The organism is Streptomyces sp. NPDC059695 (assembly GCF_042733785.1).
Classification (GTDB): Bacteria; Actinomycetota; Actinomycetes; order Streptomycetales; family Streptomycetaceae; genus Streptomyces.
Window position 1 is genome coordinate 186,205 of sequence record NZ_JBHWFF010000003.1, and the last position, 84,386, is coordinate 270,590.

Sequence of the window (84,386 nt, forward strand, 5' to 3'; positions counted from 1 at the left end):
GCCGCGGCGACCCGCCGCACGGCGGCGCGCGCCACCCCTCGGCAGTGGGGGCCCACCGCCCCCCGGCCCAGCACTCCGCCCCCGGCGGAGTGCTGGCCCTGGTGATCGGTGTCGGTCGTGCCCCGACCAGGTTGCCGCTCCTCCTTCCCGGCCGGTTCCGGGCGGTAGCGACGAGCGGCCCGGGCGGCCTCCGCCGGGGCAACGCCCAACGAGGTGAGACGGCACATCTCGTCGAGCATCGCGACATCGGAGGGGGACCAGCGCCGGTGCCGACCGTCCGCGCGCGACGCGGGCCCGATGCCGTAACGCTGTTCCCAGGAGCGGATGGTGGTCGGCGACACCCCCAGGCGTCGGGCCAGGGCCCCTGTGGTGATTCCTACAGTCGTTTCGGCCATGCGATGCACCTCACGCGTGCTCACCAGCCCAGATGCGGTCGCGCCGCGCGGCGGCTATTCCTGCGGGGGTACTGGTGATGCCTCTGTGCTTGCCCCGAGCTGATGCGGCCGGAGTCGGTGGGCCCAGTCGGTGCGGGGAACCTCGAAGGGCCTTCGGTACGCGGACATCTCGCCCGGCAGGCGGTCGGTCAGGGGGCGCAGAGGATGCGAGGCGGGGTCCGGCGGTGGAGTCTCCTCGTCGCGGACCTTGGACCCGAGGATGACCGCGCCGATCAGCACGGCGACGACGATCACTCCGATCAGAACGAGCACAGCGGCCTCCTGTGGTGCGAAGCGATGGATCTAGCCCGTGCTTCATCCCTCGTCGCGCATGCGGATGCAGAAAGGGCGAAAGATCCCTCTCTGGGCGGTACCGGCCGCGCACCAACGGGGAACCTCGGCACTCTCCGGCCGCAGGAGGCCTCTTGGGTACCGCCTCGGCGAACAGGCCATGCACCAGCGTCCTCGAAATCGACACCGGGGCCAAGGCTGTCCGCGCAAGTCACGGCTGTCCGCGCAAGGCACAGTGGAAGTCATCATGGTCGCCCTCGTCGGCGTAGACGTTGCCGCTAGCAGTGGACCAAGCGCTCTCACTCACTGGCAGCCGATGACGACCCGGCGGCTTGCCTGGGTGCCGTTGGGTGGCTGTCCGGACGGGGGAGGCCGGGGAGAAAAAGCGGCCGGCGCTTACGTCGATTCCGGTATTCCGGGTATGCGCAGTTCTGGGGCGCCCTCGCTATGGGTGAGCCCGGGGCGCGGCGGCACCCGGGAGGTGTCACGCTCCCTTTTCCGTCCGGCGATCGCGGAAGGCCGTTTCTGATCATGGATGTTTCGCAGAACGTTCGTCCCCCTCCGGTACTGGCGGGCGCGGGGAGTGACTTTGCCCGTCTGTCCCGGAAGATCCGGGAGGCTGGGCTCATGGCGCGCCGCCCCGGGTACTACGCGCTGCGCATCGCGGCTGTCACAGCTCTGTACGCCGCCGGGTGGACGGCCTGCGTCCTCGTAGGCGACAGCTGGTGGGTGCTGCTGGCAGCCGCGTTCCTTGCCTTTGTGTTCGGGCAGGTGGCCCTGCTTGCGCACGACCTCGCCCACAGGCAGGTCTTCCGGCTGCGCAAGGCCAGCGAGGCGTCCGGGCGCATCGCCGGCAACCTCGGCATCGGCATGGGGTACGGCTGGTGGCAGGACAAGCACACCCGCCACCACGCAAACCCCAACCACGAAGAACTCGACCCCGACCTCGACCCCGACATCTTCGTCTGGACCCAGGACCAGGCCCGCGCGGCCAGGGGCCTTCCCCGGCTGCTCGGCCGCTCACAGGCCTTCCTCTTTTTCCCCCTCCTCGCGCTGGAGGGGTTCAACCTGCACGTCTCCGGTGTGCGATCGCTCTTCGACCGCTCACTCAAGAACCGGTCGCGGGAGGGATTCCTGCTCGCCACCCACTTCGCCGCCTACCTCGGCGTGCTATTCCTGGTGCTTCCGCCCGGCAAGGCGGTCGTGTTCCTCCTCGTCCACCAGTGCCTCTTCGGCATATACCTCGGCTCGATCTTCGCCCCCAACCACAAGGGAATGCCGGTCCTGAGGGGCACCGACCGGCCCGACTTCCTCAGACGCCAGGTCCTGACCTCGCGCAACGTGCGCGGGGGCCGGTTCACCGACATTGTTCTCGGCGGCCTGAACTATCAGATCGAGCACCATCTCTTCCCGAGCATGCCCAGCCCGCACCTGCGCCGGGCACAGACCATCGTCCGCCCGTACTGCCAGGAGCTGGGGGTCAGCTACCTGGAGACCAGCCTGGCCCGCTCCTACCGGCAGACCCTTGCCAGTCTCCACGCGGCGGGAGCCCCCCTCCGAGGGCCGCGCGCCGCCTGACAGAAGGTCGCCGAGCCGCCTGCCGGGCGCGGCCCACGTTCCGCGACCGGTAGAAGAGGGAGGTACGGAGGGGTTCGCGCGGCAGGCCGTCTTGGGAGGGGCATGGCGTGAAATGAGATTCCCGGCGAGAGTGACGATCGTGGCTCCCCTGGTGGTGTGGGGGCGCGGGGGACGGCTCTCGCCCGTGTGGTGACCCCTCTTCCGTACCCTCTCAGGCTTCGAAGTGAAACCGGCCGGTGGTGCCAGTGATGTCGAAGAGGTGGTGTAAGCGGCGGGGGAGGGGCGCGACCAGGACCAGTCTGGCGGGGCCCTCCTGGACGTCCAGAAGGGTGTCGATCAGGGAGACGTCGCCGAAGGCGATCCCGGTCAAGTCGACCCGGACGCAGGTGGCGCCCTCGTCGAGGGCGTCCGCCACGGCCTGCCGCATGCACGTGACGCTGTCGGTGTCGAGCTCTCCGGTGGCCTGGAGGAGCGCGGTGCCATCGGCCCCCGTCGCCTCCCGGTACACGCCGGCTCCGCCCGGGGCACTGTAAACCTGTCCGTTGGGGACGTAGGTGAACAGCACATCGCAGTCGGCGCGGTCCTCACCATTCACGCGGATGCACCTCCATCGGTTCGCAGACCGACAGTTTCGTGCCCGCTCCCCACCGGGGCCATTCCGTGCCCCCACGGATCTGCGGTGAGTGTCAGGGGGATGCCGAGGGCCTCGCACAGTCGGCGCACCCGAGCCAGGACGCTGAGCGAAGCGTCCGTGGCCGGACAGGATTCCCCATGCAGACGCACGCCCCGCGGCCGGTAGGCGAGCACCAGTTGCTGCACATGCAGTGCTACGGCTGCGCGGGAGTCGACATCGAGATCGGCGGGTACGTTCAGAGCCAGGACTTGGCCTTCGTCGGCATGCTTCACGGGCATGGCACGCTGCTTTCCGCCAGACCGGCACACCGCCACCCCTGACGCCCGGGTGCTGAGGTGGAGAGCCGGAGGACCGGGTCGGATTTCACGTTGCGACGGAGACGCAACGACGTCAGGACCTGGAGCCAGGCATGCCCCGGCCGTTCGCCCTGCGGGGCTGGAGTGAGGCGCGAACACGCACATCCGCCGGTCGCCTGGCATTTCCCACGCTACTCGGTTGCTCGGTCTGCGCAAGATCGGGGCGGCCGGACGATGTCGTGAGCCTCGCAACAAGCTCGCTTCTGCGGCTTCTCCAACGGTTTGACGTCGGGCTGATGACCGCGGAGGCCGACCGATGGAAGTGGCAACTGCGTCTGGCCCGCACCACCCGGTCGGCAGCTCGGTCCTCCTGGCCATGGTCGCGGCCTACTCCACGGGCGGCCATGGGCCCGTGGTGACGCAGCGGAGCCCAGGCCGGTGCTCCGGGCTTGCCGTCGGTCACGTCGGGCATCGAGTTCCGAGTATGCGAGGAAGTCCTTCCCGGTCAAACCGATGACGCGCCCTACATCGAAGTGAGCGCGGCGCGGTTCACGCGCGTCTCCCGGTCAGTGGCCGAGCTTGCGCTTGAGTTCGGCCTTGTTCATGGACGAGCGGCCGTGCAGGTTGCGGCGCTGGGCTTCCGCGTAGAGCTGGTCGTACGTGAGGCCCTGCGACCCGCTGTGGGAGCGCTGTCCTCCACGCTTGCCGGAGGACATGTCCTGGATCGAGCTCTTGCTCGCCGTCTCGGACTCGCCCGCGCGGGCCCGCTCCTTGTTCACGGTCCGTGCCGCGATCTCCTTCGCTCGCTTCGGGCTCTCGCCGCGTTCCTCCGCGCTCTCCTTGATGTGCTCGTACTGCCGCTCACGCTTCGGACTGGATCCTCGGGGCATGACGTCTCCTTCGCGAGGACGGGACCGGCGGGGACACCGCGGCGGGCGGTGCCGTCGTACATGACGAGCACCTACCCGCCCCTCCCTTTCGCACGCCTCGCGGGGGCCGGTGCTCATGGGCAGTGCGCACCGCTTGCCGCGCAGTCGGGGCTTGTCCGCCCCGTCGAGCGTTGACTGCCCCATCCGACAACCGAGCGTCGCGAATGGTACGGCCGTCTCGCCGGCGTCCAAGAGTCGCAGCATCTGGTGGCTCTGAGCGCTCAGCCGAAACGAGTGGCCGGACTCCATGGCTCGTTTCCTGGCGTGCAGGAGCACATCGAGTCCTGCAGAGTCGCAGGAGGGCGGGTACCTCAGATCGATGACTACCTCGGCTTTGGGTGTCGCCTCTACGATCGCCGTGATCAGCGTCTGCCGCACTTCTTCCGCGTGGTGCAGGTCCACGTCCCCACACGCTACGGCGATCGCGTTGGGAGATGGTCGGCCTTCCTCGGTTGCGCCACCCTCTCTTCCGCCTCAGCCATCACGATGGCTCACTCACAGGGGTGACTGCCCAGAGTCGGCCGCCGTACGCGACCGACTTCGCGTCCCGGCCGTGCCGCGCCTCAACGCACTGAACGGCAGATCAACGGTCTCATGCGGGCACCGGAGCGAAGGGGTGCAGTATGTCGTCGCCTGAGGCGATGACGCGATAACTGCCCTCCGGCACCTCGTTCCAGGCTCCGGGCAGGTCGTTGAGGGGTTCGGACACGATGAGGCGCGTCTCCGGTGAGATGTCCCGCAGGAAGGACACGTCGGGGTGCAGCCGGCGCAGGTCGTCGACCCGGCTGCTGTAGAACAGCGAGCGCGAAGCACGCTCGCTGGAGTAGCGGAAGGCCCAGACGCGTTCGCCGTCCGTGAGCGCGACGGTCATCTGGAGGGGGAAGTCCACCCCGTGCTCGCGGCCGACGTGCTCCACGGCACCCGCCATCCGCGCCACTGCTGCGGGCGGATCCTGCTCCAGACCGAAAGTGACGGTGAGATAGAACATCACCTCGGAGTCCGTCGTTCCTTCGAGGTCGGCGTAGAGCGCGGGGTCGACGAGCAGAGCCAGGTCCCGCCGCATGAGGTGGAACCCGGCTATGGCGCCGTTGTGCATGAACATCCAGCGGCCGTGCCGGAACGGGTGGCAGTTGGACTGCTGCACCGCCGTTCCGGTGGATGCCCGGATGTGGGCGAAGAACAGCGGCGAACGGACGTGATCCGCCAGCTCCCGCAGATTGCGGTTGTTCCAGGCGGGTCCGACGTCCCTGAGAAGCGCCGGGGTGTCGCTCTCGTCGGTGTACCAGCCGATGCCGAATCCGTCGCCGTTGGTGGTTTCCACGCCGAGTTTGGCGTTCCGGCTCTGATCGATCAGCGAGTGGGCCGGTTTGTACAGGATGGTGTCCAGCAGCACCGGCGTACCGGCGTACACGAGCCAGCGGCACATGAGTGATCACCTGGATCCCTTGAACTCCGTCAGGGCGTGAGGAGGGTCTTGATCATGTTGTCGCTCCTGGCCTGGAACATCTCGTACGCCCGGGGTGCCTCGCCAGCGGCATCCTGTGGGTGGCGAAGCCCTCGACGCCGAGGGGGTCGGAGTCGTCGAGCAGGGGAAGGATGTCGTCCACCCAGGACCGCACGTTGGCCTGGCCCATCCGCAGCTGAACCTGCTTGTCGAACATCGTGAGCAGAGGCATGGGGTCCACCGCCCCGCCGTAGACGCCGGAGACGGAGACTGTGCCGCCGCGGCGCACGATGTCGATCGCGGCGTGGAGGGCGTCGAGCCGGTCGATGCCGGCGTGTTCCATCAGGGGCCGGGCGACGGCGTCCGGCAGCATCGCCGTGACCCGCTGGGCCGCCGCCGTGAACCGTGTTCCATGGGCTTCCATGCCCACGGCGTCGATCACGGAGTCGGTCCCCCGGCCGTCGGTGAGACTCCGGACGGTCTCGGCCAGATTCCTTCCGTGCTCCTTGAGGTCCAGGGTGTGGACCCCGTGCTCGGCCGCGCGGGAAAGCCGGGCCTCCACCAGGTCGACGCCCACCACCATGCCCGCTCCCCGGTGCAGGGCGATCCGCGCGGCCATCTGCCCGATCGGCCCGAGCCCCAGCACGGTGACGGAGCCGCCCGGGGGGATGTCCGCGTACTCGACGGCCTGCCAGGCGGTCGGCAGCACGTCGGACAGGTAGACGAACCGCTCGTCGGGCGGGCCCTTGGGGACCTTGATGGGGAGCGTGTCCCCGAACGGTACGCGCAGGTACTCGGCCTGCCCACCCGGAACCTGACCGTACAGCTTGGTGTACCCGAAGAGGGCTGCGCCCTTGCCGTACGCGCGCACCTGGGTGGTCTCGCACTGGGACTGGAGTCCCTGGTCGCACATGAAGCACCGACCGCAGGAGATGTTGAACGGGACGACCACCCGGTCTCCGGTGCGGAGCGTCGACACCTCGGGGCCGGCCCACTCCACGACGCCCATGGCCTCGTGCCCCAGGATGTCGCCGGGATCGATGTAGGGGCCCATCACGTTGTAGAGGTGGAGGTCCGATCCACATATTCCCGTGGACGTCACCTGCACCACGATGTCCGTCGGTTCCTCGATCCGTGGATCCGGGACAGACCGCACACGGACGTCTCGGTTGCCCTGCCAGGTCACTGCGCGCATGGCCCTGCCTCCCAGGAGGGGTCCTACGAGGTGTCAGGGAGCGACTTCCCAGGTCTGACGCCGCCATGCGTCGCACGCCCGGAAGCCAGCGCGGCGGGTAGAGCAGTGGATGCGGGGTAGCCCCCTTCGCCGAAGTCCTACGTGTTCCGCTTCCGCGGGTCACGGCTGTTTGGGTGACGGCATGCCCAGTTCCGCATTGGCCGGCGCACAGGTGCGCAGCCGCCGCTGTTCGTATCGCCCGGTGTGTACCGGCGACAGGCCGATACCTGGCTGCTGGCCGAAGCCCTCGCCCGAGAGGAGCTGGCACCCGGCGCGGCCGTGATGGAGATCGGTACCGGTCACCGGCGCGCTCCCGCTTCACGCGGCCGCGAGGGGACCCCGTGTCACGGCGGTGCACGTGTCCTGGCCGGCTGTGACCGCCGCGTACGTGAACGTCCTGCGCCGGCGGTCGTCGCCGGGCCGCCGCGGGGCGCGCTGAACCTCGCCCGGCGTGTCCCGGCCCGGGCTCCCCCTCGTCTCACTCCCTGAGTGTGGTGCGTACCAGGTCGTCCACCACGTCGTTCAGGTCTCCGCGTCGCTCGTACGACGCGCGCTGAAGGGCTGCCCCGCCTCCGGAGCGCCGCACCCGGTCGAACAGCCTCTCCGCGAGTTCCAGGTCGCCGACGGCTGTCAGCCCTGGCCGCGCCCGCACCAGCAGACGCTCCACCGCCGTCGTGGCCGGATCGGATGCGCCGCTGAGCGGATCGATCCCGTCGCCTGCCAGTCCGTGACGAGCGGCAAGCCGGTGGGCAGCCCGCAGCCTCGGCCCGGGGCAGGGGGCCGGGAGACCCTCTGCGACCTCGGGCAGGAGCGCGGTGGCCAGCCCCCGTACGAGGGCGGCGAGCAGCATGACGGTGTCGAGGTCGGCGTTCACGTCGCAGAGCCGGATCTCCAGCGTCGGGACGTGTTCGGAGGGGCGCGCGTACCAGTAGATCATCCGGCGGTCGAGCAGGGTGCCGGTGCGCACCAGGTGCTCGGCGAGGCGGTCGTAGCCGGGTTCGTCGACCAGAGGGGCCGGCCCGACACCGGGCCAGCGCGCGTGTTCCGTGAACCGCCGGCTCGCCCAGCCGGTGTCGTGGCCCAGGGAGAAGGGCGAGTTGGCGGCGAGCGCCTGCAGCGTCGGCAGCCAGGGACGCATGTGGTTGGCCAGGGCGAGGGCCTGGTCGCGTCCGGTCACCCCGACGTGGATGTGGCAGCCGCAGACCATTCCGTCGTACGAGCCCACCAGTGAGGGCCAGCGAGCGGCCATCCGCTCGTACCTCCCTCCCGGGGTCACGGCCGGCGGCCGCCCCGGGGGGACCACCGGAGTTCCGGTGGCGACGAGTCGGCACCCTTCACCGGCCGCGGCATCCGCCATCACCTTACGGAGCAGAGCCAGCTCGGACCTCAACTCGGCCAGGGCGGCCGTGGGGCGCGTACACACCTCGACCTGTGCCCCGAAGAACTCCGACTGTGCCTGATCCCCCAGCACCGCACGTGCGGCCTCCACGACGCGCGGGCCGCGGGCCACAGGCATCCCCGTGTGCCGCTCCACCAGAAAGAACTCCTCCTCCACTCCCACGGTCATCCGCCGTGTCTCTCGTGGAAGGTCCGCGTGGGCACGGTCGATTACAGGGACCGGGACCACCTCAAGGGGGGACATGGGAGCGCGCCCTTCGTCGGCCGGGCCGTGGTAGGCCTGGCAGCCTCACCCGTCACATCGCCACTGCCCGCGATCTCGTCTGGAATGCCTCGCCCGCCGGCGCCGTCCGCACCCGCCCCCCTGCCCGCCACGACCGCGGTTCTGAGGCACCTGTATCGACGGGCAGAGGGCCCAGGACGGCTGCCAGTGGCGTCCCCGTTCGGCTGCCGCACGCCTGAGACCTCCTTGCCGCGCCGCGCCCGGCCAAGGCGCACCCAGCCGCGGAACGCCGACGGAGCGGGAGAGGCCTACGCTGGAGGTACCCCTAGTGAATCGGAGGGCGTCATGATCCTCCTCGGTGTCATTCTGCTGGTCATCGGATTCATCGCCGGGATCAGCATCCTGTGGACCATCGGCATCATCCTCGTCGTCATCGGGGCAGTCCTCTGGATTCTCGGCGCCGCCGGCCACGCTGTCGGCGGGCGCAAGCACTACTGGTAGCGGGCCGATCGCCCGTCGGCAGAGCCGCGGAGTGAGCGGTGCCACTCTCACCGCAGGATGGCAGGCAGACTCCGTCGGGACGCCCTGCTCCCCGCCCGGGCTGAGCGGCGCCTGCCTCAAGCAGCGGGGCGCCGTACGGCCCTTGTACGGCATGCCCCGCCGACTGCCACTCGTCCTCGGCGCCACTGGTTCGCCCTCCCGATCGGCCGTATCCGTCCGAGTGCGCATCGCGTCCCGCAGGACCGATTGCGCAGTCTTCTCCAGCAGAGGACTTCCCTTATGGCTGTGCGGCACCAGTTGATCCGGCGTCCCCCGCAGGTGGTGTGGACGGTGCTCGCCGATCCCGACGCGTACAGCGAGTGGGTGGTGGGGCCCTCCGAATCCGCGCCCCTCGACGATGACTGGCCCGCCGTCGGTGCGCGGCTGCGCTACACCGTCCGCATGGGCCTCTGGTCATTCCACGGAGTGACCACCGTTCGGCACGTCGAGCCGGGCCGGGAGCTGGAGCTGGAGGCCTCCTTCAAGGCCCTCGGCACAGCGCGGATCTTCCTCCAGCTCCGGCCGTGGGGACAGGACACCCTCGTCGTGTGCGACGAGCACCCCCTGCGCGGCGTCGGCGGCACCCTCCACAACCCCGCCACGGAAGCGCTGCTCCAGCTCCGCCACCGCGGCATGCTGGCCCGTCTGGCCGACGTGTCGGAACGGCGGCACCAGGGGGTACGTCATGCCTGACGCGGTGGTGATCGGCGCGGGCCCGAACGGGCTGGTGGCTGCGAACCTGCTGGCGGACGCCGGCTGGAGCGTGGAGGTACTGGAGGCACAGGAAGAGCCCGGAGGGGCGGTACGCAGTGACCGCGGTGTCCATCGGGACTTCGTCTCGGACCTCTTCAGCGCGTTCTACCCGCTCGCCGCTGCCTCTCCGGTTCTCGCGCGCCTCGACCTCGCCGCTGAGGGCCTGCGGTGGAGCCACGCCCCGCGCGTATTGGCGCATCCCCTGCTCGACGGCAGATGCGCCGTCATCGAGCGCAGCGTTCAGGAGACGGCATCCGGGCTCGAGGCCTTCGCACCCTCCGACGGCGACGCCTGGCGGGACATGCACGAGATCTGGAAGCGTGTCGGGCCCGATCTCGTACGAGCCATGTTCACTCCCTTCCCGCCGGTCCGCGCGGGGATCCGCCTGGCCTCGAAGTTCCGGGCCGCAGGCGGCCTTCGGCTGGCAAGGAAGCTGGCGCTCCCCGTACGCCGTCTGGGCGAGGAGGAGTTCGCCGGTGCGGGTGGCCGGCTGCTCCTCGCCGGCAACGCCCTGCACGCCGACCTGTCTCCGGAGGCCGCCGGCAGCGGCGGATTCGGCTGGATGATGTCGATGCTCGGCCAGAGCCATGGCTTCCCGGTTCCCGTCGGAGGCGCCGGCATGCTGACCGCGACGCTGGTCAGCCGTCTCCAGCGTCGCGGTGGCGTGGTGCGATGCGGGGAGCCGGTGGTGTCCGTCGTAGTTCGCGGTGACAGGGCCGTGGGAGTGGTGACGGCCGGCGGAGAAGCGGTGGACGCGCGTCGTGCGGTGCTCGCCGACACGTCGGCTACGGCGCTGTACCGGGACCTCGTCGGGCAGGAACACCTCCCGCCACGACTGCTGCGGGACCTGGAGCGGTTTCAGTGGGACTTCGCGACCTTCAAGGTCGACTGGGCTCTACGCGGCCCCGTGCCGTGGACAGCACCGATGGCCGCCGGGGCGGGCACCGTCCACCTTTCGGACGGGATCGACGGCCTGACCCGATTCGCCTCGCAGATCGCCATGGGAAGGGTCCCCGACGAGCCGTTCGCCCTCCTCGGACAGATGACCACGGCGGACCCCAGTCGCTCCCCCGTCGGCACCGAATCCGCATGGGCCTACACGCACCTTCCCCAGCACATCAGCTCCGACGCGGGCCCCGACCGCATCACCGGCCGCTGGGACACCCGTGAACAGGAAGCGATGGCCGACCGCGTCGAAGCACAGGTGGAACGGTTCGCACCCGGCTTCCGGGCGCTGATCGGGGCCCGCCGCATCCTCGCCCCCACCACGCTCCAGGCCATGGACGAGAACCTCCACAACGGTGCCATCAACAACGGCACCACCGCCCTGCACCAGCAGGCCGTCTTCCGGCCCACCCCCGGCACCGGCCGCCCCGAGACCCCGGTGAAGGGCCTCTACCTTGCATCCGCAGCCGCCCACCCAGGTGGAGGGGTCCACGGAGCCCCCGGCGCGAACGCCGCGCGGGCAGCACTCCGGACCCGAGGGCTCAGGAGCCTCCGCCACCGCGCCCAGCACATGTGACCAGCCGCTGCTCGCTCAGCGCATGTGACCAACCGCCGCTTGCTGCGCCCCCGGCTGCACCCGGACCCGCGAACCAGTAGCCGTCCCTCCACCTCGACACTGGATCGGAGGGAATCACCATGACGGAGCGGGATACGGCATGACCATGGGAGGAGCCGCACCCCGTGGACGCCACCACCGAAACCACGCCGCTGCGCGCTGTCACTTGGTCTGCACGCCGTCGCCGGAACAGTCCAGCCGCGCAGTTGCTGGCAGAGCAGACCGTGGCCGCCCTGACCGACCACGGTGTGACCGGGAAGGTCATCCGGATTGCCGACCACGACGTCCCACCGGGCACCAAGGTCGACCTGGGAAACGGGGAAGCGTGGCCGGAAAGCCGCGTCACCTACGGCAAGGCCGCGGCCGTGTGCTTCGTCGGCAACGAGGACGGCGCCAACCACGTCAGTGCCGAACTCTTCCAGGGCCTGAACGACGTCTGCTTCTCCCTCGCCGCGAACGCCGTCACCCACTGGGTGGGCGAGGCCATGCAGGGCACCGACTACCAGGACCTCGACAAGACCCCCGAGAAGACCGCGGCCACGACCAGGATCCGCCGCGAACAGAGCACACACCGCGAGCTGTCCCAAGGCCACCCCCTACTCGCCCACTTCTGACCCCCACCCCGCCCCGACGGAGCTGGAAGGAGACCGCGATGACTTTCCAGCCCCGCCTCACCGATCCGGTGGGGCTGCACACTCGTCCGCCGTTTCCCGAGCAGGACCAGGACCACCCCGGCTCGACCGCGGCGATGGATCCCCGCCCCGACCACGGTGAGGACATCTACCAGGGCCACGGCCTGCTGCATGGCCGCAAGCGCTGGTCACCGGGGGACTCCGAAATCGGCAGTGCGGTCTGCCAGGTCTTTGCACGGGAGGGAGCCGACGTCGTCTTCACCCACTTTCCCGATGAAGCCGACGAGGCGGGGAGTCCGCCCGACTGATCCGTCAGGCCGGCCGTACACACATCAAGGACTCCCGCGAGAAGCGAGTGATGTCCGTGGGGCGCGCCAAGGAAATGGCCTCCGGCGAAGAAGCGCGGCATCGAAGGCCGCTCGACCATGCCCAAGCAACAGCTGAAAGGGCGCCCAGGTTTCGCATGCCGCTGTCCTGTGACGGCGGCGCCCGGTGGTTTCAGCGCACCAGGTCGACGAGCTTCCCATACGTCAACTGGTCCGTGTCTTCGGCGGTTAGGTGGACGCGGACGTCGCCAAGGGTCTCTTTCAAAGAAGCGTAGGCTGCTGTGTAGCTTTCCTCCTGGCCGCCATCATCGCCAGCGGCAGTGGGCCGCCAAAGGATCAGCAGCTGTTCGTGCCGATGTGCGCCTTCCCTGGAGGCGAAGGCCAGTTCGTAGACAACGAGCCGCGGCTCCTTGGCGGGTAGCGCACCGAGCAGTTCGTCGTGAGTCAGGTTGGCCTCCAACTCAACCACCAGGACGTCCGCAAGATCCGCGTGGCGCAACACCACCGCGTTGATCTGCCGCGTCCCCTTCATATGCCGGAGGGCCTCTGAGGCGCCCTCGGAGAGGGACAACCGACTGCTCACAGGAACCTCGTCTCATCTCACCGCCGCTACCCCGGTCCAACGTTGCGGCCCCGTCGGGGTTGCGGTGCATGATTGGTCCGGAAAGCTGAATGCACCAGCATGCCCAGGGCGTCACAGGGCGCCGGCCGGCGCATGTTGCCTGAGGGCTTGGCCTCCAACGAGTGACGTCCTGCCGACGGTCGCCGAAAGCGTGGGTGGGAAGCGCCGCGCGAGAGCGCTCGGGAACACTGAGCCTTTTCCAACCTGCCTGTCAGCAGGGCTGGCTACGTCCGGTTGAGAGGTCGGGACATGGCAGCCCTGCTGTGGATCTGCTGGCCAGGGGCCTGGCGCCGACTGGCGTAGCCAGCTGTCCACATGCCCTTGACCAGCACAGATACGAGGTTGGGAAAGGCTCACGGACCCGCATGGAGCTCGCTTCTGGTCTGGCCAAGCGGCCTTGCGATCTCCGGCACGCGGGCGTCTCGTTCTGGTTGTACTCCGGGGTAGACCCGGCTGAGTGTGCTCGTCGCGCGGGCCAGAGTATCGAGGTCCTGTTCCGTCACTACGCCAAGTTCCTGGATGGCGTCCGCGAGCAGGCCAACCGCCTCATTGAGCAGTCCATGGAGGAGTGGGACCGCGTCAGCCGGGGGGAGGTGCCTGGGGGTGAGTCGGGGTTTGGTCCGTGACTGGTCCGGAAGAGCTGGTCAGGTGCGGGACATCGGTGGGATGAACTGGGAGTTTCGGTACAAGGGAGACCCCGCCCTCGGCAAGACGAGCGAGAGGCGCCTGACAGGCGAAAGCGCAGGTCAGGCGCCTCTCTTCGTGTCTCTAGAAGAACCCGAGTTTCTTCGGCGAGTAGCTGACGAGCAGGTTCTTCGTGTGCTGGTGGTACACGCACCGTGTGGCCGCTGAACAGCGGAAACGGCCACGCTTCGGCCAAGCTGCAGGCGTCTGGTCCGCGTATGGCCCGGATCTTGATCGGCCTCTTCCCTAGCCCCGAAGAGCGACCGCCATGCGGGAGCAGTTCGGACCGAAGGACGACAGCCGCTCAGCCTCGCCCCCTTTGTGGCCACGATGAGCCGCGAGTTGTGATCCCTACACCCCCGCTAGGCACTGTCCGGCGGATCATGTGATTTTCCGAGTGGTCGCGCGTTGGTTCGGTCACGGGGCGGGGGGATCTAACGAATCGCGGGTGGTCGCTTGTGGAGCCACATCTGCCGCTTTCTGGCAGGCGGGGAGGGCGGTGGAACGATCACCGCACCGTGCTCAACGGGATCCTGTTCCGGATCCGTACCGGCATCCCGTGGCGTGACCTGCCGAAACGCTACGGCTCCTGGAAATCCGTCTACGAGAGGCATCGCCGCTGGTCGGCGGACGGCACCTGGGAGCGGATCCTGCAGGCGGTCCAGGCCCACGCCGACCTGGCCGGCCGGATCGACTGGGGCATGGTCGGTGTCGACTCGACCTCCTGCAGGGCCCACCAGCACGCGGCCGGAGCCCGCAAGGCCGCATCGCGGGTTCCGAAAAGGACGCCGCCCCGGCACCACCGCCCCGACGAGGGGTTCGGACGGTCTCGGGGGCTGACCTGCAAGCTCCACCTCGCCGGGGATGATGGCTGCCGCCCGATGGCTCTCCTGATCACTCCGGGCCAGTGGGGCGATGCCCCCCAGATGATCGAGGTTCTGGACCGGATCCGGGTGCCGCGCCCGCTGGGCGGACGACCCCGGACCTGGCCCGACCATGTCAGCGGTGACAAGGCATACAGCTCCCGCCGAAACCGCTGCTACCTGCGGCGACGCGACATCAAGCACACCATCCCGGAACCAAAGGAGGCGCCTTCGTTCTCCCCAGATTCTCCCCAGCAGCAGCCAGTTCGGGGCGACATCACCGCTGGTGAGCTGACTTCCTCGTGCCTGCGAGACCGCTACGCATCGTCATCGGCCCCGAGCGCGCGCGTGGGTCCTGGGCATGGAGGCCCCGGGTCGGCAGAAGCAGGGTGGTCAGCGCCCAAGCGGTCCTACGATCTCAGGCACGCTGGCAGCTCGTACTGGCTGTACTCCGGTGTGGACCCGGCTGAATGCGCTCGCTGAGCGTCTGCGGCGCGATCGAGCGAGTTCGTCGCCTTCGCGTTGGCTCTCTACGCGGACGATCCCGTCGAGGACGAGCAGGTCCTACAGATTCCGTACGGTGAGGAACTCGTCTGGGGTGACGTACGTGCACTTCGCCGCAAAGGTCATGAGGCTGTCCGGGACGACCGAGGTCACGGTCCTCTGTCCAGTGGGATACGCCGGGCGGCTGCCGCGAACGCCCGTCATCGCGTTCGTCTGCAGCTCGATCGCCGTGGCAGGCGTGGTCTCGGTGCTGAACACGGCTGCCTGACTATCGCCCGGGACCCAGCGGTGGCACCCGCTCCTCGGGCTGCGGGTGCCGAGCGAACCAGCGGGCGACCGGTTCCGCCGACACCCCGTGCAGGACCACGCTGAGCAGGACCGTCGCTGCGGTCACGTTCACCACGAAGTCCGCTTCTCCCTTCGGGAGTTGGATGGAGGCAAGGACCGCGAAGACGATAGAGGTGACACCGCGTGGCCCGAGCCAGCCGATCGCGACGCGTTCGGGGCGGGTGAAATCGGTGCCGGTGAGCGACACCATCACCGGAACGAACCGGGCCACGGTCAGTACAAGGATCGCGTACGCGAGGACCTGGAGCGCGATCCCGTCGGCGAACGCCTCGGCGGCCAGCGCGCCGAAGGCGTACCAGGCCGCCAGGGCCAGCAGATGGCTGACGTCCTCCACCAGGGTCAGGGAGTCACTCCCGATCACGGAGACGGTGTTCGCATACCAGAGGCCCGCCACGAACGCCGCGACGAAGCCGTTGCCCTCGACCAGCACGGAAGCCGCGTACGTCAGGAACGGCAGGGCGAGCCCCGCCATGCGCAGGCTCGCGGGCTTGGCCCACCCGGACTCCAGCGCCCGGCGCACCACCTGGGAGGCCAGGAACCCGAGGACGCTGCCGATGATCGCCGCGTACACCGCGCCCTTGAGGGCGTTGAGGAGGAGGTCGCCGAACGTGTCGCCCTCGGCGGAGACCAGGTTGGCGACGCAGAAGACGAAGAGCGGCGAGATCAGTCCGTCGTTGAACCCGCCCTCGATGTTGAGCGCCGCTCGCACCCGCAGGGGTACGCGCTCGTCCCGGAGGATCATCAGGACCGGGGCGAGGTCCATGGGCATGACGACGAGGGCCGCGACTGCCAGGAGCCACCAGCTCCTCCCGGGGAAGACGAGGGCGCCCGCCAGGGTGGCGAGCAGGAGTGAGGCCGGCAGGGCGATCCCGAGGAGCCGCCCCTCTCCGACCGGACCCCGCAGCCGGGCGTATTCCCGTGCCTCGGTGGCATCCGTGAACAGCATGACCGCGAGGACGAGTTCGATGGCCCGCTGGAAGGTGTGGGTGTCCACGTCGAGCGGCACGACCGGGTGGTCCTGTCCGCTGAGGAGAACGCCGGCCGCGGCGAAGGTGATCGGGGCGGTGATGCTCCACCGTGCCAGCCGGTCGGACACGACGGTCCACAGGAACAGCAGGGACAGCAGGACGAGGAGAGCGATCACGGCGACTCGCAGAGCGGGAGTGGGCAGAAGGCAGGACAAGGTGGGGTGACGCCGAAGCCGACGGTGACATCCTCACAGGTGAAAGGGTGATCGTCGGCCTCGGACACACCGCGTGCGCCGCTCTGGGCCCTGGTGCCGGGACGCCTGCTCTGTTCTCCTTGCCCCGGAGTGGAGTTCAGCGGCCCAGGTCCGACAGGACCGCCTTCGCCGCGTTCTCGCCCGACGTGGCCGCGTCGGCGAGCGACGGCATGTCGAGCTGATAGTCGCCGGCCAGATGGATCGGCCCGAGAGGGTTGCGAAGTGTGGGCAGCGACTCACGTCCCCGGGGTGCCCAGAACGGCACCACACGGCGGTGGCGTCGTACGATCCCGTCGCCGAGTCTCCCTTCGAGCTGGGGGTAGACCGAGAGCAGATCCCTGGAGAAGCGGGCGACGATCTCCTCGTCGGAGAGGTCGAACAGCGCGTCGGCCGAAGCGCCGCCGGCGAAACACGCCAGCGCACCACCCGGCTTCCGCGGACCGTTCTTACGTAGCGCGGCGGCGTGGTTGAACATCGCCTGGAAGGACAGTTGCGGCGTGGACACGGCGAGGAGCCCGTCCCAGGGCTGAGGCCCCTCCTCTTCGGTGAAGAATCCGACGATCACGTACCGCCCGTAGCGGATGTCGCCGAACGCGTTGCGATGTGTCGTCGGAAGTCCGGGAAGGATCTGCAGCGCGATGTCGCTGGGAACCGAGACGATGGCGCGCTTCGCACGTATCCGTTTCGAGCGGCCGGCCGCGACGTAGTCCACGACGACGCCGTCCCCGCTCTTCTCCACTGTCCGGACGGTCGCCCCGAGCCGAAGACGCTCGCCGAGGTCGGCGGCCAGGATGTCGGTCAAGGTCTGGTTGCCACCGGCCGGCAGGGCGAAGTTCGGCACCTTCGCCGGGTCCGTCAGAGCGAGTCCGATCGACACCACAAGCTGGGTCGCCGCCGTCTCCTCCGGCTCGCACCCCATCCACTGCCCTGACCATGAACGGACCATGGTCCGGGTCAGCTCGGAGCGGACACCGCGCAGGAGATCCGATGCGGGACGCGCGTCGAGCCCGGCGCGCACCTTCTTCGCGAGGCGGCTGTCCGATTCCAGGAACGGGGCCGCGGCAAGGATGCGGGCACCGACCATGGCCATGCCGACGCGATCCATGAAGCCCATGCGGGTGCGGAACATGAGGGCGAGTACGTCGGACGTGTCGACCAGTGCGCCGTTGAGAACAAGCGCCACGCTCGTGTCGGCCAGGGACCCCATCTCGATGTCGTGCCGATGGAGAGCGTCGATCAAGGGCCCGGTCCCCTCCGTGAACTGGGTGCCGACGTTGATCCAGTACTCGCCCTTCCGGACCGTCTCGACGCGTCCCCCCGACCGATCCGCCGCTTCGAGTACCACGACGTCCGCCCTGTCCGCGAGCGTCGTGGCCGCCATCAGGCCAGACATTCCCGCGCCGACGACCACGACATCGCAGGTCTCCTCGTCACTGTCTTCCACTGCGGCCATGACTAGCGACTCCTTGTACCGTTCTTCACTGCGCTAAGAATGAAAGTCGACTCGTATTCGAGAATACGCGAGCAGGCGGCGCCAGTACACCCGGAGGACGTGTGGGCGTTACGTGGCGCGGAACCGTCCTGGTTCGACCTCCGCGACCCGGCCCGCGCCGACCAATCGGCTCAGGTGTTGCGCCGCAGTTCGGCGCTCGACCGGCAGCACGTGGGCGCCTTCGACGTGAGAGCCGTAGACCAGGCGGCGATCGGCCATCTCGTCGACGGTCCGGGGTTCGGAGAGGAACGTCAGGAGGGTCGCGTCGCGCTTCGCCATCACGCCGGCGAATGCGTCGAGGCGCTCCGAGAACTCGGTGGCACCTTCGATCACGCCCCGCTGGTGGGCCGTGCCGTACCACCGGGCGTCGTTCGCCCTGCAGCGCCGCATGGACGCCTCGAAGTCGGTGAGGCTGCTGCCGACGTCCCCGTAATAGGGACCGAACGACGTCAGGTCGATGTCTGCCACGAAGAGGAATCCGTCCGGCTCGATCAGGAAACCGCAGTGGCCGGCCGTGTGGCCGGGCAGGTGCACGACCGTCACCGTGCGACCGCCGAGGTCGAACACGGTTCCGTCGGTGAACCCCGTCGCGTTGTTGCGGTCCCGGACGTGGAACTGGTCGCGGAGCATCGTCTCGGTCTGCTCAGTGGCTTCCGGTGGGAGGCCGTAGCCGGCGGCCATGACTCTGCGGGATCGCAGGGCGGCGAGGTCCTTCTCGTGGATACGGACGGGCACCTCGTAGCCGCCGAGGCCTGCGACGTGGTCCTCGTGTGCGTGGCTCACGAGGACTATGTCTGCGGGTGGTGCCGAGTCGACGAGCGACAGCGACGGGTCGATGACCAGTGTCTCGGCGCTGCCGCGTACGAGGATGGAGTTGGCGTACGGGTAGGCACCTCGCTCGGCGCCGATCAGTACGGTGACTCCGCCGAACTCCGCTTCTGTGTATCCCGTCGTGCGCAAAGTGGGCACTCCTTGTCCGCGAGTGGCGCAGTGATCGAAATGAGCAGGCGACCGGACCGCATGGCCGGCTGAGTCGCACCGAAGCGGTGGTACGCGTCGCGGTCGGATCGAGGCTGTCGGGCAAGGCCCTGCTTGAGGATCTTGCCGATCGACATCGTCCGCAGGACGGTCCGGAACCGCTGGCGCCCGCACCTGACGACACTCCACACCGATGCGTCGACGGGGCGACACGATGCCGTAGCGTCGGGCTCCGACCAGGTCGGCAGCCGCGTTTCCCGAGGAGTTCGTCTGTGTCCGAGAGGCGTAGCCGGAATCAGTGGCTCTCCGAGCGTCGCCGGTCGGCGGTGAGCGGCCTCATTGCGGTGGGCACGGCTGTGCTCCTCCTCGGCCTTGACCGCGGCTGGGCGCAGATGTCGGTGGCGGACGTGTGCGTCTTGCTGCTGCTTGCCTAGCTCTTCCCCTATCTCCTGATCACGGTGATCGCCTTCTCGACCGCCTCTCCCGAGCGCGTACGCAACTGGGCAGGCCGGGAGACACGGGGTACGTGGCTCCAGCGGTACGTGTACGGGACGGCCCCCGGACCGGGAGTCTCCCTCTTCATCGCTGCGGCGGCGCTTGTGGTGGCTGTGGTGTGGCGGCCCGGGCACATCGGCTCCTCGTTCGAACCGGTCGCTCGGGCGGTGGTGGCGCTCACCCTGGTCGCCGTCGCCTGGATCTGTGTCGCCGTGTCCTTCGCGGTCGCCTTCCAGGCCGACAATCTCCTGGAGGGTGAGCGGGCGCTGGAGGTCCCCGGCGAGGAGCCCCCGATCTGGAGCGACTACGTCTATTTCGCCTTCTCGGTCATGACGACGTTCGGTACGACCGACGTCACCGTGCTGTCCCGGGAGATGCGTCGGACGGTGACGGTCAACGCGTGCATCGCCTTCGTCTTCAACACCGTCACGGTGGCCAGCCTCGTCTCCGCTCTGGACAGCGTCTGACCAGCACCAGGCCTTGTTCTGGCGGCGCGCCACGCCCACTTCATGACCCCACTCGTGACGCTCTGTCAGGCCATGTCGGAACTCCCGTTCGCTGTGGGTGCGCTCACGGCCAGGGCTACTTGCGCCGAGCCCCGACGTTACGGCTGGAATGCCGATCTGAGGCCTTCCTGCATGGGCGACGGGCTGTTCCTCAGATCCGCTCCCACCACCCCAGTGTCAGAATGATGCCCTTCTTGACCGCACACTCGAACGTATGCCCCCTGAGGGAGAACGAGATTGAGGAAAGGGTCACCGATGTCGCCGTCGCCAGGACGATGGCCATGCCGATCTCCCAGGACATGAAGAACCCGAAGAGGAGGGTGGGTATGAGCATGATCAGGCTCCCCACACTTGCCTCACGGAGAACCCGGCTCCAGCTCGCCTTCTGCCACGACCGTGCTCTGCCGGAATATCCCTGAAGGGGGATGTGGCGGGTAGAGCCGCAGACGTCGTCGGTCATGAAGGTGCTCTCCCGAATGGTTTTTTGCTAGTGCTGCCGGCTGGCGGGGTCGCCCGTGGCGACCTGCGCGAGGGCGTAGAAGCTCTTCTGGCCCAGCCCCGCAGCCTCGGCCGTCTTGAGATTGCCCACGGCGGCCGCCAGCACATTCGCGTGGAAGCCGGCACCCCTCATGCCGTCGACGCAGGTCTCGCCTCCATGGGTGAACACCGAGAGCGTGGCCTGGTCCGTCGTGAAATCGCCGCTGCCGATCGCCGCCACGGCCTCCCCGGCCGCGTCCTTCAGCGCCGCGAGAACCTTGTCGGTGGCCTCGCCGAGGACATCACCCGGAACGCCCTGGCTCTGGGCATAGGCCACGGCGTCGACGTAGGCGGCCAGTGCGGCAACGTACACTCCGCCGACGATCGTGAGGTCGACCGCGCTCGCGGCCTGCACCTGGTCGGAGACGAACCGCATCGCCGGACCGAGTGCGGCGAGCAGCTTCTCGTGCTCCGCCCAGGCCTCGGGGCTCCCCGAGAAGAGCACGTAGCCGCGTTCGGTGCCGATGTCCTGGGGGAAGCAGAGGATCGCGGCGTCCAGGTAGGGGACGCCCTTCTCGACGGCCCATGAACCGGCGTTCTTCGACTCGTCCGTCGAACTCGTTCCCGTGTTGAGAAGTGTCTTGCCGTTCCAGTCCCCGACACACTCCAGGCTTTGGAGCACGGATTCGTAGGACGGGGCGCAGGTCAGGATCAGACGGGCGGACGCGACCGCCGTTTCAAGGTCCGCCTCGGCCTCGATTCCCGGCAGCTCGGCGGCCAGGGCCCGAGCGCGTGCCGTGTCCGGGTCGTACGCGGTCACCGTCCAACCGGACTGTGCCAACGCTCGGGCGATCGACGATCCCATGAGCCCGTTGCCGATCACCGCAACGTCACGCTCGGTGTGGTTAGTCATTCGTGTTCATCTCATTTCTGGACAGGCCCTGAGACGGGTTTGCGGCCGTTCGTGGCTGCCGAACGGCAGCGAGGGCGAGGACCTGAGAGCGATGCTGTGGTGACAGGGACCCGGAGGGGGCCTCTGTCGAGGTAAAACTCGAACTCGATTCGACTTTAATTTTTGGCTCGTGCGCGGTCAAGCCGGGATTGAGGTTGTGGCGTCAGCAGTGGTCCTGCTCCTGCGTGCCGCCGCCCTCGCGCGAGGGCGATCGACAGGTGCGGCTGATACGATCTCGAATTGTGTTCGAGAAAAAGTTGACAGCCCAGGCGGCGGCTCGTCCGGCTGTGCAGCGTCGCGGCATGGAACGGAGGCGGGCCATCCTGGACGCCGCCGAGGAGCTGCTCTGCGAGCAGGGCTATGAGGCGGCCACCCTGAAGGCGGTCGGTGAGCGGGCGGGCATCCCGATCGCCTCGATGTACCACTACTTCTCCGACCGGCACCAGGTCGACGCCGAGCTCCTGCGTCGACATCTGCAGGCGGTCGAGGAGCTCATCGCCACCGCCTTGGAACAGTCCGAGCTACCCACGCTGAGAGACGCCGCTGACGTCGTCATCGACCCGATGCGCGACTATTTCCGCGCCCATCGCAGCTGTGTCGAGCTGTGGTTCGCGGGTCGCAACGAGATGGTCAGCGACCTGGTGCGAGAATTCGACGCGGCGCAGGCTGACCGGCTCTGGCGCCTTCTTGTGGAGCGTGGGCTGCTGTCGGCCGACACTCCCCGGCTCGTCCTGCACCTCGCCTTCGAGGTGGGCAACCGTCTCTTCGACATCGCGTATCGGCAATCGCCGACTGGCGACGACGTCACGATCGACGAAGCGCGCCGCATGGTGACCGCGTACCTCGAGACCTACGCCGTCTGATCGGGCGATCCGCGTCACGCGAGCGAGTCGCGCCGCGTGACGACGGGGCGTGGCGGCTGTTTGTGCCCTCCGTTAGGGGCGTGTCGGGCTCCTTCTCGGCGTGCTCGCCGGCTCGGGCGACCCTCCGGCGGGGTGTCGCATGCCATGGCCGCCTCGATGTCGCCCAGCGGATCCGACCCATCGATGCGCTCGGTGCCCGCCGACGGCATCGTGACGGTCGCGTATCGGCAGGTGCGGTGTCGGTGGGTGACCAGGGCATCGCCAGGACCTGACCTCCCAGGTGCGAGGTCGAGGCGATGCCCTGGTCAGGGTCGAGCCGGGGGCGTCCCTGGCGCACCGACTCGACGACTTGGCGGCGCGATGAGCCCGCGAGTGCGGCACGTCATCGCATTCTCCGTCTTGCCGACGCCTTCGAGCGGGCGAGATCCCTGTCGCGGTCTGGCTCGAAGGCTGCGGCAAGACTCAATGTGGAATTGAGTTCGAGTTTAGTTCTAGGGCGGGATCCGTCAAGGTCCCGCCGGTCATGACTTCCACTGGACATGCTGCCCCGCCCCGCGAGCATCCCTGCCCCTCGCCCACCGTGCTCCAAGGCGCCCTCAAAGATCGTCCACGAGCAGGGCCTGCTCCGCCCAGATCACCTTCCCCTCGCGGCCGTGCCGTGTGCCCCAGCGCTTGGCGAACTGGGCGACGAGGAGCAGTCCGCGGCCGCCCTCGTCGTATGTACGGGCGCGTCGTAGGTGTGGGGCGGTGCTGTTGGCGTCGAAGACCTCGCAGGTCAGCGTGGACTGAAGGATCATCCGCAGTCGGATCGGGCTCTTGCCGTAGCGGATCGCGTTCGTCACGAGTTCACTGACGATGAGCTCGGTGGTGAAGGACAGCTCGTCGAGGCCCCAAGCGGTCAGCGTGTCGGAGGCGAAGCGGCGCGCCCCGGCCACGGCAGCCGGGTCCGAGGGGAGGTCGAGGGTTGCCACGTGGTCCGCGTCGAGCGACATGGTGCGGGCCACCAGGAGGGCGATGTCGTCGACGGGGCGCTGGGGCAACAGTGCGGCGATCAGTCGGTCGCAGACCTCGTCCGGTGACTCGGACTCCTGGGTGAGGACGTCGCGCAGCAGCTCGCGAGCGGTGTCGACGTCGCGTGTACGGCTCTGGATGAGGCCGTCGGTGAACAGGACCAGCAGGCTCCCCTCTGCCAGTTCGAACTGCACGGTCTCGAAGGGGAGTCCCCCCAGGCCCAGCGGCGGGCCGATCGGCATCTCCGGGAACTCGACGGACCGGGAGCCGGAGGTGTCGCCCTCGCGGTCCGGGGGAGTGGCCACGGCCGGCAGGACGTGTCCGGCGCTGGCCAGCGAACACACGCGGGAGACGGGGTCGTAGACCGCGTAAAGGCAGGTGGCGCTGGTCTCGCCCGCATCCTCCCCCTCCTCGTGCTGGAGGCGGATGACCACGTCGTCCAGGTGCGTGAGAAGTTCGTCGGGCATCAGGTCGATGTCGGCGAAGGCACGCACCGCCATGCGGAGGCGGCCCATCGTGGCGGCGGCGCGCAGTCCGCGTCCGACGACATCGCCCACGACGAGGGCCACTCGGGCTCCGGACAGAGGGATCACGTCGTACCAGTCGCCGCCCACGCCGGCGCGGGAGCCACTGGGCAGACAGCGTGAGGCCGCGACGACGGCGGACTGCTCCACCGTGTGCCGCGGCAGCAGGCTCCGCTGGAGGGTGAGCGCGGTGGAACGTTCGTTGGTGTACCGGCGGGCGTTGTCGATGGACACCGCCGCTCTGGCTGCGATCTCCTGGGCGAGGAGGAGATCGTCCTCGTCGAAGGGCGCGCTGCTTCCCGTACGGAAGAACTGGGCGAGGCCCAGTGTCTCCCCACGGGCCGCCAGGGGAAGCAGCATGGCCGAGTGGAACTCACCGCGCGGGTGGCCTCCGCTTGCGTCGTACGAGGCGTCGGTTGCCCCGACGCGGCGTAGTACGGGCGTGCCGGTCGCCAGTGCACGGGCCGGCTCCGATTCCGCCGGGTAGCTGTGTGTCCGTCCGGTCGGTACGGGGAACTCCGTGGTGCCGTCGTCCGGTACGGACCGCTGGGTGACGCGGCGGAGCGGTGACGGCTCCGACGGTGGCGACGCGTCCTCGTCGTCGAGGACAGAGGCGAGGAGGTCTACGGTGGTGAAGTCGGCGAAGCCTTCGCCGCCGACGTCCACCAGTTCCCGGCAGGTGCGGCCGATGTCGAGCGTGGTTCCGATGCGCCGGCCTGCCTCGTTGGCCAGGAGAAGCCGCCGCTGCAGCCGGCGGTCGCGTTCCTCCTGGTAGGCCGCGACGACGCCTACGGAACTGCGGTCGACGTACTCGAAGCCCGTCTTGATGAGCCGGACCGCCACGGCGTTGATCAGCTCCGGGTCGTCGGTGAACCGCGGTACCTCCGCCTGGATCAGCCGCAGCAGGCCGACGTGACCGAGCCGGTAGGCGCGCAGGAGGGTGCTGATCGGCACCCCGTTGCGGGCGAACCTCCGAGCGAGCTCGACGGACTGGGGCGGGGGCGCGGCCTCTGCCGCTTCCGAGCCGTGTTCGAGCACTGTCAGGAGCGCGGTGACGTGCCCGGCCGTCTCCTCGGACGCGAAAGCGGCGATGTCCTCGTACTGCCACAGCTCGGGAAGCTCGCTGCGGGGGAACCGCAAGACGGCGTCGACCGCCTCGTCCGTCCGTGGCCTGAGCTCCTGAGCCAGACGTCGGAGGAGCGCGTCGACATCGGTCCTCATAGTGGCATTGTCCGGAAAGGTGCGGCCGCCTGCCACCGGGTGAGGTGGCGGTCGGGGGGCGGGGGAAATTGACGGACCGCGATCAACCATGCGTAAACTCGAAATCGATTCGGCATCGGTTTCGATTGTACGGTCAGCCGTGCCTGCCTCTCCAGCACCCCGGCCCAACAGGTCGGCTGCGGGGGCCACCCGGACCAGCAACGCCCGACGCGGGCCACGGTGGGACCCGGGCCGTCACCCCACCCGCACCCTCGCTGCCCGGAGGCTTCCGTGCGCTTCCCTTTCGTTCAGGCTCCGCCCGGCGGTCCGCCCGCACCGACACGCGACGCCGACGGTGCCGCGCGGCGCGTCCGGCGAGCATTCCTGGTCGCCAACGCAGTGCCCCTCGCCACAGGTGTCGTCCTGTCCTGCTCCACAACCCTTTCCGGGACCCACGTGTACGGGCGGCTCACGCTCGGCCTCATGGGGGGAATCCTGCAACTCGGTGTCTTCCTCGCTGCCGTGGGGTGGTACGAGGACCGGTCGACGTGGCTGTGCGATCCCGCCGAGCAGCCCCTGGCTTCCGGCCGGCCCCACGCCGGTCCTTTGAGTACGTCCTCCACGCGAGAGTCCGGGCGGTGACCCGGTGACGACTCCGCTCCTCCTGAGTTCGGGCGTACTCGACCCCGTCGGCTCGGCCGCCCGGGCTTCCGTGATCAGTGCCTTCCTGGTCTTCATCGGCCTGTGCCTGCTGTGGGTCTTCACCCTCGCGAGCCAGGACGACCGTCCGGAGAACCTCTACGTTGCCGACCGGTCCCTCTCGCCGGTCTTCAACGGCTTCGCCCTGGCAGGTGAGTTCATCACGGTCGTCGCCCTGTTCGCGATCTCGGGGGCGATCGCCCTCTTCGGTTACGACGGGTTCGCCTCTGCCGTCGACAGCGTCCTCGCGCTCGGTGCGCTGCTCCTCCTCGCGGGGAGGATCCGTGCCGGCGGGCACTACACGCTCGGCGGCCTGTTCTCCCTGCGCGCGTCGGGCCGGGGACCGCGCACGGCGGCAGCAGTGGTGACGCTCGTCATCACGATCCCCCTGCTCATCGTCCAGCTACGGGCCGCCGGCATCAGCGCGGCCCTCCTGCTCGGCATGTCGAGCAACGCGGCCCAGGTGCTCTGCACGGTGCTGATGGGTTGCCTCGTCGCCTGCTTCGCGGGGGTGGCGGACCTGAGGGGCACCAGCTTCGTGCAGGTCGTCAAGGTACCCGTCACGCTGGTGACGCTCGCGGTGGTCGCCCTGCTCGCCCTGCGAAAGTTCTCGTGGAGTCCGGGCGCCCTGCTCTCGGCCGCGGTGGAACAGAGCACGGATCCGGACGCGTATCTGAGCAGGGGGCTCTGGGCGCACACGGCGGGCCTCGGCCCTGTGAACACGATCAGTGACCACGTCGTCGTCCTCGGCACGGCGATGATGACCCACCTGATCCTCCGTGTCGCCGCCGCGCGGAACGGGTGGTGCGCACGCCGGTCCACGAGCATCGCGGTGGGTCTCACGAGTGCCTTCTACCTCCTCCTGATCACGGTGGGATTCGCGGCGGCGGCCGTGGTCGGCAGCGAGGTGATCGGTGGGGTCGACGCGAACGGTCAGGGGGCCCCGATCCTGCTCGCATCCGGCGTCCTCGATCGGGCGTCGACGGCACGCGTGGTCCTCATCACCGTGATGGCGTGCCTCGCCTTCCTCGCCGTGCTGACAGCGGTGACCAGCGTGACCTTCGCCGCCGCCGTCTCCCTCACACGTGACGTCATCGTCAGGAACGGCCGCCCCCTCACGGATCAGGGCGAGATCCGGGCTCTTCGCTCGGTCGTCGTCGCCCTTTGTGTGGGCGGGCTGGCGCTGTCCGTCGCCGTCAGCCAGTACCCCGTCGAGTTCTTGGTCACCTTCTCGCTGAGCGTCGCGGCGACGTGCGTCTTCCCTGCGCTCGTCTACTCCTTCTACTGGCCGGGGTTCAACCGCCGAGGGCTGTCGTGGTCGGTTTACGGCGGGCTGTTCCTCTGCACGGTCCTCACGTTCTGCTCACCCGTGGTCTCCGGCACCGACTACGCACTGTGGCCGGAAGCGGCGTTCGACTGGTACCCCTTCCACACTCCCGGTCTGTTCTCCGTCCCGGTGGCCTTCCTCCTCGGATGGCTCGGCAGCAGGAGGCCGTCCCGGCGGGAGGAGGGGGATTCTCGAAATCCCGGTCACGACCGGGTGGAGGCAGAGAGAACCGGGTGGTGATCGGTTCGCCGGCCGTGCCCGTTCTCACATAAGAGGCGGCGGACTGCCGGGCGCCGGGTCCGGTCACCTCGGACCGCACCGCTGCTCCGACGGCGCGTCGCCGACGCAGGCGGTCGCGGCGCCCCGGCCGACGCAGCAGGTCCTGACAGCGCCTTCCGCCGGTCCCGGCCGGCGACGAAGCCTGTCGACTCGTCATCGGCCCCGGCCCGTCGGTGACAGTCGTGCACACATGCGGAAGGGGCCCCGCGGACCGGCCGATAGGAACGGCAGTCCCGAGGCCCCCTCTGCCCCATGGCCCGGTCAGGTCACCGGAGCCGCGCCGCGTCGGGCGTTCCGCCGGCTTCCGTTGATCCGGTCGTTGATCCGGTCGACAGTCCAGATGGTCCGCAGTCCTGGAGCCCCCATCATCACGGGGCGTCCGAACTTGGGCTTCTTCATCCAGAGGGTTTTCAGGTCCTCGTGCTGTTCTCCGTCCACGATGTGGTCGGCGATGAGCGAGCCGAGGTACGGCGCCTGGGCCAGGCCGTGGCCGTTGCAGGCGACCGAGTAGAAGACGTTGTCGTCGATGTTGCCGGCGAGCGGAAGCCACGACGTCGTGATCCCGATCCATCCGCCCCAGGCGCGCGCTGCTGCGACGTCGGCCAGCGCGGGGAAGCGGGTCTCGAAGCCGCGTGCGAGGTCGGCGACGACTGCCTCGTCCGGCTTCCTCAGGGGAAGCGGGTAGCTCTTCCCCCGCTGGATCCGACGCACGCCGAACACGATGGTGTTGCGCGAGGTGAGCCGGTAGTTCTCCATGAAGTTGTGCTGGGTGACCACTCCCGAACGGCTGGTCCAGCCGAGTGCTGCCAGCCGCGCGGGGTCGATGGGCTCGGTCTCCACCTCGGTGACCCAGATGGGTACGGACAGTCGTTTCGGAGTGATCGCCAGCTCGCCGCCGAAGGCGTTCGTGGCGAGCACGAGCTTGTTCGCGCGCACCTCACCACCGGGTGTCATGACGGTGATGTGATGGCCGTCCCGCGTGATGTCGGTGACCCTCGTGCGCTCGAAGACCCGGGCACGCGACGAGAGGACGGCGCGGCGGATGCCCAGGCTGAACTTGCCGGGGTTCATCATCCCGCCGACGGACTCGCGAAAACCGCCGAGGAATCCGCGGGGGATGCCCAGCTCCGCACTCGTGCCGAGCTCGACCTTCCCGCCGGCCTTCCGCAGGATCTTGGTCACGCGACGCACGCGGCCCATTTGCCCACGGGACACGGCGGCGCAGACGTTGCCGGTGGCCTCGTAGTCGCAGTCGATGTCCAGCCGTTCGATCAGGTGCTCCACGAAGTGCGCGGAGTTCTCGGCGAACCGGACGATGCCGGGGAACTTCCTGGGGTAGAGGATGTTCAGGAACTGGATGTCGCCGCCCGGGGCACCTGCCAGCTGCCCTGCATTGCGCGAAGCGGAGCCGTGGCCGCAGAACTCGGCTTCCAACAGCACCACGTCCTGGCCGCGCTCGGCCAGGCGCAGCGCCGTCGACATCCCGGCCAGTCCGCCGCCCACGACCGCCACCTCACAGGTGATGTCCTCTTGCAGGGCGGGCTGGACGTTGCTGGGAGGGTCGACCCATCCACTGAAGTTGGTGTACTCGACGTTGTCCGTCTTCATCACACGTTCCTTGCTTCGTGTTGTCAGTGGCAGAGGCTCGACTTCAGGCCAGCCGGCGCTTGAGGATCTTTCCGCTGCCGGTCATCGGCAGGCTCGACACGATCTCGACGATGCGGGGGTACTTGTAGGAGGCCATCCGTTCCCTGCCCCAGGCGATGAGCTCGTCGGCGATGAGGGAGGCGTCCTTCTCGAGGATCACGAACGCCTTGACCTCCTCACCATGGCTGTCGTGCGGGACGCCGATGACCGCCGCGAGGCTCACCGCGGGATGGGTGTGAAGCACCTCCTCGATCTCGCGGGGGTAGACGTTGAAACCGCCGCGGATGATGAGGTCCTTCGCCCGATCGACGATGTAGTAGAAGCCGTCCTCGTCGCGTCGCGCGAGGTCCCCGGTGCGGAACCATCCGTCGCGGATCGCCTCGGCCGTCGCCTCCGGGCGGTTGTAGTAGCCCTTCATGACGTTGTGGCCCCTGATCGCGATCTCGCCGACTTCTCCGGCCTCGGTGACCTCCGTCCAGTCCGGTCGGATCAGCTTCAGCTCCACACCCCAGATCGGGACGCCGATCGAGCCCGGTCGGGACGCGAACCGGGGGTCGCTGAACGTGGCGACGGGCGATGTCTCGGACAGCCCGTACCCTTCGAGCACGGTGACGCCGAGGCGCTGCTCGACCCGGTTGATGATCTCGACCGGCAGGGCCGCCCCACCGGAGATGCCGATCCGCAGGTTGCCGGCGATCCGACGGACGTCGACGTCGTCGGTGAGGGCGTTGAGCAGCCCCCACCACATGGTCGGAACACCCGCGAAGAACGTGATGTCCTCGCGGCTCATGAGCTCGACCACCTCACGGGCGGCGAAGCGCGGCACGAGGTGCAAGGTCGCCGCGACCGAGAACCCGGCGTGCATCTGCACCGTCGCGCCGAAGGTGTGGAACAGGGGAAGGCACACCACGTGGCTGTCGGCGGCCGGTTCGTTGCGGAACAACCGGTTGCTGGCCAGCACGTTCATCATCGTGTTCGCGTGGGAGAGCTCCGCTCCCTTGGCCTGTCCCGTCGTTCCCGACGTGTAGAGGATGACCGCGGTGTCGGTCGGCTCCCTGACCACCGACTCGAACACGGTGCTCATACCGGCGAGTGCCTGACCGAGCGTCTCCGTACCGGCGATCGGGCTGGGAGATTCCTGGTCGGCGGTGATGACGAAGAAGTGCTCGACCGTCTTCGCCTCGAGGTAGCCGGCATGACCCTCTGCGGCCATGGCGAGCTCCGGGGTTCCTTCGAAGCAGAAGTACGCCGAGACGTCCGCGTCGCCCAGGTGGTAGGCGATCTCGCGGCCCTTGAGCAGCACGTTGAGCGGGACCACGACGGCACCCGCCTTGAGCACGCCGTAGTAGACGATGGGGAAGGAGGGCAGATTGGGGCAGCTGAGGGCGACCTTGTCACCGGGGCGGATGCCCCGGGACACCAGCAGGTTGGCGACCTGGTTCGCCGCCGCGTCGACCTGGCGGTAGGTCAGCCGGGTCGGGCCGAGCACGAGCGCGTCCCGGTCCGGGAACGTGCGGGCGGAGTCTTCGAGGAGGATCGAGAGGTTCAGCAAGGTGGTTCTCCAGCGGCTCTGGGTTGGTCATCGGGTGATCTCGACGGCTGAGTCGAAGACGTCAGCCCTCAGCCGCTGCGTCGTTCACCCGTGTCCCGAACACGACAGCGGCGCGATTCACAGCGGAAGGTCCGGCGAGTCGACTCCGACCACCCGGTCACCGCAGAACACGCGCACCGACTCGGCGGGGCCGTGACCGCCGAGGCCGGACGGTCCCCAGAAGCTCTGCGCGGAATCGTCGCCGAGGTCGGCGAGCTTGGCGCCGTTGACCCGCACCTCGCCGGACAGCACGCGCGAGCCGACCTCGATCGCGCGTTCCGTGTCCCCGCCGAACACATAGGCATCGAGTCCCGACGGGTGGGCGTTCGCGATGCGCAGCGCCTCCTCGTCGGAATCGACGGCGTGCAGGGACACCACGGGACCGAACAGCTCCGCAGTGGCTTTCGCCGGGTCGGCCCCGGCGGCGACGGTCGGCGAGAGGAAGAACCCGTCGAGCTCGGGCAGCCGGGCCGGCTGGTGGACGCTCGCCCCCAGGGCGCGCAGTCCTTCGATCCGGCTCTCCAGCGTCGCGAAGTGCGGTGCGTTCGAGATCGGACCGAGCTCGGCGCTCTCGTCGAGCGAATGACCGATCACGATCTTGGAGATGCGCTCGGTCAGCGCTTCGAGCAGCGGCCCCACCAGGCTGCTGTGGGCGAGCACCTTGCCCGGCCCCTCACACCACTGGCCGTTCAGCTTGGTCATGCCCTCGAAGATTCCGTCGGCGGCGACCTCGACGTCGGCGTCGTCGAGGACGAGCGCGGGGTTGTTGCCGCCGAGCTCCAATTGCAGGACCTTGAAGTCCTCCGCGGCGGCCCGGGCGATCGCCCGGCCGGCGGCCGGACCACCGGTGAACGACAGGACCTTGATGCGCGGGTCACCGGTCAGTGCGGCACCCACGTCGCCCCGGCCGTGTACGAGCTGCAGCGCACCGCTGGGCAGCCCGGCTTCGACGAAGCACTCGACGACGATCTGCGCGCTGCCCGGGGCGTGCTCCGACGGCTTCAGGATCACCGGGCAGCCCGCCGCGACCGCGCTCACGACCTTCGCCGCGGGAATGAAGCTCGGGCCGTTCCAGGGCGTGAGGATCGCGGCCGGCCCCCACGGGACCTTGTACAGGCGGACATCGCGGCCGCCCGCCGCCAGAGCGCGCACCCGGGGGATGTTCAGCAGGTCCGCTGCCGTCGCCCGGATCCTGGCGGGCAGGAACTCCGCCACCATCCGGGTGACGCCGATCGGCACACCGCTGGTCAGGGCATCCGTACGGGCGATGTCCTCGACTCGGGTCTCGATGAGCGCGGCGACGCGTTCGAGCACGTCGGCGCGCTCCTGGCGGGCCTCGTCGTCCCACCGGCCGACGCTGTACACGCGTTCGGCGTGCTGCAGCGCCCGCTCGACGTCCTCGGATCCGGTCGTGACCGTGCGGTGCACCGGTTCCCGGGTGTTGGGGTCGACGTTCCATTCGCCCTGGATCGTCTCGCAGTCGCTCCAGGCGTCCGCGATGTAGTTCACCGGCTGGGGAATCGTCGTCTCGCCGCTCGACATGTGAGTCACCTCTGCATCCGTTGTTGGTCAGGCCTTGAGGTCGACGACGACGCGCGTCACGTCACCGCTGCGCATCGCCTTGAAGCCCTCGTTGATCTCGCCGAACGGGATGACCTGCGTGACCATCTCGTCGAGCAGCAGCCGCCCCTGCTGGTAGAGGCGCGCGAGCTGGACGATGTCCTGACGCACCTGCCCCGATCCCATGTACGAGCCGATGAGGCGCTTCTCGCCGAAGAAGAAGTCCGACGCGGGCACCTTGAGTTCGGTGCCCTCCGGGGCGATGCCCACCAGGCACGCGGTGCCGGTCGCCCGCACCACCGAGAGTGCCGTGGCCGCGGTGCGCGCCGAGCCGACGGCCTCGAACGAATAGTCGACGCCGTCGCCCAGCAGCTTCCGAACCTCCGCGGCGACGTCTTCGGCACCCCCGTTCACGACATGCGTCGCGCCGTAGCCGCGCGCGGCCTCAAGTCGCGCCTCGTCCAGGTCGATCGCGACGACGGCCGAGGCCCCCGCCAGTCTGGCTCCCTGGATGATGGCCGACCCGACGCCACCGCAGCCGATCACGGCGACCGTGCTTCCCGGACGCACCTGGGCGCCGCGGAAGACGGCGCCGACGCCGGTGATGACACAGCACGCCAGGAGACACCCCACGTGCAGCGGCACCGCGTCGTCCAGCTTCACCAGCGCGTTCTCCCGCATGAGGGTGTGCCGCGAGAACGCGCCGATGTCGCCGAGCCGCTCGACCGGCTCGCCGTTCGTCAGCTGGAACGCGGGACGCGGGCGACGACGGACCTCCGCCACGCGCCGACACTGCGTCGACCGGCCGGCCTCGCAGTTGACGCAGCGGCCGCACGACGGCGTCAGCGCCCCGACCACGCGGTCGCCGACCCGCAGTCCGGTCACCGCGGAGCCGGTCGCCTCGACGACTCCGGCCACCTCGTGACCCACCACCACCGGCAGGTCGGTCGGCACCGTGCCGGTCATGTAATGCAGGTCGCTGTGGCACAGTCCCACGTGCGAGACCGCGACGCGCACCTCGTCGGGCTCGGGATCGTCGACCTGGATCGCGGTCATCTCGAGCGGTTCGTTCACCGCGGTGAGCACCGCGGCCTCTGTGTCGATCACGTCTTCTCCTCAGTTGTTCCTTGCAGAAGGGGCCGTACCGACCCCTGTCCCGAGCTACTTGCCGGTGCCCTTCGCGGTCCAGAAGCCTTCGATGCCGGCCCTGAACACGCCGCTCTCCCAGGTCTGGCGCGCGGCGGCGTCCTCACGGGCGAAGGCCTGCTCGATCTCGTCGAGCCGCGGCCGCAGCAGCGCGAGATGAAGCGCCGTCGTGTTGTTCTCCGGCGTCCACTCGACGACCAGGTCGACCGCGCGGTCGACCAGCTCGTCGGGCGCGACGATCTCGTCCAGGAGACCGATCCGCAGGGCCTCCTCGGCGCCGATCCGCGGCGAGCCGAGGACCATGCGCATCGCGTGGTTCCGGACAAGCCTGTTCAGCAGCAGGCTGGACGCGTTCGAGATCGTGATGCCCCGGCCGTTCTCCGGCTGGTAGTACTCCGCCTTCGGACTTCCGATCCGTGCGTCGCAGCAGAGGGTGATCTCCGAGGCACCGCCCACCGCGAGACCGTTCACGGCCGCGATGACGGGGACCCGTGTCTCCACGATGGCGCGGGTGATGTCGTGAAAGGTCTCGAACGCCTCCCGCATCTCCTCGTACGAGGAGGGCGGCGCCTGGAGGTCCTCACCGGCTGAGAACGCCCGGCCCTCACCCGTGAGCACGATTCCGCGCACGTTGTCGCCGGCCCCGAACTTCCTTATGACATAGGCGAGTCGCCTTCGCGTGACGACGTCCATGGCGTTCAGCTTCTCCGGACGGCGCAGGGTCAGTACCGCCACGCCCCGTACGACGTCGACGTCGAGGACGTCCGTGGACGGGGGGGAGGACGGGACGGTGGGTGCGCCCGCAGAGCCGCGCCGGGCGCCCAGGTCGAAGGTGACACCGGGCTCGGCCGCGGCGCGGGCCTTGAGGGCCGGCTTGGACACGCGCTCGGACGGTGTCCGCGGGAAGTCGACGACGAACTCGACGTAGCGCGGCACTTTGAAACGGGCGAGCTGACGGCCGGCCCGGTCGACGATCCGTGCGGCGGTCGTACGGTCGGCCGGCACCCCGGCGGCGAGCTGGACGAAGGCCTTGACCTCTTCACCGAAGGTCTCGTCGGGTTCGGCGACGACGGCGGCGGCGATGACCTCCTCTTCACGTTCGATGGCGGCCTCGACCTCGGCGCTCGCGATGTTCTCGCCGCCCCGGCGCACCATGTCCTTGATCCGACCGACGAGCTGGACGCCGCCGTCCGGCCGGCGGACGACGACATCGCCGGTGTGCAGCCAGCCGTCCCGCAGCACCTTGGCGGTGTCCTCCGGACGGTTCCAGTAGCCGCGCATCAGCGGCCTGCCCGAGACGATCAGCTCACCGGGCTCGCCGTCGGGCAGGTCGGCGCCCTGCGGATCGACCACCCGGACCTGCTTCGTCGGCGCAGGAAGCCCCAGGCTCCCGCTCCCCACGGCGTTCACGTCATCGACGGAACTGAACAGGTCGACGCCGGACTCGGTCATGCCGTAGATCTCCCGCCACGGCGCTCCCCAGCGTTCCTCCAGCTGCGCGTGGATCCCGACCGGGATGCCCGAACAGAGCACCAGGCGCAGCTGGTTGTCCAGGTCGTCGGGGTTCGGCGGTTGCTTGAAGAGCAGCGTCGGCATGGACCCGAGCACGTAGAAGAAGGTGGCACGGTGGCGGCGGACATCGGCGAAGAAGCCCGACGCGGAGAACCGGGGCAACACGACCAGCGGGGCCCCGATCGTCAGGGCGAGCGCGGTGTTCCACTGCGGATCCATGTAGGAGAACGGCTGCGCGGTGAGCAGGACGTCGTCGGACCCGAGGCCGGTCAGTGCGGCGCAGGTCCAGCCCAGCCGCACCCAGTAGTCGTGGGTGAGCATGCATGCCTTGGGGAAGCCGGTGGTGCCCGACGTGTACTGCAGGTTCGCCAAGGTCTCGGCGGCAGCGCTCACCGCCGGAGCGGTCGCCGGGAACGGCGCGGACCCGTCCGCTGCGACGTCGACGATGCGCAGGTCAGCCAACTCGGTTTCGGCGTCGGTGACTTCCTTCAGGAGGCCTACCCGCTCGTGGTCGGTGAACACGACCCGGGCTCCCGAATCCCGCAGGAGGAAGGTGAGATCAGCCCGCTTGTACGAGGAGTTGACCGGCACTGCCACCGCCCCGGCCTTCAGCGCGGACAGCCACACGACCGGCCAGTGCACGATGTTCGGGAGCATGATCGCGACACGGTCGCCGGGCTGGATGCCGTCCACCTCGATCAGCCGATGTGCCAGCCTGGAGGTCCAGTCGTCGATCTCGGCAAACGTCCAGGATCCGTCGCCGAAGCGCAGGAACTCCCGATCGGGTGATCGCTGCGCACGCTCGGCCAGCAACCCGGTCAGCGTCGCGATGGACGGGTCCTCTCCCATCTGCTGGGGCCCTACGGCCGGCTGCGGACGGCGAGAGGCCGCATCTGCCTCTCGCTGAGGCGTTTCCTTCACGACCACGACTGCTCCCCGGCCACGGCACGGCTCTGCTCGCGTCGGTTCGGCTCCGCGTCGACCGACTCGTTGTGCCTGTGCAGGACGCGGTAGGCGAAGTAGTAGGTGAACATCTGGAGACCCCAGGTGCTCAGCGCGCCGATGTAGAAGAGGGTGTGCGCCGCGTCGTCACCTGGAATGTGGACGAAGTCGTATGTCCAGGCGATCGCGCATCCGGCGGCGGTCGCCAGAATCACGCCGGCGGCCATTCCCTTCGCATCGATCGACCAAAGCCGCCTCGCGAAGTAGATCAGGAACAACGTGGTCAGAACATTGACCACGATGAGGAAGATGGCGACCCCCACGCCGAGCCGCCCGCTGAAGAACAGCAGGAAGAGTCCGACCGCGGCGGCGAACACGAACGCCCCGACATCCGTCCGCACGGACGGCTTGTACCGGTGTGTCACCTGCATCAGGCCCATGACGAGGATCAGCGTGATGCCGACCGACCGGGAGAACTGGTCGAAGAAGAACGCGACGGTGTACATGGGACTCTTCTCGTCGGCGCCCACGAGCGCATAGACGAGGAAGTTCGACCCGGAGGTGGCGACGATGATCCATTCGAGGCCGAGAAGATAGTTCTTGAAATTCCGAATGAATTTCCACCCGAAGGTGAATCCGACGACGATCATCCAGACGTCGGCGAGCAGAAAAAGCAGGTCTCTGAATGCCATTTTTTCCTCGGTTCCTTGATCCTCGTCAGAGCGTGGTGGGCAGGCCGGCGTCGATCGAGGTGTAGTCGTCCCGCTTGAGCAGGTCCGAGGGGTCGGACATCTGGCCGGCGACTTCGGCCCAGCCGAGGTAGTGCTCCGACGACCAGTCGAGGGCTCGCTGGATCTCTTCCGGGAGCTTTCGGATCTGTTCCAGGCTGTACGTGAGGAAGTGGTTCTCCTCGGTGCGCAGGAAGGCGAGGTCCCAGCCCATCGAAAGACCGAATCGGTGACCGTCCGTGGTGGTGTTCTCGCCGCCGCCGTGATAGGTCGATCCGATCCAGATGAGCGCGGAGCCCGCCTTCATCTCGGTGGGGATCGTCTCCTCGTACCGAGGCGCCCGGTGGTTGTCCCAGAGGTGGGAACCGGGAATCACCAGCGTCCCGCCGTTCTCCGCGGTGAAGTCGCTGACCGCGACCATGATCTGGACCCGAGCTTCGCGCTGGTAGTCCGGATGCCGCCACAGCCAGACGGAATCGTCGCGGTGGAGCGGCTGCGCGCCCTGGCCGGGGCCGATCTTGATGGCCATGGTGGCACCGATGTGCATACCCGCCGGGGCCGGCACCGCCTCCTCTCCGAAGAAGACGTTCAGCGGCTTGTTGAGGATGAGCTCGGCGACCCGGTGGTACAGCGGGTTCAGCGCCACGGTGACCATGTGCTCGGTCTTCGCGAACAGGCCGCCCGCCCGGCGGGTGCGGTTGCCGGCGAACACCTCGTCGTGCCCCGTGTCCACCGCGTCGAGCACGGGATCCAGGTCGTTCTTGAGCCCCGTGATCGTCGCGTCGTCGAAGAGCCCGTCGACGATCACCCCGCCGTCTCGCAGGATGATCTCGACCGCCTCTTCGGGGGTCGTGTCGGCAGTGATCCGACAGAGTCCTGAGGTCGACATGGCAATTCCTTCCAGTCAGGACCGGCGGCCACATCACGCCTCCGCAAGGCGGTGAGGTCATGCTGCTGCATCATGGTCGCTCGATCAAGTCAAATGACTAAGTTCTTGTGCGGAGGAGTCGCAGCGTGCGCCGATCGGGGCAGAGTCGCCTGTTAGCCTGGTTGTCGACTTGATCAAACGTCCAACTTCGACAGGGGGCACAGGTGGCACGGGTACCGACGGCCGAGCGACGCAACGATCTGGTGAACGCCGCCATCCACGTGATCGCGACCCACGGCGTCGACGGTGCGACGACTCGCCGGATCGCCGAGCAGGCGAAGGCCCCGCTGGCGACGCTGCACTACTGCTTCCAGACGAAGGAGCTGCTGTTCGCAGCCGTCTTCGAGAGGTTGGCGGAGCGGTACCGTGAGGTTCTGATCGAGAGCGATGTGCACGGCGACGTCGCCGCGACTGCGCGTGCGATCCTCCGCGGCCTCACGAACTGGTATCTCGAGTCCTCTTCGGAATTCGCGTCCGCGACCGTGGAGCTGATCAGCTGGGCGCAACGCCAGGAGTCGCACCCGGCCGTGACCGTGTACAACGAGGCGTTCAACGTCGTGCGGTCGATCCTCGCGAGAGCGGCCTCCGGCCAGGACATCACGCCCGAGACGATCGATCAGATCGGTTATGTCATCGGTGCGCTTTCCGACGGCTTCGTCGTGAACTGGCTGACGTATGCCGATCGTTCCCGGGCCGCCGAGCAGGCAGAGATCATCGTCGACGTGCTCGATGCGTGGCTGACTGCGAAGCTCGCCTGATCGCAAGAAGCCCTGTGCACGCCTCGCCGCCGAGTTCGCCCGGATCGGCCGGTGGACGGCGACCGGCGAACCCGGGTGTGTGTCCGCCTGCCGGCGAGCCCGCAGGCGGACACCCGGGTCGCCTCGTCACAGGCGCTTGACGGCTTCCTCGACGATCCACGTCATCGTCGGATCGTCGCTCTCCATCCACTCCGGATGCCACTGGACTCCCAGAACGGGTGCGCCCGGGAACTCCACCGCCTCGACCACACCGTCGGCCGTCCGTCCCGTCACGACGAGCCCCGTGCCGCAGTGGTCGACAGCCTGGTGGTGCCAGGAATTGGTGACCGCCCGAGCCCCGAACAGTCCCGCCACGATCGAGCCGGGCTCGAACGTCACGACGTGATCGTTCGTGCCGTCGGTGGGTGCGGCCTCCGGGGACAGATGCCGCACCGCACCGGGCGGAAGGTCGGCGATGAGCGTGCCACCGAGCGCGGCGTTGAGGACCTGCATGCCCCGGCACACGGCGAGCAACGGTATCCCCCGGTCGAGCGCGGCACGTACGAGCGCGAGCTCGTACCTGTCCCGCTCGACGTCGTGGACCATCGGATTCGACCGCGGGTCGACGTCGCGGACCACCGACGTGTCCCCTCCCCAGCACGCCGGGTGCAGGTCCTGCCCACCTGTGATGACCACGCCGGCCAGCCAGTGGCAGACCGCCTCCGCATCCGTCTCGTACGAGAGGTTCACGGGGAGACCGCCGGCCTGTGCGATCCGGATCGCGTAGTCGGACATGTAGCTGTCGGTGCAGCGATCGCCGTACCGGCGGTCCCCACCCCTGATCAGTTCCAGCCGGATCCGTCGGCCGGTGATGCCGATCAGCGGCCGCATCGCCGTCGGCGTGTCGCCCGTCGCGCTCACGGCAGCTCGAAGTATCGGGCGGACTCCCACTCGGAGAGTTCGGCGAACGGATCCCCGCCCGCGGTGTGGAACTGCATCCACTCCCACCGGCGCGACCCGACCCAGTAGTCAACGAACTCGGCGCCGAGGAGATCGCGAAGGATCGGGTCCGCCTCGAGCGCGGCGGCGGCCTTGGTGATGGTGTCCGGCAGCCGGGTGATCTCGCCGGGCGGCATGCACCACGCCATCTCGGCGACCGGCTCCGGCGGTTCGATCTTGCGTTCCACGCCCGCGATCACACCGGCCAGCACGCCGGCCAGCGCGAGGTACAGGTTCGCGTCGGCGCCGGGGACCCGGTACTCCAGGCGGGAGTACGACGGGTGCCCGCACACTGCCCGGACCGCGGTGGTCTTGTTGCTGATGCCCCAGGTGGCCGTGACCGGCGGGCCGCTGAGGTCCACCAGGCGCCGGTACGAGGTGATCTGCGGGAGCACGATCGAGGTGTTGCCCTCGATCGTCGCGAGCAGACCGCCGACGGCATGGCGCATCACCTCCGACGGCCCCTCCTCCGCGTAGAACGCGTTGACGCCGTCGCGCTGGAGGGACAGATTGATGTGCGAGGCCTGCCCGTAGCCCGCGGTGGGCTTGGCCATGAAGGTGACCGTGTGGCCGAGGTCGAACGCGACCTCGCGCATGATCTGGCGGGTTCGCGCCCAGGCGTCACAGACCGCGATCGGATCACCGGGCGCCAGGTTGATCTCGATCTGGCCGGCGGCGTCCTCGTCGTTCCAGGCCTCCCACTCGATGCCGACCGCGTCGAGCCGGTCGGCGACGGCGTTCATGTAACCGGTCCAGTCCTTGGACTTCGCCAGGTGATAGGCCGTACCCGCGCTCCCGCCGAGCGGAGTCAGGTCGCGGTATCCGCGTGCGCGCGCCTCGTGGATGGACTCTTCGAAGACGGTTGCCTCGATCTCGACGGCAACGGTCGCGGCGAAGCCGAGCGAGGCGAGCCGGTCGACCATCCTGCGCGTGAGGTTGCGCGGACAGAGGGGGACCGGCGTGCCGTCCTTCAGCCAGTAGTCGCCGATCACGGCGTCGAGACCCGGCTCCCACTCGACCCGGGTCGAGAGGTCGGGGCGGAAGTAGACGTCGTCCAGATGCCCGCGCCAAGCGGGATACGCGAAGCCGAAGGCCGGGGCGTTGCCGAGGTCGAGCCCGAACAGGAGGTCGGCGAAGGCGAACCCCGAGTCCACGCCGGAGGCGAACTTCTTCGGTGCCAGCGTCTTGCCGAGGAACGAGCCCTCGTGGTTCGTCGCTTCGATCCGGACAGCCCGAACGCTGGTGTCCCGGACGTCAACTCCGGTGACGGGCTTGATGAGTTCAGACATCGTAACGGACCTTCCAGGATGCGCCGATCATGACCGACAGCTGAGAGAGAGTGCCCTGAATCCCGAGCACACCCGAGGACAGGACGGCGAGCAGGTCGTCGGATCCGGAGAACACGCCGGCCAGCGTCTCCGGTGCGCCGGCGATCAGGTAGTGCGTCTCGCCGTCGCCCAGGACGACCTGCTCAAGACCCTCCGGGCCTTCGGTCACCGCGATGAGCACGTCCGGAAACCCCGGTACGGAGCGCCCGGCATTCCAGAAGTGCTCGGCGGCCGCCCGCCAGTCCGGCACCGGCGGCGACAGCGCGAGCAGCGCGCCCGCGGCCAGGTCCGCGTCACCCGAGGGATCGGAGGTGGGTGCGAACCGGGCGTTCAGGTCGACGGTGAGGGTGGCATCGGATTCGACGAGGACTCCGCTCGACACGTCGACGGTGTCGCTGCCGAAAGTGATCGTCGCCGCCTGCGGGGTGTCGTGGGACCGGATCGCCACCGTGGCGGCCGACTCCTGCGGGGCCGGAAGCACATGGCCCGTGCGGGCGGCATCCCGCAGCGTGCGGCCGATCAACCGGACGAGCGGAGTCGCATCGTCCTCGATCCTGATGTCGACCTCTGTGGCCGTCGCTGCGCGGGACACCGCAGGGGCCGTCGTGGTTTCGGTCATCCTCCAGTCCTTTCGACTTCGGGAGATCACACGCGCCGCGAATCGGTCGCCGCGGATCTCGGATGGACCGTGATCATCTTGGCCAAATGACTCGATCAAATGACTAGATCAGGTGACTAGGATGGTGGGGTACGGCTCGCGACCTGTCAATGACTTCGGAGAGGCCCGACAGTGAATGAAGTGAAGCCCGCGTACTGGGACCAGCTGGATGCCGATGCGCAGCATGCGGCGCGGTTCATCGCCGAAACCCTCACCAGACCGGTACGGGAACTGGGTGTGAAGGCCGCACGGAAGCTCCTGGCGACCTCGCCGCCGGAGCGGCCCCTCACCCCTCTTGACCTGGTCGAACAGCTGACCCTGCCGGCCCGCTCCGGCGAGCTCCGTGCGCGCCTCTACCACCCGGACGGCACGCCTCTGTCCGCCGGTCCGTGCCCGGTGCTGCTCTATCTGCACGGTGGCGGCTTCGTCCTCGGCACCCTCGACGGAGTCGACGAGGTCTGCCGCGCGATCGCCGCCCGATCCGGGTGGGCGGTGCTCTCCCTGGAGTACCGACTCGCACCGGAGAATCCCTATCCGGCAGCCCTGGACGACTGTCTCGACATCTTTGCCTGGTTGCGCCGATCGGCTCCCACGTACGGCCTCGATCCGCAGGTGATCGCCGTCGCAGGCGACTCCGCAGGCGGAAGTCTCGCCGCCGCGCTGTGCCTCAAGCTTCGGGACGCCGGTCTGCCAGGGCCTGTGTCCCAGGTGCTCGTCTACCCCGCTGTCGACGACGCGTTCGCCACCCCGTCCTGGGCGGAGTTCGCCGACGCACCCCTCTTGACCAGCGCGGATGCCCGCTGGTTCTGGGAGCAGTACCTCGGACCCGACCACGAGGGAACGGTCGATCACTACGCGGCCCCCATGCACGCCGCATCGCTGCGGGATCTCCCCCCGGCACTGGTTCTCACCGCCGAGGTCGACCCGCTTCGCGACGACGCCGAGGCGTACGCCGAGAGGCTGCGGCGTGACGGTGTGGAGGTCACCGCGACCCGCTGCGCCGGCGTGTTCCACGGCTTCTTCACCGAAGTGGGCGTGTTCGCCAGGACGGACGAAGCGATCTCGCAGGTGGCGCGGCACCTCCGAGACGTTGCCGGCAGCTGAGCGCGCACACGTAAGCCGACTCGACGTGCGTTCGGCTATTGACGGCACTCGGGCCCGTGGCTAGATTCCGTTGGTCATACGACTAAGTCGGATGACTAAGACGTGCGCGCCGATGGGCGGAGGGGCGAACGGCCCCCGCCGAGGCGAAGCCCTGACGGCCAGATGTCACCCACCTTTCGACTACCCGAAGGCACACGCATGACTGAGACCGCTCCACCCACCGCCCCCGTCGTCGACCTCCTCTGTGTCGGCGCGGGATTCTCAGGCCTTTACGCGGCGTACAAGGCCGCCGAGAAGGGCTGGACCTTCGCAGGGTTCGAAGTCGCGCCCGGCGTCGGCGGCACCTGGTTCTGGAACACGTACCCCGGCGCCCGGTGCGACGTCGAGAGCATCTACTACTCCTACTCGTTCAGTCAGGAGCTCCTGCAGGAGTGGACGTGGAGTGAGCGCTTCGCTCCGCAGGCCGAGATCCTCAAGTACATCAACCACGTCGCGGACCGCTTCGACCTGCGCCGGCACTTCAGCTTCAACACCCGGGTGACTTCCGCGACCTGGCTCCCGGACGAGCGGCTCTGGGAAGTGACGCTCGACTCCGGCGAGACCCGGCGGGGTCGCCATCTGCTCGCCGGCTCGGGCGGTCTTTCGGCGCCCAAGGACTTCGACGTGCCGGGCCTGGAGAACTTCACCGGGATCACGGTCTCGACGAGCCGGTGGAACATTCCGCTGAGCGACCTGGCGGGCAAGCGCGTCGCCGTGATCGGTACCGGATCGTCCGCGGTGCAGAGCATTCCGCTCATCGCCGAGGTCGCCGAGCACCTCACCGTGTTCCAGCGCACGCCCAACTACGTGTTTCCCGCACGGAACGCCCCGCTGTCGGCGGACTACGTGGACGAGATCAAGGGCAGCTACGCGGCGATCCGCGAGGAGTGCCGCCACTCGCTCGGTGGCATCCCGGACCGTATCCCGGACGCCGCCGCGTTCGACGTCTCCGATGAGGAGCGGCGTGAGCGCTATGAGCGGGCCTACGTACGGAGCGGATTCAACGGCGTCGGCGGCGAGTTCTCCGACCTGCTGACCGATGCGAGGGCCAACGAGACCGCGGCGGAGTTCGTGCGGGGGAAGATCCGCCAGATCGTCCATGACTCCAAGACCGCCGCGGTCCTCGAGCCCCGCTTCCACGCGCTCGGCGCGAAGCGCAGCTGCTTCGGTACCGACTACTACGAGACCTTCAACCGTCCGAACGTCTCGGTGGTCTCCCTGCGCGACGAGCCGATCGACACCATGACGAGCGACAGCATCGTCACCAGGGGCGGCTCCTACGAGGTCGACGCCATCGTGCTGGCGATCGGATTCGACGCCTTCACCGGGCCGCTGTTCGCGCTCAACGTCTCCACCCCGGAGTCCGGCAGGCTGCAGGACGCGTGGAGCGACGGCGTCCGGACGTACTTGGGCATCATGACCGCCGGCTTCCCGAACTTCTTCATGATCGCCGGACCGCAGAGTCCGGCGCTCGCGAGCAATGTCGTGGTCACGATCGAGCAGGCCGTCGACTGGATCACCGATCTCATCGGGCACGCGAAGGCCGGCGGCGCCGAGGTCGTCGAGCCGACGGTCGAGGCTCAGGACGACTGGGTGAAGATCACCGAGGACACGGTCAACCAGACCCTCTACGCGACCACCGACTCCTGGTACCGCGGTTCGAACGTGTCCGGCAAGCCGACGACCTTCCTCGGCTACGTGGGTGGTGTCGGCAAGTACCGCCGGATGTGTACCGAACTCGCCAAGCGCGGCTACCCGGGCATCGAGCTCGACGGCGAGACCGTCGCTCGCCGCCTCGGCCGCATCCACAAGGAGATCGCATGAAGGTGGTGCACCAGCGCTACGTCGCCCACTCCGACGCGCACTACGCGGGGAACCTCGTCGACGGGGCCTTCGGGCTGAAGCTCTTCGGGGACGCCGGAACGCACCTGGCGATCACCATCGACGGCCACGAGAGCCTGTTCGCCGGGTATGCGTCGGTCGAGTTCCTCGCCCCGGTCCGCGGTGGCGATGTGGTCGAGGTCGAGGCGCGCCTGGCGTCGAAGGGGCGGCGCAGCCGGACCGTCGACTTCGAGCTGCGCATCATCTGCAGGTCCGTCGACGACAGTGGCCGGGCCGAGGTGCTCGCCGAACCCATCGTGGCCACTCGGGCGCGAGGGACGGCGGTCGTTCCGGCCGACACCGTAACGACGACGCCGTGACCATTTGGGGCGTCGGTCGGCGAGGGCGGTTCGAGATGAACCGCAACAGGTGGCCGTTCACGACGGCTTAGAACAGCGTACGGCGGTGGGCCCGCAGGTCCACCGCCGTATCAGGAGACGCCACCCAGGCGTAAAGGGGAGCAGTTCCCAGCCGGGTGGCTGTCCGCACGTACGGCCCGCCGATTTCGGCGGCAGGCCGTACTCATGCATGCGTGGTCCCGCAAACAATCACTCGGAGACTAACATGACTGAGCACAGCGAACTGAGCGGCCTGGCGGGGGAGTTGCGGGCGGCCAAAGCGCCGCGGAGGGGGGCGCTCATCGGAGTGGGTGCCCTGCTCGTCATCCTGACCAACGCGATCATGTTCATCCTGCCACCGCTCTTGCCGGTCATCCAGGCGCAGTACGGACTCACAACGGTCTCCGCCACCATGTGGATCTTCACTCTGCTTACGTTGGGAGGAGGCGCGGGCTACATCCTGCTTCCCCGACTCGCCGATGTGTCCGGCGATCGCAACGCGTCCGTGTTCGCCTCCGGGTGTCTCACCGTCGGAGCTCTCATCCCCGCCGTGGGTGACTCGTATCCGGCCCTGCTCATCGGTTCCGCGATCATGGGCTTCGGTACCGCGGCCCAGCTGCTGCCCTTGGGCTTTCTGCGGCGGAACCTGGCGGAAGAGGGGATCGTCACGGCGGTTCGCGTGTTGGTCATCGCCACGGGAGTCGGGATTGTCGTGGGCATGATTGGCGGTGGGGTCATCGTCGAGAACCTGTCCCTGCGCACCTTCTTCTGTATCCTCGCCGCGGCGTTCGCCGCGACGACGATCGTCTCGTTCGTGGTCATCCCGCACTCCCCGCCGGCCGAGTCCGTCGGCCGCATCGGCGTGCTCGGCACGGTGTGGATGGTCGCGTGGGTCGCGGCGGTGCTGCTGACCCTGACGCAGGGGCTGGTGTGGGGCAATGCGGCCGTCATTCCGCTGATCGCCGGCGTCGTCGGCGGAGTCCTGTGGGTACGTGTCGAACGCAGGTCCTCGGTGGCGGTGTTCGACGTGGCGATGCTGAAGTCGCCCCTCGTCACCGCGGCGTCCCTGTCGGTGGCGTTGTTCGGCGCTGTGAACGCGGCGTTCCTGTTGCTGCTGAGCACCTACAGCCAGGTCATTCCCGCGTACCTCCCGTCGAAGGACGCGTACGGCCTCGGACGCACCGCGCTGCAGACGGGTTGGCTCATGGTGCCCTTCGCGGTGATGTTCGTGGTGGGTGGCAAGGTGGTCGATCGACTGGTCGCCAAGGGGCGCGGTGCTTCTGTGCTGGTGATGGGTGCTCTCCTCACCGCCGCGGGGCTCGGCTGGCTTGCTCTGGCCCACGACCGCCCGTGGCACTACCTCGTCGGCGCCGGTGTGATCGGCCTCGGATGCAGCATGGGATATGCGGCCGGTTTCAGCATTGCCCAGATGGCGGTATCCGAGGAGAAAGCCGGGATGGCCGCGGGCGTGGTCGGCACCGCCATGGCGATCGGCATCGCCTTCGGGTCGGCACTGATCACCGGGGTGCTGAGCGCGTCTGTCGTCCCCGTTCCCGGAACGGACATCGAGGTCGCCGCGGAAAGCCTCTACGGCACCGGCTACTGGATCTCGGTCGGCCTGGCCATGTTGATCGTGGTCGCCGTGCTCATCTCGCGAGTGCGCAACGGCCGGCGCGCGCCCGCCGTGGCGTCCTAGATCGACCACGCTTCCGAGACGAACGCCGCGGCGTGCAGCCCCACTCGTCCAGCTTTCCTCGGAACATCTTCAAGAAGTCCTCGCCCGCGGGGCGCTGACCTGCGCAGGTAGACGTCTAAGGGGTGCTGGCCTGCGGCGTTGCTCCGTTCCGGGGCTGGGTGCTGCTGGGGGTGCCGGACGGCCGCCCCGTGCTCAGACTCGTCTGACGAGCTGTGCGCGGGACGGTGCGGTTCGGATGATCAGGCTGCCTTGGGCTGGGAGTCGGCGAGGTCGTTCAGGACCGCGTTGACCACGGGCCAGCACATGTCCAGGGTGTCGCGGTCCGGGGCGTGAGCCTCCCGGATCTCGGCGCGCGGATGGACGAAGTTGCGGTACTTGCGCAACTCGTGGCAGAAGCGTTCGACGTCGGCCCCGATCCAGCCGGCGTCGTGGCAGGTCTTGATCAGGGAATCCAGGCTCACCCTGTCGGGGAGGTGCGGCCGAGCAGGGAAGCATCGCGCTCGTGAACGACGTGGACGAGGACGCCTTCGAGGAGGCTGCCGAGCATGACGATGGCGTCCACATGGGCGCCGTTGGCGTAGCAGGTGTGGGCCTCGTCCAGGCGGTGCTGGAGGAGGCCGGCCATTTTCTGGTGGCTCCGAGGACAGGAGCGCCAGCAGCACGATGGCCATGACCACCCCAGGGAGAGCAACATCCCGTCGTAGCGGAGCCTGCTGCCGCGGCACGCGGTGGAACAGTCCGCCGTCGTCGCGGCCTCCCGCTACCTGCCCAGTGGATCCCGCGCCGGCGTGGGCGGCGACTGGTACGACGTGATCCCGCACCCCGTTGCGGGCGAACCTCCGAGCGAGCTCGACGGACTGGGGCGGGGGCGCGACCGCTACCGCTTCCGGGCCGTGCTCGAGCACTGCCAGGAGGACGGTGACGTGCCCGGCCGTCTCCTCGGACGCGAAAGCGGCGATGTCCTCGTACCGCCACAGCTCGGGGAGCTCGCTGCGGGTGAACCGCAACATGACGTCGACCGCCTCGTCCGTCCGAGGCCTGAGCTCCAGAGCCAGACGGCGGAAGAAGGCGTCGACATCGGTCCTCATACGGGCATTGTCCGGAAGCCAGCGGGCATCTGCCACCGGGTGAGGGAGGGGCAGGCTCCGACCCCCGGGGCGATTGCGGTAGGTGACCAATCGTGCGTAAGTTCGAAATTGATTCCACGTTGGCTTTGTTCGCACCGTCTGTCGTGCCCACCTCTCCGACGCCCCGGCCCCACAGGCCGGCTGCGGGAGCCACCCGGGACCAGCAGAGCCTTACGCGGGCCACGGTGGGACCGGTGCTGTCACCCCATCCGTACCCTCGCTGCCCAGAGGCTTCCGGGCACTCTCGCTCCGTCCCTCTCATCCCGGCTCCGCCCAGAGGTCCGCCCGCACCAACACGTGACGACGGCCCCGACGGTGCTGCACGGCGCGTCCGGCGAATGTTTCTGGTCGTCAACACGGTCCTCCTTGCCGTAGGTGTCGTACTTTCCTGCTCCACAACGCTTTCCGGGGCCCCGTTCGCGGGCGCCTCGCGTGCGTCGCCGGGCCGCGGGTGCGGGCGCCAAGCACCGGCTGGTATTCACCGATCGGGTGGTCGCGACACTGACCCATCTGCGATGCGATCTCCCGCAAGTCGTTCTGGGTCCGCTGTTCGGGATCGACCGCTCCACGATCACCCGGGTGGTGGCGGAGATGCGTGCTCTGCTCGCGCGCCGCGGTTTTGCGATGACGGACCGTCCGGGCATACGGCTGCGCACCCTCGCAGACGTCTTCGCTTACGCGCAGGCCGAAGGCGCGGCCTTGCGGCTGGATGCCACCGATTTCCAGTCCGTCGTCCGGTCGGTCACCGGGGCTGGCGGCGGGCCTTCGTGTCCGGCAAGAGGAAGCGGAACACTATGAAGGCCACCGTCGTCGCGGACGGACACGGCCGTACCCTGTGGGCCGGCAACCTCCGCCCGGGACGCATGCAGGACGCCACCGCCATCCGCGGCGAAGGCGTCGGCGGCCGCTTCCGCCAGTTTTTCGACGTTCAAGTTCTACTTGCTGAAGGGTATTTGGGCTTCCGGCGGGATTGCCCCGCCCGGCGGAACCCTCCCAGACGCCTACCTCGCCATCGCCGGCCTTGTCTCCGACCGCGCCTCCACATGAACCAGGCCCCAGCCCAGGCCAGCGCGTCCCCACCGCAATCACGCACCAACTCGTAACCACCGGCGGGGAGATCTCAGCTGCCGTCACACGCCAGTTCGTCAGCGCTCGCAGTCACTTGACCGACCGCGGAGCACCGACGACGGACTGTTCCGGTGGCCCGTGCGGGCGTGCGAGCGCTATGTGGTGCGGAACCGCTCCCGCTCGACCTCCATGACCAGTCCCGCACCGATCAGCCGCTCCAAGTGCTGCACCGCGGTCCGTCGCTCGACCGCTCCCACGTGGGAGCCCTCGACGTCGGGACGGTAGACGAGGCGGTGTCCGGCGATCTCCTCGACGGTGCGCGGCTCGTCGAGGAACGCCAAGAGTGCCGCGTCCCGCCTCTCCACCACTCGGGCGAAGGCCTCGAGCCGTGCGGAGAACTCGCTCGCGCCCTCGATCACGCCCCTCTGGTGGGCCGTGCCGTACCACCGGACGTCGATCTCCCGGCAGCGGCGCATGGAAGCCTCGAAGTCCGCGAGGCTGCTGCCGGTGTCTCCGTAGTAGGGGCCGAACGACGTCAGGTCGATGTCCGCCACGTACAGGAAGCCGTCCGGTTCGATGAGGAAACCGCAGTGGCCCGCCGTGTGACCGGGCAGGTGGACGACGGTCACGGTGCGGCCGCCGAGGTCGAACACGGTTCCGTCGGCGAACCCCGTCGCGTCGGTCCGGTCCCGTACGTGGAATCGGTCGCGCAGTATCGCGTCGGTGTGCGCGGTGGCGTCCGGCGGGAGACCGTAACCGGTGGCCATGACCTCGCGGGAGCACAGTGCGGCGAGGTCGCCGTCGTGGATGCGGACGGGCACCTCGTAGCCGCCGAGGCCCGCGACGTGGTCCTCGTGGGCGTGGCTCACCAGGACCGTGTCCGCCGGCGGCGCCGCTCCGACGAGCGACAGCGACGGGTCGATGACCAGCGTCTCGGCAGTGCCGCGTACGAGGACGGAATTCGCGTACGGGTAGGCGCCCCGCTCGGCTCCGACGAGCACGGTGACCCCGTCGTACTTCTCTTCCGTGTACCCCGGTTTCGTCATGGTCGGTGCTCCTTCTGGTGCGGGTCTCGTGCTGGTCGGATCGGGCTTACTGGCCTGGTGAGGACAGGTCTGCCGGGCGGGATGAAGGGAACGACCCTGCAGGCCGGCCGCGCACTACCTCTTCGCCTGCTCGTACGCGGCCCGCCGGGAACTCTGTCCGGTGCGGGCCGGCGGCCTCGTGCTGCCCAGCCAGCCGAGGAGGAACGCCGCCGGGACCGAGATCAGGCCGGTGGTGTGGAACGGGTACCAGTTGAAGGACACGTCTGGCCACAGCGCGTATGCGCTGCCGGAGACGGTGGGCGAGAAGAGGGTGAGGACGGTGCACAGGGACAGACCCCCGTACACGCACCACAGCAGCCCCCGGCGGTTGAACCCCGGCCAGAAGAAGGAGTAGATCAGCACAGGGAAGACGCAGGTCGCCGTGACGCCCAGCGAGAACGTGATCAGGAACTCGACGGGATAGCGGTGGAAGGCGGTGGAGAGCGACAGCCCTGCGACGCACAGGACCACGACAGCGGAGCGAAGCGCCCACACCTGTTGGGTGTCGGTAAGGGGGCGCCCCGCCCGGGCGAGGGCACCGTGTGTGAGGGAGACCGCGGCTGCGAAAGTCATGCTGGTCACCACCGTCAACACGGCGAGGAAGGCGACACAGGCCACAACGGTGATGATCACGACGCGTGCGGTCGATCCGTTTCCGAAGAGGCCGGAGGCGAGCAGGATCGGGGCCGCTTGGCCGTTCGCGTCGACCGCGCCGATCTGTCCGCTGCCGACCACGGCGGCCGCCGCGAAGCCGGTCGTGATCAGGAGCAGGTAGAAGACCGCGGTCAGACCCGCGGCGATGCTCGTGGACCGCCGTGCCGATCGTCCGCTCCGCGAGGCGGCGACTCGGAGGACCAGGTGCGGCATCATCGCCATGCCGAGGACCATGACGATGTGGTCGCTGATCGTGTTCAGCGGGCCGAGGCCCGACGTGTGCACCCACAGCCCCCGGCTCAGGTAGCCGTCGGGTGCGGTGCTCTGCTCCACCGCGGCGTCGAGCAGGCCGCCGGGGTTCCATGAGAACCTCCGCACGGCGAGCAGGGTGATCACCGCGAGCGTCACCAGTGTGATGGGCACCTTGACGACCTGGACGAAGCTGTTGCCCCGCAGGTCCGTGACCGCCGCGAAGCAGGCGATGAGGCAGCCCATCAGCACCGTGCAGAGCACCTGGGCCGCGTCGCTCGACATACCGATCAGGAGCGCCGTGCTGATGCCGGCAGCCCGCAACTGGACCATGAGCACGGGAACCGTGATGGTGAGCGTCACCACAGCCGCTGCCGTGCGCGGTCCCCGGCCCGGCGCGCGCAGCGAGAAGAGGCCGCCGAGCGTGTACTGGCCGCTGTCGCGGATCCGCTGGGCGAGGAGGAGGAGCACTCCGAGCGCGAGGACGCCGTCGACGGCGGAGGCGAACCCGTCGTAGCCGAAGAGGGCGACGGCTCCCGATGCTGCGAACAGGGTGACGACGGTGACGTACTCGCCCGCCAGAGCGAAGCCGTTGAAGACCGGCGGGAGCGACCGGTCGGCGGTGTGGAGGCTTTCGGGGTGTTCGTCCTTGCTCGCGAGGGTGAAGACCCACAGCAGGCATAGGCCGATGAAGGCCAGGAAGGTCGTGATCACGGAGGAACGCGCGGCCGAGCCGACCGGGTCGAGTGTGCCCGCGCTCAGGAGGAACGGAGTCGTCACCGTTTCACCCCCCGCCCTCTCGCGAGGAGACGCCCGCGGTCCTGGTCGACGGAAGCCCAGGGACCGGGTGACACTCGTCGGGGCCGTCCGAACGTGCAGACCGGGCCTCATACCACCACACGCTGACGAGGAAGACGCCGAGTTGCAGGGCGCCCCATACGACGCCGAGCGTGAGGTGCCCGTACGCACGGGTCCCCGTCAGCGCGGTGGAGCAGGACAACACGACGCCGACGGCGAGAGGAACCGCGTTGAGGGTCAGGAAAGTTCGCCGGATCTGTCTGCCCGTCCCGTCGGGACCGGCACCGCGCCGCGCCGCGGGCGGACGGCCTGGTGGGGCCGGGGTGGAGGGGAAACGCACGGAAACCTCCGGAAGTGAGGGTGGGCGGCGGGGCATGAGGACACGTGAGGGGGGGGAGAGAGGCGTACCTCTGGGAGCCCGGCGGCAATCGCAGGCCGAGAGTGTCCGGGGCCTCCTCAGGCGTTACACGGCTGCGGGGGAGGCGACCACTCTCACAGTCGGCTGATCGGGCCGAGGGATCTCGAGCGTGCACGCCCCAGGGGCTTGTCTTGATGCGGGCGGAGAACGGAACCGCTGCGCTGCTGGAGCGCGAGCGAGGGCCCGAGGTGGTCGATGATGTGGTCAGCGGCCGACTTGGACACCCTGAACAGCGGCGAATCCCTTGCGCGCGTTTCGCTTGCTGCCGTTGGTCATGTCGTTGAACCTGTCCACGGTCCACGCCGCGCGCAACCCGAGACGCCCCATGATCATCGGAACCGCACGGCCGAACTTCGGTTCATCGACCCAGATGGTGCGCAGATCGTCCGGGGTGATGCCGGTGGCGATTCGATCGGCGATGAGGGACCCCGATGTACGTGGCCTGAGCGAGCCCGTGGCCGTTGCACGCGAGGGCGTAGTCGATGTCGCCGCCGATCGTCCCGGCGATCGGCAGCCAGGTCGAGGTGATTCCGATCCAGCCGCCCCACGCGCGGGCGATCGCCACGTCCGCCAGCGTCGGGAAGCGCCGCGCGAACGCACTCGCGAGGTCGGCGACCACTGCCGGGTCGGGGCTGCGCTCCGGAAGCGGATAGTCCGCGGCACGCTCGATCCGCCGGACGCCGAACACGATGGTGTTGCGCGACGTGAGCCGGTAGTTCTCCATGATGTTGTGCTGGGTGATGAGCCCGGACCGGCTGGTCCAACCGAGAGCGGCGAGACGCTCCCTGGCGATCGGCTCGGTCTCCACCTCGGTCACCCACGTGGGCGACGACAGGCGTTTCGGCGTGATATCCCACTCGCCCGCATAGGCGCTCGTGGCCAGCACCACCTTATCCGCCCGGACGATGCCGCTGGGCGTCTCGACGGTGACGCAGCCGTTGCCGCGGACGATATCGACGACCTTCGACTGCTCGAAGAGCCGCACCGGCGAGGCGAGCACCGCGCTCCGCAGGCCACGCAGGAACTTCCCGGGGTTCATGATTCCGCCATGGATCTCGCGCATGCCGCCGAGGAAGCCGTGCGGGATGCCCAGTTCGCGAGGGGTGCCCTCCTCGACGTGGGCCCCGGCACGGCGGAGGATCTTCGCGATACGACGCGTTCGCCCCAGCTGGCCACGAGAGACGGCCGCGAAAACGTTGCCGGTGGCCTCGTAGTCACAGTCGATGCCGAGCCTCCCGATCAGGCCCTCGACGTGGACGGCGGCGTTTTCGGTGAGGCGGATGATCGCTGGCATACGTTTGCGGTAGAGCAGGTTCAGCAGCTGGATGTCGCCGCCGGGCGCACTTGCCAGCTGGCCGGCGTTGCGGGAGCCCGCGCCGTATCCGCAGAACTCCGATTCCAGCAGGACGGCGTCGACGCCGTGCTCCGCGAGGCGGAGCACGGTCGCCATGCCCGCGAGTCCGCCGCCGATGACCGCGACAGAGCAGGTGAGGCTCTCCGTCAACGACGGGCGGGCGTCGGTGGGCGGATCGACCCATCCTGTGAACGTGGTGTAGGTCGTGTTCGCGGTGGCGCTCATGCGATGTCAACTCCTGTGACGGTGGTCGGGGCGACCGGGACGAGGCCTGCGTCGATCCGCTCGTCGTGAGCAGCGAAGGCGGCATACGCCCGGTAGATGACGAGCATCGCCAGGCCCCAGGTGAACAGCGCGAGGATGTAGAACCGGGTGTGGTCGGCGTCGTCGCCGGGGATTCGCCAGAAGTCGTAGACCGACGCGACGACCACGTTCAGCGCGGTGGCGCCGGCCACCCACGCGGCGTGGGCGCGCTCGCCGAACTTCCAGAGACGCCACGCGAAATAGCACAGGAAGCCAGAGGCCGCGAGTGCGGTGATCAGGAAGAACACCTTGCCCGGCGTTCCGATCTCCTCGGCGAACTCGGAGAGCAGGACCCCGAGGATCGCGGCCAGGGCGAAGGCGCCTACCTCGACTCGGGCTGTGGGCTTGTACCTGTGGGTGACGGCCAGCAATCCGAGGATCAGGATCAGCGTGAACCCGATCGAGCGCGAGAACGCGTCCAGGAAGAAGGCGATGTGGTGCATCGGGGAATGGGGACCGGCCTTGGTCACCCCATAGATCAGGAAATTTGTCCCGGATACGCCCATGATTATCCATTCGAGGCCGATCAAATAGTTGTGATGGCCTCTGATGAACTTCACACCGCAGATGAATCCGACGGCGACCATCCAGATGTCCGACGCGGCGAACAGTACGTCGCGCATGGCAGCGCCTCCTTGCGGGTGACCGTGATCTGGTGCGGCTTCCACAGTGGCGTGCCTGCGAGGACGCCCGCTACGCCGACGTGCACCGATGTGTCGCGACTGCCGCAGCACACTGCACCACGACTACGCCATAGGTGCGGCACCGCAATGACTCGGGCAGTGCACTGTGCACCACGCCGTCACGCAGGACGGGGCATTGCGGTGTAGAGCCACGGCCGCCGCGGCGGGCACCGTGGAATCACACACCGACGTGATCACCACGCAAAGACGGAAAGGCGGCGCGATGAACGCATCGAAGCACCGACCCGAGGAATTCGACATCGTCATCATCGGTGCCGGCATCTCCGGCATCGGCGCCGCGCGGTACTTCGCCGAGGCGTTTCCCGGCAAACGCGTCGTCGTGTTCGAAGGGCGCGACAACATCGGCGGCACCTGGGACCTTTTCAAGTACCCCGGCATCCGATCCGATTCCGACCTGCACACCTTCGGCTACGAGTTCAAGCCCTGGAGGGACCGCGCCGCCATCGCGGAAGCCCCCAAGATCCTGAACTACCTGCGCGAGACGATCGATGAGAACGATCTGGGCGGTCTCATCCGCCTCGGGCACAGCGTGCGGCGCGCGGAATGGTCGAGCGCCGACGCGCGCTGGACGATCGACGTGCACACCGCCGACGGCGACAAGCGTGTCACCGCCAACTGGATCTTCGCAGGCACCGGGTACTACCGCTACGACGAGGGCTACACCCCGCATTTCGAGGGCCGCGAGGACTTCGCCGGCGACATCATTCACCCGCAGCACTGGCCCGAGGGCTACGACTACGCGGACAAGAAGGTCGTCGTGATCGGAAGCGGCGCGACCGCCGTGACGCTGATCCCGTCTCTGCTGACCGGCGAGGGCGCCGCCGCCCACGTGACCATGCTCCAGCGCACCCCCACGTACGTGATGCCCTGGCCGAAGGTCGATTCCCTCGCGCTCCTGCTCACCCGGCTCTTCGGCGAACGCCGCGGTTACGCGATGACCCGGTTCAACAACATCTGGATCGATCGGGGCGTGGTCAAGTCGCTCCGCACGTTCCCACGCCTGGGCCGCGCACTCATCCGGCGCATCAACAAGAAGTCGCTGCCCAAGGGCTACGACGTGGACACCCACTTCAACCCGCCCTACGACCCGTGGGACCAGCGCCTGTGTCTTTCCCCCGACGGCGACTTCTTCGCCGTACTGCGCGACGGCAGCGCCTCGATCGTCACCGACCGGATCACGCGTTTCACCGAGTCGGGGATCCGGCTCGAGTCGGGCGAGCACCTCGAAGCCGACGTGATCGTCACCGCGACCGGCCTCAACGTGCGCCTGCTCGGCGGCATCGACCTGGTGGTCGACGGTGCGCCGGTGAACCTCGCCGACTGCGTCGTCTACCGCGGCACCCTGCTCTCGGGGGTTCCCAACCTCGCCATCGCCATCGGCTACACGACCTCGTCGTGGACGCTGAAGATCGGCATCTTGTGCCGCTACTTCTGCAAGCTGGTCGGACACATGGACGCCTTCGGCTACGACAGCGTCGTCGTCGAGGCCGATCCCGCCATGGAGACGCGGCCGGTCATGGACCTCAGCGCGGGTTACGCGCAACGGGCCCGCGAGACCACCCCGAAGCAGGGCACGGGCACGTGGCAGATGTCGATGTCGTACCCGCAGGACGCCAAGCTGCTGCGCGGCCCCCTGCTGGACGACGCGCTCAAGTTCGGCTCCACCACTGACGAAAGTGCACCCTCGACAGCACGGGAGGCCATGCGTGCCTGACGACACCGAGGACCGCTTCTGCACCCTTCCGGGGGGCACGCGTGTCTGCTACCGAATCGACGGAGAGTCCGGTGCCCCGCCGATCCTGCTCATCGCCGGCCTCGCGGAGGACTTGACGACGTGGTCCGAGCGGTTCGTCTCCGCCCTCGCCGCGACCGGCCTCCAGGTGATCCGGATGGACAACCGGGACTGCGGCCGCTCCACCTACGCGACCACTCCACCACCGAGCACGCTCCGGCAACTGCTCGCCCGGCCCCGTCGGGACGCGTACACGCTGGCCGACATGGCGGCCGATGCCGCGCAGCTGATCGAGTACCTCGGTCTGGGGCCGGTGCACCTCGTCGGGCGCTCGTTGGGCGGGATGATCGCGCAGACCGTCGCGGCGCGGTACCCCGAACTCACCACGTCGCTCACCTCTTTGTACTCCACCACGGGCAATCCGAAGGTCGGGCAGCCGGCCGCGTCGACCATGGCGCTGCTCGCCGCCCCGCCGCCGCGGAACCGGGTGCAGGCCGTGCGTGCGCACCTTCGCATGACGGCGCATCTCGCGGGCACCGGGTTCCCGATCGACGAGGTCGAAGAAGCGGGCCACGCCGTTCAGACGTGGAGCCGCACGGCCGGCGACGGTGCGGCGGGGACCGCGCGCCAGGTCCAGGCGATCCATGCCTCGGGCGATCGGACGGCGGAGATCGCCCGCATCACGGCTCCCACCCTGGTGATCAACGGCGATCGCGACCTCATCGTCGCGCCGTCCGGGGGCGACGCCACCGCGGCCGCGATCCCGGATGCGCGGCACGTGGTGATTCCCGGGATGGGGCACCACCTGCCCGACGCGCTCGCGCTCCTCGTCACCGACCACGTCGTCGGACACCTCGAAAGGGCATCAGCATGACCGAGACACGCACCACGGACGTCGTCGTCATCGGTGCCGGGGTCTCCGGGTTGACCGCGGCGCGGCGGCTGGCGCAGGCCGGCCGGTCGGTCGTGGTGATCGAGGCCGGTGACCGGGTCGGCGGCCGCACGATGAACCTCGACGTCGCCGACGGCGTGATCACCGAAGGCGGTGGACAGTGGGTCGGACCAGGCCAGGACCGGGTCCTCTCGCTCCTGGACGAGCTGGGGCTGGAAACCTTCAAGACCCACGTCGCCGGCAAGTCGATCTACCGCCGGCGTGGCCGCTCGAAGCGGTACGACGGCCTCGTCCCGCCGCTGAGCCCGCTCGCGCTCGCCGACTTCGCCCAGTTGCAGCTGCGGCTGGAGCGGATGGCGAGGACCGTGCCGCTCGACGCCCCGTGGACCGCGCGCCGCGCCCGCTCCTGGGACGCCAGGACCTTCGGGCACTGGCTCGAGGCGAACGCGACGACCGCGGAGGCCAGGGAGATGTTCACGGTCGGCTTCTCGGTGACCAACGCCGAGGACCCGCACTCCACGTCGCTGCTGGTGCAGCTCGCGCGGATCCGGGGCTCCGGCGGAATCGAACACGCCCTCAACATCACCGGTGGGGCGCAGGAGTCACGGGTGGTCGGCGGCACGGTCCGGATCGCGGAGCGTCTGGCCGAGGATCTGGGGGACGCCGTGGTGCTCGACTCGCCCGTCGTCGAGATCGCGCAGGACGCCGACGGAGTCTCGGTCCGGTCGGCGCGGGTCGACGTCCGCGCGGACCGGGTGATCGTCGCGATGTCGCCGGCGGATGCCGCCGGGATCCGCGTCACGCCCGGCCTGCCCACCCGCCGCGTGATGCTGCAGCGTCGCTGGAGCAGCGGCGCGGAGAGCAAGCTCTTCGCCGTCTACGACCGCCCGTTCTGGCGGGACCAGGGCCTGAGCGGCCAGGCGGTCACGGACCTGCCAGTGGCCCGGTACGTCGTCGACAACTCCCCGCCGGACGGCAGCGTCGGGATCCTGCTGACCTTCCTCGGCACTGCCGGGGCCGGGTACGGCCAGCACTGGACCGACGCGGTCCTCGACGACCCCGCGGTGCGACGCTCTGCCTTCCTCGCCGACCTGGCTGTGCTGTTCGGGCCGCAAGCGGCCCATCCGACCGCGTACCTCGAGAAGGACTGGACGCACGAGCCGTGGATCAACGGCTGCGTCGGCTCCCGCGCCCCGGGCACGCTGACCCAGTACACGGATGCGGATCGCCGGCCGGTCGGTCGGATCCACTGGGCCGGCACAGAGACCGCGACGGTCAACCAGGGCTATTTCGACGGCGCGGTCCGCGCCGCCGAGCGCGCCGTCCAGGAGGTGCTGGACTTCGATCCCGTCAGGGTTTCCAGCCGACCCGCTGCGTAGGCATGAAGCGGGCCGCGCGGACGCCCACCTGGATATCTCACCGCCGTCGCGATGCGCGCCCCCCGGCAACGCCTATGCGGGCACATCCGTGGGAGATCGACGCGCCGTCGCCTGCAGGCCGGTACCACTCGCTCACGCCCGAGCACGGCGAGAAGAGCGCGGGATCTCGTCGTCGAAAGCTGCCGCGTTGGAGACGCCTACACGAAGAGCCCCACCGAATGGAGGAGTTGTGATGAGTCAGCAGCGCGAAGAGCGGGCGCAAGAGCTCACCACCGGCCTGGACCGGACACTGGGCGTCCCGCAGATCGTCTTCATGGTCGTGGCGATGGCCGCGCCGCTGACGGTGTTCGCCGGACTCATCCCGTTGATGCTCGGTTCGGGGAACGGCATCGGAACGCCGGTCGACTTCGCGATCGTCGGAGTCGTGCTCGTACTGTTCACGATCGGGTACTCGGCGATGACCCCGGAGGTACGTAACGCGGGGGCCTTCTACTCCTATGTCCAACGCGGCCTCGGCACCGGCACCGGGCTGGGCGCCGCCATGCTCGCCCTGGTCACGTACACCCTCCTCATCGTCGCCGTCTCGGCGTACCTCGGGGCCGCCGCGCGCAGTGTGATCGAGACCTTCTTCGGCGTCTCGGTGCCGTGGTGGTGCCTCGCGGGCGCCGGCCTCGCGGCCATCGCTTACCTGGGATACCGCAACGTCGAGGTCAGCGCGCGAGTACTCGGCGCGCTGCTCATCGCGGAGGTCGGGATCGTCGCCCTCGTCGACCTCGCCATCGTGCTGCGCGGCGGCGACCACGGTCTCTCCGCGGCCCCGCTGACCTGGGACGCGTTCACCAGCGGCGCCACCGGCACCGGGATCATGTTCGCCGTCTTCGGGTTCGTCGGCTTCGAGGCCACCGCCGTGTTCCGGGCCGAGGCCGAGGACCCCGACCGGACCATCCCGAGGGCCACCTACGTCGCGGTCGTCCTGATCGCCGTGATCTACGCCCTCTCGTCCTGGGCCATGATCAACGGCCTCGGCATCGCGCGTGCCGCCGATCTCGCGGCGCGCGACCCCGAAGGACTCGCACCCGGGCTCGCCACCCGCTATCTGTCTCAAGCCGCCCACGACGTCATGCAGGTTCTCCTCGTCACCAGCTTCTTCGCCTGCGTGCTCACCGCGCACAACGTGGTGGCCCGCTACCTCTTCGCCCTCGGCCGCCAGGGCGCGCTCCCGGTCTCGCTCGGTTCCGTGCACCCCGCGCACCGGTCGCCGCACGTGGCCTCGCTGCTGACCTCCGGACTGATCGGCCCCCTGCTCGCGGCCACGGCGATCGCCGGCCTCGATCCGGTCGTCGAGGTCTACGCCTGGTTCGGCGGTGCCGGGACCCTCGGGCTCATTGTGCTGCTCGCTCTGACCTCCGCGGCGGTCGTCGTGCACTTCCGCAGGGTCCGCACGGCGACCGCATGGACGGGCACCGTCGCCCCCGCCCTGGCGCTCGGCGCGCTCGGATCGATCCTCGTGCTCGTCATCGGCAACTTCGAGCTCCTGATCGGGTCGAGCACCGGAGCGAACGTCTTCCTCGCGGTCATCATCGCGGCGTTCGTCGGCGGCCTCGTGTGGGCGGCGCTGCTGTACCGGCGCCGACCGGACATCTACGCCGCCCTGGAATGACCGCCGCCCCCACGGTCCCACAGCACCATATACACCATCGAAAGGTACGAGAGTGACGGAAACCCCTACGGTCCCGAGGAGTCTCGTGGCTCAGCGTGCGCCGGTCCGGATAGAGATCGACGACGATGCCACGCCCGTCGTCCGGCTGCTCGGCCGGACCCTGTGCGACGCGGTCCGGACCGGTCACGCCCCCGAGGTACTCGGCCGAGGCACAGGGACGGTCGCCGTCCGCTCGCACAACACCCCGCAGGCCGCCACCGTCACGCTGCACGGCGGCGCCGTCACCGTGACCGGCGGCGTCTTCGCGCCGGCCGACGCCACGCTGGTCGTCGACCTCGAATCCCGTTTCGCGTCCACGCAGGACCCGGACGGTGACGCGGAACTGGCCGGCGGGATGCTCCGCGCCCTACGGCCCCCGTTGCCTCCGTGGCGCGAGGCCGCCGAGCACTTCTGGGACGTGACCCGCGGCATCCGCGGCATCCCCGACGTCCTCGTCGCGGTGGCGAGCGAACCGGAGGGCCCCCAGGAGGCCAGATTCGGTGCGGGCCCCAGCACGTACCGCATGGTCGGCACGCCCGAGGCGCTGGCAGGCGTGTTCACCGGCGCCGACTACCTGCTCACCTCCCTGGAGTCCGGCCTGCGGGTCCAGGGGACGCTCTCGCAGTTGTCGGTCATGACGGCTGCCTCGTGGAAGGTTCGATTCGATGTCTGAACTCACCCGGTCGGCATCCACCAGGTCCGCTCGGACAGCACCCACGAGGGCCATCCGCTTGGAGGCCACCGGCCACGACGGGAGCTTCCTGGGAAAGACCATCACGCCGGCGAAGTTCGCGTCCGGCAAGGAGTCGGGCTTCGCCTTCGCCGACATCCTGTTCGCGATCGACCTGGGTAACGCGTTCGTGTACGGCGACGCGTTCCCGGACTGGCGCGGCAACCTCTACGACATCTCGATGATCCCCGACATGGCCACGCTGGTGCAGTGGAAGCCCGGCCTCGAAGCCGTCATCGGTGACTACTGGCTACGGGACGGGCGGCCGGTGCCGATCTGTCCGCGGAACATGGTGCGCAGGCTGGTCGAGCGCCTCCAGGCCCTCGGCTACACCGCCAAGGTCGCGGTGGAGATCGAAACGACGCTGTTCGCGGAGTCCGTCCAGGAGGCGCGGGCCCGTGGGTACCGCGATCTCACCCCGCTCGGCGGAGACACCGGCGCCACATACCACCTGGCGAGGTCGAAGGACTGGGTCGACTACATGGACGCGGTCACCGACCGGCTCGACGAGCTCGGCATCACCTGGGAGGCGTGGACCGACGAGGCCGCCCCCGGCCAGACCGAGTTGAACCTCGCGCCCAGTGATCCGGTGTCGCTCGGGGACTCCTGGGTGCGCACCAAGCAGGTGATGCGCGAAGTCGCGTTCGAGCAGGGCCGGTCGGTGACCTTCATGGTCAAGCCGACCGCCGGATTCGGGCAGGGCGCGCACATCAACCTCTCGCTGCACCGGGACGGCGAGAACCAGTTCTTCGCACCCGAAGGACCGTCCGAGGTGATGCTGCGGGCCGTCGGTGGGCTGATGGCCACGATGGCGGGAAACACCCTGCTGGCGCTGCCGCAGATCACCTCGTACCGGCGCCTGGTCGACATCAGCGGCCCACCGACCACCATCAGCTGGGGCGTCAACAACAAGACCGCGGCGGTGCGGGCCATCGTCGGACACCCCACGTACTCGCGGCTCGAGTACCGGCTGCCCGGCTCGGACGTCAACCCGTACTACGCGCTGGCCGGCGTGCTGGCCGGGGTCGTGGCCGGCATCGAACGGCGGATGCATGCACCGCCACAGGTCGACGACATGGCGTGGAGCCTGCCGGACGACAGCGGGGTCGAGCGGATCCCGGACACGATCACGAAGGCCATCGCCGCGCTGGAAGGCGACGAGATCCTTCGCGAGTACCTGGGCGAGGAGTTCGTCGACTTCTGGGTGGCGTCGCGCCGGTGGGAATGGATGGAGTTCCACACCAAGGGTGGTGACCCGTACGCCGAGCTCTCCGCGTGGGAGACCCGTCGCTACTTCGAGTTCCCGTGAGCGGCAAGCCACTGGTCGGTATCACCGGCCGCCGGTTCCAGCTGAGCCTGATCGCCGGAACGGACGACCGCTACGCCACGGCGTGCGTGGACTCGTTCATGTCCGCCTTCGCGACGCGGGTGGCGCAGGCCGGCGGGGTGCCCGTGCTCCTGCCCTACGACGCCGATCCGCTGGACGTCTGCGCGTGGGTGTCCGGGGTGGTGATCACCGGCGGGCAGGACGTGCACCCGGCCCGGTGGGGCGGCGACACCTCCGTGGTCCGCGATGTCGACCCTCGGCTCGATCCCCATGCGCACGATCCGGAACGCGACGAATACGAGTTCACCCTGACCCGCGCCGCCATCGACCGCGGCATCCCCGTGCTGGGGGTGTGCCGCGGGATGCAGCTGCTCAACGTGGCGCTGGGCGGAACGCTCGTCGCGGACCTGCCGCCCGGCCCCGTGCCGCACTTGTCGCCGCTGGCCGCGCCCACCGACGGTGACGCCGAGCACCTCGTGACCTTCGAGCCCGGCTCGACGGCCGCGCGGCTCTTCGGCGACAGCGCCGTCACCAACTCGTGGCACCACCAGGCCGTCGACCGGTGCGGCGCGGGGCTCGTCGTCACGGGCCGCACGCGCGACGGGGTTGCGGAGGCCGTGGAGGCGCCCGGCGCGCCGATCCTCGGGGTGCAGTGGCACCCCGAGTGGATGGAACGGGACGACCCGGCCATGGCCTGGATCGTCGACGAATCGAGACAACGACAGGAGGCCGGAGCATGCCGGCTGACCCGATAACCGTGACCACGCCCAGGGACGGAACACCGGGGCGTCCCGCCGTCGCCCTCGACCTGATGGGGGAGACGCCCCAGGTACGTACCGTCACCGGCCTGCTGGCGGATGGCGCCGCCCGCACTCCCGGCGCCGAGCTGCTGCGGTTCGGCGACGCCTCGTGGACCTACGAGCAGGCCGACGCATCGTCGTCGCGGCTGGCACACCGCCTCATCGAGGCCGACGGCGTGGCGCCGGGCGACCGCGTCGCGATCATGCTGCCGAACGTCCCGCAGTGGCCGCTCACCTGGTTCGCGGTGCTCAAGGCCGGCGCCGTCGCCGTGCCCGTCAACTCGGCATACCGAGCGGCCGACCTGGCGTTCGTGCTGCGCGACTCCGGCGCGAAAGTGATCGTCACCGACACCGAGCACCTCTCGCTGGTGCGCGAGGTGGCATCCGGCGACGACGCCCTCGCGGGCCTCCGCATCGTCGACGGCGCCGACATCCCCCTCACGGGTGTCCCGGCCACCGCCCCGGATGTCCCGATCACCCCGGACACGCTGGCCAACCTTCAGTACACCTCGGGCACCACCGGATTCCCGAAGGCGTGCATGCTGACCCACGACTACTGGACCCGCATCGCTCGGGACTGCGCCGCGGCCGCCGGCCTCGGCGGCGACGACGTGCTGCTCACGGCGCAGCCCTTCTCGTACATGGACCCGCAGTGGAACACGGTCCTCGCCCTGACCGCCGGCGCCCCGCTGGTGGTGCTCCCGCGGTTCTCCGCGTCGGGGTTCATGGCCGACGTACGGCGCCACCGCGTGACCTTCTGCTACGTCCTCGGAGCGATGCCCACCCTGCTGTTCAAGCAGCCGCCCACCGCCGACGACCGGGACAACCACCTGCGCGCGGTGTTCTGCTCCGCGATCCCCGCGGCGCTGCACGCCCAGCTGGAGGACCGCTGGGGCGCACCGTGGCGAGAGCTGTACGGCATGACCGAGAGCGGGATCGACCTGATCAGCCCACTCGCCGATCCCGCGGTCGTCGGGAGCGGCGGCATCGGGCGGCCCGTGCCCACCAAGCGCGTCAGGATCGTGGACGCCGACGGCGCCGAGGTCCCCGTCGGCACACCCGGCGAACTGACCGTGTCCGGAGCGCCGATGATGCTCGGCTACTGGAACCGTCCCGAGGAGACCGCGCGGGCGCTGCGAGACGGATGGCTGCACACCGGTGATCTCGCGGTCGCCGACGACCGGGGCGAGATCCGCCTGGTGGGCCGCATCAAGGACATGGTGCGGCGCGGCGGCGAGAACGTCGCCAGCGCCGAGGTGGAGGCAGCGCTCGAAACCGACGACCGCGTCGTCGCGGCCGCGGTCGTCCCCGAGCCCGACGAGGTGCTCGGGGAGGAGCTCAAGGCCTTCGTCCAGCTCGCGGCGGGCGGCACCGGCGACCGGGCGACGGCCGAGGCCATCATCGCCCGGGTCGCGGAGCGGCTCGCGCGGTTCAAAGTGCCGCGCTACGTCGAATTCGTCGCGGACTTCCCCCGGACCCCGTCGGAGCGTGTGTCGAAGCCCGCGCTCAGGGCCCGGGCGGCCGAGGCCCCCGGCACCACCTTCGACCTGCGCGACCGGACCTCATCGGCCTCCGCGGCGTCGTCGGACGCGGCCCTGTCGGACACGGCGGTTGAACACGTGCTCGTCGACGTGATCCGCGAGGTCGCCGTGATCACCCTGCGGCGCCCGTCGAAGCTCAACGCGCTCACCGTCGGAATGCGCCTGCGCCTCGCCGCGCTCATCCGCGAACACGGCACCGGTGAGCGGGCCCGGGGAATCGTGATCACGGGAACGGGCCGCGCGTTCAGCGCGGGCGAGGACCTCAGCGCTCCGCCGACCACGTTCGCCGAGATGCGCGAGACCTTCGAGACCTTCCACGACGTCACCCGGGCGGTGATCGAGACCCGGGTCCCCGTGGTCGCGGCGATCAACGGGATCGCGGTGGGGGGCGCCTCGGAGATCACGCTGTGCTGCGACGCGCGGCTCGGCACGCCGCAGACCACGTTCTTCCAGCCGGAGAACGCCCGCGGCCTCACGATCTCCAACGCGTCCAGCGTGCTCCTCACCCGCATCGTCAGCAATCACGCGATGCGGATCGTCCTGGGCTCGGAGCGCATCGGCGCCGAGGAAGCACTGCGGATCGGTCTCATCGATCAGATCGTCGAACAGGACGACCTGCTGGACCGCGCGATCGACCTCGTCCACGCCTGGACACCGGAGGGCGGCAACAACACCGCCCTGCACCTCGCGCTGCTGCGTCCCTCGTCCGAAGAGATCGAACGCGCCTTCGTGCTGGAGGACGCCGCGGCCGACGCGTCGTGGAACAGCGGCGCGCTGACCGCGGGCATCGCGGGCTTCTGGAACGCGAAGAAGCCCGCCACCACGACCGGAGAGAACGAATGATCACCACCCGCGCGGCCGTGCTCACGAAGGTGGGCGAACCCCTGCACCTGACCGACATCCACGTCGACGAGCCCGAGCCGCACGAGGTGCGGATCGCCGTCACGCACGTCGGGCTCTGCCACAGCGACCTGCACTACGTCACCGGCACCGTCTCCACCGACCTGCCGGTGGTGGTCGGTCACGAGGTGGCCGGCGTCGTCGAATCCGTCGGCTCGGCCGTCACGGACCTGTGCCCCGGCGACCACGTCACCGGCGCGCTCACCCCGTCGTGCGGCCAGTGCGCGAACTGCAACGCGGCCCGTTCGACACAGTGCCGGCGGCTCGACGAGATCCGGCGCCGCCCGCGGCCCGCGTACACCCTGCCCGACGGGACAGCGGTCGCCCGGCTCGGCGACCTGGGCGCGTTCTCCGAGCACATGCTGCTGCGCGCGAACGCCGCCGTGAAGCTGCCCGACGGCGTGTCCACCCGGGTCGGCTGCCTGCTGTCGTGCTGCGTCGTCACCGGTGTCGGCGCCGTGTTCCGCGGGGCGCGGGTACGGCCCGGCTCCACCGTGGCCGTGATCGGCTGCGGAGGCGTCGGCTCGGCCATCATCCAGGGCGCGCGGCTCGCGGGCGCGTCCGCGATCGTCGCGATCGACGTCGACGAGCAGCGGCTGCGAGCCGCCCGCGGCTACGGCGCGACCCACACCCTGAACGGCGGCGTCGACGACGTGGCCGCTGCGGTGCGCGCCCTGCTGGGCGACGGCGTCGACTACTCCTTCGAGGCCGTCGGGTCCGCCCGCACCGCGGCAACCGCCCTCGACGTGGTGCGCCCCACCGGCACGGCCTGCCTCGTCGGCATCGCTCCCGAAGGCACCGAGCTGACCCTGCCCGCGTCCGACTTCTTCTTCGGCGAGAAGCGCCTGATCGGCTCGTACATGGGGTCGGGGCAGGCGAGGGAGGACATCGCCCAGTTCGCCCGGCTGTACCAGCAGGGCCGGCTGCTGCTCGACGAGATGGTCAGCGAGGTCATCGACTTCGACCGGATCAACGAGGGCTTCGAGGCGATGAAGTCCGGCGAGGTGACCCGCATCGTCGTCGCCATGCCGATCCGTTCCGGCAACCCCGCCGCGGAGGAGACCCGATGAAGACCACGACACCAACAACGTCTCTCGCGCAGCCGGTGAGCTACATCGCCGGTGAGTGGGTGCGATGCCGAGAGCTCGACGCGTGGAACGTCGACCCGAACACGGGGGAGCCGGTCCACCGCACGGTGACCACATCGCCCACCGACCTGGAGCGAGCGCTGCAGCACGCGCAGCGCGCCTACGATGCGCTGGACTGGGCCGGTGACGACTTCCGGCTCATGCGGGCCGAGGCGCTCGAACGGGCCGCGGCGAACGTCGAGGAGCGGCTCGAGGAAATCGCCCGCACCGACGCGATCACGAGCGGCACGGCGATCACCGCCACCCGCAAGCTCGCCGCGTTCCTCCCGGCCCGGATCCGGGCGGCCGCCGACGAGGCCCGTGGGATCCCCCGCGTCACCGCGCTCGCCGCCGGCGGGCGCGACGTCCGGCTGCACCGGGTGCCCTGGGGGCCCGCCGCGATCCTCACGCCGTGGAACGGCCCCAGCTTCATCCCGGCGGCGAAGGTCGCCAGCGCGGTGGCTTCGGGCTGCCCGGTGCTGCTCAAGCCGTCCGAGCACGCCCCCGCCAGCGCGCAGGTGATCGTCGAGTGCTTCGTCGACGCCGGCCTGCCCGAGGGCGCGCTGCAGCTCGTCCACGGCACGGGCGACATCGGCGCCGCACTCACGGGCGACCGCCGGGTGAAGGTGGTGTCCTTCACCGGCGGCCCGGGCGCCGGGCGGGTCATCGCCCGCGCCGCCGCCGAGGACTTCAAGGTCCTCCAGCTCGAACTCGGTGGCAACAACCCCGTGCTTGTGCTCGACGACGCCGACCTCGACGTGACCGCCGACGGCATCCTGACCGGCATGACGAACCTGAACGGCCAGTGGTGCGAGGGGCCGGGCAAAGTCCTGGCACCGCACCGGCTGGTGCAGCCCCTGCGGGAGGCCCTCGCGGAGCGCATCGCGCGGCTGCGGATCGGGCACTCGCTCGACGAGGAGTCCGACATCGGACCCATCGCCAACGAACCGCACCACCGGAACCTGCTCCAGCGCATCGAGGGCCTGCGCGCGCTCGGTGCCGAGATCGACCAGCCCGGGAAGCTGCCCGGCCTGGCGGGCTTCTTCCTGTCTCCCACGCTCGCCACCGGGTCCGACCCGGAACGTACGACCGCCGAGCTGTTCGGGCCCGTCGTCTCCTTGCACGGCGTCGACTCGGACGAGGACGCGCTGCGCGCCGCCAACGCGCACCCGTCGGGCCTGGACGCCTACGTGTTCGGCACCGACACCGACCGCGCGATCGCGATCGGTGCCCGGATCGTGTCCGGCGAGGTGCGGGTCAACGGCGCCAAGCTCGCCGATCTCGGCGACGACTCCGCCCAGAGTTTCTGGGGCCCGTCCGGCATCGGCGGCCACGGGCCCGCGGAGTCGGTGCGGGTGTTCTGCGGAGACCGGGTCGTCGGGGTCGATTCGCCGGATCTGCCCTTGTGACCGGCCCGGAAGGAGACCGAGCCCCTCACGAGCGCCGCCGGACGTGAGGGGTTCAGTGCCGCAACTCCACGAGCATGAGCGCTGCGACCACGCTCGCGGCGTTGTCGGCAAGCGGCACCGGCAGCAGCTGGTCGGCGCGGGCCAGCCGTCGCTCGATGGTGTTGCGGTGCGTGAACATCCGCTCCGCGGCGGCTGAACCGTTGAACCGCTCTCGGACATAGGTCAGCACGGTCTGCCGCAGCACCGGGTCGGCAGTCGCGAGGTCGCCCAGCGTATCGGTCACGAACTGATCGGCCTGCGCCATGTCGGCCGTGAGCACCGACACCAGCGCGACGTCCTCGTACCGGACGACCTGGCGTGCCGAGCCCATGCGCGCCAGGAGTCGTTGCGCGGCGGAGGCGTCCAGGTGACTCCGGCGGAAACCGTCGACATCCCGCCCGCAACGTCCGAACGCGACGTGGGTTCCCGGGTGGCCGGCCAGGGCGGCCACCGCCGTCTCGGCCGGCGGGACCGTGTCCGCCGGAACCCACACCCACAGCGCGGTCGTGCTCGCGTTCAGGGTGAGCCGGCACGAGGCTCCACACATCCTCATCACCGCCTCGGCGGCCGCGTCGAGACCCGCGGCCTCGTCGACGGAGTCGCTCCAGATGATCGCGGCGAGGTGACTGCCCGCCAGCGCGTACCCGAGCCGCGATTCGGCCAGCGCCCGGCCGATCGGCGCACCTTCGAGCAAGAGTTGGACGGTGGCGTGCCGCTCGGCGCTGGCGCCCCGCGCGAGGTCCGCACGCTCCTTTTCGGTGTACTCGTCGAGCGCCGCGATCGAGTCGTCGACGAAGGTCGCCATCGACCGCTCGGACACCTTCATCACGTCACGGAGCTCGTCGACGACGGTGGTCGCGGCGAAACAGGCGTCGACCCACAGCTCCCACGCCCCGTGCTGGGCGCCCCGCCACGAACCGAGGTCGTGCGTGTCCAGGCCGCGTCGCACCAGGTCGCGAGCGAACTGCAGAACCTCGGGGTCGACACACGGCCCGACCCGCATACCGGGGTCCTGCAGGGTGGCCGACAGCCAATGCCTGAAATATGCCTTACCCATGTGACGGTCGGCCGCCGCGAACTGCGGGTCGTCCAACAGGGCGCGGTACTCGGCCTCCCGGTGGGCGGCGGCCACGACCCCGTCGACCGCCACGCTCGTCGAAGCCAGGAGGGATTCGGCGACGTCCCGCATCAGTTCGGCAGTACGTCGGCTCGGCCGCGGCCATCCGGAATCCACCCTCGCAATATAGCGCCGGACGATACCGGCAGGGTCGTCCTCGGCGAGGGCTCGACCCGATGTTACCGAGCTGTGTCGGGCCCGCTGGGCGGAGCGCGTACGGGTCCGGGGCGTCCTCCGGTGGCAAGCCTGGATCGGCACGCGCCCAGCCGGTCTCCTTGGCCGGGATCGAGGGATGACCGCACCCCGTCACGCGCAGGCCGGACGCCTGCGGCCTCCCCGGGCGCCGATGCTGACCTTTTGCTGACCCATGCCTGAGGTAAGGGGGGTTGACCTGCGGTGATGCGATGCCCGCTCGGGTTGTGGTGGAACTTCGTGGGCCGCACGGACGAGGAGATCCGCCAGGCACGGGAGGACTGGATGACCTCCGACCGCTTCGGCGAGGTCAAGGGCTACGACGGCGCCCGCCTGGACGCCCCCGAGGTCCCGCCGACGCAGAAGGCCCGGGGGCGCGTGCGCTGACCTGGGGTTTTCTCCTCGCGGCCGATGTCCGCAGCAGGCTCGCTCGGCCGTGCCTCCGACTTTCGGCGTGCTACCGGGAGGGATGGTTTCGCACCTTCTCTCGGTGGCACAGCCAGCGCGGCGCGCTTCAGCGGGAGACGACTTCGGTGAGTCGGTCGGCCGCGTCGACGGCGGCCTGTGCGAGCTGCGCGCCGGGGTGCCGGGTGAGGCGTTGGATCGGGCCGGTGACCGTGACGGCGGCGACGACCCGGTCGGACGGGTCGCGAACGGGCGCCGAAACGGAGGCTGTGCCGGGTTCGCCCTCGCCGATCGACTGGGCCCAGCCTCGGCGCCGCACGCCGCTGAGGGTGGCGGCTGTGAAGCGAGCGCCCTGCAGGCCCTGGTGGAAGCGTTCGGGTTCCTCCCAGGCGAGAAGGATCTGGGCGGCGGAGCCGGCCTTCATGGAGAGTGCGGATCCGACCGGCACGATGTCGCGCAGGCCGGTGGTCCGCTCGGCCGTGGCGATGCAGAGGCGCATCTCCCCGTGGCGGCGGTAGAGCTGGGTGGTTTCGCCAGTGGTGTCCCGCAGGGAGTTGAGGACCGGGCCGGCTGCGGCCAGCAGGTGGTCCTCGCCTGCGGCGGCCGAGAGTTCGGCGAGTCGAGGGCCGAGAACGAAGCGGCCCCGTGCGTCCCTGGCGACAAGGCGATGGTGTTCGAGTGCGATGGTGAGCCGGTAGGCCGTGGCCCGTGGAAATCCGGTGATGGCGGCCAGTTCTGCCAGAGCGAACGGGCCCGAGGTCAGCGTGCCTAGAATCGTCGCGGCCTTGTCGAGGACGCCGACCCTGCTCGAGACGTCCGGTACATCCATGATGGGGTGTGCTCCAGTCTCGGTTCGCGAGCGATGACTAGCGGCGACCTTGCCCAGGGGGAGGGGCGGTCAGCGGGGAAGGGCTAAGGTCGTCGGCCTTTGTGCCGTGGCGATCACGAGACGGATCCGCGGAAAGCCTGAGGCGGGCAGGTCTTGGGTGTAAGGCGGCGCAGTGAGCGCTGTGTCCCCTCGCCTTCCCGCGCCGCGTCGGCGTGGCCGGTGCTTTCATCGGCGCAGCGTGCCGAATCAGGAACCCGGCGAGGCGGCAGCCGGCCAAGGTGGGGAGTCCCCGGCCTTCAGGCCGGGGGAGGTGGAAGTCACCATGCGGTGCGGATGGCACCGCTGCGGGGCCATCCGTGCATGTCCCTCCAGAGGGCTGCGGTTGCGGCGCGCCAGTCGAGTTGCCAGCCGGGCCGGTAGCCGCGGGCTGCCCAGCCGTCGGGGCGTTTGCCGGGGATGGCGCGGCCGGCGTGCTGCGCTTCCTGCGCGGCACGGTACGTCTGCTGTGCGATCCGCAGGGCGGCGCCGGCGTCGGCGGCCGTGCCGGTGAAGACGTGTATTCCGCTGTCCCCGACAACACTTCGCATGGGGACGTTGACCTCGTAGTAGGCCATGGCTCCGCCTCCTTTCAGGCGCTGGAGGTCCGCGCGGGGAGACAGGAGGGGAAGGCTGGTGCCGTGCTTCACGACGCGGGGATCCAGCCTTCACGAAGACCACCAGAGAGAACCGATGTGAGCATTGCAAACATTAGAGGAGGGAGGTGTGCGGTGTCAACATTGGCGGTCCGGAAAGTGTCCAGCAGCCATGCGGTCACCCCGGCGTCGTTCCCCGGCCGGTTTGTCGAGCAATGCTCAAAAAGCTAGTCTCCGCAGACATGACCACCAAGTCCGCGCCCACCCGTGCACGGCTGAAGCCGGAGGAGCGAAGGGCGCAGCTGATCGACATCGGCCTGCGACTGCTCACCACTCGGCCCATCCATGAGATGTCCATCGACGAGGTGGCTGCCGAAGCGGAAATCTCCCGAGGGCTGCTTTTCCACTACTTCCCCACCAAGCGGGACTACTACGTCGCCGTCGTCCAGGCGGGCGGACGCCGGCTGCTTCTTCACGCAACAGCCCCCGAAGAAGGCACCCCCACAGACCGGGTACGCGGCATCGTCGACGGCTTTGTGTCGTTCGTGCAGCGCCGAAAGGACAACTACGTAGCCGTGGTGCGCGCGGCGGCCGGCGGGGACGAAAAGGTGCTGGAAGTCTTCGAGGACAATCGCCGCACCCTGACCGACCGAGTGCTGCAGGCCGCGGAAATCCATGCCCCCACCCCGCTCCACCGCCTGGCCGCGCGTGGCTGGCTGGCCATGATGGAGGAGATGGCCATCAGTTCGACCGCCGATGTCATCGACAAGGACGGTCTGGTCGACCTCCTCGTGAGCAGTCTGGAACAGGCCATGGAAAAGTTTGCCGAAGGCCGTCACTGACACCGGCTGACGTCGGCTGGGCGCGTGTCCTCGTCCGCCCTCGGGGGAGTGGAACTCTGGGCGCGGCCGCGTCGGTCGTGGCGAGCCCGCGAATGGCATATGTCGGCGGACCCGCCGCTGCTCGGTATGGCTTTGTCCACGAGAACGGGCGCTCTGGCTCACCTTCTGCCGCATCGACTCGCGCGGCCGGCCTCCGAAGGGCGCTGGCCAGAGGCTTCGGTGCCCGCCGGCAATCGGGCACCCCGCAGCTGCGCCGAATCGCGCACGCTGAGACAGGCCCGCTCTCGTGGGCGAAGCGCTGCAGGACGGCCGCGTGCACGGCCTTGGGCTGATGGGGGCGTAGGACGGCAAGTGGCGGGGGGTGCGGAAGGCGCGGGCTCGGATGTCGATCTCTGGCCGCCATCGCGAGATTGAGGTGCCGCCGGGGAAGCTGGCTCGACGGTCTGCCTGCCGCTCCTGACGGATCAGGGCGGGTCAGATCCGTACGGCGATGCCCGCGTGCGGCCGCTTGCCCCGCCGGGCGACGGTCGCGGGCCAGTCGGCCAGCCACCACTGCCAGGTGTACTTGCGGGCCAGTCGCCTCCGTACGGCCTTGAGCCCGTCGGCGTCGAGCAGCCGGCCGGTGCCCTCCAAGCGTGTCGCGCCGTCCTCGATCCGGCCGCGCATGCCGCACGCGGCGACGACGACATGAGGGTCGCGGCGGAGCCGCTTCACTTTCCAGGAGTTGATCCGGGTCCACACGTACAGCTCGTCGCCCTCGGTGGCGAACCACACCGGTGTGGCGACCGGCGTCCCGTCTTTGCGGTGCGTGGTCAGGCTGAGGTACCGGGCCTGCCTCAGTTCGGCGGGAATCATGTGGGGCGCTCCTCAGTCCTGTCGGCCACCCAGGCAGGGGCATGCATGCGCGCCGATGCCGTCGTCTTTCGCATCGCGACGGCGGCCCCGTGGTGGTGCGGGAGCATGACCGCTGTCCCCTTACCGCTGTAGCCCACAGCCTCGGCGTCTCTGACCAGCATGGGTAGAGGCGCGGTGGTCGAGCGCATCAGTGGTCGGCCTCCCGGCAGGGCTGGGGCAAGCCTGGCGGGAGGCCGGCCACCGATGCGCTCGATGTGTGCGCCGTGTACATTAACCACGGGAGTGAGCGGTGTCAACATTGGTCGACTCGCCTGGCTCCACCGCGCATGGACGGCGGGCCCGGAGCTCGCCGAGCGTCGGGCGACAGCTTGTCGAGCATCGCTCAACAAGCTAGGGTCGGCGGCCATGACTTCAAAGTCCGTACCGGTCGGTATGTGGCTGGGGTGGTAGAACGCCCCAGCGATATCCGGCTGGGCCGGCCTACGCCTGCTCACCGCTCGGCCCATCTACGAGATGTCATGAACTGGTGCTGGAGGCCCCCGGTAGGGCCGCTGTCGTTCCCCTGAGCGGCGGGGTCCGGACGCGGGCCGGGTGCGTACGTCCGGTCTGCATGCCGGGTCGATTACTGAGCAATGCTCGACAGGATGGGAAGTACATGGACTTCGGACACTCGCCCAAGACGCGCCAGTACGTCGATCGCGTCAGCGGATTCATGACGTCGCACGTCCTGCCGCGTGAACGCGGGTACATCACCGCACTACGGGACCAGCAGGACCGCTGGGCCTCCATCCCGTCGGTGATCGACGAACTCAAGGCCAAGGCGAGGACGGCCGGGCTGTGGAACCTCTTCCTCCCCGACCCCGTCTACGGCGCCGGGCTCACCAACACCGAGTACGCGCCCCTGGCCGAACTCATGGGCCGCTCACTCATCGCACCCGAGATCTTCAACTGCAACGCACCCGACACCGGCAACGCCGAAGTCCTGCTCCACTACGGCAGCGACGAACAGCGCAAGCGCTGGATGGAACCGCTGCTGCGCGGCGAGATCCGCTCCGCCTTCTGCATGACCGAGCCGGACGTGGCCTCTTCCGACGCTGCCAACATGGCCGCCACCGCCGTCGTGGACGGCGACAGCATCGTCCTGAACGGCCACAAGTGGTGGAGTACGGGGATCGGACACCCGGACTGTCGGTTCGTCATCTTCATGGGACTGACCGACCCCGACGCCCCGCGCCACGCCCGGCACTCCATGGTGCTCGTCCCCCTGGACACCCCGGGCGTCCGCATTGAGCGCATGCTGCCGGTGTACGGCTACCTCGACGAGCCCTACGGCCACGGCGAAGTGTCCTTCAGCGACGTCCGGCTCCCGCTCGACGCCGTGATCGCCGGGCCCGGCCGGGGCTTCGAGATCGCCCAGGGCAGGCTGGGTCCCGGCCGCATCCACCACTGCATGCGGCTGATCGGACTGGCCGAGAACGCCCTCGAACTGGCCTGCCGTCGGGCCGCGTCCCGCACCGCCTTCGGTAAGCCCCTCGCCAACCTGGGCGGCAACCGCGAACGCATCGCGAAGGCCAGGATCGCCATCGACCAGGCCAGGCTCCACGTCCTGCACGCCGCCTGGCTGCTCGACACCGTGGGCGCCGCCGGTGCCATCGGCGAGCTGTCCCAGGTCAAGGCGGCCGTCCCGACGATGGCCTGCGAAGTGATCGACATGGCCATCCAGCTCCACGGAGGCGCAGGCCTCTCCGACGACTTCCCGCTCGCCTCCGCCATGGCCGCCGCCCGCGCCCTGCGCCTGGCCGACGGCCCCGACGAGGTCCACCTCGGCGTCGTTGCCCGCACCGAACTGGGCCGGTACCGCACCCGGGAGACGGCATGAGCCGGCGCGTCCTGATCACCGGGGGAGCTTCCGGCCTCGGCCGCGCCCTCGCCGAACGCCACGCCGCCGCCGGAGACCGCGTCCTGATCGCGGACCGCGAGGAGCCGGCCGTACTGCCGCCCGGAGCGGTCTCATTTCTCCGCCTCGACGTCCGCGTCCATGACGACTGGCTGCGCGCCCTGGGCTGGTGCCTGGATCATTGGGACGGTCTGGACGTTCTGGTCAACAACGCCGGAGTGATGGCGGCCGGCCGCATCGAACGCCTCCAGAGCGACGACTGGGACTGGATCATCGACATCAACCTCAAGGGCGTCGCCCAGGGCTGCCACACCTTTGTACCCCTGTTCAAGCAGCAGGGCAGCGGGCACATCGTCAACATCGCCTCACCGGCGGGACTGCTGAACACACCCGGCATGGCCTCGTACAACGCCTCGAAGGCCGCGGTCATCTCCCTGTCCGAGACGCTCCGTCAGGAACTGGAGCCGTTCGGCATCCGCACCACAGTGGTCTGCCCGGGCCATGTCCGCACCGGCCTGAGAGCCGATCTGCACAGCCCCGACCCGGTACTGGCGGAGTTCGCCGACCGGAGGATCCAGAGCGGCGGGCGTACGGCGGAACAGGTCGCCGAGCAGATCGTCGACGCGGTCTCCCGAGGACGGTTCCTCGTCTTCACCCACTTCGAGGACCGGCGTGCCCTGTGCCTCAAGCGCCTCCTTCCGCGCGTGGCCGACGCACAGGCCGCGAGGAGATGGCGGCGTACGGCCAGGAAGCTCGAAGCGCACGACCGACTGGATCAGGTGAGGGCGGCATGACGAGGAGAAACAAGATCCTCATCACCGGGGCGAGTTCAGGACTCGGCGAGCAGATGGCCCGCACCTTCGCCGCCCGCGGCCGTGACCTCGCGCTCTGCGCACGCCGCACCGACCGTCTCGAGACGCTGCGTGAAGAGATTCTCGCCGCGCACCCAGGCGTCACCGTCGCCGTGCGCAGCCTGGACGTCAACGACCACGCGCAGGTCTTCGACGTCTTCCACGCCCTGCGTGACGATCTCGGCGGCCTGGACCGGGTCATCGTCAACGCGGGCCTGGGCAAGGGGAGACCGATCGGCACCGGCGGGTTCGCCGCCAATCTGCAGACCGCGCAGACCAACTTCACCGCCGCGCTCGCCCAGTGCGAGGCGGCCATGGAGATCTTCCGTTCACAGCGCTCCGGGCACCTCGTGGTCATCTCGTCGATGAGCGCGATGCGTGGACTGCCCCGCCACCTCACCACGTACGCGGCCACCAAGGCGGGCGTCTCGGCGCTCGCCGAAGGAATCCGGGCCGAGATGACCGCCTCCGGCACACCGATCGCGGTCACCACTCTCCACCCTGGCTACATCGCCACCGACCTGAGCGCCGGCGCAGCGAAGACACCGCTGCTGACCTCCGCCGAGAAGGGAGTACGAACCATGGTGCAGGCCATCGAACGCGAGCGCCCCGAAGCGAAGGTCCCCGCCTGGCCCTGGGTGCCGGTCGGCTTCCTCATGCGGCACCTGCCCCTGCGACTCGTGGCCAAGGTGAGCTGATGAACGACACCCACCAGAGCCCGGTCCGCACCGAGGACGCCTTCGACGTCGAGCGGGTGCACGACTGGCTGACACAGCACGTGGACGGACTCGAAGGCCCTTCCCCCGACGTCGTCCAGTTCACGGGCGGAGCGTCCAACCTCACCTACCTGCTGCGATACCCGCACCTCGGCACGGAACTGATCCTGCGCCGCCCGCCGGCCGGGAAGAAGGCCGGCTCCGCGCACGACATGGCTCGCGAGTACCACGTCCAGGAAGCACTCAACCCCGTCTTTCCGCTTGTCCCCACGGTCCGGGCACTGTGCCAGGACCCGGACGTCATCGGCGCCGACTTCTACGTCATGGACAAGGTGCCCGGACTCATTCTCCGCGGCAGGCTCCCGCGTGGCATGCACCTGGCACCCGACGGAGCCAGGGTCCTCTCGGAAGCCTTCGTCGACACCCTCACCGACCTGCATCAGGTCGACCCCGTTGCCGCGGGGCTGACCGACCTCGGCAAGGGTGACGGCTACGTCCGCCGCCAGGTCGAGGGTTGGACCCGCCGCTACGCCCAGGCCCGCACTTGGAACACACCCAGCTTCCGCCGCGTGACGGCCTGGCTTGCCGACCACCAGCCCGACGACATCGCCACCTGCGTCATCCACAACGACTGGCGCCTGGACAACCTTGTCCTCGACGACACGGACCTGCACGTCACCGGCGTCCTGGACTGGGAGATGGCCACCCTCGGCGATCCGCTGATGGACCTCGGCAGCGCCCTCGCCTACTGGGTGCAGGCCGACGACGACCGCATCGCCCAGGCCATCCGCCGCCAGCCCAGCTACCTGCCCGGCATGCTCACCCGCGCCGAGATCGTCGAGCGGTACTGCGACCGGATGGGCGTGCCCGCCGACAACTGGCCTTTCTACGAGGCCTTCGGACTGTTCCGGCTCGCCGTGATCGCCCAGCAGATCTACTACCGCTACCACCACAAGCAGACCCGCAACCCGGCCTTCCGCCACCTCTGGCTCGCCGTGAACTACCTCGACCACCGCTGCCGCTCGGTCATCCGCCGCAGCACCGGAAACTGACAGGACGGACACCACCACGCCATGCCGCTCATCTGTCTCGTCCGTCACGGCCAGGGCTCCTTCGACACGGAGGACTACGACGTCCTGTCCGGACTCGGCCGCACCCAGGCCGCCGCCGTCGGCGAGGAACTCGCCCGCCGAGGCCTGCGAGACCCGCACCTCGTGTCGGGCACCCTGAGCCGCCAGCGCGACACGGCCCGCCTCATCGCGGACACCGCCGGATTCAAGCGCCCGCTCCACCAGGACCCGCGCTGGAACGAGTACGACCACCTCGCCCTGGTCGCCCGTTATGCCCCCTCGTCACAGACCGCGTCCGTGCAGGACCTGCTCGATCACGCCTTGATGGCCTGGATGCGGGACCCCGGTGCGCCCGGGGGAGAAACCTGGACCACCTTCGCCGAAGGTGCCGCCGCCGCACTGGCCGAGCTGGCCGCCGCCCTCGGCCGAGGCAGTGACGCCGTCGTCGTCACCTCGGGCGGAATCCTCGCCGCCCTGTGCGGCGCACTGCTCTCTCTGCCGCCCGAGGGCGTCGTCGCCCTCAACCGGGTGGCCGTCAACGCCTCCGTCACCACCCTCGCGGTGGGGACGTCCGGGACCACCCTCCTGACCTTCAATGAGCACGCCCATTTCGCGGGCGATCAACGCCACCTGCTCACCTACCGCTGACGGCGTCCGGCGGACATGGCCGGGGCTTCGCGTGCCTGGACCGTCACCTGCCGACCGGCGTTGCTACCGCCTGTGACAGCGCCGGCGAGGCGGCGAACAGCGCGTACACGGAGGCGCTGACCTGTGCGGCGACGGCCTCGGGGGTGGAGGTGTCGAGCTTGCCGTCGAGATGGAGGAAGGCCAGACCGTGGACGAGGGCCCACACCGTCGTCGCCAGGGCGGCGGAGTCCTCGGCGCCGGGGAAGGCGTCGCGGACGATGCTCTGGACGTACTCCGTGATGACGGCGGTCGCGGCAACCCGTTCCTCGCTGGTCGGATCGCACGGCTCGGCGAACATCGCCCGGAACAGGGCGGGGTGCTCGAGGGCGAACTGCACGTACACGACGGCCACAGCGGCCAGGTCGTCCGGCGTGGAGGGCGCCGGGTGCGCCGCGGCCAGGTGCTGGGCGAGCTCGCGGTACCCCTCCGCGGCGACCGCGGACACCAGGGCGTCGCGGTCCGCGTAGTGACGGTAGGGGGCGGTGGCCGATACGCCGGCCTTTCGGGCGACCGCGCGCAGGGAGAGCGCGGCGCTGCCGTCCTCCTCCAGGAGCTCTCTCGCGGCCCTCAGGCAGGCCGCTCGCAGATCCCCATGGTGATATCCACTGGCTTGAGACACAGGTCACACTTCCTCATGTTTACGGCGCTTACATAGCCCCTTTAATGTGAACGGTGCATACATCATAAGCGATTGAGATGGAAGAGGGAACTGGGATGACCAGTGAGCTGTTCTCGCCGCTGCTCCTGCGCTCCGGCCAGGTACTGAAGAACCGGATCGCGAAGGCGGCCATGGAGGAGAACATGGCCTCAGACGGACAGCTCCCCGGCGAACAGCTGTACACGCTGTACCGACGCTGGGCCGCCGGCGGCACCGGACTCCTGATCACCGGCAACGTGATGGTCCACGCCGAGGCGCTGACCGCCCCCTCCGGCGTCGTACTCGACCAGCACTCGCCCCTGAAGCCCTTCGTCGACTGGGTGAAGGCAGCCAAGTCCGGCGGTGCCGCGATCTGGATGCAGATCAACCACCCCGGCCGTCAGGTCGCCTCCGACATGCCCGGCGTCGTCTGGGGTCCCTCCGACGTCGGCGTCTCGATGGGCAGGCACAGCAGCCGCTTCGGCCGCCCCACCGCCATGACCTCCCAGCAGATCGACGACACCGTGACCCGGTTCGCCGTCACGGCCCACCGTGCTGAGAAGGCGGGTTTCGACGGCGTCGAGATCCACGCCGCACACGGCTACCTCCTCTCGCAGTTCCTGTCCCCGCTGGTCAACAAGCGCACCGACCAGTGGGGCGGATCGCTGGAGAACCGGGCACGGATGCTGCTGGACATCGTGTGGGCCATCCGCGCCGCGGTCTCGCCGTCCTTTGTGGTCGCGGTGAAGCTCAACTCCGCCGACTTCCAGCGCGGAGGCTTCGACGCCGACGACGCCCGAGAGGTCATCGGGATGCTCGAACCGCTCGGCGTGGACCTGGTCGAGCTGTCCGGCGGCAGCTACGAGAGTCCCGCGATGACCGGGCGCCCCGCCGACAACAGCACCCAGGCCCGCGAGGCCTACTTCTTCGACCTGGCCAAGGACCTCGTCAAGACCAGTCCCATACCGCTGATGCTCACCGGCGGCATCACGCGGCGTGTCACAGCGGAGAGAGTCCTCAACGGCGGCGTCGCGCTCGTAGGGATGGGCACCGCCCTCACTCTCACACCCGACCTTCCACAACGCTGGAAGAACCACCGCGAGGCCGACCGCCTGATGGAGCCCGTGACCTGGTCCGACAAGGCCCTCGCCTCGGCCGCCAGCATGGCCAGGGTCCGCCACCTGATGCGCCGCCTCGCGCAAGGCGGCAAGCCCAGGGCCGGCACCTCCCCGGCCTTCGCCCTGATCTCCGAACGCCGCAAGCAGCGACGGGCCCTGCGCCGCTACCGCGCCTGGCTGTCCAAGGGAGGGCGCGCCGCCGGGCAGTGAAGCAGGCCCTGTCGCGATGTCACCGAAAGGTGCCGGTGTCCCCAGCGGATCGGGGGCGCCGGCGCTTTTGCATCCGGGGGCGCCGCTGCACGAGCCCAGACTGTCAGCCGCCTCTGACATGCCCCGCACCGTTTGAGGCTGTGTGCGGTAGGCGCACGTGTTCCCACCCTCAGAAGCGGTGGTGCCGCCCGTCGGAGCAGACGAAGAGGGCGAGCCTGTCGTGTGGACAAGCCGCCCTCTTTTCATGGCGTGGCTCGATCGGGCCACGGCTGTGTGCCAGTCGCTGTTCAGCGGACGCCGGCTGCCTTCATGACCTTCAGCGCGCCGGTCAGGAGCCTGGCCCAGGTCTCGGGGGAGATGCTGGTCGGCGGGTAGAAGCCCTGGACGCGCTGGTGGGCGACGGTCTGGGCTTCGGTGTACTTGAGGATGCCGTCGGCGCCGTGACGCCGGCCGAGTCCGGAGTCGCCCATGCCGCCCATGGGAGCGTCGATGCTTCCCCAGGCCGCGGCGAAGGCTTCGTTCACGTTGACGGTGCCGGCGTGGACGCGGGCGGCGACGGCCCGGCCGCGGGCGCCGTTGCCCGACCAGACGCTGGCGTTGAGGCCGTAGGCCGTGGCGTTGGCCCGTGCGACGGCCTCGTCGACGTCGCGGTAGGAGTAGATGGAGACGACGGGGCCGAAGGTCTCGTGGTCGTACAGCGTCATGTCGGGGGTGACGTCGGTGAGGATGGTCGGCTCGTGGAACAGCGGCCCCAGATCGGGTCGTGCCTTGCCGCCGGCGAGGACGGTGGCGCCCTTGGAGACGGCGTCGCCGACGTGTTCGGTGACGGTCTTGAGCTGGGAGGGGGTGGTGAGGCTGCCCACATCGATGCTGTAGTCGTAGGCGGCGCCGATCTTGAGCTTCTTGGTGCGGGCGACGAACGCGGCGACGAACTTGTCGCGGATCGACTCGGCCACGTAGAGGCGCTCGATGGACACGCACAGCTGCCCGGCGGAGGGGAAGCAGGCGTTGACGGCACCTTCGGCGGCCTTGTCGATGTCCGCGTCGTCCAGGACGATCATGGCGTTCTTGCCGCCGAGCTCCAGAGAGGCGCCGATGAGGCGCTTGCCGGCGTCGCTCGCGATCTGGCGGCCGGTGGCGGTGGAGCCGGTGAACATCATGTAGTTGGCGTTGTCCATCAGCGCGCCGCCGATGGAGCTGCCGCGGCCGATCACCATCTGCCAGACATCGGCCGGAAGGCCCGCCTCGTACATGAGGTTCATGGACCACAGGGCGGTCAGCGCGGTCTGGGTGTCGGGCTTCTGCACGACGGCGTTGCCCGCCATGAGCGCCGCGATGGTGTCGCTGGCGGCCATGCTGAGCGGGTAGTTCCACGGCGAGATCACCGTGACGACGCCCTTGGGGTGACGCAGCTCGGTGGTGTGGGTGAGCAGCGGGATCGCGCCGCGGCGGCGCCTGGGGCTGAGGTACTTCTCGGCGTTGCGCGCGTAGTAGCGGGAGACGATGCCGATGTCGACGACCTCGAGGTAGGCGTCGCGGCGGGTCTTGCCGTTCTCGGCCTGCATCAGGTCCAGCGCCTCGTCCTGCCGCGCCAGGACGAGGTCGTGGTAACGCAGCAGGATCCGCTTGCGCTCCGCGATCGGCGTGGCCGCCCAGGACTTCTGCGCGATCCGTGCCCGCCCGAACGCGGCTTCGACGTCCTCAGGGGTGGAGACGGGGAAGTCAGCGAGGGGAACGCCGGTGTAGGGGGCGTTGGTGGTGACCCGTGCGGCATTCGGTGCGGCCGAGACCCGCGCGGTCAGCTTCGTGAGCAGGGCCGGGGTGATGGACGCGGGCAGACCCAGGCCGCGGGCGGCCTTGGTACGGCTGGCGTGGTCGGTGACCATGGCAGGGACTCCTTGTCGCTTGCTGCTACTTGTTCCGGCTCTGGACCGAGGTGGGCACCGGCATGTGGAGGGCGGCCTGGCCTTCGGTCATGACGTCGAACTGGATGGTCCGCTTCGGCTTGAGCGACCGCAGGTCGTCGGACATGCGGCCCTCACCGAGCTGGAGGGCGATGCCGTTGGTGCTGCGCGTCGTGCCGGCGTTCAGCACGTTGGTCTGGTTCAGAGTGGAGTGCCAGGCGCCGTTGATCGTCGTGTACGAGGTGAGCGAGCTGACGCGCTCCCCGCTCGGGTAGGCCCTCTGGGTCGGGGTGTTCGCCAGGAGCGACAGGTCGACTCCGCCGGCGTCGTTGGCCACGCGGGCCGTCGTCCGGTGGTCGTTGATGTCCACGTCGAGCCCGGTGACCCACTTGGGGAAGCCGTAGCCGTCGTGGCCGCGGACCTGGGCGATGTCCGAATTCACGGGAAGGGACAGCACGTAGGAGTCGAGGTGTTCGTTCTTGAGGCCGGAGACGAGGTCGAAGAAGCCGAGCTTTCCGTGCCGGGCGGGCTTGACCGCGATGCCGACGGCCGCTTCGGTGTAGAAGTCGATGTCGCACACGTCGTAGCGGAAGAACATGACCGAGATCAGGCCGAGGCCGGGCACGATCTCCAGCGGCGAGAGCTCCTCGGGCAGACGGGCGCGGATGGCCCGGGACGGCGCAACCATGGTGAGCCGGGCGGTGGACATCGTGTAGTAGAAGTTCGGGGTGAGCGTGGAACCGATCGGAGAGTCGACCTTGATCTTGGGCAGCCGGCGGAAGAAGTCCACGCCGCTGACGCGGGGGTCGCGGGCGATCTCGTCGAGGTTCGGGTTCATCCGGTAGCGGTCGTACAGGCCGCCCTTCGGGACCGTGACCTCACGGCCGCCCAGGTTGACCTTGACGGCGTCCTTCTGTGCTGAAGACATGGCGGGGGTTCCTTCACTAGTCATGTAAGCGGTGCACACATGACTATAGGGGCGCGATGTATGCACTGTCAACAATGGGGTGGGGGGATTCTGCAGATGACTCTCGACGGTCGATGGCTTGGGCATTCCCGTGCCTGCGGTGCCGGGGTGTCCTGAGCGGGGAATGCCAGGGCTGTCGCACCCCTGCGGCGTTGCCTTGAGGTGCACGTGATGCGGGCGGGAGGGGCGGGCTCTGTGGTCGGAACGGGCCTAGATGGCCCACCGGTGCGCCGTCGGCTGGGGTTTGTGGTGAGAGTCCTGATCACGAGGTCGATCAGGGGAAGGCGATTCTGCTGCGGCTGTGCGAATGGATTAAGGCCGAGCAGCTGTCGAATCTGGGGACCTTGTATGCGCTCACGCAGGCTGCGGCGGCGGAGTTCAACCTACTGGCAGCCAGTTCGCGGCGGCCGGAAGCGGGATTGAGACGGTTGCGCGCGAGTGGATCTGTAACGAGTTCTGTTTCGCCGCATCGGCATGCGGAATCACGGACGCAGATGCGAAGGAGCTGACCGCTGGCCGGGACTGGTGGACGCCGACGGAGCGCCATCTCCGATCGAATTCGGCAGTGGCTGCGCCAGGGTCGGTCGTCTCGTGGCGACCGGAGAGCTTGCCGTATCGCGTGGCGGCAGCGCGGTGCCTCTACTTGATCGCGGACGAGGATCGCAGAATCCGCAACATGACTGGAGCTTCCACGCTCAGGCCCGATCCCAGGACGCCGGGCGGGGTCCTGTCCAACGGGGCCACTGAGAAGTCAGGACTCAACCGTTCGATCAACGCCGCCAAGGATGCAGTTCAGGGCAGGACGTGATCGCCGTGGACCTGCCTCGGAATGCGGGCACGTCGGGAAGGAGAACTGTTCCACGTGGGAGCAGTTTCACTGTGTCTCGTGTTGCCGTGCGCGCGGACACCGCGTGCGGCCTGAACGTCTTACGGGCCGGGCTGGTCCGTCGTGACGCCGATGGGGTATGGCGAGAAGCCCCCACCTGCGGGAGGGGGAGGAGTCGGCGGACGATCTCGGCACGCTCGACACCCGGGAGTCCAGGCAGGCGACTACTCCGCCCGAAGCGTCGATGCGGGCCCAAGTTGGGGTGACCTGGCGGTCCTGATGGTCCGCCGGAGAGCAGCTCCGCCGCCAGAAGGCCGCGATGGCAACGTGGCGTACGGACGCTCTCGTCCGTCCACGGCCTATTGGCCCTTCTGGAGCCGACGGAGCGCGGTGGAGAGGATGTTGGACCACACGGTGGCCACAGCTCCGGGCAGGACTGCCGGCTCGAACGGGCCTTCTTCGTCGTGCGTGTCGGAGACGGGCTCCGCCGTGGCGGTGGAACCAGGTGCCTCGTTGACACCCGGCCGCTGCTCCTCCGCATCCGGATCGAACGCATCGTCATGATCTGGACGTACCGGCGCCGCATACGCAGATGCTCTCGGCGATGTGGCGCGGAGCCCCCCGAGGTGTGGGACGTCGCGCCAGTGCGGCACGGTGCGGCCGTCGGGTACATGCGCAGGACCCTCTGCTGCGGGATCTTCCGGATCGTCCCGGTCGTCGAGGTGGATCGGTTCCGCCATCTTCGCGCTCCCTCTGTCTGGGTGGGGCGATCTTTGGACGCCCCGTCTGTGCTTACGGGGTGCGCCTCGGGGCCCGGACGAAGCGCCGCACGCGGCAGTTGCCTCCTTGTCGCTTCCAGGGCAGCTGATGTCGTCCAGTCGGTCCTGCTGGCGCGCCGCCTGAAGCGGTCGGCAATGCGTACGTGGTGGAGCGGGCGTTCCTCGATTGACCTGTTCGCCGAGGATCTCGGCGTAGAGGAGACATGCTGGTACGGAAGGAGCCGATCGTCGGGGATCGGCAGGTAGGGGAAGCCGATGGCGCCTCGCGCGGCGGGGGGGGGGGGCGCCCCCCCGGGCGGGCGCGGGGGGGTTGCTGCGGGCGGCGGGGTGTTATTAGGCACGGGTGGGGGGTTGGGCGGGGGGC

The 84,386-nt window shown here is 69.2% G+C and carries 70 protein-coding genes and 8 pseudogenes; 37 read left to right on the top strand and 41 right to left on the bottom strand.

From position 1 onward, the window contains the following. The coding region (locus ACFV2S_RS06070; RefSeq protein WP_385554660.1) for a MerR family transcriptional regulator at nt 1-395 on the bottom strand (395 nt) is incomplete at its 3' end. Between the two features lie 54 nt (nt 396-449). Next, complete coding sequence (locus ACFV2S_RS06075; RefSeq protein WP_385554662.1) at nt 450-707, bottom strand: DUF6479 family protein; 258 nt, start codon at nt 705-707, stop codon at nt 450-452. Nucleotides 708-1,256: 549 nt separating this feature from the next. Between ACFV2S_RS06075 and ACFV2S_RS06080 the strand changes: the two genes are divergently transcribed. After that, nucleotides 1,257-2,303, top strand: a complete 1,047-nt coding sequence (locus tag ACFV2S_RS06080; RefSeq protein ID WP_385554664.1) for a fatty acid desaturase family protein — start codon at nt 1,257-1,259, stop codon at nt 2,301-2,303. Nucleotides 2,304-2,514: 211 nt separating this feature from the next. Here the strand turns inward: ACFV2S_RS06080 and ACFV2S_RS06085 are convergent, their stop codons facing one another. Then, complete coding sequence (locus ACFV2S_RS06085; RefSeq protein WP_385554666.1) at nt 2,515-2,898, bottom strand: STAS domain-containing protein; 384 nt, start codon at nt 2,896-2,898, stop codon at nt 2,515-2,517. Between the two features lie 176 nt (nt 2,899-3,074). Between ACFV2S_RS06085 and ACFV2S_RS06090 the strand changes: the two genes are divergently transcribed. Further along, the gene (locus ACFV2S_RS06090; protein WP_385554668.1) at nt 3,075-3,257 is read left to right on the top strand and encodes a hypothetical protein; all 183 of its coding nucleotides are present in this window, start codon (nt 3,075-3,077) and stop codon (nt 3,255-3,257) included. Between the two features lie 542 nt (nt 3,258-3,799). On the opposite strand, the gene ACFV2S_RS06095 is transcribed toward ACFV2S_RS06090, so the two are convergent. From ACFV2S_RS06095 to ACFV2S_RS06120, 6 genes and pseudogenes are all read right to left on the bottom strand, one after another. Then, nucleotides 3,800-4,123: a plasmid stabilization protein gene (locus ACFV2S_RS06095; RefSeq protein WP_385554866.1), complete on the bottom strand. Its 324-nt coding sequence runs from the start codon at nt 4,121-4,123 to the stop codon at nt 3,800-3,802. Between the two features lie 231 nt (nt 4,124-4,354). Further along, nucleotides 4,355-4,564 (bottom strand): annotated as a pseudogene (locus tag ACFV2S_RS06100) (STAS domain-containing protein); the annotation flags it as partial. Between the two features lie 190 nt (nt 4,565-4,754). Beyond that, nucleotides 4,755-5,588, bottom strand: coding sequence for a class II glutamine amidotransferase (locus ACFV2S_RS06105; RefSeq protein WP_385554669.1), 834 nt, complete (start codon nt 5,586-5,588; stop codon nt 4,755-4,757). Between the two features lie 29 nt (nt 5,589-5,617). Continuing rightward, nucleotides 5,618-6,801 (bottom strand): annotated as a pseudogene (locus tag ACFV2S_RS06110) (alcohol dehydrogenase catalytic domain-containing protein). 159 nt (nt 6,802-6,960) lie between these two features. After that, on the bottom strand, nt 6,961-7,143 hold the full coding sequence (locus tag ACFV2S_RS06115) for a hypothetical protein (protein ID WP_385554671.1): 183 nt from the start codon (nt 7,141-7,143) through the stop codon (nt 6,961-6,963). Nucleotides 7,144-7,318: 175 nt separating this feature from the next. Then, nucleotides 7,319-8,407: a glutamate--cysteine ligase gene (locus ACFV2S_RS06120; RefSeq protein WP_385554673.1), complete on the bottom strand. Its 1,089-nt coding sequence runs from the start codon at nt 8,405-8,407 to the stop codon at nt 7,319-7,321. Between the two features lie 399 nt (nt 8,408-8,806). On the opposite strand from ACFV2S_RS06120, the gene ACFV2S_RS06125 reads away from it, so the two are divergent. The 5 genes from ACFV2S_RS06125 (at nt 8,807) to ACFV2S_RS06145 (ending at nt 12,255) form a co-directional block, all read left to right on the top strand. Continuing rightward, nucleotides 8,807-8,962, top strand: coding sequence for a DUF6131 family protein (locus tag ACFV2S_RS06125; protein ID WP_385554675.1), 156 nt, complete (start codon nt 8,807-8,809; stop codon nt 8,960-8,962). Between the two features lie 279 nt (nt 8,963-9,241). Then, nucleotides 9,242-9,694 carry an SRPBCC family protein gene (locus ACFV2S_RS06130; protein ID WP_385554677.1) on the top strand — a complete coding sequence of 151 codons (453 nt, stop codon included), beginning with the start codon at nt 9,242-9,244 and terminating at the stop codon, nt 9,692-9,694. Next, nucleotides 9,687-11,276 (top strand): phytoene desaturase family protein, encoded by a 1,590-nt coding sequence (locus ACFV2S_RS06135; protein ID WP_385554679.1) that lies wholly within the window; start codon nt 9,687-9,689, stop codon nt 11,274-11,276. The genes ACFV2S_RS06130 and ACFV2S_RS06135 overlap by 8 nt, the downstream gene beginning before the upstream one ends. Nucleotides 11,277-11,440: 164 nt before the next feature. Further along, nucleotides 11,441-11,929, top strand: coding sequence for an NADPH-dependent oxidoreductase (locus tag ACFV2S_RS06140; RefSeq protein ID WP_385554681.1), 489 nt, complete (start codon nt 11,441-11,443; stop codon nt 11,927-11,929). Between the two features lie 38 nt (nt 11,930-11,967). Next, nucleotides 11,968-12,255, top strand: a complete 288-nt coding sequence (locus ACFV2S_RS06145; protein WP_385554683.1) for a hypothetical protein — start codon at nt 11,968-11,970, stop codon at nt 12,253-12,255. A gap of 190 nt (nt 12,256-12,445) precedes the next feature. On the opposite strand, the gene ACFV2S_RS06150 is transcribed toward ACFV2S_RS06145, so the two are convergent. Further along, on the bottom strand, nt 12,446-12,856 hold the full coding sequence (locus ACFV2S_RS06150) for a hypothetical protein (protein WP_385554685.1): 411 nt from the start codon (nt 12,854-12,856) through the stop codon (nt 12,446-12,448). Between the two features lie 1,145 nt (nt 12,857-14,001). Here ACFV2S_RS06150 and ACFV2S_RS06155 point away from each other — a divergent pair. Together ACFV2S_RS06155 and ACFV2S_RS06160 are read left to right on the top strand one after the other, a co-directional pair. Then, nucleotides 14,002-14,667: pseudogene (locus ACFV2S_RS06155) on the top strand (IS5 family transposase); the annotation flags it as partial. A 373-nt stretch (nt 14,668-15,040) separates the two neighbouring features. Then, entirely contained in the window at nt 15,041-15,214 is a 174-nt protein-coding gene (locus ACFV2S_RS06160; RefSeq protein ID WP_385554687.1) for a hypothetical protein, read from the top strand. Here ACFV2S_RS06160 and ACFV2S_RS06165 read toward each other — a convergent pair whose 3' ends face one another. From ACFV2S_RS06165 to ACFV2S_RS06175, 3 genes are all read right to left on the bottom strand, one after another. Further along, on the bottom strand, nt 15,215-16,438 hold the full coding sequence (locus tag ACFV2S_RS06165; RefSeq protein ID WP_385554689.1) for a cation:proton antiporter: 1,224 nt from the start codon (nt 16,436-16,438) through the stop codon (nt 15,215-15,217). 175 nt (nt 16,439-16,613) lie between these two features. Then, nucleotides 16,614-17,969 carry a flavin monoamine oxidase family protein gene (locus ACFV2S_RS06170; protein WP_385554691.1) on the bottom strand — a complete coding sequence of 452 codons (1,356 nt, stop codon included), beginning with the start codon at nt 17,967-17,969 and terminating at the stop codon, nt 16,614-16,616. A 108-nt stretch (nt 17,970-18,077) separates the two neighbouring features. Next, nucleotides 18,078-18,968, bottom strand: coding sequence for an MBL fold metallo-hydrolase (locus ACFV2S_RS06175; protein WP_385554692.1), 891 nt, complete (start codon nt 18,966-18,968; stop codon nt 18,078-18,080). 290 nt (nt 18,969-19,258) lie between these two features. On the opposite strand from ACFV2S_RS06175, the pseudogene ACFV2S_RS06180 reads away from it, so the two are divergent. Then, nucleotides 19,259-19,948 (top strand): annotated as a pseudogene (locus ACFV2S_RS06180) (DUF1345 domain-containing protein). Between the two features lie 190 nt (nt 19,949-20,138). Here the strand turns inward: ACFV2S_RS06180 and ACFV2S_RS06185 are convergent. Together ACFV2S_RS06185 and ACFV2S_RS06190 are read right to left on the bottom strand one after the other, a co-directional pair. Beyond that, nucleotides 20,139-20,447, bottom strand: a complete 309-nt coding sequence (locus tag ACFV2S_RS06185; RefSeq protein ID WP_385554694.1) for a hypothetical protein — start codon at nt 20,445-20,447, stop codon at nt 20,139-20,141. A gap of 27 nt (nt 20,448-20,474) precedes the next feature. After that, nucleotides 20,475-21,377 (bottom strand): FAD-dependent oxidoreductase, encoded by a 903-nt coding sequence (locus ACFV2S_RS06190; protein WP_385554696.1) that lies wholly within the window; start codon nt 21,375-21,377, stop codon nt 20,475-20,477. 281 nt (nt 21,378-21,658) lie between these two features. Here ACFV2S_RS06190 and ACFV2S_RS06195 point away from each other — a divergent pair, with 281 nt between their 5' ends. After that, nucleotides 21,659-22,279, top strand: coding sequence for a TetR/AcrR family transcriptional regulator (locus tag ACFV2S_RS06195; protein WP_369148102.1), 621 nt, complete (start codon nt 21,659-21,661; stop codon nt 22,277-22,279). 596 nt (nt 22,280-22,875) lie between these two features. Here ACFV2S_RS06195 and ACFV2S_RS06200 read toward each other — a convergent pair. Next, nucleotides 22,876-25,035, bottom strand: coding sequence for a SpoIIE family protein phosphatase (locus ACFV2S_RS06200; RefSeq protein WP_385554698.1), 2,160 nt, complete (start codon nt 25,033-25,035; stop codon nt 22,876-22,878). Nucleotides 25,036-25,660: 625 nt separating this feature from the next. On the opposite strand from ACFV2S_RS06200, the gene ACFV2S_RS06205 reads away from it, so the two are divergent. Beyond that, on the top strand, nt 25,661-27,280 hold the full coding sequence (locus ACFV2S_RS06205) for a transporter (protein ID WP_385554700.1): 1,620 nt from the start codon (nt 25,661-25,663) through the stop codon (nt 27,278-27,280). 300 nt (nt 27,281-27,580) lie between these two features. Here ACFV2S_RS06205 and ACFV2S_RS06210 read toward each other — a convergent pair whose 3' ends face one another. The 7 genes from ACFV2S_RS06210 to ACFV2S_RS06240 all read right to left on the bottom strand — a co-directional run bounded on the left by ACFV2S_RS06210 (nt 27,581) and on the right by ACFV2S_RS06240 (nt 37,334). Next, nucleotides 27,581-28,927, bottom strand: a complete 1,347-nt coding sequence (locus ACFV2S_RS06210; RefSeq protein WP_385554702.1) for an NAD(P)/FAD-dependent oxidoreductase — start codon at nt 28,925-28,927, stop codon at nt 27,581-27,583. 43 nt (nt 28,928-28,970) lie between these two features. After that, nucleotides 28,971-30,518 (bottom strand): long-chain fatty acid--CoA ligase, encoded by a 1,548-nt coding sequence (locus ACFV2S_RS06215; protein WP_385554704.1) that lies wholly within the window; start codon nt 30,516-30,518, stop codon nt 28,971-28,973. Nucleotides 30,519-30,635: 117 nt separating this feature from the next. Beyond that, the gene (locus ACFV2S_RS06220) at nt 30,636-32,099 is read right to left on the bottom strand and encodes an aldehyde dehydrogenase family protein (protein WP_385554706.1); all 1,464 of its coding nucleotides are present in this window, start codon (nt 32,097-32,099) and stop codon (nt 30,636-30,638) included. A 27-nt stretch (nt 32,100-32,126) separates the two neighbouring features. Then, nucleotides 32,127-33,224 (bottom strand): Zn-dependent alcohol dehydrogenase, encoded by a 1,098-nt coding sequence (locus ACFV2S_RS06225; RefSeq protein ID WP_385554707.1) that lies wholly within the window; start codon nt 33,222-33,224, stop codon nt 32,127-32,129. A 54-nt stretch (nt 33,225-33,278) separates the two neighbouring features. After that, nucleotides 33,279-35,624 carry an AMP-binding protein gene (locus tag ACFV2S_RS06230; protein ID WP_385554709.1) on the bottom strand — a complete coding sequence of 782 codons (2,346 nt, stop codon included), beginning with the start codon at nt 35,622-35,624 and terminating at the stop codon, nt 33,279-33,281. Between the two features lie 68 nt (nt 35,625-35,692). Then, nucleotides 35,693-36,409 carry a transporter gene (locus ACFV2S_RS06235; RefSeq protein WP_385554710.1) on the bottom strand — a complete coding sequence of 239 codons (717 nt, stop codon included), beginning with the start codon at nt 36,407-36,409 and terminating at the stop codon, nt 35,693-35,695. 25 nt (nt 36,410-36,434) lie between these two features. Beyond that, nucleotides 36,435-37,334: a phytanoyl-CoA dioxygenase family protein gene (locus tag ACFV2S_RS06240; RefSeq protein WP_385554712.1), complete on the bottom strand. Its 900-nt coding sequence runs from the start codon at nt 37,332-37,334 to the stop codon at nt 36,435-36,437. A 203-nt stretch (nt 37,335-37,537) separates the two neighbouring features. Between ACFV2S_RS06240 and ACFV2S_RS06245 the strand changes: the two genes are divergently transcribed. Further along, complete coding sequence (locus ACFV2S_RS06245) at nt 37,538-38,131, top strand: TetR/AcrR family transcriptional regulator (protein WP_026058698.1); 594 nt, start codon at nt 37,538-37,540, stop codon at nt 38,129-38,131. A gap of 126 nt (nt 38,132-38,257) precedes the next feature. Here ACFV2S_RS06245 and ACFV2S_RS06250 read toward each other — a convergent pair whose 3' ends face one another. From ACFV2S_RS06250 to ACFV2S_RS06260, 3 genes are read right to left on the bottom strand one after another with little or no spacing between them, the layout of a single operon-like run. Beyond that, nucleotides 38,258-39,031, bottom strand: a complete 774-nt coding sequence (locus ACFV2S_RS06250) for a gamma-glutamyl-gamma-aminobutyrate hydrolase family protein (protein WP_385554715.1) — start codon at nt 39,029-39,031, stop codon at nt 38,258-38,260. Continuing rightward, the gene (locus ACFV2S_RS06255) at nt 39,028-40,398 is read right to left on the bottom strand and encodes a glutamine synthetase family protein (RefSeq protein WP_017241817.1); all 1,371 of its coding nucleotides are present in this window, start codon (nt 40,396-40,398) and stop codon (nt 39,028-39,030) included. Before ACFV2S_RS06255 ends, ACFV2S_RS06250 begins: the two co-directional genes overlap by 4 nt. After that, on the bottom strand, nt 40,391-41,056 hold the full coding sequence (locus tag ACFV2S_RS06260) for a hypothetical protein (RefSeq protein WP_385554717.1): 666 nt from the start codon (nt 41,054-41,056) through the stop codon (nt 40,391-40,393). The genes ACFV2S_RS06255 and ACFV2S_RS06260 overlap by 8 nt, the downstream gene beginning before the upstream one ends. Nucleotides 41,057-41,236: 180 nt before the next feature. On the opposite strand from ACFV2S_RS06260, the gene ACFV2S_RS06265 reads away from it, so the two are divergent. From ACFV2S_RS06265 to ACFV2S_RS06280, 4 genes are all read left to right on the top strand, one after another. After that, on the top strand, nt 41,237-42,199 hold the full coding sequence (locus tag ACFV2S_RS06265; protein WP_385554719.1) for an alpha/beta hydrolase: 963 nt from the start codon (nt 41,237-41,239) through the stop codon (nt 42,197-42,199). Nucleotides 42,200-42,397: 198 nt separating this feature from the next. Then, nucleotides 42,398-44,062 carry a flavin-containing monooxygenase gene (locus ACFV2S_RS06270; protein ID WP_385554721.1) on the top strand — a complete coding sequence of 555 codons (1,665 nt, stop codon included), beginning with the start codon at nt 42,398-42,400 and terminating at the stop codon, nt 44,060-44,062. Next, nucleotides 44,059-44,439, top strand: coding sequence for a hotdog domain-containing protein (locus ACFV2S_RS06275; protein ID WP_385554723.1), 381 nt, complete (start codon nt 44,059-44,061; stop codon nt 44,437-44,439). The genes ACFV2S_RS06270 and ACFV2S_RS06275 overlap by 4 nt, the downstream gene beginning before the upstream one ends. Nucleotides 44,440-44,683: 244 nt before the next feature. Then, entirely contained in the window at nt 44,684-46,153 is a 1,470-nt protein-coding gene (locus ACFV2S_RS06280) for an MFS transporter (RefSeq protein ID WP_385554725.1), read from the top strand. Between the two features lie 239 nt (nt 46,154-46,392). Here ACFV2S_RS06280 and ACFV2S_RS06285 read toward each other — a convergent pair whose 3' ends face one another. Both ACFV2S_RS06285 and ACFV2S_RS06290 read right to left on the bottom strand, forming a co-directional pair. Then, nucleotides 46,393-46,614, bottom strand: a complete 222-nt coding sequence (locus ACFV2S_RS06285) for a hypothetical protein (RefSeq protein WP_385554726.1) — start codon at nt 46,612-46,614, stop codon at nt 46,393-46,395. Further along, entirely contained in the window at nt 46,611-46,778 is a 168-nt protein-coding gene (locus tag ACFV2S_RS06290) for a hypothetical protein (protein WP_385554728.1), read from the bottom strand. Before ACFV2S_RS06290 ends, ACFV2S_RS06285 begins: the two co-directional genes overlap by 4 nt. A gap of 937 nt (nt 46,779-47,715) precedes the next feature. Between ACFV2S_RS06290 and ACFV2S_RS06295 the strand changes: the two are divergent. Then, nucleotides 47,716-48,290, top strand: a pseudogene (locus ACFV2S_RS06295) (transposase family protein); the annotation flags it as partial. Nucleotides 48,291-48,503: 213 nt separating this feature from the next. On the opposite strand, the gene ACFV2S_RS06300 reads toward ACFV2S_RS06295, so the two are convergent. The 5 genes and pseudogenes from ACFV2S_RS06300 to ACFV2S_RS06320 form a co-directional block, all read right to left on the bottom strand. Continuing rightward, complete coding sequence (locus ACFV2S_RS06300; RefSeq protein ID WP_385554729.1) at nt 48,504-49,394, bottom strand: MBL fold metallo-hydrolase; 891 nt, start codon at nt 49,392-49,394, stop codon at nt 48,504-48,506. Nucleotides 49,395-49,508: 114 nt separating this feature from the next. Then, nucleotides 49,509-51,116 carry a transporter gene (locus ACFV2S_RS06305; RefSeq protein WP_385554731.1) on the bottom strand — a complete coding sequence of 536 codons (1,608 nt, stop codon included), beginning with the start codon at nt 51,114-51,116 and terminating at the stop codon, nt 49,509-49,511. Nucleotides 51,117-51,710: 594 nt separating this feature from the next. Continuing rightward, nucleotides 51,711-51,791 (bottom strand): annotated as a pseudogene (locus ACFV2S_RS06310) (IS5/IS1182 family transposase); the annotation flags it as partial. Nucleotides 51,792-51,910: 119 nt separating this feature from the next. After that, nucleotides 51,911-53,131 carry an NAD(P)/FAD-dependent oxidoreductase gene (locus ACFV2S_RS06315; RefSeq protein WP_385554733.1) on the bottom strand — a complete coding sequence of 407 codons (1,221 nt, stop codon included), beginning with the start codon at nt 53,129-53,131 and terminating at the stop codon, nt 51,911-51,913. Continuing rightward, entirely contained in the window at nt 53,128-53,832 is a 705-nt protein-coding gene (locus ACFV2S_RS06320; RefSeq protein ID WP_385554735.1) for a transporter, read from the bottom strand. Before ACFV2S_RS06320 ends, ACFV2S_RS06315 begins: the two co-directional genes overlap by 4 nt. A gap of 283 nt (nt 53,833-54,115) precedes the next feature. On the opposite strand from ACFV2S_RS06320, the gene ACFV2S_RS06325 reads away from it, so the two are divergent. The 10 genes from ACFV2S_RS06325 to ACFV2S_RS06370 all read left to right on the top strand — a co-directional run bounded on the left by ACFV2S_RS06325 (nt 54,116) and on the right by ACFV2S_RS06370 (nt 67,449). Beyond that, nucleotides 54,116-55,627 (top strand): flavin-containing monooxygenase, encoded by a 1,512-nt coding sequence (locus ACFV2S_RS06325; protein WP_385554868.1) that lies wholly within the window; start codon nt 54,116-54,118, stop codon nt 55,625-55,627. Further along, nucleotides 55,620-56,519, top strand: a complete 900-nt coding sequence (locus ACFV2S_RS06330) for an alpha/beta fold hydrolase (RefSeq protein WP_369148122.1) — start codon at nt 55,620-55,622, stop codon at nt 56,517-56,519. Before ACFV2S_RS06325 ends, ACFV2S_RS06330 begins: the two co-directional genes overlap by 8 nt. Further along, the gene (locus tag ACFV2S_RS06335; RefSeq protein WP_385554738.1) at nt 56,516-57,916 is read left to right on the top strand and encodes a flavin monoamine oxidase family protein; all 1,401 of its coding nucleotides are present in this window, start codon (nt 56,516-56,518) and stop codon (nt 57,914-57,916) included. Before ACFV2S_RS06330 ends, ACFV2S_RS06335 begins: the two co-directional genes overlap by 4 nt. 232 nt (nt 57,917-58,148) lie before the next feature. Next, nucleotides 58,149-59,576, top strand: coding sequence for an APC family permease (locus tag ACFV2S_RS06340; RefSeq protein ID WP_385554740.1), 1,428 nt, complete (start codon nt 58,149-58,151; stop codon nt 59,574-59,576). A gap of 85 nt (nt 59,577-59,661) precedes the next feature. After that, nucleotides 59,662-60,288, top strand: a complete 627-nt coding sequence (locus ACFV2S_RS06345; RefSeq protein ID WP_376383234.1) for a hypothetical protein — start codon at nt 59,662-59,664, stop codon at nt 60,286-60,288. Next, nucleotides 60,281-61,654: a glutamine synthetase family protein gene (locus tag ACFV2S_RS06350; protein ID WP_385554742.1), complete on the top strand. Its 1,374-nt coding sequence runs from the start codon at nt 60,281-60,283 to the stop codon at nt 61,652-61,654. The genes ACFV2S_RS06345 and ACFV2S_RS06350 overlap by 8 nt, the downstream gene beginning before the upstream one ends. After that, nucleotides 61,651-62,427 (top strand): gamma-glutamyl-gamma-aminobutyrate hydrolase family protein, encoded by a 777-nt coding sequence (locus ACFV2S_RS06355; RefSeq protein ID WP_385554744.1) that lies wholly within the window; start codon nt 61,651-61,653, stop codon nt 62,425-62,427. The genes ACFV2S_RS06350 and ACFV2S_RS06355 overlap by 4 nt, the downstream gene beginning before the upstream one ends. A gap of 2 nt (nt 62,428-62,429) precedes the next feature. Next, nucleotides 62,430-64,856 (top strand): AMP-binding protein, encoded by a 2,427-nt coding sequence (locus ACFV2S_RS06360; protein WP_385554746.1) that lies wholly within the window; start codon nt 62,430-62,432, stop codon nt 64,854-64,856. Then, entirely contained in the window at nt 64,853-65,983 is a 1,131-nt protein-coding gene (locus ACFV2S_RS06365) for a Zn-dependent alcohol dehydrogenase (protein WP_017240623.1), read from the top strand. The genes ACFV2S_RS06360 and ACFV2S_RS06365 overlap by 4 nt, the downstream gene beginning before the upstream one ends. After that, nucleotides 65,980-67,449, top strand: a complete 1,470-nt coding sequence (locus tag ACFV2S_RS06370) for an aldehyde dehydrogenase family protein (protein ID WP_385554748.1) — start codon at nt 65,980-65,982, stop codon at nt 67,447-67,449. Before ACFV2S_RS06365 ends, ACFV2S_RS06370 begins: the two co-directional genes overlap by 4 nt. A gap of 52 nt (nt 67,450-67,501) precedes the next feature. On the opposite strand, the gene ACFV2S_RS06375 is transcribed toward ACFV2S_RS06370, so the two are convergent. Beyond that, nucleotides 67,502-68,677: a helix-turn-helix domain-containing protein gene (locus ACFV2S_RS06375; protein ID WP_385554750.1), complete on the bottom strand. Its 1,176-nt coding sequence runs from the start codon at nt 68,675-68,677 to the stop codon at nt 67,502-67,504. 345 nt (nt 68,678-69,022) lie between these two features. On the opposite strand from ACFV2S_RS06375, the pseudogene ACFV2S_RS06380 reads away from it, so the two are divergent. Further along, nucleotides 69,023-69,184: pseudogene (locus ACFV2S_RS06380) on the top strand (pirin); the annotation flags it as partial. Between the two features lie 127 nt (nt 69,185-69,311). On the opposite strand, the gene ACFV2S_RS06385 reads toward ACFV2S_RS06380, so the two are convergent. Continuing rightward, nucleotides 69,312-70,031 (bottom strand): IclR family transcriptional regulator, encoded by a 720-nt coding sequence (locus ACFV2S_RS06385; protein ID WP_385554752.1) that lies wholly within the window; start codon nt 70,029-70,031, stop codon nt 69,312-69,314. Nucleotides 70,032-70,348: 317 nt separating this feature from the next. Continuing rightward, nucleotides 70,349-70,645 carry a hypothetical protein gene (locus ACFV2S_RS06390; RefSeq protein ID WP_385554754.1) on the bottom strand — a complete coding sequence of 99 codons (297 nt, stop codon included), beginning with the start codon at nt 70,643-70,645 and terminating at the stop codon, nt 70,349-70,351. A 260-nt stretch (nt 70,646-70,905) separates the two neighbouring features. Between ACFV2S_RS06390 and ACFV2S_RS06395 the strand changes: the two genes are divergently transcribed. Beyond that, on the top strand, nt 70,906-71,505 hold the full coding sequence (locus ACFV2S_RS06395; protein WP_384885570.1) for a TetR/AcrR family transcriptional regulator: 600 nt from the start codon (nt 70,906-70,908) through the stop codon (nt 71,503-71,505). Between the two features lie 474 nt (nt 71,506-71,979). Here the strand turns inward: ACFV2S_RS06395 and ACFV2S_RS06400 are convergent, their stop codons facing one another. Beyond that, the gene (locus ACFV2S_RS06400) at nt 71,980-72,360 is read right to left on the bottom strand and encodes a PPOX class F420-dependent oxidoreductase (RefSeq protein WP_385554756.1); all 381 of its coding nucleotides are present in this window, start codon (nt 72,358-72,360) and stop codon (nt 71,980-71,982) included. A gap of 655 nt (nt 72,361-73,015) precedes the next feature. Between ACFV2S_RS06400 and ACFV2S_RS06405 the strand changes: the two genes are divergently transcribed. Genes ACFV2S_RS06405 through ACFV2S_RS06425 form a run of 5 tightly spaced genes read left to right on the top strand, consistent with a single transcriptional unit; the run spans nt 73,016 to nt 77,542 of the window. Then, a complete protein-coding gene (locus ACFV2S_RS06405; RefSeq protein ID WP_385554758.1) occupies nt 73,016-74,239 on the top strand; it encodes an acyl-CoA dehydrogenase family protein in 1,224 nt (407 codons plus the stop codon). Beyond that, complete coding sequence (locus tag ACFV2S_RS06410) at nt 74,236-75,051, top strand: SDR family NAD(P)-dependent oxidoreductase (protein ID WP_376489288.1); 816 nt, start codon at nt 74,236-74,238, stop codon at nt 75,049-75,051. Before ACFV2S_RS06405 ends, ACFV2S_RS06410 begins: the two co-directional genes overlap by 4 nt. Further along, entirely contained in the window at nt 75,048-75,806 is a 759-nt protein-coding gene (locus ACFV2S_RS06415; protein ID WP_384885564.1) for an SDR family oxidoreductase, read from the top strand. The genes ACFV2S_RS06410 and ACFV2S_RS06415 overlap by 4 nt, the downstream gene beginning before the upstream one ends. Continuing rightward, on the top strand, nt 75,806-76,876 hold the full coding sequence (locus ACFV2S_RS06420; protein ID WP_385554761.1) for a phosphotransferase family protein: 1,071 nt from the start codon (nt 75,806-75,808) through the stop codon (nt 76,874-76,876). Before ACFV2S_RS06415 ends, ACFV2S_RS06420 begins: the two co-directional genes overlap by 1 nt. Before the next feature lie 21 nt (nt 76,877-76,897). Continuing rightward, nucleotides 76,898-77,542 (top strand): histidine phosphatase family protein, encoded by a 645-nt coding sequence (locus ACFV2S_RS06425; RefSeq protein ID WP_385554763.1) that lies wholly within the window; start codon nt 76,898-76,900, stop codon nt 77,540-77,542. A 43-nt stretch (nt 77,543-77,585) separates the two neighbouring features. On the opposite strand, the gene ACFV2S_RS06430 is transcribed toward ACFV2S_RS06425, so the two are convergent. Beyond that, nucleotides 77,586-78,200, bottom strand: coding sequence for a TetR/AcrR family transcriptional regulator (locus tag ACFV2S_RS06430; protein ID WP_376489284.1), 615 nt, complete (start codon nt 78,198-78,200; stop codon nt 77,586-77,588). A gap of 95 nt (nt 78,201-78,295) precedes the next feature. On the opposite strand from ACFV2S_RS06430, the gene ACFV2S_RS06435 reads away from it, so the two are divergent. Then, the gene (locus tag ACFV2S_RS06435; protein ID WP_385554765.1) at nt 78,296-79,546 is read left to right on the top strand and encodes an NADH:flavin oxidoreductase/NADH oxidase family protein; all 1,251 of its coding nucleotides are present in this window, start codon (nt 78,296-78,298) and stop codon (nt 79,544-79,546) included. A gap of 287 nt (nt 79,547-79,833) precedes the next feature. On the opposite strand, the gene ACFV2S_RS06440 is transcribed toward ACFV2S_RS06435, so the two are convergent. Beyond that, nucleotides 79,834-81,432: a succinic semialdehyde dehydrogenase gene (locus ACFV2S_RS06440; protein ID WP_385554767.1), complete on the bottom strand. Its 1,599-nt coding sequence runs from the start codon at nt 81,430-81,432 to the stop codon at nt 79,834-79,836. A gap of 25 nt (nt 81,433-81,457) precedes the next feature. Beyond that, on the bottom strand, nt 81,458-82,378 hold the full coding sequence (locus ACFV2S_RS06445) for an acetoacetate decarboxylase family protein (protein WP_385554769.1): 921 nt from the start codon (nt 82,376-82,378) through the stop codon (nt 81,458-81,460). Nucleotides 82,379-82,686: 308 nt separating this feature from the next. Between ACFV2S_RS06445 and ACFV2S_RS06450 the strand changes: the two are divergent. Continuing rightward, nucleotides 82,687-83,225 (top strand): annotated as a pseudogene (locus tag ACFV2S_RS06450) (DUF5713 family protein); the annotation flags it as partial. A gap of 377 nt (nt 83,226-83,602) precedes the next feature. Here the strand turns inward: ACFV2S_RS06450 and ACFV2S_RS06455 are convergent. After that, nucleotides 83,603-83,983, bottom strand: coding sequence for a hypothetical protein (locus ACFV2S_RS06455; protein WP_385554771.1), 381 nt, complete (start codon nt 83,981-83,983; stop codon nt 83,603-83,605). Between the last annotated feature and the right edge of the window lie 403 nt (nt 83,984-84,386).

Excerpts from the sequence above, each read along its gene's own strand:
- ACFV2S_RS06235 (WP_385554710.1), bottom strand. The coding sequence starts at position 36,409 with ATGGCATTCAGAGACCTGCTTTTTCTGCTCGCCGACGTCTGGATGATC.
- ACFV2S_RS06260 (WP_385554717.1), bottom strand. The coding sequence starts at position 41,056 with ATGACCGAAACCACGACGGCCCCTGCGGTGTCCCGCGCAGCGACGGCC.
- ACFV2S_RS06290 (WP_385554728.1), bottom strand. The coding sequence starts at position 46,778 with ATGGCCGGCCTCCTCCAGCACCGCCTGGACGAGGCCCACACCTGCTAC.
- ACFV2S_RS06185 (WP_385554694.1), bottom strand. The coding sequence starts at position 20,447 with ATGACCGACGACGTCTGCGGCTCTACCCGCCACATCCCCCTTCAGGGA.
- ACFV2S_RS06280 (WP_385554725.1), top strand. The coding sequence starts at position 44,684 with ATGACTGAGCACAGCGAACTGAGCGGCCTGGCGGGGGAGTTGCGGGCG.
- ACFV2S_RS06435 (WP_385554765.1), top strand. The coding sequence starts at position 78,296 with ATGACCAGTGAGCTGTTCTCGCCGCTGCTCCTGCGCTCCGGCCAGGTA.
- ACFV2S_RS06230 (WP_385554709.1), bottom strand. The coding sequence starts at position 35,624 with ATGGGAGAGGACCCGTCCATCGCGACGCTGACCGGGTTGCTGGCCGAG.
- ACFV2S_RS06220 (WP_385554706.1), bottom strand. The coding sequence starts at position 32,099 with ATGTCGAGCGGCGAGACGACGATTCCCCAGCCGGTGAACTACATCGCG.
- ACFV2S_RS06350 (WP_385554742.1), top strand. The coding sequence starts at position 60,281 with ATGTCTGAACTCACCCGGTCGGCATCCACCAGGTCCGCTCGGACAGCA.
- ACFV2S_RS06440 (WP_385554767.1), bottom strand. The coding sequence starts at position 81,432 with ATGGTCACCGACCACGCCAGCCGTACCAAGGCCGCCCGCGGCCTGGGT.
- ACFV2S_RS06090 (WP_385554668.1), top strand. The coding sequence starts at position 3,075 with ATGCAGACGCACGCCCCGCGGCCGGTAGGCGAGCACCAGTTGCTGCAC.
- ACFV2S_RS06415 (WP_384885564.1), top strand. The coding sequence starts at position 75,048 with ATGACGAGGAGAAACAAGATCCTCATCACCGGGGCGAGTTCAGGACTC.
- ACFV2S_RS06240 (WP_385554712.1), bottom strand. The coding sequence starts at position 37,334 with ATGTCGACCTCAGGACTCTGTCGGATCACTGCCGACACGACCCCCGAA.
- ACFV2S_RS06425 (WP_385554763.1), top strand. The coding sequence starts at position 76,898 with ATGCCGCTCATCTGTCTCGTCCGTCACGGCCAGGGCTCCTTCGACACG.
- ACFV2S_RS06320 (WP_385554735.1), bottom strand. The coding sequence starts at position 53,832 with ATGCGCGACGTACTGTTCGCCGCGTCGGACATCTGGATGGTCGCCGTC.
- ACFV2S_RS06210 (WP_385554702.1), bottom strand. The coding sequence starts at position 28,927 with ATGAAGACGGACAACGTCGAGTACACCAACTTCAGTGGATGGGTCGAC.
- ACFV2S_RS06125 (WP_385554675.1), top strand. The coding sequence starts at position 8,807 with ATGATCCTCCTCGGTGTCATTCTGCTGGTCATCGGATTCATCGCCGGG.
- ACFV2S_RS06445 (WP_385554769.1), bottom strand. The coding sequence starts at position 82,378 with ATGTCTTCAGCACAGAAGGACGCCGTCAAGGTCAACCTGGGCGGCCGT.
- ACFV2S_RS06315 (WP_385554733.1), bottom strand. The coding sequence starts at position 53,131 with ATGAGCGCCACCGCGAACACGACCTACACCACGTTCACAGGATGGGTC.
- ACFV2S_RS06255 (WP_017241817.1), bottom strand. The coding sequence starts at position 40,398 with ATGTCTGAACTCATCAAGCCCGTCACCGGAGTTGACGTCCGGGACACC.
- ACFV2S_RS06375 (WP_385554750.1), bottom strand. The coding sequence starts at position 68,677 with ATGCGGGACGTCGCCGAATCCCTCCTGGCTTCGACGAGCGTGGCGGTC.
- ACFV2S_RS06130 (WP_385554677.1), top strand. The coding sequence starts at position 9,242 with ATGGCTGTGCGGCACCAGTTGATCCGGCGTCCCCCGCAGGTGGTGTGG.
- ACFV2S_RS06325 (WP_385554868.1), top strand. The coding sequence starts at position 54,116 with ATGAACGCATCGAAGCACCGACCCGAGGAATTCGACATCGTCATCATC.
- ACFV2S_RS06275 (WP_385554723.1), top strand. The coding sequence starts at position 44,059 with ATGAAGGTGGTGCACCAGCGCTACGTCGCCCACTCCGACGCGCACTAC.
- ACFV2S_RS06405 (WP_385554758.1), top strand. The coding sequence starts at position 73,016 with ATGGACTTCGGACACTCGCCCAAGACGCGCCAGTACGTCGATCGCGTC.
- ACFV2S_RS06365 (WP_017240623.1), top strand. The coding sequence starts at position 64,853 with ATGATCACCACCCGCGCGGCCGTGCTCACGAAGGTGGGCGAACCCCTG.
- ACFV2S_RS06390 (WP_385554754.1), bottom strand. The coding sequence starts at position 70,645 with ATGGCCTACTACGAGGTCAACGTCCCCATGCGAAGTGTTGTCGGGGAC.
- ACFV2S_RS06335 (WP_385554738.1), top strand. The coding sequence starts at position 56,516 with ATGACCGAGACACGCACCACGGACGTCGTCGTCATCGGTGCCGGGGTC.
- ACFV2S_RS06300 (WP_385554729.1), bottom strand. The coding sequence starts at position 49,394 with ATGACGAAACCGGGGTACACGGAAGAGAAGTACGACGGGGTCACCGTG.
- ACFV2S_RS06395 (WP_384885570.1), top strand. The coding sequence starts at position 70,906 with ATGACCACCAAGTCCGCGCCCACCCGTGCACGGCTGAAGCCGGAGGAG.
- ACFV2S_RS06095 (WP_385554866.1), bottom strand. The coding sequence starts at position 4,123 with ATGCCCCGAGGATCCAGTCCGAAGCGTGAGCGGCAGTACGAGCACATC.
- ACFV2S_RS06135 (WP_385554679.1), top strand. The coding sequence starts at position 9,687 with ATGCCTGACGCGGTGGTGATCGGCGCGGGCCCGAACGGGCTGGTGGCT.
- ACFV2S_RS06410 (WP_376489288.1), top strand. The coding sequence starts at position 74,236 with ATGAGCCGGCGCGTCCTGATCACCGGGGGAGCTTCCGGCCTCGGCCGC.
- ACFV2S_RS06200 (WP_385554698.1), bottom strand. The coding sequence starts at position 25,035 with ATGAGGACCGATGTCGACGCGCTCCTCCGACGTCTGGCTCAGGAGCTC.
- ACFV2S_RS06370 (WP_385554748.1), top strand. The coding sequence starts at position 65,980 with ATGAAGACCACGACACCAACAACGTCTCTCGCGCAGCCGGTGAGCTAC.
- ACFV2S_RS06270 (WP_385554721.1), top strand. The coding sequence starts at position 42,398 with ATGACTGAGACCGCTCCACCCACCGCCCCCGTCGTCGACCTCCTCTGT.
- ACFV2S_RS06455 (WP_385554771.1), bottom strand. The coding sequence starts at position 83,983 with ATGGCGGAACCGATCCACCTCGACGACCGGGACGATCCGGAAGATCCC.
- ACFV2S_RS06145 (WP_385554683.1), top strand. The coding sequence starts at position 11,968 with ATGACTTTCCAGCCCCGCCTCACCGATCCGGTGGGGCTGCACACTCGT.
- ACFV2S_RS06170 (WP_385554691.1), bottom strand. The coding sequence starts at position 17,969 with ATGGCCGCAGTGGAAGACAGTGACGAGGAGACCTGCGATGTCGTGGTC.
- ACFV2S_RS06420 (WP_385554761.1), top strand. The coding sequence starts at position 75,806 with ATGAACGACACCCACCAGAGCCCGGTCCGCACCGAGGACGCCTTCGAC.
- ACFV2S_RS06120 (WP_385554673.1), bottom strand. The coding sequence starts at position 8,407 with ATGACCGTGGGAGTGGAGGAGGAGTTCTTTCTGGTGGAGCGGCACACG.
- ACFV2S_RS06400 (WP_385554756.1), bottom strand. The coding sequence starts at position 72,360 with ATGATTCCCGCCGAACTGAGGCAGGCCCGGTACCTCAGCCTGACCACG.
- ACFV2S_RS06340 (WP_385554740.1), top strand. The coding sequence starts at position 58,149 with ATGAGTCAGCAGCGCGAAGAGCGGGCGCAAGAGCTCACCACCGGCCTG.
- ACFV2S_RS06080 (WP_385554664.1), top strand. The coding sequence starts at position 1,257 with ATGGATGTTTCGCAGAACGTTCGTCCCCCTCCGGTACTGGCGGGCGCG.
- ACFV2S_RS06190 (WP_385554696.1), bottom strand. The coding sequence starts at position 21,377 with ATGACTAACCACACCGAGCGTGACGTTGCGGTGATCGGCAACGGGCTC.
- ACFV2S_RS06105 (WP_385554669.1), bottom strand. The coding sequence starts at position 5,588 with ATGTGCCGCTGGCTCGTGTACGCCGGTACGCCGGTGCTGCTGGACACC.
- ACFV2S_RS06385 (WP_385554752.1), bottom strand. The coding sequence starts at position 70,031 with ATGGATGTACCGGACGTCTCGAGCAGGGTCGGCGTCCTCGACAAGGCC.